At 65.1% G+C, this 111,669-nt stretch carries 108 protein-coding genes and 3 pseudogenes (2 of these 111 cut by a window edge); 56 read left to right on the forward strand and 55 right to left on the reverse strand.

Translation table 11 applies throughout. The features are described from left to right. Window positions 1-510, forward strand: partial view of a MipA/OmpV family protein gene (locus tag H7A76_RS15485; protein WP_185699296.1) — the 3' portion only. It extends 288 nt beyond the left edge of the window; only the last 510 of its 798 coding nucleotides appear in the window; the start codon falls outside the window, past its left edge; the stop codon is at window positions 508-510. Between the two features lie 98 nt (window positions 511-608). Here the strand turns inward: H7A76_RS15485 and H7A76_RS15490 are convergent, their stop codons facing one another. The 3 genes from H7A76_RS15490 to H7A76_RS15500 form a co-directional block, all read right to left on the reverse strand. Further along, window positions 609-1,844: an ATP-binding protein gene (locus H7A76_RS15490; protein WP_409298815.1), complete on the reverse strand. Its 1,236-nt coding sequence runs from the start codon at window positions 1,842-1,844 to the stop codon at window positions 609-611. 57 nt (window positions 1,845-1,901) lie between these two features. Continuing rightward, complete coding sequence (locus tag H7A76_RS15495) at window positions 1,902-2,612, reverse strand: winged helix-turn-helix domain-containing protein (protein ID WP_185699298.1); 711 nt, start codon at window positions 2,610-2,612, stop codon at window positions 1,902-1,904. Between the two features lie 170 nt (window positions 2,613-2,782). Further along, window positions 2,783-3,388 carry a tRNA-(ms[2]io[6]A)-hydroxylase gene (locus H7A76_RS15500; RefSeq protein WP_185699299.1) on the reverse strand — a complete coding sequence of 202 codons (606 nt, stop codon included), beginning with the start codon at window positions 3,386-3,388 and terminating at the stop codon, window positions 2,783-2,785. Window positions 3,389-3,619: 231 nt separating this feature from the next. On the opposite strand from H7A76_RS15500, the gene H7A76_RS15505 reads away from it, so the two are divergent. Next, window positions 3,620-4,483, forward strand: a complete 864-nt coding sequence (locus H7A76_RS15505) for a universal stress protein (RefSeq protein WP_185699300.1) — start codon at window positions 3,620-3,622, stop codon at window positions 4,481-4,483. A gap of 45 nt (window positions 4,484-4,528) precedes the next feature. Here the strand turns inward: H7A76_RS15505 and H7A76_RS15510 are convergent, their stop codons facing one another. After that, window positions 4,529-4,999 (reverse strand): DUF1289 domain-containing protein, encoded by a 471-nt coding sequence (locus H7A76_RS15510; RefSeq protein WP_185699301.1) that lies wholly within the window; start codon window positions 4,997-4,999, stop codon window positions 4,529-4,531. A 409-nt stretch (window positions 5,000-5,408) separates the two neighbouring features. Between H7A76_RS15510 and acnB the strand changes: the two genes are divergently transcribed. Continuing rightward, complete coding sequence (gene acnB / locus H7A76_RS15515) at window positions 5,409-8,018, forward strand: bifunctional aconitate hydratase 2/2-methylisocitrate dehydratase (protein ID WP_185699467.1); 2,610 nt, start codon at window positions 5,409-5,411, stop codon at window positions 8,016-8,018. A 79-nt stretch (window positions 8,019-8,097) separates the two neighbouring features. Here the strand turns inward: acnB and H7A76_RS15520 are convergent, their stop codons facing one another. Further along, entirely contained in the window at window positions 8,098-9,525 is a 1,428-nt protein-coding gene (locus H7A76_RS15520) for an MFS transporter (protein ID WP_185699302.1), read from the reverse strand. 128 nt (window positions 9,526-9,653) lie between these two features. Here H7A76_RS15520 and H7A76_RS15525 point away from each other — a divergent pair, with 128 nt between their 5' ends. After that, on the forward strand, window positions 9,654-10,511 hold the full coding sequence (locus tag H7A76_RS15525; RefSeq protein WP_185699303.1) for a helix-turn-helix transcriptional regulator: 858 nt from the start codon (window positions 9,654-9,656) through the stop codon (window positions 10,509-10,511). Between the two features lie 44 nt (window positions 10,512-10,555). Here the strand turns inward: H7A76_RS15525 and H7A76_RS15530 are convergent, their stop codons facing one another. Next, complete coding sequence (locus tag H7A76_RS15530; protein ID WP_185699304.1) at window positions 10,556-11,659, reverse strand: AraC family transcriptional regulator; 1,104 nt, start codon at window positions 11,657-11,659, stop codon at window positions 10,556-10,558. Window positions 11,660-11,922: 263 nt separating this feature from the next. Between H7A76_RS15530 and H7A76_RS15535 the strand changes: the two genes are divergently transcribed. Then, window positions 11,923-13,062 carry a tyramine oxidase subunit B gene (locus H7A76_RS15535; protein WP_185699305.1) on the forward strand — a complete coding sequence of 380 codons (1,140 nt, stop codon included), beginning with the start codon at window positions 11,923-11,925 and terminating at the stop codon, window positions 13,060-13,062. Between the two features lie 53 nt (window positions 13,063-13,115). Next, window positions 13,116-14,408 carry an FAD-binding oxidoreductase gene (locus tag H7A76_RS15540; protein ID WP_185699306.1) on the forward strand — a complete coding sequence of 431 codons (1,293 nt, stop codon included), beginning with the start codon at window positions 13,116-13,118 and terminating at the stop codon, window positions 14,406-14,408. A 112-nt stretch (window positions 14,409-14,520) separates the two neighbouring features. Here H7A76_RS15540 and H7A76_RS15545 read toward each other — a convergent pair whose 3' ends face one another. Then, a complete protein-coding gene (locus H7A76_RS15545; protein ID WP_185699307.1) occupies window positions 14,521-15,801 on the reverse strand; it encodes a serine/threonine transporter in 1,281 nt (426 codons plus the stop codon). A gap of 496 nt (window positions 15,802-16,297) precedes the next feature. Here H7A76_RS15545 and H7A76_RS15550 point away from each other — a divergent pair, with 496 nt between their 5' ends. From H7A76_RS15550 to H7A76_RS15575, 6 genes are all read left to right on the forward strand, one after another. After that, window positions 16,298-16,837, forward strand: a complete 540-nt coding sequence (locus tag H7A76_RS15550) for a cysteine hydrolase family protein (protein WP_185699308.1) — start codon at window positions 16,298-16,300, stop codon at window positions 16,835-16,837. A 128-nt stretch (window positions 16,838-16,965) separates the two neighbouring features. Further along, window positions 16,966-17,352 carry a VOC family protein gene (locus H7A76_RS15555; RefSeq protein WP_185699309.1) on the forward strand — a complete coding sequence of 129 codons (387 nt, stop codon included), beginning with the start codon at window positions 16,966-16,968 and terminating at the stop codon, window positions 17,350-17,352. Between the two features lie 15 nt (window positions 17,353-17,367). Then, entirely contained in the window at window positions 17,368-18,324 is a 957-nt protein-coding gene (locus H7A76_RS15560) for a 2-hydroxyacid dehydrogenase (RefSeq protein WP_185699310.1), read from the forward strand. A 170-nt stretch (window positions 18,325-18,494) separates the two neighbouring features. Continuing rightward, the gene (locus H7A76_RS15565) at window positions 18,495-19,562 is read left to right on the forward strand and encodes a phosphotransferase family protein (RefSeq protein WP_185699311.1); all 1,068 of its coding nucleotides are present in this window, start codon (window positions 18,495-18,497) and stop codon (window positions 19,560-19,562) included. Window positions 19,563-19,600: 38 nt separating this feature from the next. Next, window positions 19,601-20,368: an SDR family oxidoreductase gene (locus tag H7A76_RS15570; protein ID WP_185699312.1), complete on the forward strand. Its 768-nt coding sequence runs from the start codon at window positions 19,601-19,603 to the stop codon at window positions 20,366-20,368. A gap of 272 nt (window positions 20,369-20,640) precedes the next feature. Then, window positions 20,641-21,747 carry a Gfo/Idh/MocA family protein gene (locus H7A76_RS15575; RefSeq protein WP_185699313.1) on the forward strand — a complete coding sequence of 369 codons (1,107 nt, stop codon included), beginning with the start codon at window positions 20,641-20,643 and terminating at the stop codon, window positions 21,745-21,747. 56 nt (window positions 21,748-21,803) lie between these two features. Here H7A76_RS15575 and H7A76_RS15580 read toward each other — a convergent pair whose 3' ends face one another. From H7A76_RS15580 to H7A76_RS15605, 6 genes are all read right to left on the reverse strand, one after another. Continuing rightward, window positions 21,804-23,237, reverse strand: a complete 1,434-nt coding sequence (locus H7A76_RS15580) for an FAD/NAD(P)-binding protein (protein WP_185699314.1) — start codon at window positions 23,235-23,237, stop codon at window positions 21,804-21,806. A 172-nt stretch (window positions 23,238-23,409) separates the two neighbouring features. Continuing rightward, window positions 23,410-24,309: an AMP-binding protein gene (locus H7A76_RS15585; RefSeq protein WP_185699315.1), complete on the reverse strand. Its 900-nt coding sequence runs from the start codon at window positions 24,307-24,309 to the stop codon at window positions 23,410-23,412. Between the two features lie 43 nt (window positions 24,310-24,352). Continuing rightward, window positions 24,353-25,783 (reverse strand): LLM class flavin-dependent oxidoreductase, encoded by a 1,431-nt coding sequence (locus tag H7A76_RS15590; RefSeq protein ID WP_185699316.1) that lies wholly within the window; start codon window positions 25,781-25,783, stop codon window positions 24,353-24,355. Further along, on the reverse strand, window positions 25,773-26,246 hold the full coding sequence (locus H7A76_RS15595) for an acyl-CoA dehydrogenase (RefSeq protein ID WP_185699317.1): 474 nt from the start codon (window positions 26,244-26,246) through the stop codon (window positions 25,773-25,775). Before H7A76_RS15595 ends, H7A76_RS15590 begins: the two co-directional genes overlap by 11 nt. Before the next feature lie 11 nt (window positions 26,247-26,257). Next, entirely contained in the window at window positions 26,258-27,460 is a 1,203-nt protein-coding gene (locus H7A76_RS15600; protein WP_185699318.1) for an SfnB family sulfur acquisition oxidoreductase, read from the reverse strand. A 191-nt stretch (window positions 27,461-27,651) separates the two neighbouring features. Further along, on the reverse strand, window positions 27,652-28,215 hold the full coding sequence (locus H7A76_RS15605) for a helix-turn-helix domain-containing protein (RefSeq protein ID WP_185699468.1): 564 nt from the start codon (window positions 28,213-28,215) through the stop codon (window positions 27,652-27,654). Between the two features lie 16 nt (window positions 28,216-28,231). Here H7A76_RS15605 and H7A76_RS15610 point away from each other — a divergent pair, with 16 nt between their 5' ends. Continuing rightward, on the forward strand, window positions 28,232-29,233 hold the full coding sequence (locus H7A76_RS15610) for a DMT family transporter (protein ID WP_185699469.1): 1,002 nt from the start codon (window positions 28,232-28,234) through the stop codon (window positions 29,231-29,233). Window positions 29,234-29,243: 10 nt separating this feature from the next. Here H7A76_RS15610 and H7A76_RS15615 read toward each other — a convergent pair whose 3' ends face one another. Further along, a complete protein-coding gene (locus tag H7A76_RS15615) occupies window positions 29,244-29,618 on the reverse strand; it encodes a hypothetical protein (protein WP_185699319.1) in 375 nt (124 codons plus the stop codon). A gap of 199 nt (window positions 29,619-29,817) precedes the next feature. Between H7A76_RS15615 and H7A76_RS15620 the strand changes: the two genes are divergently transcribed. From H7A76_RS15620 to H7A76_RS15645, 6 genes are read left to right on the forward strand one after another with little or no spacing between them, the layout of a single operon-like run. Continuing rightward, entirely contained in the window at window positions 29,818-32,736 is a 2,919-nt protein-coding gene (locus H7A76_RS15620) for a monovalent cation/H+ antiporter subunit A (protein ID WP_185699320.1), read from the forward strand. After that, a complete protein-coding gene (locus tag H7A76_RS15625) occupies window positions 32,736-33,080 on the forward strand; it encodes a Na+/H+ antiporter subunit C (RefSeq protein WP_011060906.1) in 345 nt (114 codons plus the stop codon). Before H7A76_RS15620 ends, H7A76_RS15625 begins: the two co-directional genes overlap by 1 nt. Next, window positions 33,077-34,768, forward strand: a complete 1,692-nt coding sequence (locus H7A76_RS15630; RefSeq protein WP_185699321.1) for a monovalent cation/H+ antiporter subunit D — start codon at window positions 33,077-33,079, stop codon at window positions 34,766-34,768. Before H7A76_RS15625 ends, H7A76_RS15630 begins: the two co-directional genes overlap by 4 nt. Further along, window positions 34,765-35,253 (forward strand): Na+/H+ antiporter subunit E, encoded by a 489-nt coding sequence (locus H7A76_RS15635; RefSeq protein ID WP_185699322.1) that lies wholly within the window; start codon window positions 34,765-34,767, stop codon window positions 35,251-35,253. Before H7A76_RS15630 ends, H7A76_RS15635 begins: the two co-directional genes overlap by 4 nt. Next, complete coding sequence (locus tag H7A76_RS15640) at window positions 35,250-35,528, forward strand: K+/H+ antiporter subunit F (RefSeq protein WP_068578232.1); 279 nt, start codon at window positions 35,250-35,252, stop codon at window positions 35,526-35,528. The genes H7A76_RS15635 and H7A76_RS15640 overlap by 4 nt, the downstream gene beginning before the upstream one ends. Further along, on the forward strand, window positions 35,525-35,893 hold the full coding sequence (locus H7A76_RS15645) for a Na+/H+ antiporter subunit G (RefSeq protein WP_185699323.1): 369 nt from the start codon (window positions 35,525-35,527) through the stop codon (window positions 35,891-35,893). The genes H7A76_RS15640 and H7A76_RS15645 overlap by 4 nt, the downstream gene beginning before the upstream one ends. A 38-nt stretch (window positions 35,894-35,931) precedes the next feature. On the opposite strand, the gene H7A76_RS15650 is transcribed toward H7A76_RS15645, so the two are convergent. Further along, window positions 35,932-36,369: a DUF3995 domain-containing protein gene (locus H7A76_RS15650; protein WP_185699324.1), complete on the reverse strand. Its 438-nt coding sequence runs from the start codon at window positions 36,367-36,369 to the stop codon at window positions 35,932-35,934. A gap of 93 nt (window positions 36,370-36,462) precedes the next feature. On the opposite strand from H7A76_RS15650, the gene H7A76_RS15655 reads away from it, so the two are divergent. Beyond that, complete coding sequence (locus H7A76_RS15655; RefSeq protein WP_185699325.1) at window positions 36,463-36,849, forward strand: DUF2946 domain-containing protein; 387 nt, start codon at window positions 36,463-36,465, stop codon at window positions 36,847-36,849. Between the two features lie 88 nt (window positions 36,850-36,937). Next, the gene (locus H7A76_RS15660) at window positions 36,938-39,073 is read left to right on the forward strand and encodes a TonB-dependent siderophore receptor (protein ID WP_185699326.1); all 2,136 of its coding nucleotides are present in this window, start codon (window positions 36,938-36,940) and stop codon (window positions 39,071-39,073) included. Between the two features lie 187 nt (window positions 39,074-39,260). On the opposite strand, the gene H7A76_RS15665 is transcribed toward H7A76_RS15660, so the two are convergent. Continuing rightward, entirely contained in the window at window positions 39,261-39,458 is a 198-nt protein-coding gene (locus tag H7A76_RS15665; protein WP_260497997.1) for a hypothetical protein, read from the reverse strand. Between the two features lie 5 nt (window positions 39,459-39,463). After that, window positions 39,464-39,934: a hypothetical protein gene (locus H7A76_RS15670; RefSeq protein ID WP_185699328.1), complete on the reverse strand. Its 471-nt coding sequence runs from the start codon at window positions 39,932-39,934 to the stop codon at window positions 39,464-39,466. A gap of 624 nt (window positions 39,935-40,558) precedes the next feature. Between H7A76_RS15670 and H7A76_RS15675 the strand changes: the two genes are divergently transcribed. Next, window positions 40,559-40,789 (forward strand): hypothetical protein, encoded by a 231-nt coding sequence (locus H7A76_RS15675; RefSeq protein ID WP_185699329.1) that lies wholly within the window; start codon window positions 40,559-40,561, stop codon window positions 40,787-40,789. Between the two features lie 7 nt (window positions 40,790-40,796). Here the strand turns inward: H7A76_RS15675 and H7A76_RS15680 are convergent, their stop codons facing one another. The 13 genes from H7A76_RS15680 to iolC form a co-directional block, all read right to left on the reverse strand. Next, the gene (locus H7A76_RS15680) at window positions 40,797-41,012 is read right to left on the reverse strand and encodes a hypothetical protein (protein WP_185699330.1); all 216 of its coding nucleotides are present in this window, start codon (window positions 41,010-41,012) and stop codon (window positions 40,797-40,799) included. 121 nt (window positions 41,013-41,133) lie between these two features. Beyond that, window positions 41,134-42,822 (reverse strand): methyl-accepting chemotaxis protein, encoded by a 1,689-nt coding sequence (locus H7A76_RS15685; RefSeq protein WP_409519188.1) that lies wholly within the window; start codon window positions 42,820-42,822, stop codon window positions 41,134-41,136. 234 nt (window positions 42,823-43,056) lie between these two features. Next, window positions 43,057-43,461 carry a TraR/DksA family transcriptional regulator gene (locus H7A76_RS15690; RefSeq protein ID WP_022643977.1) on the reverse strand — a complete coding sequence of 135 codons (405 nt, stop codon included), beginning with the start codon at window positions 43,459-43,461 and terminating at the stop codon, window positions 43,057-43,059. Between the two features lie 353 nt (window positions 43,462-43,814). Then, the gene (locus H7A76_RS15695) at window positions 43,815-44,837 is read right to left on the reverse strand and encodes an ABC transporter permease (protein WP_185699332.1); all 1,023 of its coding nucleotides are present in this window, start codon (window positions 44,835-44,837) and stop codon (window positions 43,815-43,817) included. A 70-nt stretch (window positions 44,838-44,907) separates the two neighbouring features. Continuing rightward, the gene (locus H7A76_RS15700) at window positions 44,908-46,455 is read right to left on the reverse strand and encodes a sugar ABC transporter ATP-binding protein (protein WP_185699333.1); all 1,548 of its coding nucleotides are present in this window, start codon (window positions 46,453-46,455) and stop codon (window positions 44,908-44,910) included. A gap of 66 nt (window positions 46,456-46,521) precedes the next feature. Next, window positions 46,522-47,448 (reverse strand): sugar ABC transporter substrate-binding protein, encoded by a 927-nt coding sequence (locus H7A76_RS15705; RefSeq protein ID WP_185699334.1) that lies wholly within the window; start codon window positions 47,446-47,448, stop codon window positions 46,522-46,524. Window positions 47,449-47,500: 52 nt separating this feature from the next. Continuing rightward, complete coding sequence (locus H7A76_RS15710; RefSeq protein ID WP_185699335.1) at window positions 47,501-47,683, reverse strand: hypothetical protein; 183 nt, start codon at window positions 47,681-47,683, stop codon at window positions 47,501-47,503. A gap of 189 nt (window positions 47,684-47,872) precedes the next feature. Then, window positions 47,873-48,883, reverse strand: coding sequence for a Gfo/Idh/MocA family protein (locus H7A76_RS15715; protein WP_185699336.1), 1,011 nt, complete (start codon window positions 48,881-48,883; stop codon window positions 47,873-47,875). Between the two features lie 33 nt (window positions 48,884-48,916). Then, on the reverse strand, window positions 48,917-50,854 hold the full coding sequence (gene iolD, locus H7A76_RS15720) for a 3D-(3,5/4)-trihydroxycyclohexane-1,2-dione acylhydrolase (decyclizing) (RefSeq protein ID WP_185699337.1): 1,938 nt from the start codon (window positions 50,852-50,854) through the stop codon (window positions 48,917-48,919). A 40-nt stretch (window positions 50,855-50,894) separates the two neighbouring features. Next, window positions 50,895-51,716 carry a TIM barrel protein gene (locus tag H7A76_RS15725; RefSeq protein WP_185699338.1) on the reverse strand — a complete coding sequence of 274 codons (822 nt, stop codon included), beginning with the start codon at window positions 51,714-51,716 and terminating at the stop codon, window positions 50,895-50,897. A gap of 30 nt (window positions 51,717-51,746) precedes the next feature. Further along, window positions 51,747-52,556, reverse strand: coding sequence for a 5-deoxy-glucuronate isomerase (gene iolB, locus H7A76_RS15730; RefSeq protein ID WP_185699339.1), 810 nt, complete (start codon window positions 52,554-52,556; stop codon window positions 51,747-51,749). Then, complete coding sequence (iolE, locus tag H7A76_RS15735) at window positions 52,553-53,458, reverse strand: myo-inosose-2 dehydratase (protein ID WP_185699340.1); 906 nt, start codon at window positions 53,456-53,458, stop codon at window positions 52,553-52,555. Before iolE ends, iolB begins: the two co-directional genes overlap by 4 nt. A gap of 67 nt (window positions 53,459-53,525) precedes the next feature. Then, entirely contained in the window at window positions 53,526-55,463 is a 1,938-nt protein-coding gene (gene iolC, locus H7A76_RS15740) for a bifunctional 5-dehydro-2-deoxygluconokinase/5-dehydro-2-deoxyphosphogluconate aldolase (RefSeq protein ID WP_185699341.1), read from the reverse strand. A gap of 307 nt (window positions 55,464-55,770) precedes the next feature. Here iolC and H7A76_RS15745 point away from each other — a divergent pair, with 307 nt between their 5' ends. Further along, a complete protein-coding gene (locus H7A76_RS15745) occupies window positions 55,771-56,691 on the forward strand; it encodes a MurR/RpiR family transcriptional regulator (protein ID WP_185699342.1) in 921 nt (306 codons plus the stop codon). A 16-nt stretch (window positions 56,692-56,707) separates the two neighbouring features. Here H7A76_RS15745 and H7A76_RS15750 read toward each other — a convergent pair whose 3' ends face one another. From H7A76_RS15750 to H7A76_RS15760, 3 genes are all read right to left on the reverse strand, one after another. Then, window positions 56,708-56,950, reverse strand: a complete 243-nt coding sequence (locus H7A76_RS15750; RefSeq protein WP_053130677.1) for a hypothetical protein — start codon at window positions 56,948-56,950, stop codon at window positions 56,708-56,710. A 2-nt stretch (window positions 56,951-56,952) separates the two neighbouring features. Then, window positions 56,953-57,885, reverse strand: coding sequence for a DHH family phosphoesterase (locus H7A76_RS15755; RefSeq protein WP_185699343.1), 933 nt, complete (start codon window positions 57,883-57,885; stop codon window positions 56,953-56,955). A 76-nt stretch (window positions 57,886-57,961) separates the two neighbouring features. After that, window positions 57,962-59,434, reverse strand: a complete 1,473-nt coding sequence (locus H7A76_RS15760) for a PLP-dependent aminotransferase family protein (protein WP_185699344.1) — start codon at window positions 59,432-59,434, stop codon at window positions 57,962-57,964. A 90-nt stretch (window positions 59,435-59,524) separates the two neighbouring features. On the opposite strand from H7A76_RS15760, the gene H7A76_RS15765 reads away from it, so the two are divergent. After that, window positions 59,525-60,745: a multidrug effflux MFS transporter gene (locus H7A76_RS15765; RefSeq protein ID WP_185699345.1), complete on the forward strand. Its 1,221-nt coding sequence runs from the start codon at window positions 59,525-59,527 to the stop codon at window positions 60,743-60,745. Window positions 60,746-60,804: 59 nt separating this feature from the next. On the opposite strand, the gene H7A76_RS15770 is transcribed toward H7A76_RS15765, so the two are convergent. The 3 genes and pseudogenes from H7A76_RS15770 to H7A76_RS32810 all read right to left on the reverse strand — a co-directional run. Beyond that, window positions 60,805-61,983, reverse strand: a complete 1,179-nt coding sequence (locus H7A76_RS15770) for a pyridoxal phosphate-dependent aminotransferase (protein ID WP_185699346.1) — start codon at window positions 61,981-61,983, stop codon at window positions 60,805-60,807. Between the two features lie 83 nt (window positions 61,984-62,066). Continuing rightward, window positions 62,067-62,930 carry a methyl-accepting chemotaxis protein gene (locus H7A76_RS32805; RefSeq protein ID WP_409299628.1) on the reverse strand — a complete coding sequence of 288 codons (864 nt, stop codon included), beginning with the start codon at window positions 62,928-62,930 and terminating at the stop codon, window positions 62,067-62,069. Then, window positions 62,925-64,058, reverse strand: a pseudogene (locus H7A76_RS32810) (MCP four helix bundle domain-containing protein); the annotation flags it as partial. The gene H7A76_RS32805 and the pseudogene H7A76_RS32810, both read right to left, overlap by 6 nt. 35 nt (window positions 64,059-64,093) lie before the next feature. Here H7A76_RS32810 and hpaB point away from each other — a divergent pair. The 9 genes and pseudogenes from hpaB to H7A76_RS15820 all read left to right on the forward strand — a co-directional run bounded on the left by hpaB (window position 64,094) and on the right by H7A76_RS15820 (window position 73,432). Beyond that, the gene (gene hpaB / locus H7A76_RS15780) at window positions 64,094-65,656 is read left to right on the forward strand and encodes a 4-hydroxyphenylacetate 3-monooxygenase, oxygenase component (protein WP_185699347.1); all 1,563 of its coding nucleotides are present in this window, start codon (window positions 64,094-64,096) and stop codon (window positions 65,654-65,656) included. 54 nt (window positions 65,657-65,710) lie between these two features. Beyond that, window positions 65,711-66,223, forward strand: coding sequence for a 4-hydroxyphenylacetate 3-monooxygenase, reductase component (gene hpaC, locus H7A76_RS15785; protein WP_185699348.1), 513 nt, complete (start codon window positions 65,711-65,713; stop codon window positions 66,221-66,223). 171 nt (window positions 66,224-66,394) lie between these two features. After that, entirely contained in the window at window positions 66,395-67,372 is a 978-nt protein-coding gene (locus tag H7A76_RS15790) for a helix-turn-helix transcriptional regulator (RefSeq protein ID WP_185699349.1), read from the forward strand. Window positions 67,373-67,509: 137 nt separating this feature from the next. Continuing rightward, complete coding sequence (locus H7A76_RS15795) at window positions 67,510-68,382, forward strand: transporter (RefSeq protein ID WP_185699350.1); 873 nt, start codon at window positions 67,510-67,512, stop codon at window positions 68,380-68,382. A 23-nt stretch (window positions 68,383-68,405) separates the two neighbouring features. Beyond that, window positions 68,406-69,584, forward strand: coding sequence for an MFS transporter (locus tag H7A76_RS15800; protein ID WP_185699351.1), 1,179 nt, complete (start codon window positions 68,406-68,408; stop codon window positions 69,582-69,584). 15 nt (window positions 69,585-69,599) lie between these two features. After that, on the forward strand, window positions 69,600-70,721 hold the full coding sequence (locus tag H7A76_RS15805) for a class II histone deacetylase (protein ID WP_185699352.1): 1,122 nt from the start codon (window positions 69,600-69,602) through the stop codon (window positions 70,719-70,721). 49 nt (window positions 70,722-70,770) lie between these two features. Next, window positions 70,771-71,304: pseudogene (locus H7A76_RS15810) on the forward strand (2,4'-dihydroxyacetophenone dioxygenase family protein). Between the two features lie 32 nt (window positions 71,305-71,336). Then, window positions 71,337-71,542 (forward strand): annotated as a pseudogene (locus tag H7A76_RS32345) (MFS transporter); the annotation flags it as partial. A 219-nt stretch (window positions 71,543-71,761) separates the two neighbouring features. Further along, window positions 71,762-73,432 carry a GMC family oxidoreductase gene (locus tag H7A76_RS15820; protein WP_185699354.1) on the forward strand — a complete coding sequence of 557 codons (1,671 nt, stop codon included), beginning with the start codon at window positions 71,762-71,764 and terminating at the stop codon, window positions 73,430-73,432. 26 nt (window positions 73,433-73,458) lie between these two features. Here the strand turns inward: H7A76_RS15820 and hpaA are convergent, their stop codons facing one another. Beyond that, window positions 73,459-74,412 (reverse strand): 4-hydroxyphenylacetate catabolism regulatory protein HpaA, encoded by a 954-nt coding sequence (gene hpaA / locus H7A76_RS15825; protein WP_185699355.1) that lies wholly within the window; start codon window positions 74,410-74,412, stop codon window positions 73,459-73,461. A gap of 204 nt (window positions 74,413-74,616) precedes the next feature. On the opposite strand from hpaA, the gene H7A76_RS15830 reads away from it, so the two are divergent. From H7A76_RS15830 to hpaI, 8 genes are all read left to right on the forward strand, one after another. Next, window positions 74,617-75,288, forward strand: coding sequence for a fumarylacetoacetate hydrolase family protein (locus H7A76_RS15830; protein ID WP_185699356.1), 672 nt, complete (start codon window positions 74,617-74,619; stop codon window positions 75,286-75,288). Continuing rightward, the gene (locus H7A76_RS15835; protein WP_185699357.1) at window positions 75,285-76,064 is read left to right on the forward strand and encodes a fumarylacetoacetate hydrolase family protein; all 780 of its coding nucleotides are present in this window, start codon (window positions 75,285-75,287) and stop codon (window positions 76,062-76,064) included. Before H7A76_RS15830 ends, H7A76_RS15835 begins: the two co-directional genes overlap by 4 nt. Then, a complete protein-coding gene (gene hpaE / locus H7A76_RS15840; RefSeq protein ID WP_185699358.1) occupies window positions 76,061-77,521 on the forward strand; it encodes a 5-carboxymethyl-2-hydroxymuconate semialdehyde dehydrogenase in 1,461 nt (486 codons plus the stop codon). Before H7A76_RS15835 ends, hpaE begins: the two co-directional genes overlap by 4 nt. A 53-nt stretch (window positions 77,522-77,574) precedes the next feature. Continuing rightward, window positions 77,575-78,432, forward strand: coding sequence for a 3,4-dihydroxyphenylacetate 2,3-dioxygenase (gene hpaD, locus H7A76_RS15845; protein WP_185699359.1), 858 nt, complete (start codon window positions 77,575-77,577; stop codon window positions 78,430-78,432). Between the two features lie 127 nt (window positions 78,433-78,559). Beyond that, window positions 78,560-78,946, forward strand: a complete 387-nt coding sequence (locus H7A76_RS15850; RefSeq protein WP_185699360.1) for a 5-carboxymethyl-2-hydroxymuconate Delta-isomerase — start codon at window positions 78,560-78,562, stop codon at window positions 78,944-78,946. 54 nt (window positions 78,947-79,000) lie between these two features. Then, window positions 79,001-80,308 (forward strand): MFS transporter, encoded by a 1,308-nt coding sequence (locus H7A76_RS15855; protein ID WP_185699361.1) that lies wholly within the window; start codon window positions 79,001-79,003, stop codon window positions 80,306-80,308. A 2-nt stretch (window positions 80,309-80,310) separates the two neighbouring features. Continuing rightward, entirely contained in the window at window positions 80,311-81,114 is an 804-nt protein-coding gene (hpaH, locus tag H7A76_RS15860; protein ID WP_185699362.1) for a 2-oxo-hept-4-ene-1,7-dioate hydratase, read from the forward strand. 10 nt (window positions 81,115-81,124) lie between these two features. Further along, window positions 81,125-81,925, forward strand: a complete 801-nt coding sequence (hpaI, locus tag H7A76_RS15865; protein WP_185699363.1) for a 4-hydroxy-2-oxoheptanedioate aldolase — start codon at window positions 81,125-81,127, stop codon at window positions 81,923-81,925. A 172-nt stretch (window positions 81,926-82,097) separates the two neighbouring features. Here hpaI and H7A76_RS15870 read toward each other — a convergent pair whose 3' ends face one another. After that, window positions 82,098-83,249 carry a glycerate kinase gene (locus tag H7A76_RS15870; RefSeq protein ID WP_185699364.1) on the reverse strand — a complete coding sequence of 384 codons (1,152 nt, stop codon included), beginning with the start codon at window positions 83,247-83,249 and terminating at the stop codon, window positions 82,098-82,100. A 291-nt stretch (window positions 83,250-83,540) separates the two neighbouring features. After that, window positions 83,541-84,674, reverse strand: a complete 1,134-nt coding sequence (locus H7A76_RS15875; protein ID WP_185699365.1) for a sugar diacid recognition domain-containing protein — start codon at window positions 84,672-84,674, stop codon at window positions 83,541-83,543. A 190-nt stretch (window positions 84,675-84,864) separates the two neighbouring features. Here H7A76_RS15875 and H7A76_RS15880 point away from each other — a divergent pair, with 190 nt between their 5' ends. Further along, window positions 84,865-86,175, forward strand: coding sequence for an MFS transporter (locus H7A76_RS15880; protein WP_185699366.1), 1,311 nt, complete (start codon window positions 84,865-84,867; stop codon window positions 86,173-86,175). Window positions 86,176-86,237: 62 nt separating this feature from the next. Here H7A76_RS15880 and H7A76_RS15885 read toward each other — a convergent pair whose 3' ends face one another. Both H7A76_RS15885 and H7A76_RS15890 read right to left on the reverse strand, forming a co-directional pair. Then, entirely contained in the window at window positions 86,238-86,648 is a 411-nt protein-coding gene (locus tag H7A76_RS15885) for a hypothetical protein (protein ID WP_185699367.1), read from the reverse strand. Further along, on the reverse strand, window positions 86,645-87,376 hold the full coding sequence (locus H7A76_RS15890) for an SDR family oxidoreductase (protein ID WP_185699368.1): 732 nt from the start codon (window positions 87,374-87,376) through the stop codon (window positions 86,645-86,647). The genes H7A76_RS15885 and H7A76_RS15890 overlap by 4 nt, the downstream gene beginning before the upstream one ends. Window positions 87,377-87,476: 100 nt before the next feature. On the opposite strand from H7A76_RS15890, the gene H7A76_RS15895 reads away from it, so the two are divergent. From H7A76_RS15895 to rarD, 3 genes are all read left to right on the forward strand, one after another. After that, window positions 87,477-88,376 (forward strand): LysR family transcriptional regulator, encoded by a 900-nt coding sequence (locus tag H7A76_RS15895; RefSeq protein ID WP_185699369.1) that lies wholly within the window; start codon window positions 87,477-87,479, stop codon window positions 88,374-88,376. An 89-nt stretch (window positions 88,377-88,465) separates the two neighbouring features. Further along, window positions 88,466-89,479 carry an aldo/keto reductase gene (locus H7A76_RS15900; protein ID WP_185699370.1) on the forward strand — a complete coding sequence of 338 codons (1,014 nt, stop codon included), beginning with the start codon at window positions 88,466-88,468 and terminating at the stop codon, window positions 89,477-89,479. Between the two features lie 190 nt (window positions 89,480-89,669). Then, window positions 89,670-90,551 carry an EamA family transporter RarD gene (gene rarD, locus H7A76_RS15905; RefSeq protein ID WP_185699371.1) on the forward strand — a complete coding sequence of 294 codons (882 nt, stop codon included), beginning with the start codon at window positions 89,670-89,672 and terminating at the stop codon, window positions 90,549-90,551. An 87-nt stretch (window positions 90,552-90,638) separates the two neighbouring features. On the opposite strand, the gene hpaR is transcribed toward rarD, so the two are convergent. From hpaR to H7A76_RS15920, 3 genes are all read right to left on the reverse strand, one after another. Further along, on the reverse strand, window positions 90,639-91,061 hold the full coding sequence (gene hpaR / locus H7A76_RS15910) for a homoprotocatechuate degradation operon regulator HpaR (protein ID WP_185699372.1): 423 nt from the start codon (window positions 91,059-91,061) through the stop codon (window positions 90,639-90,641). Window positions 91,062-91,189: 128 nt separating this feature from the next. Beyond that, the gene (gene hppD, locus H7A76_RS15915; protein WP_185699373.1) at window positions 91,190-92,266 is read right to left on the reverse strand and encodes a 4-hydroxyphenylpyruvate dioxygenase; all 1,077 of its coding nucleotides are present in this window, start codon (window positions 92,264-92,266) and stop codon (window positions 91,190-91,192) included. A 247-nt stretch (window positions 92,267-92,513) separates the two neighbouring features. Next, the gene (locus tag H7A76_RS15920) at window positions 92,514-93,470 is read right to left on the reverse strand and encodes a DMT family transporter (protein ID WP_185699374.1); all 957 of its coding nucleotides are present in this window, start codon (window positions 93,468-93,470) and stop codon (window positions 92,514-92,516) included. Between the two features lie 86 nt (window positions 93,471-93,556). On the opposite strand from H7A76_RS15920, the gene H7A76_RS15925 reads away from it, so the two are divergent. The 3 genes from H7A76_RS15925 (at window position 93,557) to H7A76_RS15935 (ending at window position 96,658) form a co-directional block, all read left to right on the forward strand. Further along, window positions 93,557-94,450 (forward strand): LysR family transcriptional regulator, encoded by an 894-nt coding sequence (locus H7A76_RS15925; protein WP_185699375.1) that lies wholly within the window; start codon window positions 93,557-93,559, stop codon window positions 94,448-94,450. Window positions 94,451-94,510: 60 nt separating this feature from the next. Then, the gene (locus H7A76_RS15930; protein WP_185699376.1) at window positions 94,511-96,049 is read left to right on the forward strand and encodes an EAL domain-containing protein; all 1,539 of its coding nucleotides are present in this window, start codon (window positions 94,511-94,513) and stop codon (window positions 96,047-96,049) included. A gap of 243 nt (window positions 96,050-96,292) precedes the next feature. Further along, entirely contained in the window at window positions 96,293-96,658 is a 366-nt protein-coding gene (locus tag H7A76_RS15935; protein WP_185699377.1) for a histone-like nucleoid-structuring protein, MvaT/MvaU family, read from the forward strand. A gap of 245 nt (window positions 96,659-96,903) precedes the next feature. Here H7A76_RS15935 and H7A76_RS15940 read toward each other — a convergent pair whose 3' ends face one another. Beyond that, entirely contained in the window at window positions 96,904-97,431 is a 528-nt protein-coding gene (locus tag H7A76_RS15940; RefSeq protein ID WP_185699378.1) for a DUF4946 domain-containing protein, read from the reverse strand. A 198-nt stretch (window positions 97,432-97,629) separates the two neighbouring features. Here H7A76_RS15940 and gloA point away from each other — a divergent pair, with 198 nt between their 5' ends. Next, a complete protein-coding gene (gene gloA, locus H7A76_RS15945; RefSeq protein WP_185699379.1) occupies window positions 97,630-98,151 on the forward strand; it encodes a lactoylglutathione lyase in 522 nt (173 codons plus the stop codon). 87 nt (window positions 98,152-98,238) lie between these two features. On the opposite strand, the gene ahpF is transcribed toward gloA, so the two are convergent. From ahpF to H7A76_RS15960, 3 genes are all read right to left on the reverse strand, one after another. Further along, entirely contained in the window at window positions 98,239-99,804 is a 1,566-nt protein-coding gene (gene ahpF, locus H7A76_RS15950) for an alkyl hydroperoxide reductase subunit F (RefSeq protein WP_185699380.1), read from the reverse strand. Window positions 99,805-99,924: 120 nt separating this feature from the next. After that, window positions 99,925-100,488 carry an alkyl hydroperoxide reductase subunit C gene (ahpC, locus tag H7A76_RS15955; protein WP_017907017.1) on the reverse strand — a complete coding sequence of 188 codons (564 nt, stop codon included), beginning with the start codon at window positions 100,486-100,488 and terminating at the stop codon, window positions 99,925-99,927. 150 nt (window positions 100,489-100,638) lie between these two features. Next, the gene (locus H7A76_RS15960; protein WP_185699381.1) at window positions 100,639-101,577 is read right to left on the reverse strand and encodes a site-specific integrase; all 939 of its coding nucleotides are present in this window, start codon (window positions 101,575-101,577) and stop codon (window positions 100,639-100,641) included. A gap of 179 nt (window positions 101,578-101,756) precedes the next feature. On the opposite strand from H7A76_RS15960, the gene H7A76_RS15965 reads away from it, so the two are divergent. Further along, window positions 101,757-102,761, forward strand: a complete 1,005-nt coding sequence (locus tag H7A76_RS15965; protein WP_185699382.1) for a DNA-binding protein — start codon at window positions 101,757-101,759, stop codon at window positions 102,759-102,761. Here H7A76_RS15965 and gorA read toward each other — a convergent pair whose 3' ends face one another. Both gorA and galU read right to left on the reverse strand, forming a co-directional pair. Then, window positions 102,762-104,120, reverse strand: coding sequence for a glutathione-disulfide reductase (gene gorA / locus H7A76_RS15970; RefSeq protein ID WP_185699383.1), 1,359 nt, complete (start codon window positions 104,118-104,120; stop codon window positions 102,762-102,764). A 132-nt stretch (window positions 104,121-104,252) separates the two neighbouring features. Beyond that, complete coding sequence (galU, locus tag H7A76_RS15975; protein WP_022639112.1) at window positions 104,253-105,092, reverse strand: UTP--glucose-1-phosphate uridylyltransferase GalU; 840 nt, start codon at window positions 105,090-105,092, stop codon at window positions 104,253-104,255. A gap of 419 nt (window positions 105,093-105,511) precedes the next feature. Between galU and H7A76_RS15980 the strand changes: the two genes are divergently transcribed. After that, window positions 105,512-105,793, forward strand: a complete 282-nt coding sequence (locus H7A76_RS15980; protein WP_185699384.1) for a hypothetical protein — start codon at window positions 105,512-105,514, stop codon at window positions 105,791-105,793. Window positions 105,794-105,799: 6 nt separating this feature from the next. Here H7A76_RS15980 and H7A76_RS15985 read toward each other — a convergent pair whose 3' ends face one another. From H7A76_RS15985 to H7A76_RS16000, 4 genes are all read right to left on the reverse strand, one after another. Continuing rightward, on the reverse strand, window positions 105,800-106,030 hold the full coding sequence (locus tag H7A76_RS15985; protein ID WP_022639115.1) for a hypothetical protein: 231 nt from the start codon (window positions 106,028-106,030) through the stop codon (window positions 105,800-105,802). A 69-nt stretch (window positions 106,031-106,099) separates the two neighbouring features. Then, window positions 106,100-106,951: a c-type cytochrome gene (locus H7A76_RS15990; protein WP_409519190.1), complete on the reverse strand. Its 852-nt coding sequence runs from the start codon at window positions 106,949-106,951 to the stop codon at window positions 106,100-106,102. Window positions 106,952-107,016: 65 nt separating this feature from the next. Further along, complete coding sequence (locus H7A76_RS15995) at window positions 107,017-107,667, reverse strand: c-type cytochrome (protein ID WP_185699386.1); 651 nt, start codon at window positions 107,665-107,667, stop codon at window positions 107,017-107,019. A gap of 213 nt (window positions 107,668-107,880) precedes the next feature. Then, window positions 107,881-108,234: a hypothetical protein gene (locus H7A76_RS16000; RefSeq protein ID WP_185699387.1), complete on the reverse strand. Its 354-nt coding sequence runs from the start codon at window positions 108,232-108,234 to the stop codon at window positions 107,881-107,883. A gap of 215 nt (window positions 108,235-108,449) precedes the next feature. On the opposite strand from H7A76_RS16000, the gene H7A76_RS16005 reads away from it, so the two are divergent. From H7A76_RS16005 to ada, 5 genes are all read left to right on the forward strand, one after another. Then, window positions 108,450-108,752: a DUF1883 domain-containing protein gene (locus H7A76_RS16005; protein ID WP_185699388.1), complete on the forward strand. Its 303-nt coding sequence runs from the start codon at window positions 108,450-108,452 to the stop codon at window positions 108,750-108,752. A 38-nt stretch (window positions 108,753-108,790) separates the two neighbouring features. After that, entirely contained in the window at window positions 108,791-108,961 is a 171-nt protein-coding gene (locus H7A76_RS16010; protein ID WP_022639120.1) for a hypothetical protein, read from the forward strand. An 89-nt stretch (window positions 108,962-109,050) separates the two neighbouring features. After that, complete coding sequence (locus H7A76_RS16015; RefSeq protein ID WP_185699389.1) at window positions 109,051-109,767, forward strand: 2OG-Fe(II) oxygenase; 717 nt, start codon at window positions 109,051-109,053, stop codon at window positions 109,765-109,767. Continuing rightward, the gene (gene alkB / locus H7A76_RS16020) at window positions 109,757-110,491 is read left to right on the forward strand and encodes a DNA oxidative demethylase AlkB (RefSeq protein ID WP_185699390.1); all 735 of its coding nucleotides are present in this window, start codon (window positions 109,757-109,759) and stop codon (window positions 110,489-110,491) included. Before H7A76_RS16015 ends, alkB begins: the two co-directional genes overlap by 11 nt. 31 nt (window positions 110,492-110,522) lie before the next feature. Beyond that, window positions 110,523-111,596 carry a bifunctional DNA-binding transcriptional regulator/O6-methylguanine-DNA methyltransferase Ada gene (ada, locus tag H7A76_RS16025; RefSeq protein WP_185699391.1) on the forward strand — a complete coding sequence of 358 codons (1,074 nt, stop codon included), beginning with the start codon at window positions 110,523-110,525 and terminating at the stop codon, window positions 111,594-111,596. Here the strand turns inward: ada and H7A76_RS16030 are convergent. Next, window positions 111,560-111,669, reverse strand: partial view of a GyrI-like domain-containing protein gene (locus H7A76_RS16030; protein ID WP_185699392.1) — the 3' portion only. It continues 379 nt past the right edge of the window; the window shows 110 of its 489 coding nt (coding positions 380-489); the start codon falls outside the window, past its right edge — the gene reads right to left on this strand; it ends in the stop codon at window positions 111,560-111,562. The two genes, ada and H7A76_RS16030, sit on opposite strands and share 37 nt — an antisense overlap.

Genomic DNA, 111,669 nt, shown 5'->3' on the forward strand with positions numbered 1-111,669 from the left:
GACAAGAACCACATGGGCCAGGGCTCCAAGCGCCTGAAGGGAATGGGCGACATCAAGACCCGCGCCCAGTACGGCGCGCACCTGGGCTACGACCTGGGCCCGTTCGAGCTGGGCGCCACCGTGACCCACGCCGTGAAGAAAAACAATAACCGCGATACCGGCCGGGCCTACAGCCAGCTGGAGCTGAGCATCGGCACCCAGTTGTATGAAGGCAGCTACGGCAGCCTCGACGCCAGTGTCAACACCCTGTTCGGCAACGCCGACTACATGCAGACCTGGTACGGCGTCAGCGGCACCCAGGCGGCCAACAGCCGCTTCAGTGCCTACAACGCCAAGGGCGGCCTGATCAGCAGCGGTGCCGACCTGACCTGGACCTTGCCGCTCAACCAGCAGACCAAGCTGTCCACCCAGCTGTCCATGGATTACCTGGGCAAGAAGGCCGCCGACAGCCCGATCGTCGACCGGCGCCTGCAGACCGTGCTGTCTTCGCAGATCGAATACAGCTTCTAAGGCCGTAAAAAATACGGCCCGTGATCACGGGCCGTAGGGTGTTGAGACCAGGCTCCGCGAGGGGCTTGGTCATTTTTGTGCTCTGCCCTGGCGCAGTGTCAATCCGTGCTGGCCCAGGTCATGCGGAACGAGGCACCGCCCCACTCCGAGTCCATCACTTCGACCTTGCCGCCATGCCATTGCGAAACCCTGCGCACCAGGGCCAGGCCCAGGCCGAAGCCGCCGGTGCGCCGGTCGCGGCTGGCATCGAGCCTGGAGAATGGCTCGAAGATCTTTTCCCGTCCCTCTACCGGCACACCCGGGCCGTCATCGTTGACCCGCACTTCGTAACCGTTTTCCAGGCGTACCAGGGATACCTCCACACGCCGCTCGGCGTAGCGGATAGCGTTGCGCAGCAGGTTGATCACGGCCCGGGCCATGAAGCGCGGCTCGATGCTGATGTACTCCACCTGGCAGGAGCGAATCAGCAACCGCACGCCCGCCGCCTCGGCCTCCAGGGCAACGCTGCCGATCACGCTGTCGAGCCAGCTCTGGGCCTGGATGTTCTCGCGGTTGATCGAGGCTGCGCCATGTTCCAGGCTGGCGTAGCTCAAGAGCTCGGAAACCATTTCCTCCAGCTCGCCCAGGTCGGCGTACATGTCGCAAATCAGCTCCTGGCTTTCCTGCGGGTCCGGGTTCTGCTTGAGCTGGTCCAGCTCGAACGACAGCCGGGCAATGGGCGTGCGCAACTCGTGGGACACGGCATTGGTCAACTCGCGCTGGTTGGCGATCAGGCCTTCGATGCGTGCGGCCATGCGGTTGAAGTGCTGGGCCAGGTCACGGATGTTGGAACGCCGCGACAAGTGCAGGCGAGTGCCCAGGTCGTTGCTGCCGAAACGCTCGGCGGCCAGGCGCAGGCTCTCCAGGTCACGCCAGTGCGGCCGCACCCAGAAGTACAGGACGATGCCTAGCAGAGCACCGAGCAAGGCATAGGCGGCGATGCTGTAGAGCAAGGTCAAAGGTTGCTCTTCCGGCAGCTTGATGCTCAATAGCTGCGGACCGCCGTCGATACTGGAGATGAACTCGTCGTACTCATCGCCGCGCACCACCAATTGGCTGGAGTCCAGCAGGGCCTGCTCGCGAGGAGTCAGGCTCAATTGATCGGCATCTACCAGCGCCAGCAACAGCCCATAGTGGGGCTTGAGCTCTTCCAGCTGGCGCAGGCGCCCGGATTCGTCCAGCGGTCTTAGCTGTTCACCCAGACTGTAGGCCTGCCCCCGGACCGCCTCGCGGTTGTAGGACTCGATCAGGTCGGCCGCCAGGTAGTTGAGGAAAATGTGTTGCACTGCTGCCATCGACCCGGCGAAACCCAGGACCAGGAACAGGTAGAGCCCCAGAAACAGCCGCAGCATTCAGATCTCCCAGGCGAATGGGTTGAACAGGTAGCCCTTGCCCCACACGGTCTTGATGCAGGCCGGTTCACGGGGGTTGTCCTTGAGTTTGTGGCGCAGCTTGCTGATGTAGACATCGACGCTGCGGTTGAGGCCGTCGAACTCGATACCGCGCATGCGGTTGAGAATATCGTCCCGCGACAGGGTCTTTCCCGCGGCGCTGGCCAACAACCACAACAGTTCGAACTCCATGGTGGTCAATTCGACCGGCTCGCCGGCCAGGCGCACCTCGCGGCTGCTGCGATCGATGTTCAACACACCGAACTCCAGGGCCCCACGCTGGGCTGCGGGCTCGGGCACCTGGCGTCGCTGCAGGGCCCGCAGGCGCGCCAGCAGCACCGCCGGCTTGATCGGCTTGATCACGTAGTCATCGGCGCCGGATTCCAGGCCGAGGATATGGTCAAGGTCGTCCTCCTTGGCGGTGAGGATCACGATCGGGGTGTCCGATACCGCACGGATTTCCCGGCACACGTGCAGGCCACTCTGGCCCGGTAACATCAGGTCGAGTACCACCAGTTTCGGTTTGAATTCAAGAAACGCCGACAGGGCCACATCGCCCCGATGGACCGTCAACACTTCAAAGCCATGCTGGGACAGGAAGTTGGCGATCAGCCCGGCGAGCTTTTCGTCATCTTCCACCAGCAATACTTTGCCAAGACCCAGGTTTTCCATAAATACCAGTCTGCGAACACACGATTTGAGTGTGCGCATTATAAGCGGCAGAGGATTAACGAAAGGCTAACGAGAAGCACAAAACCTGGAACCGGCACGGGTTTATGCAAGATTTCATCTTTTTAAGAGTTTTTAACAATTTGCCCCGGGCGCAGCCGCAGGAGCCTGGTTCACCAGGCCGGAACGCCGCTATGGAAGCGGAACTCCTGGTCGGGGGATTCGATCAGCTCCTGCTCGGCGGCCCGCACTTTGTCGATCACCCGGGCGATATCCTCGGCATCGCCGTACTGGTAGGCCAGCTTCAGGTAACCCTGGTAGTGCCGGGCTTCGCTCTTGAGCAAGCCGAAGTAGAACTTGCCCAGTTCCTCGTCCAGGTGCGGCACCAGGGCCTCGAAACGCTCGCAACTGCGCGCCTCGATGAAAGCCCCCACCACCAGGGTATCCACCAGCTTCACCGGCTCGTGGTTGCGCACCACCTTGCGCAGGCCCGAGGCATAGCGGCCAGCGGAGAGCTGGCGCAGCTCGACCTTGCGCTTCTTCATCAGGCGCAGGACCTGTTCGTGGTGCACCAGCTCTTCACGAGCCAGGCGCGACATCATGTTGATCAGGTCGATGTGCGAGTGGTACTTGGCGATCAGGCTCAGGGCCGTGCTGGCGGCCTTGAACTCACAGTTCTTGTGGTCGATCAGCAGGGTTTCCTGGTCGGCCAGGGCGGCCTGGACCCAGGCATCGGGAGTCTGGCAGCCGAGGAATTCGGCAATCGGCGGGAAGTTCATCGACGGGTATCCGGGCAATCCGCTGCGGCCCGCAGGTGACGGGCGGCGCTAGGGGTGATGGGTAAATACGAGGCTCGCGGGACAGCAAGGCTTTGCAGCCAAAGGCGCGATTATACCGGCCGCGCCGCAGACCACCAGCGACCGCGCTTGATATGCATCAACGTCCGGCCCAAGTGCCAGCAACTATAGTGATGAGCAGTTCCCATTCACTCTCTGCCGGAGTTCACGATCATGCAAAGCATCCGCAGTATCCTGGTGGTCATCGATCCCACGCCTGGCGAAAGCCTGGCCCTCAAGCGCGCCAAGCTGATCGCCGGGGTCACCCAGGCTCACCTGCACCTGCTGGTCTGCGACAAGAAGCATGAGCATTCGGCCTTGCTCAGGGTGCTCAAGAGCAGCCTGACCGGCGAAGGCTACAGCGTCACCACCGAGCAGGCCTGGAACGAGAGCCTGCATGAAACCATCATCGACGTGCAGCAGGCCGAAGGTTGTGGCCTGGTGATCAAGCAGCACCTGCCGGACAGCCCGTTGAAAAAGGCCTTGCTGACACCCGCCGACTGGAAACTGCTGCGCCACTGCCCTACCCCGGTCCTGCTGGTCAAGACCGCCACGCCCTGGACCGGCGGCGTGGTCATGGCGGCCATCGACGTCGGCAACCTGGATGGCGAGCACCGTGCCCTGCATGCCAGCATCGTCGACCATGGCTTCGACATCGCCAGCCTGGCCAAGGCCCAGTTGCACGTGATCAGCGCCCATCCGTCGCCGATGTTGTCGGCGGCCGATCCGGTATTCCAGCTCAAGGAGACCATCGAGAAGCGCTACCGAGAAGCGTGCAAGGCATTCCAGAGCGAATTCGATATCGACGACGGACACCTGCATATAGAAGAAGGCCCGGCCGACGTACTGATTCCCCACATGGCCCACAAGCTGGAAGCGGCGCTGACCATCATCGGTACCGTGGCCCGCACCGGCCTCTCGGGGGCGCTGATCGGCAATACCGCCGAGGTGGTCCTCGATGCCCTGGACAGCGATGTACTGGTGCTCAAGCCGGCGCAGATCATGAGCCACCTCGAAGAACTGGCCGCCAAGGCCTGAGGCAGCGAGTCGTGGCGAGGCAAGCCGCCCCGCCACGCAGCTCACTCAGGAGCCCAGCGCGTCCTTGAGAAAACCCGGGGCGATATAGCGCTGGTAATGGGCCTCGGAGAGCAGGAAGAACTCGCGATCGATGGCGTCGCGCAACTCCGGCAAGCCCCAGTCGCGAAACTCCGGCAGCAACACCATCCCATAGGCATCCAGCTGGTTGATCACCCGCGCGCCCCGGGCGATCAACTGGTAGGCCCAGCAGTACTCCGACTGGTGGGGCACGAAGCGGATCTTGCGCTGCTCCAGCTGGGTCCGCAGGCGCACCGGATCGAAGACTTCCAGCTTGGCCGTCATCACCTGCACCAGCAGCTGTTCCAGGCGTAGCCAGACTGCGCGCTTCTGATCCTCGTTGTAGCCGTTCCAGTTGACCACCTCGTGGTGGAAGCGCTTGCAGCCACGACACACCAGGTCGCCGTAGACAGTGGAGCAGAGGCCGACGCAGGGGGTCTTGATGGTCTGGTTAGGCATAGATGAAAGTCACGCGGGAAAGCAAAACAGGCCGGCATGTTAGCCCTTTGTCTAACATTGATCACCCCTCAAACTTCAATACGCCAACTTACGTTTAGATTTTTTTTGCCGTAGAATCATCCAGCCTTTTTAGGCGCCAATGTCCGTTTGAAGCTGTTTTCAAAGCGTCACGAGCACAGTCGTTCCTTCAGAGCGGTGTTGGCGAAGGGTTTTTCCAGCGGGGAAAAACCCGGAGCCAACCCTCATCCAGCTCCCGTTCTGCAGGCGTAAAACTTTGAAAGCAGCTTCTGTAAGGAATTGACGGTAATTCTGGCTAAGTGGCGCACAACGCCACGCAGCGCATGAGTACGGCAATTTCGGGATGAGCGTCCCGGACACCCATTTGGGACCACTGATGAGGGTAATAACTGTGCTTGAAGCCTACCGCAAACATATCGAAGAGCGTGCAGCACTGGGTATCGTTCCCCAGCCGTTAAACGCCGAACAAACTGCAGGCCTGGTCGAGCTGCTGAAAAACCCGCCGGCCGGCGAAGAAGCCTTCCTCGTAGACCTGATCACCAACCGCGTTCCGCCAGGAGTCGACGAAGCAGCCTATGTCAAGGCCGCTTTCCTCTCCGCCGTCGCCAAGGGCGAAGCCAAATCGCCATTGATCGACCGCAAGCACGCCACCGAACTGCTGGGCACCATGCAGGGCGGCTACAACATCGAAACGCTGGTCGCGCTGCTGGATGACGCCGAACTGGGCGCCGTCGCCGCCGAACAGCTCAAGCACACCCTGCTGATGTTCGATGCCTTCCACGACGTAGCTGAAAAAGCCAAGGCCGGTAATCCCCACGCCAAGGCCGTGCTGGACTCCTGGGCCGCCGGCGAATGGTTCACCGCCCGTCCCGCCATCGCCGACAAGTACACCCTGACCGTGTTCAAGGTGCCTGGCGAAACCAACACCGACGACCTGTCCCCCGCCCCGGACGCCTGGTCGCGCCCTGATATCCCGCTGCACGCCCTGGCCATGCTGAAGATGGCTCGCGATGGCATCGAGCCTTCGCAACCAGGTTCGGTCGGCCCACTGGCGCAGATCGAAGCGGTCAAGGCCAAGGGCTTCCCGGTCGCCTACGTCGGTGACGTGGTCGGTACCGGTTCCTCCCGTAAATCGGCCACCAACTCGGTGCTGTGGTTCTTCGGCGACGACATCCCTTACGTGCCGAACAAGCGCGCCGGTGGCTTCTGCTTCGGCACCAAGATCGCCCCGATCTTCTACAACACCATGGAAGACGCCGGCGCCCTGCCGATCGAATTCGACTGCACCAACCTGGCCATGGGCGACGTCATCGACGTCTACCCGTTCAAGGGTGAAGTGCGCCGTCATGGCAGCGACGAGCTGGTCACCAGCTTCGAGCTGAAAACCGAAGTCCTGCTGGACGAAGTCCGCGCTGGCGGCCGTATCCCGCTGATCGTCGGCCGAGGCCTGACCGAGAAGGCCCGTGCCGAACTGGGCCTGGGTGCTTCGGACCTGTTCAAGAAGCCAGAGCAGCCTGCCGATTCGGGCAAGGGCTTCACCCTGGCGCAGAAAATGGTCGGCCGTGCCTGCGGCCTGCCGGAAGGCCAGGGCGTGCGCCCGGGTGCCTACTGCGAACCGAAGATGACCACCGTCGGTTCCCAGGACACCACTGGCCCGATGACCCGCGACGAACTGAAAGACCTGGCGTGCCTGGGCTTCTCCGCCGATCTGGTGATGCAGTCGTTCTGCCACACCGCGGCCTATCCGAAGCCGATCGACGTCACCACCCACCACACCCTGCCCGACTTCATCCGCACCCGGGGCGGCGTGTCCCTGCGTCCTGGCGACGGCATCATCCACAGCTGGCTGAACCGCATGCTGCTGCCTGACACCGTCGGCACCGGCGGCGACTCTCACACCCGCTTCCCGATCGGCATCTCGTTCCCGGCCGGTTCCGGCCTGGTGGCCTTCGCCGCCGCCACCGGCGTCATGCCGCTGGACATGCCGGAGTCGGTACTGGTGCGTTTCAAGGGCAAGCTGCAACCCGGCATCACCCTGCGTGACCTGGTCCATGCCATTCCTTACTACGCGATCCAGCAGGGCCTGCTGACCGTCGAGAAGAAAGGCAAGAAGAACATCTTCTCCGGCCGCATCCTGGAGATCGAGGGCCTCAACGACCTGACCGTCGAGCAAGCCTTCGAACTGTCCGACGCCTCGGCCGAGCGTTCCGCCGCCGGTTGCACCATCAAGCTGCCGGAAGATGCGATCGCCGAATACCTGAAGTCGAACATCACCCTGCTGCGCTGGATGATCAGCGAAGGCTACGGCGATGCCCGTACCATGGAGCGCCGCGCCCAGGCGATGGAAGCCTGGCTGGCCAAGCCAGAGCTGCTGGCTGCCGACGCCGACGCCGAGTACGCCGCGGTCATCGAGATCGACCTGGCCGACGTCAAGGAGCCTGTGCTCTGCGCGCCGAACGACCCGGACGATGCCCGCCTGCTGTCCACCGTTGCCGGTGACAAGATCGACGAAGTGTTCATCGGTTCGTGCATGACCAACATCGGTCACTTCCGCGCTGCCGGCAAGCTCCTGGACAAGGTCAAGGGTGGTATCCCGACCCGCCTGTGGCTGGCCCCGCCAACCAAGATGGACGCCCACCAGCTGACCGAGGAAGGCTACTACGGCATCTACGGCAAGGCCGGTGCGCGCATGGAAATGCCAGGCTGCTCGTTGTGCATGGGTAACCAGGCACGTGTGCAGACCGGTTCGACCGTGGTCTCCACCTCGACCCGTAACTTCCCGAACCGCCTGGGCGATGCCACCAACGTGTACCTGGCCTCGGCCGAGCTGGCCGCGGTCGCTTCGATCATCGGCAAGCTGCCGACCGTCGAAGAGTACATGCAGTACGCCAAGGACATCGACAGCATGGCTGCCGACGTGTACCGCTACCTGAGCTTCGACCAGATCGCCGAGTTCCGCGAAGCGGCCGCCAACGCCAAGATCCCGGTGGTGCAAGCCTAAGGTTCTAGCGTTGTAGAAAGAACGCCGCGTATTCCACGATACGCGGCGTTTTTTATTGCCTGCGATCCGCTGGCGGCGCTCAGCCCTCTTCATGCCCGAGCAACAGGGACAGCAAGGCCGAGGCCGTACTGATCAGCGCCGTTGCCAGGAATGCGGCCTGGTAGCCAGCCAGTTCCGCGGCCTGCGACAGCACGGCTCCCCCGGCGCTGCGCAATCCGACCCCATGGGCCAGGGCCACCAGCGACGCCAGGCCAATGGCCCCACCCAACTGCCGTGCGGTATTTTGCAGGCCGGCTGCCAAGCCTGAATCCTTCTGCGGTATGCCCGACAACACGGCCTGGGTCGCACTCATCAGGGTAAGACCACATCCTATCCCCACGAGCGAGGTCGGCAACAACAGGTCTACCAGCATCGACGGCTGCGCCGGCAACCCATGGAGCCAAGCCAGGCCGGCTGCCGAGGTCAACCCGCCCACCAGCGGCAACCGCTTGAACCCCGCCTCCCGCAAACGCCGGGACAGCATCGCGGCCACCGCCAGGGTCAAGGCCAGGGGCAACATCGCCAGGCTAGTATCCCAGGCATCGAACCCGACGATCCGCTGCAGTGCCTGGGACAGGAAGTAGGTGGAACAGGTCAGTACCGCGCCGAGCCCACCGATCATCAGCATGCCGATGGGTACGTTGCGCAGGCGCAGGACCTCCAGCCGTACCAGCGGCTCCCGGGCCCGGCGTTGCACCATGATGAACACCGGCAATGCCACCCCCGCCACCACCAGGGCCAGTTGTACCGACGGTTCACTCCAACCATCGTGGGTCGCCTGGGCCAGGGCGAAGATCAACGCTCCCAGCGCCAGGGTAAGGGACACCGCGCCGGGTACATCGAGGGCCTGCCCACGACTGTCGGCACTACGCGGGTTGAGAAAAACCCAGACAATGGCCATCAGCAGCACCCCCGCCGGTACATTGACGAACATCACCCAGCGCCAGCCCCACAAACTGGTCAACACACCACCGGCCACCACGCCGAACGCCGAGCCCATGGCCGCACAAGCCGCCCAGAGGCCAATCGCCCGTTCCCGCCCAGCGCCTTGGGGATGCCCGGCCATGATCACCGCCAGTGGCGAGGTGGCCAGGGCCGCCGCCGCGAAGCCTTGCACGGCACGGGCCGCCAGCAGCATCGGGGCGCTATTGGCCAGGCCCGCAGCCAGGCTGGCAGCGCTGAACAACGCCAACCCCCACAACAGAACGGCCCGCCGGCCATAGAGATCGCCGGCCCTGGCCGCGAGCAACATGAAGCCGCCCAGCAGCAACAAATAGACGTCCACCACCCACTGCAACTGTACGCTCGACAGCGCCAGGTCCTGGCGCATGGCAGGCAGGGCGATGTTCACGATGGCGCCATCCATGACCACCATGAAGGCACACAGGCAAGCCACCAGCGTGGCAACCCAGGAAGGGGTTCCGCGCCTGAGCAAGGCCGGCGCGGGAGACAGGGAAAGCGATGACATGAGAACTCCTCGAAAGACGGGGCAAGCCAACTCTGCCTGCCCACAGGACGTGTGGACGTCATTCTGTGCCCTGCAGCACAATGCAGCGGTAACGGCAAACACCCAGAAAATAGTGAAAAGTGCTCAACATGACTGCCCAGGATGCCAGCTCCCGGATCGATCTCAGCGAATGGTGCGAAGGGCCGGACATCATCGCTCTACGGGGCGATGACACCCCCCAGGCCGAATTCCGCCTTGGTACCCGGGAATACGACTGGCACCAGCATGCTCGCGGACAGGTGTTCTGCGTGGAGACCGGGCTGATCCAGGTGCGCACCGCCCATGGCGCCTGGTCGTTGCCACCCCAGCGCGCCGGCTGGATTCCCCCGCAGGTCCCCCATCAGATCCGCGTCAGCGGGGCCATGACCGGCTGGAGCCTGCTGCTGTCACCCAAGGCCTGCCAGCCGTTGAGCGCCACGCCCTGCGTACTGGGCACTGGCGAGGTACTGCGGGCCTTGGTGCAACGTGCCGCCAGTTGGGATCCCCTCGCACCACTGACCAAGGAGCAGGCGCGTATCGCCGCGGTGCTACTGGATGAATTGCGCCATGCACCCCATCAGTCGCTGCACTTGCCGATGCCCAGCGAACCGCGTCTGCTGAAAATCGCCCAGGCGATCCTGGACAATCGCCACAGCACCTGGACCCTAAAGGACTGGGCCCATTGGGGAGCGATGTCGGCCAGTACCCTGCGTCGCCTGATGCTGGCGCAAACCGGCCTGGGCTTCGCCCAATGGCGCCAGCAAGCGCAATTGGCCCAGGCCCTGGAAATGCTCGCCCACGGTGCCCGGGTCAGCCAGGTCGCGGATGCACTGGGCTACGCCTCGGCGAGTAATTTCATCGCCATGTTCCGCCGCGCCTTCGGCGACTCGCCAGGGCACTACTTCACCACCCGAGCCACCCCTGAACGAGAAGCGCAACGGCGCCGAGCCTCTGGCATTTGCGCCTGAACGCAGGAGGCAGTCCCTGGGCCGCCGTCAATGCAACCGGGTCGCTAGATCGTCGAGTCATCGACATCGCTCGCCCCGGGTTGATCGTGGCGCCTGGAATAGCGTCGCGGCGAGACCCGGGTCCACTCCTTGAACGCCCGGGAGAATGTCGCCTGGTCGGAATAGCCCAGGTCCTGGGCCACTGCCGAAAGCGACATGTCGCAAGCCTGGAGCAGGTTTTGCGCCTTCGCCTGGCGCACCTCCTTTAGCAGGCTGCGAAAGGAGCTCCCCTCTTCGACCAGGCGCCTGCGCAAGGACCGTGAGGAAAGGTCCAGCGCGGCGGCAATCGAATCGCAATCCACCGCAGTCCGGCCCAGTCGGCGGGCGATCAGTTCGCGGGCTTGCATGGCCAGCCCCCTGGTCGTGGTGTTTTCCGGCCCCAGCAAATCCAGCAGGTGGCGTTCCAGGACGCGTTTGAAGCCGATATCCTGCCCGCCTGCGGCACGGGAGAACGGGCGTTCGAGATCGCTGTTGAGCACCACCAATTGGTTGGCGCCCTGGTGGCCGCGCACCGGCGCCTTGAAAAAACGCTCCAGGTGCTGCTCCCGGCCAGCTGTCGAGTGCTCGAAATGCACTTGCACCGGCGCCCATTGCGTCGTCAGCAGTTGCTTGATCAAGCCTACGATCCCGGACAGGGTGAATTCCGCATCCTGGCGGCGCGGCCAGATACCCGGTTCCTGGATCCGATAGCTCAAGACACTCACCTGCGGGCCGCGAACCAGCTCCATCGACGAGCGGGTCTGCCAGCGCATCTGGAACTTCATGACGCAGTCCAGGGCATCGTCCAGGTTGGCGCAAGCCTTGAACAGGGTATGAAAAGGTCCCAGCTCCTCGAGCCCGAACTGCGTTCCCATGTCCAGGCCGAGAAAAGGCCGGTCGAACCTTTGCGCCGCCTGCTCGATCAACGACACATAGCGCCCCAGTGCTATGCGCTCATAGGGTGTCGCAGCCTGGGATCGGTAGAGGCCGTGCTCACGTAACAACGGATCCAGCCGCCGGCCCACATTGGCCAGGGCCTTGAGCAGCGTGATCAGGTACAGGGTACGGATCGTCGCCTGTTCACCGGCATCCGGACGGCACTCATGAGTTGCCTCAAGCAGTTCCTTCATACGCATCCCACCTCGCAGGCCATCCTGGCGTTAGTCGATCGCGCCCTCCTCCTATCGGCCTGGCCCTACCGGCACACAGCGCAGGGACATCAGTTTCCGCTCTTTCTCGCAGGCTGCCAGAACCGAATCGGTGTTGGCCGATTCTGCAAATTCTGCATCCGGTTTTGCAATTTACCGCGGTTCTGGCCCGCGGCAAGATCCGCCCAACAACAACAACAACAACAACAACAACAACAACAACAACGCCTGAAAGGATGTGAGAGATGAACGCCTCGACGAAGATCGACTTTGTTTATCTGTCCGAACCGGACATGGTCCGGGCCGGTGTGACCGACATGCCCAGCTGCGTGGACACCATCGAAGAAGTGTTCAGCCTGCTCTATCGCAACGACTACCGCATGGCAGGCGCCAACAATAGCTCCCATGGCGCACTGATGGTGTTCCCCGAGAACTCCCCCTTTCCCGATATGCCCAAGCCCACCGCCGACCGCCGCTACATGGCGATGCCAGCCTATCTGGGAGGGCGTTTTCGCATGGTTGGCATGAAATGCTACGGCTCCAATGCCGAGAACCGCGACAAGGGCCTGCCCCGCTCGATCCTGATGTTCATGCTCAATGACCCCGATACCGCCGCTCCGCTGGCCTTCATGTCGGCCAACCTGTTATCGGCTTACCGAACAGGTGCCGTGGCCGGTGTTGGTGCCCGGCACTTGGCGCGCAAGGAGTCCCGGGTGGTGGGGATCCTCGGCCCGGGCGTCATGGCCCGGACCTCGCTGGCCGCCTTCATGGCGGTATGCCCGCACATCGACACGGTGAAGATCAAGGGACGTGGTCAACACAACCTCCAGGCCTTCCTGGCCTGGGTAGCCGAGACCTTCCCGCAGATCACCCGGGTGCAAGTGGTCGACAGCCTGGAAGCGCTGGTACGCGACAGCGACATCGTGACCTTCTGCGCCTCCGGCGTGGTCAGCGACCCTTCGACCTACCCCACGGTCCAGCGCGAGTGGCTACGGCCCGGAACCTTCTTGTCTATGCCGGCCACCTGCAACATGGACCAGGCCATGGAGGCCGCGAACATTCGCAAGGTCCTGGACCACACCGCGCTCTACGAGGCCTGGTACGACGAAGTGCCCAAACCGTCCCACGCCACTGTCCCGATGATCGGCATGCGCTTCATGGACCTGCTCGCCGCAGGCGGGATGCGACGCGAGCAGCTCGAGGACCTGGGCGCGATTGTCGCTGGCCAGGCGCCTGGCCGGCGTTCCGAGGACGACATCATCATGCTGTCCGTGGGCGGCATGCCCGTAGAAGACGTGGCCTGGGGCACGGTGGTCTATCGCAATGCCCTGGAGCGCGGAATCGGCGTCAGGCTCAACCTGTGGGAGCAGCCCGCCCTGCGCTGAGGCCGGGACGCGAGCAGCAATCCGAGTGATATCCAAGCTGAAGGAGACGAGTCGTGGCGCCCCTGATCACCCCGGTCCAGACCTCGCTGGACCTGCCCGAAGCGACCACCGTGGTGGTCATAGGCGGCGGCATCATCGGCCTGGTCGCCGCCCTGGTCCTGGCCGAACGCGGCACGCCCGTGGTCGTGCTGGAAAAAGGCCGGATCGCTGGCGAACAGTCCTCGCGCAACCAGGGCTGGATTCGCAAGATGAGCCGCTCGGCGCCCGATGTCCCGCTGGCCATGGCCGCCGATTCGCTATGGGACGGCCTGGCGGCACGGGTCGGCGCCGATGTCGGCTACCGCCGCGCCGGCATCCTGTACCTGGCCCGCAACGACTCCGACTTGGCCATGCACCAGGGCTGGCTCGATTCGGTACGGGACCTGGCGCTGGACTCGCGCCAGATCAGCGCATCGCGCATCGCGACCCTGGTGCCGGGCGGCAGCGGTCACTGGGCAGGCGGCCTTTACACACCTTCGGACGGACGCGCCGAACCGACCCTGGCGGCCAGCGCGATCGCCCGTGCGGCCATGGCACAGGGTGCCGTGATCGTCGAGCACTGTGCAGTACGGACCCTGTCGCTGGCCGCCGGCAGGATCGCCGGGGTCGTCAGCGAACGCGGCGAGATCCGCTGCGAGCAGGTGCTGCTGGCGGGCGGCCTGTGGTCGCGACGTTTTCTCGGCAACCTGGGCATCGACCTGCCGACCTTGCCCTTGGTGGCCTCGATCCTGCGGACCGCGCCTCTGCAAGGCCCCTGTGATATCACCGTGGGCGCCCCGGACTTCTCGTTTCGCAAACGCCTGGACGGTGGCTTCACCATCAGCCATCGCGGCATCCTGAGCGCACCGCTGACGCTCGACAGCCTGTTGCTAGGGCGGCGTTACCTGGGCGCGCTGCGCGGACAATGGCAAAACCTGCAACCGTCCATCGGCCGCGAGCTGTTCGACGATCTCCTCCTGGGACGACGCTGGCGAGCCGATCAGGTATCGCCTTTCGAACGGGTACGAACCCTGGACCCACCTGCCGACCCCAGGGTGAACGCCGAAGCACTGCGCAACCTGGCCGCGGCATGGCCGATGTTCAAGGACGCCGTGGTGAAGCAAGCCTGGAGCGGCGCGCTCGATGTCACCCCCGACTCGCTACCGGTGATCGGCCCTGTCGCGAAGATTCCCGGCCTGACCTTGGCCAGCGGCTTCTCGGGCCACGGCTTCGGCACGGCGCCAGCGGCCGGGCAACTCGCCGCCGACCTGATCTGTGCCACCCGGCCCGTGGTCGATCCGAGGCCTTATCGACTTGAGCGCTTCTAGCCCTCCACGGCAGCTGGCCGAAACCCGGCGCCCGAGATGACAACGCCGCCGGGGCTGGGCAGCACCGGCGGCGTTGGTTTCAACTATTGTGTAGCGCCAGACAATCCCGGCTTCAGGAGGCCAGCGAGTACACCAGTGCGGTGATGGCCACCAGGCCCACCAGGGTCACGAACACGTTGGACGCCTGGCCGCGATAGCGGGCCATGGCCGGCACCTTGCGGATGGCGTACATCGGCATCAGGAACAGGATGGCCGCGATCACCGGGCCGCCCAGGGTCTCGATCATGCCCAGGATACTCGGGTTCAAGGTCGCCACCGCCCAGCAGATCACCAGCATGAAGGCCGCGGTCACCCGATCCAGGGTCTTGGCGCCCGGGCGCCGGCCACTCTTGACGATCAAGCCCTTGAGGCCTTCGCTGGCCCCGATGTAGTGGCCCAGGAACGACTTGGCGATGGCCACGAATGCGATCAGCGGCGCAGCGAAGGCGATGGTCGGGTTGCTGAAGTGGTTGGCCAGGTAGGACAGGATCGACAGGTTCTGCGCCTTGGCTTCGGCCAGTTGGGCCGGCGACAGGGTCAGCACGCAGCTGAAGACGAAGAACAGCACCATGGCCACCATCAGCAGGTGGGCGCGGGACAGGATCTGCGAGCTGCGCTGCTCCGCGTGCTGGCCGTAGCGGCGCTTCTGGTCCACGGCGAAGGCCGAGATGATCGGCGAGTGGTTGAAGGAGAACACCATCACCGGAATCGCCAGCCACAGGGTATGCAGGAAGGCCGATGGCGCCGGGATGTCGCCGGCGGCGGCGAGGATACCGCCGTTCCAGTGCGGGATCAGGAACACCGCCAGGAACAGCAAGGCGACGATGAACGGGTAGACCATCAGGCTCATGGCCTTGACGATCACTTGCTCGCCACAGCGCACCACCGCCAGCAGGCCGAGGATCAGCACCAGCGACAGCACCGCGCGCGGCGGCGGGACGATGTGCAGCTGGTGCTCCATGAAGCTGCCGACGGTGTTGGTCAGGGCCACGCTGTAGATCAAGAGGATGGGGAAGATGGCGAAGAAATAGAGCAAGGTGATCAGGGCCCCGGCCTTGATCCCGAAATGTTCCTCCACCACTTCGGTGATGTCGGCGCCGTCACGTCCGGAGAGCACGAAGCGGGTCAGGCCGCGGTGCGCGTAGAAGGTCATGGGGAAGGCCAGCAACGCCAGGATCAGCAACGGCCAGAAGCCGCCGAGGCCAGCGTTGATGGGCAGAAACAGGGTACCGGCACCAATGGCGGTGCCGAACAGGCCCAGCATCCAAGTGGTGTCTTGGCGATTCCAGCTGCTCAGGGTCGCTGGGGCCGCCGTTTCAAAGCGTTGATCAACGCTGTTGGCCTGATCATTCATCCGGTGGGATCTCCACATTCCGGTCGTTTGCCGTTGGCTCGAAGGCGCGTCGGAATACCCGACAGACAGAACCCCGAGCCAACAGAGGGGGCGCGATTGTCCGGGATTCCAAGGGCGCTGCATAGACTCAGCGGAGGAATGGCACCTGCGTTGCAGCAATAATGTCCGTTTTTGTCGCAAGGCGTCTGGCCCGGCCCTCTCCCTGGTCCTGCGGCTTTTTCGCAGGTGCCGAACGGCCCGTCAAAGCGACTTATCGCCTCATCCCCGGCGAATCCAGGCTCACCTGCGCCTGCATTGACAGGCGTCGGCGACGAACGGCATGATCGGACCCATGAATGCCTATCCGCTCATCCCCACCACCTACACCACGACTGCCTCCGGCGGGTCGTGTGGTGGCTGTGCAGGATGAAGCGAGCACAGTGACAACCAAGGCCCCGCCAGCAATGGACGGGGCCTTTTGTTTCTCCGTCCGGCTGGCACAACAAGGAGAGACAAGATGCCTTTACCCAACGCCAAGCGCGCCCTGCTGGTCATCGACATGCAGGTCGGACTGTTCAACGGACCGGACAAGCCCTACCAGCGCGAACAGGTCCTGGACAACATCAACCAACTGATCCGCCGCGCCCGCCAGGCCGCAGCGCCGATCTTCGCCATGCGCCATACCGGCGCCGCCGACTCGCCCATCGCCGCCGGCAGTCCGTTCTGGCAGTTGCTGCCGACCCTGGAGGTGGACGAGCAGCAAGACTGCGTACTGGACAAGACCCGCCCCAACTGCTTCACCGGCACCGGGCTGGCCGAGCGCCTGCACCAGGCCCAGGTCACTGAGCTGGTGATCGTCGGCATGAAGACCCAGTACTGCGTCGATGCCACCTGCCGTGCCGCCGGCGACCTGGGCTTTACCGCACTGCTGGTGGCGGATGCCCACACCTGCATGGACACCCCATGTCTGGGGGCGCGCAAGATCATCGATCATCACAACACCACCCTGGACGGCACCTTCGTCACCCTCGCCGCGACCGCCGACGTCGCCTTCTGATCCGGCCCTCACTGCCCGGGACGCGCCGATCGCGGCGCCACTCCCCGGCAACGGCTGTTCCGGGGATTGCCAAAGGCCCGGCTAATGCGCACCCTTGAGCCTTCGCCATCGTCTGACGGGAGTTGCCCATGACTGTTGCCGGCTTCGTGCTCTACAGCCTTGATCCACAGGCATTGGCGCGGTTCTACAGCGCACTGCTGGACTGGCCCGTCAGCGAGCGACAGCCCGACTACCTGCAACTGCAACACCAGGGCATGGAGCTGACGCTGATCCAGGTACCGGCGGCGATCGCCGCGCGCATCGTCCTGCAAGATCCTCCCCTGCCCCGCAGCGACTCTGCCTGCAAGCCGGTGTTCTGGATCAGCGACCTGGATCAGGCCCGGCAACGCGCCGCCCGTGCCGGCGGGCGGCTGTACGAACCCGAACGCGAATGGCAGTTCAAGGGCGCCAGGGTCTGCGACGGCATCGATCCGGAAGGCAATATCTTCCAGTTGCGGCAAACCCTGCCTCGATAACCCAAGGAGTTCGCCATGCCCGCCACCGTCCTGGTCCTGATTGAAAATTTCAACGCCTACCTGCCACGGCTCGAAGCGCTGGGCTTTGCGCTGATCCTGGCCCAGACGCCCGCTGCCCGGGCCCGGGCGATCGCCGACCACGCCGGGCAGATCGACGCCGTGCTGACCCGCGGCCCCCTGGGCCTGAGTGCACAGGAAATCGATGCCCTGCCTCGGCTGCAGATCATCTGCGTGATTGGCGCCGGCTACGAGCAGGTGGACCTGCAAGCGGCGAGCAACAGGGGGATTGCCGTGACCACTGGCGCCGGGATCAATGCCTCGTCGGTGGCCGACCACGCCCTGGCACTGCTGTTGGCTCTGGTGCGTGGCATCCCCCAGGCTGACGCGGCGGTACGCCAGGGGCATTGGCCGAAAGTCACACGCCCATCATTGACCGGCATGCACCTGGGCATCCTCGGGCTCGGCGCGGTGGGCCAGGCCATCGCCCGGCGCTGTGCCCTGGGCCTGGACATGCAGGTCAGCTATCACGGCCGCCAGCCGCGACCGGAGCAGCCCTATCGTTTTTGCCCGACCCTGCTGGAACTGGCCCGGGACGTCGACCTGCTGATGATCGCCACCCCTGGTGGCGCCGAGACCCGGCACCTGGTGGACCACGAGGTGCTGGCGGCCCTGGGGCCCGAGGGTTTCCTGGTGAATGTGGCGCGGGCCAGCGTGGTGGACACCGAGGCCCTGCTGCTGGCGCTGGAGCAACGTCGGCTCGCCGGTGCGGCCCTGGACGTGTTCGACGCCGAACCTGAGGTGCCGGAACGCCTCAAGCGCCTGGACAACGTGGTGCTCACCCCCCATGTCGCCGGACTGTCGCCCCAGGCCAGCCGCGACACCGTGGACATGGTCGGGCGCAACCTGCTGGCCCACTTCAGTGGCCAGCCGTTGCTGACCCCGTTGGCCCTGCCGCTGCCCAGCCACAGCTGAATCCCGGCTGACGGCTATGCTCCCTGGGGCGATTCAAACGCCTGTATCAAAAACAATGATTGCCCGGCAACACTCGCACCTATAAAGGCCCGCCAAGATTGTGGGGGGCCAGCGGGCACATTAGATTAGTCAATGATCTCTGGCCTCCAGAATAAGCAGAAGGGATAAGCATGGCGCTTACAGACCAGTCCACCCGCACCCGCTCGGGTGAAGAACTCGACGCCGCTCTGATCGACCCATACCTCAAGGCGCAGATTCCCGGCCTGACCGGCACGCCGCGGATCAGCCAGTTCCCCGGCGGTGCCTCGAACCTCACCTACCTGCTGGAATACCCCGAGCAGGAATTCGTCCTACGCCGCCCGCCTTTCGGCCACAAGGCCAAGTCGGCCCACGACATGGGCCGCGAGTTCCGCATCCTCAACCAACTCAAGGACGGCTTCCCGTACTGCCCCAAGGCCTATGTGCACTGCACCGACGAATCGGTGATCGGGGCCGAGTTCTATGTCATGGAACGGGTCAAGGGCATCATCCTGCGCTCCGACCTACCAGCGGAACTGAACCTCGACGCCAGCCACACCCAAACGCTGTGCAAGAGCTTCATCGACCGCTTCGTCGAGCTGCACCGGGTCGACTACCAGGCCTGCGGCCTGGGCGACCTGGGCAAGCCCGAAGGTTATGTGCAGCGCCAGATCAAGGGCTGGAGCGACCGCTACGAGAAGGCCCTGACCCCCGATGCCCCGCAATGGGACGTGGTCAAGGCCTGGCTCAACGACAAGATGCCCGCCGACCATCCGACCTCGAGCATCGTGCATAACGACTACCGCTTCGACAACGTGATCCTCGACCCGCAGAACCCGATGCAGATCATTGGCGTGCTGGACTGGGAACTGACCACCTTGGGCGATCCGCTGATGGACCTGGGCAACACCCTGGCCTACTGGATCGAGGCCAGCGACCCGGGGCCGGTGCAACTGATGCGCCGCCAGCCGAGCAACGCCCCGGGCATGCTCAGCCGCCAGCAGTTCGTCGACTACTACGCCGAACGCTCCGGCATCCAGATCGGCAACGTCGACTTCTACTACACCTACGGCCTGTTCCGCCTGGCCGGCATCGTGCAGCAGATCTACTACCGCTTCTACCACGGCCAGACCCAGGACAAACGCTTCGCGCAGTTCATCCACATGAACAAGCTGCTGGAGCAGATGAGCCTGCAAGTCATCGGCAAATCCAGCCTCTGAGTGCGCCCCGGCGCCTGACCGCCCAACAAGGAAAAACCATGTCCAAGACTCAGTTGTTCGACCTCGACGGCAAGATCGCATTCGTTTCCGGCGCCAGCCGTGGCATCGGTGAGGCCATTGCCAAGCTGCTGGCCCAGCAAGGCGCCCATGTGATCGTCTCGAGCCGCAAGCTCGAAGGCTGCCAGCAAGTGGCCGAGGCCATCGTCGCCGCCGGCGGCAAGGCCACCGCCATCGCCTGCCACATCGGTGAAATGGAGCAGATCCAGCAGGTGTTCGCCGCCATCCGCGAGCAGTTCGGGCGCCTGGACATCCTGGTCAACAACGCCGCCACCAACCCACAGTTCTGCAACGTGCTGGACACTGACCTGGGCGCCTTCCAGAAGACCGTGGACGTGAACATCCGCGGTTATTTCTTCATGTCGGTGGAAGCCGGCAAGCTGATGCGCGAGCACGGTGGCGGCAGCATCATCAACGTGGCTTCGATCAACGGCGTATCGCCGGGGCTGTTCCAGGGCATCTACTCGGTGACCAAGGCCGCGGTGATCAACATGACCAAGGTCTTCGCCAAGGAATGCGCACAGTTCGGCATCCGCTGCAACGCCCTGCTGCCGGGCCTGACCGACACCAAGTTCGCCTCGGCGCTGGTCAAGAACGACAGCATCCGCAACGCCGCCCTGGCGCAGATCCCGCTCAAGCGCGTGGCCGACCCGAGCGAGATGGCCGGCGCGGTGCTCTACCTGGCCAGCGACGCTTCCAGCTACACCACCGGCACCGCGCTGAACGTGGATGGCGGTTTCCTGTCCTGAGCGAGCTGCGCCGTACAAAAAGGCAGCCTGCGGGCTGCCTTTTTCATGCCTGGCACGAGCCTGTAGGAGCAACCGGTGAACGCTCGATAGCGCGCGATGAACCCGAGACGCCGCGTTCCGTCCGGCAATCCAAGTCATCGTTAACGACCCTCGCGAGCAAGCTTCGCTCCTACAGGGGCGCACAAAAAGAATATTTATTCTCTACATTGAAATATGAGAATTTTTATTCCATAAATAGCCGTCCCTACCACAACAACTCTAAAGGTGCGGCGATGGATGAACTGGGCGTTGGGCTGATCGGAACCGGATTCATGGGGCGCGCCCACGCCCTGGCTTTTCGCAGTGTCGGTGCGGTATTCGAACTGCCGGTGCGCCCGCGCCTGGCGGCCCTGGCGGATGCCGATGGGCAACGCGCCGCGCACTGTGCCAGGGCCTGGGGATTCGCCCAAGCCCACGCGGATTGGCGCCAGTTGATCGATGACCCGCAGGTCGGCCTGGTGGCGATCACCACCCCCAATCACTTGCACTTTCCCATGGCCATGGCGGCCCTGGCGGCGGGCAAGGCGGTGTACTGCGAAAAACCCCTGGCCGTGACCAGCGAACAGGCCCGGCAGATGCATCAAGCCGCACAGGCGGCCGGGGTGGTGACCCGGGTCGGCTACAACTACCAGCACAATCCGTTGATCGTCCTGGCCCGCGAGCTGATCGGCAATGGCGAGCTGGGGCAACTGGTGAGTTTCCAGGGCGAATTCAGCGAAGACTTCATGGCCGATCCGGACTCACCCTGGACCTGGCGCTGTGACCCACAACAGGCGGGCGGCGCCCTGGCGGACCTGGGCAGCCACCTGCTGGCCATGGCGCGTTTTCTCATGGGGCCGGTGGCCGCCGTGTGCGCCGATACCCACACCGTGCATCAGGAGCGCCCCATTCGGGCCGGCGCCCCTGAACGCCGCGCCATCACCGTGGACGACCAGGCCCATGCGCTGCTGCGCTTCGCCAATGGCGCCCGGGGCAGCGTGAGCAGCAGTTGGATCAAGCACGGCTACAAGAACCACTTGGCCTTCGAGATCAGCGGCACCCTGGGGACCCTGGCCTTCGATCAGGAGCGCCTGAACGAACTGCGCCTGTATTGGGCCGGCCAACCGGGTTTCCAGCGCCTGCTGGCCGGTCCGTCCCTGCCCGGCTACGCGGCCTTCAGCCCGGCGCCGGGGCACCAGCTGGGCTACAACGAACTCAAGACCCTGGAAGTGCAGGAGCTGCTCATGGCGATGTGCGGCCAGGGGCGGGACGGCACCGACTTCCAGGAAGCCTGGGAAGTGGAACGGCTGGCGGCCGCGATCCGCCTCGCCGCCCGGGAGCAACGCTGGATCACCTTGTAACCGCTGCCGGACCAGATCGAGGCCTTCATCACGCCAAGCCAAATGCCCTCCAGCGCCTACAACAGCGCCGCCAGGCGTACGGCCAGGGCCTTGGCTTGCAGGGCCACATCGGTGACCGCGGTGCTTTCCCACCACAGGCCGCGCAATGGCGGGCCCATGGCGAACAGGCGTTCACCGGCCCGGCCCTGGGCGTCGTGCACCGCGCCGTCGGGCTCGGCACTGATGCCCAGGGCCAACGGCCCCGGTTGCACCAGGCCCCGGGCCAGGAGCTGCCGGGGCAAGGGCCGGTCCACCCGGCGCCAGTCGTACTCGATGCCACTGGAGTTGATCAAGGCATCGCCCGACACCCGCGTGCTTTCCCGGCTGCCGCGATAGCGCAAGCGAATCGCCAGGCGGCCCTCGCTGTCCGGCTCCAGCCCCTGGTAGCTGGCGGCATGGATACGCAAACGGCCCTGGGCATGCAGGCGCCTCACCAGCTCATCGCTCAAGGGCGGCGAACGATGGTGATGGCTCTCCCACCAGGGTCGTACATGCCGCACGAACTGGCGGCGCTGGCAATCGCTGGCCTGGCTCCACAAGCGCGGGATATGCGCCCGCACCGTGTCCAATGGCGCTTGCCAGTCGATGCCCTGGGCCAGGGCCTGGCGGCACTGGCGGCGCAGCTCGTGGAGCAATTGCCGGGGGCTGCGGATAGCCGGGTCCTGGTCCAGGAAATCGACCCAGGCCGGCGGCTGGCGCCGCACATGGGGCAGCAGCCCGTGGCGGGAAAACACGTCGATGGGACCGCGGTGCCCTGCCTGCTCCAGGGACACGACGGCGTCCACCATGGTCAGCCCAGAACCGATGATCAGCACCCTGGACATCGGGTCCAGGCGCGCCATGGCGCTTACATCCCAAGGGTCCAGGGCGGCAGCGTTGAGGCCGCTGGAATGGGTCTGCCGGGTACGGGCGGCGGGGAACATGCCCGTGGCCAGTACCGCCAGCGCGCCCTGCAGTTGGCGCCCATCGGCCAGGACCAGCGAAATCCCGCCGTCCTTATGCTGCAGGTCCACCACCTCACTGCGCACATGTTCCACCGAGGAGCCCTGCTCCAGGCCCAGCGCCCGGGCCTCGGCCAAACGCTGCTGGACATAGACCCCGAACAGCCCCCGGGGCGGAAAGAGCTCGCTGATGGGCACCGGCTGGAGGGCCGACTCGGGCCAGCCGCCTTCGGCGATATGCCGGGTCAGCCACTGGGTCAGGTCGTCGGGGTTGTCCGGGTCGATGCTCATGCGCGCCGCGTTGCCGTTGAGCGTATGGCCCAGCTCGGTGGCGCTGTAGGCCTCGCCCCGGCCCAGTTCGGCCCGGGGCTCGATCACCAGGATGCGACGCCGCCCCGGCTGGCGCAGCAGTTGCGCGGCCAGCGAGGCGCCACTGAGGCCGCCGCCGATGATCAGGATCTCGGCATCGCGGGGGGCAGGGTCCGGTTGCCCGGTAGGGGTCTGCTTCATGAAGTGCTCGCGGTCAGGGTTGGCCGGGACTCTGGTCCCGGGTGGGCATGGGCGTTCCCGTGCAGCAGGGTAATGCCTGGCCCGGCACCGGGAACATCCCCCGGTACGATGATAGGCGCGCCAAGGGCCCTGGTCCGCCAGGCAATACCAAAGTAGGACGGGCTGCCGTGCGCTATGGCGGGCGACGTTCGAGCCCGGCGATCCAACCCGGCAGCGCCCCCGGGGATTGGGCCGGCTGCCACACGCAACGCAGGCGGCCAACACCCAGCAAGCGCCGTGCCTGGCGTTCGAGCAACCATGCCAGGACATGGTGTGGTTGGCCTGCGGGCCAAGCCCAGAAACGACGCCAGCCGGCCAACAGGGCCGCAAGTTGGTCCTGCAGGCCCTGCTGGCCCTGGGGGGACAGCAGCAAGTCGCTGGGGGCCATTTCCCGCCGGTCGCGGGCCGCCGAACCCGGGCTTTCGGGAAAAGCCAGGCTGTGCCCGCTACCCAGCCAGTGTTCGAGCAGCACCTCCAGGCCGCCCTGCCAGCAGGTCCCCTCCTCGCTCCACAATTGCACCGCCGCATGAGACCAGCGCCGACGCCCCTGGCGCCGCGAACCATCGGCGCCTCCCAGCAGTTGGCTGAAGCTCAGCCAGGAGGGATGCGTGCTCCGGGGCAGGTCCCCGGGAGCGCTGACGATCAACAACCGTGGAGCCGGACCGCGGTGCACGGCGGCCTGCCAGCGAGCCCATTGCCGGCCGCTGCCGATGAACACATGGCTGGGCCGCAGGCGCCACAGGGATTGACGCAAGGCCTCGCTGGGCAGCTGGTCGTCGAGGCTCGCCACCTCGGCCCCCAGGCTCCGGGCCGCCAGGGCCAGGAGCAGCAGGTCAGGCTCGAATGGTCCACTCAACAGCAACCGCGACTGGCTACCCAGGCCATGCTGGCGCAAGCCGTCGGCCAGGCGCTCGGCATCGCGCAGTACATCGATCCAGCGCCAGCCATGCCAACGGCCCCGGCGCTTGTGGCGCAGGGCATTGGCCAACGGCCGCACCCGGGCCCAGTGTCGCAGCGACTCGTACCTGTCCATGACCGCTCCCTGGCCTCCTGTAACCGCTGGCGCAGTCTGCGAACTACCGCCGCTGCGCGACCGACCGCTGCCGGGCCGCCTCGGCGGCCGCTACCCCCTGGCGTTGCGTGCCGAGGTTGCGCCAGGCGCTGCCCGGATGGCTCTCGGGCAACCTGGGGCCTGCGCCGAACAACTTCTCGCGCAGGGTGCCTGGCGCATAGTCGGTCTTGTACGCCCCGCGCTTCTGCAACTGCGGCACCAGCAGTTCCACTGCGTCGATAAAGGTTTCGTGGGTCAAGGCGTAGGCCAGGTTGAAGCCATCCACGTCGGTTTCCTCGACCCACTCCTGCAACAGGTCGGCCACGGTCTCGGGACCACCGACGAACAACGGGCCGAAGCCGCCGATGCCCACCCAGTCCGCCAGCTCGTGGGGCGTCCAGACCTTGTTCGGGTCCGCCGTGGAGAAGGCTTCCACCGCCGACTGGATGGCGTTGGTGTGCACATGCCGCAGCGGCTCGTCAGGGCGGAAGCGACTGAAATCGATGCCGGTCCAGCCACTGATCAAGGCCATGGCGCCTTCGTAGCTGACCCAGCGCTTGTATTCCTCGAACTTGGCCTTGGCCTGGGCGTCGGTCTCGCCGAGGATCACCGTCTGCAGGTTGAAGATCAGCAGCTTCGACGGGTCGCGCCCGGCCTCGGCGGCGCGACGGCGGATATCGGCCACGGTCTTTTTCAGCAACACCTTCGATGGCGCCGCGACGAATACGCATTCGGCCTGCTCGGCGGCGAACTGCTTGCCCCGGCTGGAGGCCCCGGCCTGGTAGAGCACCGGGGTGCGCTGCGGCGAGGGCTCGCATAAATGGATACCCGGCACCTGGAAGTGCCTGCCCTGGTGGCGGATCTCGTGGATCTTGCTTGGATCGCTGAAGATCCGCCGCTCGCGGTCGCGCAGCACCGCGCCGTCCTCCCAACTGCCCTCCCAGAGCTTGTAGCAGACCTCCAGGTACTCCTCGGCGTAGTCATAGCGGGCGTCGTGTTCGGTCTGGGCCTGCTGGCCGATGTTGCGTGCGCCGCTCTCCAGGTACGAGGTGACGATGTTCCAGCCGGCCCGGCCCTTGGTCAGGTGATCGAGGGTGGAAAGACGCCGGGCGAAAGGATACGGATGTTCGAAGGACAGCGACGCGGTCAGGCCGAACCCCAGGTGTTCGGTGACCAGGGCCATGGGCGGAATCAGTTGCAGCGGATCGTTCACCGGCACTTGGGCCGCCTGGCGGATCGCTGCCTCGCCGTTGCCGTTGTAGACGTCATAGATGCCCAGCACATCGGCGATGAACAGCCCGTCGAACTTGCCCCTCTCGAGGATTCGCGCCAGGTCGGTCCAGTATTCCAGGTCCTTGTACTGCCAGGAGCGGTCCCGGGGGTGGGCCCAGAGCCCGGGCGATTGATGACCGACGCAGTTCATGTCGAAAGCGTTGAGGCGGATCTCACGGGGCATCAGGCAGCCCTCCCGAGCCTTCAGGCAACACGCCATTGAGGCGATAGTTGCCGATCAACCGGTACTTCCAACGCAGCGGGTCGTCCAGGGTCGAGGGCTGCGGGCTGCGCTGGCCGGTGAGTTCGAACTCGGCGTTGCTGGCAGCCAGCAACGCTTCGCCGATGGCGATCGCCGCCTCGGCCAGGGCGACCCGGACCTGGGCCGGGTCCTGCTCCGCGTGCAAGTGGCGCTGGGCACGCTCCTGCAGGGCCGCGGCCACTTCGATGCGGACCTGCAGGTCACCGAAGCGGCTGATCACGTAGGGGTCCTGGCTGGCCTGCGCCAAGCCGCTGCCCGGCCAGGGCCGGGCGTGCTGGCGTACGTAGGCGAGAGTCTGCTGCAACAGGCCTCGAGCCCGCTGCAACTGCTCGGCATTGCGGGCCAGGGCGTCCTGGGGGGTATCGGGTCGGGTCAAGGCATTCATGGGGCTGTCCTTCAGTTCCAGGCGTGGCGGGCCGGCTTGACGCCGTTGAGCAGGAAATTGCCGATCAGGTGGTATTTCCAACGGGCCGGATCGTGCAGGGTGTGGGTCCGGGCATTGCGCCAGTGGCGGTCGAGGTTGTACTTGGCCGATACCGAACGGGTGCCGGCCAGTTCGAACAGCTTGCTGGCCGCGAGCAAGGCGCTTTCGGTGGACAGCACCTTGGCCTGGGCCACCACCAGCGAGGCTTGGGCGACGCTGTCCGCATCCGGGCTGGCCAGGGCCTGGTCGATGGCCTGGGCCGCGCGAGTGAGGATTTCCTCGGCACCGTGTACCCGCCACTCCAGGTCGCCGATGGCCGCGAGGGTGTAGGGATCCTGCCAGCCATGGTCCAGGCCGCTGTCGATCCAGGGCCGGGACTGCCGGGCGTGGAGCTTGGCATCCTCCAGGGCGGCGACGGCGATGCCGGTGTCGACCGCGGCCTGGATCACTTGGGAGATCGGCCCATCGGCGGTGGGCTGGTCGAAGGCACGGTGGGCCGGGATCACCGCGCTGCGCGGCACCTGCACCGCCTGCAGGCTGACCCCGCCACTGGCGGTGGTGCGCTGGCCGAAGCCGTCCCAGCTATCGATTACCGTCAGCCCGGGGTTGTCCCGCTCGATGAATGCGATATGGGCCTGGCCGTCCTCATCCACGGCCACTGCCGGGACGATATGGGCGAACAAGGCACCGGTGCAGTAGAACTTCTGCCCATCGATCCGGGCCTGGTCGCCGTCGAAGCGGATCTGGCTCTGGAAGGCGCCGACATGCTTGCTACCGGCCTCGGAGAAGGCGTTGCCGAAGCGATAGCCCTGCAGCACTTGGCTGAAGTAGCGACGCTTCTGCTCCTCGTTGCCGGTCTGCAACAGGATATCCACCACCCCCAAGTGGTTCTGCGGCAACTGGCCCAGGGACGGGTCGGCGGCGGAGATGATCTTGATCACCTCCACCAGGGTCACATAGGACACCCCGGCACCGCCGTATTCGCGGGGAATGGTGATGCCCCACAGGCCGCTGGCGGAGAACTCGTCCAGCTCGGCCACCGGCAGGCGCCGTTCACGGTCGCGTACCGCGGCGTCCACGGCGAAGCGCCGGGCCAGGTCCCGGGCGATGCTGATGGCTTCGGCATCGCTGCGGATGATATGGGCAGTGCGAGGGGGTTGGGCTGGGGCTGTCATGAGCCAGTTCCGCTTGCTGGTGGTCAGGATCGACACCCGTCGGGTGCCTGCCGCCAGGACCATTGCAGAACTCGTGCCCAGGAATAAAAACGTTCTATTTCAATGAGCTATGAATAAAACCGACAAAGCACTGCAATACAAAACAGGCAAACTGCCCAACCACTGTTGGCAGGCGGACAGTTGTCGCGGAATCAGATCACCACGTTGCGCACGAAGCGCGTGGGCTGGGTGCCATCGTTGCGGTAACCATGGGGCACATGGCTGGCGAACATCAGGAAGTCGCCGCTTTCCAGGCGGCGCTCGGTGTCGCCGAAGAACACCGTCAGGCAACCCTCGAACACATACAGCTGCTCGCTCCAGCCCTGGGCATCGCACTCGGAGCGGTACTCCTCGCCAGGCTCCAGCTGCCATTCCCACAGCTCCACCTCACGGCGGGCCTCGGCCTTGGACAGCAGCACCGCGCGGCTGCCGGGAATCAGCCCCGCCCAGGCAAGCTCGTTGATACGGCTGGAGTCCCGGGAATCCGGGGCCTGGATCAGGTCGCTGAAGGCCACGCCCAGGGCCTCGGCGACTCGATCCAGGGTCCCGAGGCTGACGTTCTTCTCCCCCGCCTCGATGGCCACCAGCATCCGCCGGCTGACCGCCGACTTCTGCGCCAGGGCACTCTGGCTCAAGCCAGCGGCGTGGCGCAGGCGCCGGACATTGAGGCTGACATGTTGCAGGACCGAAGCCCGATGACTGTTTTCCTTATGCACTCTATTCACTCGCTCCCTGGGCCTGCGCAGTATACTGCCCAATTTCCGGCGCATTGTGCGTCCCCCTCAGGTAGCACGCAAGACCATGACATCCGGGACTTCCAGCACTTCTTTCTACAAGCTCAGCAAGGCCGAGGCCGTACTGGTGCTGATCACCATGATCTGGGGCGGCACCTTCCTCCTGGTGCAACAAGCCATGGGCGTCAGCGGCCCGATGTTCTTCGTCGGCCTGCGCTTCGCCGCGGCCGCCGCCATCGTCGCGCTCTTCTCCTGGTCGCGCCTGCGCGGCCTGACCCTGTTCGAGTTGCGCGCCGGCAGTTTCATCGGGGTTGCCATCATGCTCGGCTACGGCTTGCAGACCGTGGGCCTGCAAACCATCCCCAGCAGCCAATCGGCCTTCATCACCGCGCTGTACGTACCCTTCGTGCCCCTGTTGCAATGGCTGTTCATGGGCAAGCGCCCGGGCTTGCTGCCCAGCCTGGGGATCATGCTGGCATTCACCGGGCTGATGCTGCTGTCCGGGCCCAACGGCGCCTCCCTGGATTTCAGCCCCGGAGAGATCGCGACCCTGATCAGCACCGTGGCGATCGCCGCCGAGATCATCCTCATCAGCAGCTTTGCCGGGCGCGTGGATGTGCGCCGGGTGACGGTGGTGCAACTGGCGGTGACCTCGGTGCTGGCCTTCGCCATGGTGCTGCCCACCGGGGAAACGCTGCCGGAGTTCTCCTGGCTGCTGCTGGTCATCGCCCTGGGCCTGGGAGCCTCCAGCGCGGCGATCCAGGTGGCGATGAACTGGGCACAGCAGAGCGTCTCGCCGACCCGGGCCACGCTGATCTATGCCGGCGAACCGGTCTGGGCCGGGATCGTCGGGCGCATCGCCGGGGAACGCCTGCCCGCCCTGGCCCTGCTGGGCGGGGCGATGATCGTGCTGGCGGTGATCGTCAGCGAGCTGAAGATCAACCGCGGATCGACGCACAGGCCAGAAGCCTCACTGGGCGGTGAGTCGACACCGCCCTGACCCCAGCCACCTACAAGGACGGCGCATCGGGCTCGGGGCTCGACAGCCAGCCCGGGGCGATCAAGGACCCATGGTGCTTGGGCTCCAGCGGCAGCGGATCACCTTCAATTTCGCCCTTGTAATAGAAATAGGCCCGGTAGCGGGCATGCCCCTCCGGCATGGCCTTTTCGTAATACAGCACGGTGCCCGGCGGCAACAGGTAGCGGTGCCCGTCGCCCGGGGGGCCGTCGATGACCAGGGCCTTGCGGGTGCTGATCATCTCCTGGGCCGGCGGGTACAACCGTTCCAGGCCGATGGCCAACACGGCGCCCAGGCAGGTGAACAGCAGGGCAAAGCAGCCACGCCGGAGCAATCGGCGGCTGGTGGTGGTTTTGGCTGGGTGCATCCGTGTCGCTCCTTGTCCGATGAGTTGCGTGGGGGGCAAACCTTGTGCGAACACCCGGCGAACGGGCGAAGCGGGCATTTGTCTCCTACTTTTGAAAGCGCATGTAACATTTCTGATGGCTATCCAGCTGCGCCTGGCGGTTGGTGATCAAGGGCCTGGCACGTATTATGCGTCATACTTTTCTGCAGATTAGAAGCCTATGTCCCTGATAGTTCTACTGCTTCTGCCGTTCATGGGCAGCTGTCTGGCGGCCCTGTTGCCGCACAACGCACGTAATACCGAATCCTTGCTCGCCGGCCTGGTTGCCCTCATCGGCACCCTCCAGGTGGCCCTGCTGTATCCGCAGATCGCCGAGGGCGGGGTGATTCGCGAGGAGTACGCCTGGCTGCCGAGCCTGGGACTGAACTTCGTATTGCGCCTGGACGGCTTCGCCTGGCTGTTTTCGCTGCTGGTGCTGGGCATCGGCACCCTGGTGTCGTTGTATGCGCGCTACTACATGTCGCCCCAGGACCCGGTGCCGCGCTTCTTCGCCTTTTTCCTGGCGTTCATGGGCGCCATGCTGGGCCTGGTGATCTCCGGCAACCTGATCCAGATCGTGTTCTTCTGGGAACTGACCAGCCTCTTCTCGTTCCTGCTGATCGGCTATTGGCATCACCGTTCCGACGCCCGCCGTGGTGCCTACATGGCGCTGATGGTCACCGGGGCCGGGGGATTATGCCTGTTGGCGGGGGTCATGCTGCTCGGCCATGTGGTCGGCAGCTATGACCTGGACCAGGTACTGGCTGCCGCGGACAAGATCAAGGCCCATGCCCTCTACCCTGTCCTGCTTCCCCTGATCCTGCTCGGTGCGCTGAGCAAGAGCGCGCAATTCCCCTTCCACTTCTGGCTTCCCCACGCCATGGCCGCGCCGACACCGGTCTCGGCCTACCTGCACTCGGCGACCATGGTCAAGGCCGGGGTGTTTCTCCTGGCCCGCTTGTGGCCGTCGTTGTCGGGCAGCGAAGAATGGTTCTGGATCGTCGGCGGCGCCGGCGCCTGTACCCTGGTGCTGGGCGCCTATTGCGCGATGTTCCAGAACGACCTCAAGGGCCTGCTGGCCTACTCCACCATCAGCCACCTGGGCCTGATCACCCTGCTGCTGGGCCTGAACAGCCCGCTGGCGGCGGTGGCCGCGGTATTCCACATCCTCAACCACGCCACCTTCAAGGCCTCGCTGTTCATGGCTGCCGGGATCATCGACCACGAGAGCGGCAGCCGCGACATCCGCAAGCTCAACGGCCTGATCAAGCTGATGCCCTACACCGCGACCCTGGCCATGGTGGCCAGCGCCTCCATGGCCGGGGTGCCGCTGCTCAACGGCTTCCTGTCCAAGGAGATGTTCTTCGCCGAGACGGTGTTCATCAATTCCAGCGCCTGGGTCGAGATCGCCCTGCCAGTGATCGCCACCCTCGCCGGGACCTTCAGCGTCGCCTACGCCCTGCGCTTCACCGTCGATGTGTTCTTCGGCGAACCGGCCACCGACCTGCCCCACACGCCCCACGAGCCGCCGCGCTGGATGCGCGCGCCGGTGGAGCTGCTGGTGTTCACCTGCCTGCTGGTGGGGATCTTCCCGGCCCAGATCATCGGGCCGTTGCTGGCCGCCGCCGCACGGCCGGTGGTGGGCGGGACCCTGCCCGAATACAGCCTGGCAATCTGGCACGGCCTCAATGCGCCGATGATCATGAGCCTGATCGCCATGTCCTGCGGCATCGTCCTCTACCTGCTGCTGCGCAAGCCGCTGGTGCGTGGCCGCTTCGCCTACCCGCCGGGCGTGGGCCGCTTCAACGGCAAGCGCCTGTTCGAACGCTGCCTGGTGGCCCTGACTCGCCTGGCCCGTGGCCTGGAGCGGCGGCTGAGCACCAAGCGCCTGCAAAGCCAGTTGTTCCTGCTGGTGCTGGCGGCGGTGATCGCCGGGCTGATCCCCATGCTCTACAGCAGCCTGACCTGGGGCGACCGGCCGAAGATCCCCGGTTCCATCGTCTTCGTGACCTTCTGGCTGCTGGCCATCGCCTGCGCCCTGGGCGCCGCCTGGCAGGCCAAGTATCACCGCCTGGCCGCCCTGACCATGGTCAGCGTCTGCGGGCTGATGACCTGCGTGACCTTTGTCTGGTTCTCCGCCCCCGACCTCGCCCTGACCCAGCTGGTGGTGGAAGTGGTGACCACGGTGCTGATCCTGCTGGGCCTGCGCTGGCTGCCGCGGCGGATCGAGGATGTCTCGCCGCTGCCCAGCAGCGTGCCCAAGGCGCGTATCCGCCGCCTGCGCGACCTGAGCCTGTCGGTCGCCGTGGGCCTGGGCATGGCGCTGTTGTCCTACGCCATGCTGACCCGGCCGACGCCCAACGACATTTCCTCGTTCTACCTGAGCCGGGCCCTGCCCGAGGGTGGCGGCACCAATGTGGTGAACGTGACCCTGGTGGACTTCCGCAGCTTCGACACCTTGGGCGAGATCACCGTGCTGGTGGCCGTGGCCCTGACCGTGTTCGCCCTGCTGCGACGCTTCCGCCCGCCCAAGGAGAGCATGCAACTGCCGGCCCAGCAGCGCCTGCTGGCACCGGACGTGGTCACCGACCTGGTCAACCCACGCCAGGCCAGCGACACCGCCCTGGGTTTCATGATGGTGCCCGCGGTGCTGGTGCGCCTGCTGCTGCCGATCGCCCTGGTGGTGTCCTTCTACCTGTTCATGCGCGGGCACAACCTGCCGGGCGGCGGTTTCGTCGCCGGGCTGGTGATGTCGGTGGCGTTCATCCTGCAGTACATGGTGGCCGGCACCCAGTGGGTGGAGGCGCAGATGAGCCTGCGACCGCTGCGCTGGATGGGCACCGGCCTGCTGTTCGCCGTGGCCACGGGCCTAGGCGCCCTGGCCTGGGGCTATCCGTTCCTGACCACCCACACCCTGCACCTGGACCTGCCGCTGTTCGGTGATATCCATATCGCCAGCGCGCTGTTCTTCGACATCGGCGTGTACGCGGTGGTGGTGGGCGCGACCCTGTTGATCCTCACCGCCCTGGCGCACCAGTCGGTGCGGGCCCACAAGCCTGCCAGCCAGTCCAAGTCCCTGATCAAGAGCGGAGCCGCCTGATGGAAGAAGTCATTGCAATCGCCATTGGTGTCCTCGCCGCCTCGGGAGTCTGGCTGGTGCTGCGCCCGCGGACCTTCCAGGTGGTGATGGGCCTGTGCCTGCTGTCCTACGCGGTCAACCTGTTCATCTTCAGCATGGGCAGCCTGTTCATCGGCAAGGAGCCGATCGTCAAGGACGGCGTGCCCCAGGACCTGCTGCACTACACCGACCCCCTGCCCCAGGCGCTGGTGCTCACCGCCATCGTCATCAGCTTCGCCATGACCGCGCTGTTCCTGGTGGTGCTCCTGGCCTCCCGGGGCCTGACCGGCACCGACCACGTCGACGGTCGGGAGCCCAAGGAATGAACCTGTTGTCCTCGCACCTGATCGTCGCCCCCATCCTGTTGCCGCTGCTGACCGCGGCCCTGCTCCTGCTGCTGGGGGAAAAACACCGTCCGCTCAAGGCCCGGCTCAACCTGTTCTCCAGCCTGCTGGGCCTGGGCCTGGCGCTGTACCTGCTGTACTGGACCCAGGCCGATGGCGCCACCGGCTCCTTCGGCGTGTACCTGCCGAGCAACTGGCAGGTGCCGTTCGGCATCGTGCTGGTGGTCGATCGCCTGTCGGCGCTGATGCTGGTGCTGACCGGCATCATCGGGGTCAGCGCGCTACTGTTCGCCATGGCCCGCTGGGACGGGGCCGGCGCGAGCTTCCACGCGCTGTTCCAGATCCAGCTGATGGGCCTGTACGGGGCCTTCCTCACCGCCGACCTGTTCAACCTGTTCGTGTTCTTCGAGGTGCTGCTGGCGGCCTCCTACGGCCTGATGCTGCATGGCTCGGGACGGGCGCGGGTGTCCTCGGGGCTGCACTACATCACCATCAACCTCCTGGCCTCGTCATTGTTCCTGATCGGCACGGCGATGATCTACGGAGTCACCGGCACCTTGAACATGGCCGACCTGGCCATGAAGATCCCGCTGGTGCCCGAGGCCGACCGCGGCCTGCTGCACGCGGGCACGGCGATCCTGGCCATCGCCTTCCTGGCCAAGGCCGGGATGTGGCCGCTGAACTTCTGGCTGGTGCCGGCCTATTCCTCGGCCAGCGCACCGGTAGCGGCCTTGTTCGCGGTGATGACCAAGGTTGGGGTCTATACCGTGCTGCGCCTGTGGACCCTGCTGTTTTCCGGCCAGGCCGGTGCCTCGGCCTATTTCGGCAGCCAGTGGCTGGTGTACGGCGGCCTGGCGACGATCTGCTGCGCGGCGCTGGGCATCCTCGCCGCGCAGCGCCTGGAGCGCATGGCCAGCCTGAGCATCCTGGTCTCGGCGGGGATCCTGCTCGCGGTGATCGGCTTCGCCCAACCGGCACTGACCGGCGCGGCGCTGTTCTACCTGTTCAGCTCGACCCTGGCCATGTGCGCGCTGTTCCTGCTGGCCGAGCTGATCGAGCGCTCGCGCTCGGCCACCGAGGCCCCGCTGGAGGATGAAGGCGAGATCCTGCCGCAACCGGCGGGTTCGCAAAACCCGCCACGGGGCAGCAACCTCGACGACGAACAGCAAGTGGTGGTCGGCCAGGTGATTCCCTGGACCATGGCCTTCCTGGGCCTGAGCTTCATCGCCTGCGCGCTGCTGATCATCGGCATGCCACCGCTGTCGGGGTTCATCGGCAAACTCAACCTGATCGCCGCCCTGCTCAATCCCCAGGGCCTGGGCAGCAGTCCCGATACCCAGGTGCCGGTGGCGGGCTGGTGCTTCCTGGCGCTGCTGATCCTCTCCGGCCTGGCGTCCTTGATCGCCTTCGCGCGCCTGGGCATCCGCCGCTTCTGGACGCCCGAGGAGCGACCCTCGCCTGTGCTGCGGCGCCTGGAGTGCGTGCCGATAGTGGCGCTGCTGGGCCTGTGCGTGTTGCTGAGCTTCAAGGCCGAGCCGCTGCTGCGCTTCACCCAGGACACCGCCGACAACCTCAACCAGCCCGAGCACTACGTGATGGCGGTATTGGGCACCCGGACGGTGCTCAGCCCCGAAGCCAAGGCCGCGCTGTCGATGGAGGTGCAGCCATGAAGCGCCTGCTCCCCTCGCCCTTCCTGTCCCTGGCGTTGTGGCTGCTGTGGCTGCTGCTGAACCTCTCCGTCAGCCCCGGCAACCTGCTGCTGGGCGCGGTGCTGGGCTTTCTCGCGCCACTGCTGATGCGCCCGCTGCGCCCGCAGCCGATCCGCTTCCGCCGGCCCTGGACCATCCTGCGCCTGTTCCTGCTGGTGGGCCGTGATGTACTGGTGTCGAACCTGCTGGTGGCCTGGGGCGTGCTCAACAACGGCCGGCGCCCGGTGCGCTCGGCCTTCGTCAAGGTGCCCCTGGACCTGCGCAACGCCAACGGCCTGGCGGCACTGTCGACCATCACCACGGTGGTGCCGGGCACGGTCTGGTCCGAGCTGTCGCTGGATCGCAGCATCCTCTTGCTGCACGTGTTCGACCTGGAGGACGAGGCGCAATTCATCCAGCACTTCAAGACCACCTACGAGCGCCCGCTGATGGAGATCTTCGAATGAGCGCACTGATGGATAACGCGATCCTGCTGAGCCTGTTCATCTTTTCCCTGGCCATGGTCCTGACCCTGGTGCGCCTGTTCAAGGGCCCCTCGGCCCAGGACCGGGTCCTGGCGCTGGACTACCTGTACATCCTGGCGATGCTGATGATGCTGGTGCTGGGCATCCGCTACTCCAGCGATACCTACTTCGAGGCGGCGCTGCTGATCGCCCTGTTCGGCTTCGTCGGCTCCTTCGCCCTGGCCAAATTCCTCCTGCGTGGCGAGGTGATCGAATGAACGAGCTGCAACAACTGCCCCTGTGGGTGGAAATCCTGGTGGCCCTGTTGTTGCTACTGGGCAGCCTGTTCGCCCTGATCGGCGCGCTGGGCATCCTGCGCATGAAGAGCTACTTCCAGCGCATGCACCCGCCGGCCCTGGCCTCGACCCTGGGCTCGTGGACCGTGGCCCTGGCCTCGATCCTGTATTTCTCGGCGCTCAAGTCGGGGCCGGTGCTGCACGCCTGGCTGATCCCGATCCTGCTGTCGATCACCGTGCCGGTGACCACCCTGCTGCTGGCCCGTGCCGCGCTGTTCCGCAAGCGCATGGCCGGCGACGACGTGCCGGCGGAAGTCAGCAGCAAACGCCAGGAAACCGGCAACTGAGCAGGCGCGGGCTCGCCCCGCCCTTGCCTTGCGGGCGTTCAGGCCCAGGCCAGCACCAGCAGCCCGGCCCCCAGTACCACGCATAAAGGCGAATAGAACAGCGTGTCGAGCCGGGCGAAGCGCGAACCCCGCACCTGCTTGAAGAACCCCACCAGTTCCGAGTCGCCAATGGCCCGGGCGAACATCAGCAAGGCGATGGCGCTGATGACCCACTGCAACGCCGGATGGCTCACGCTCGGCAGCAAGAGCCCGACCCGCAGGCACACCAGCAGCGCCACCAGCAACAGGGCCAGCGCCACCAGCAAGGTCGCCAGCGCCGGCGGCTGGAAGGCCGGCTGGCTCTGCCCGGGCACGGGCCCCGGCACCTGCGGGATCACCGCCTCGCTGCCGCGCTTGCCGCCAGCGGCCCAGTACAGGTGCAACAGGCTGATCGATAAAAAGGTTCCGGCCACTCCCTGTGCAAGCAGATGAGTCATGTTGGACGTCCCTGGAAAATTTCGCTGAAGAATGGACCTGATCGCGCGTTTTGGTAAGTACGTTCGTCGTCTTCGATGCTAAAGTGCCGGCCCATGAAATTCGCCCGTTCCGATCGCTCGCTCGTTGCCTGGATGCTGTATTGCTGCGTCCTGTTCAACGTGTTCGCCTGCAGCATCGGCCATGGCCAGATGCTGGGCATGCAGCTCAACGGCATCGGCGGGCAGTTTTGTAGCGTCGATCCGGCCACCCAGGCGCCCATGCAGGTGCCCACCGACCAGGATTCGCTGCCGACCCTGGCCAAGGCCTTCGGTTGCCCGCTGTGCTCCACCGGCGGCATGGGCCCGGCGCTGAACACCAGCCTTGGCCTGGCCTTCCTGCCGCAGCCCCAGGCGCCGCCGCTGGCCGGTCCGCTCCAGGTCGATCTCCCCGCCCACCACAGCTGGCCCGCCGCCCGTCCCCGGGCACCGCCCCACGCCTGACTCTTGCCCCTACCCGCCCCACCTGCCGCGCCCTTTGCGTGGCGCATGGCCGTGGGCTGTTTCCTAGTCAAGAATTCAGGATCTATCAATGAAACACCTTCCTCTGCTGGCGAGCCTGCTGGGCTGCCTGTGTGCCAATGCCTGGGGCGCGCAGCGCGTTGAACTGGCCCCCACCACCATCGGCGCCGACGAAACCGAGGCCGAGCCCGGCCTGTCCCTGGACCAATCCAGCGGCATGGCCTCGCGCCTGGGCCTGAGCCTGCGCGAAACCCCCGCCTCGGTGGCGGTGAGCAGCCGCCAGGACATCGAACGCCGGGGCGATCGTACCTTCCAGGACGCCGCCAATGCCCTGCCCGGGGTCAATGCCAGCGCTCCTCCGGGGTTCGGCGGCTTCGTTTCCTACCGTGGCTTCACCAGTGGCCAGATCACCCAGATGTTCAATGGCATCAATGTCGCCACTGGCCTGGCCCGCCCTGTGGACGCCTGGATCTATGACCGGGTGGAACTGGTGGGCGGCCCGTCGTCGCTGATCAATGGCGCAGGCTCCGTGGGCGGCTCGCTGAACTACGTGACCAAGCTGGCCGAACGCCGCGAACGGGCCGCCGAGGGCCTGCTCGGCTATGGCAGCTTCGACACCACCCAGGCCGCCTTCGGGGTCAACCATGCCCTGAGCCCGGCCAGCGCCGATGTGCAGCACTTCGCGCGGTTGGATGTCAGCCACAACACCAGCAACGGCTATATCGACCGCCAGGAGCGCGACGCCTGGAGCCTGGCGTTCTCCCTGCTCAGCGACCTGACCCCGGACCTGTCCCACACCCTGGCCGTGGAGTATCAGGACGAGCACGAGGACAGCCCCTACTGGGGCACGCCAGTGCTCAACCCCAAGGCCGGCGACCTGAAGATCGACAAGCACAACCGCTTCAACAACTACAACGTCGCCGATGGCCTGTACGAGCAGCGCACTGTCTGGCTGCGCTCGATCCTCGACTACCGGATCAACGACAGCACCAGCCTGCGCAATACCCTCTACCACCTGGACAGCCAGCGCGACTACCGCAACCTGGAGACCTACCAGTACAGCCCCGACAACCGGCGGGTGAACCGCTCCACCGCCTACCTGGTGCGACACCAGGGCAACCAGGTGGGCAACCAGTTCGAGCTGCGCCACGAAGACCAGTTGTTGGGCCTCGACACCACCTGGGCCGCCGGTTTCGAGTACAAGGTCAACAGCACCACCAATTCGCCGAACAACGTACCGGCACGCAACAGCGTCGACCCGGGCAGTTACCGGCCCGGGCACTTCTATGAACTGGAGGGAACCCGCCAGGGCTGGGTCAAGGACAAGACCAACCAGGTCACCACCCGCGCGCTGTTCGTCGAGAATCGCCTGGCCCTGACCGACGAACTGTCGCTGCTCAGCGGCCTGCGTTACGACGCCATCGACCTGGATGTGACCAACCACCGCGCCATCACCGCCAGCAATCCACGCCACTTCAAGCGCAGCTGGGAGCCGGTCACCGGGCGCCTGGGCCTGACCTGGCAGTTCCTGCCCAGCGCCAACGTCTATGTGCAATACAGCACCGCCGCCGAACAGCCCAGCGGCACCCAGAACTTCGACGTATCCACCGGCAAGCAGTGGGAGGTGGGGAGCAAGTTCGACTACCTGGACGGTCGTGGCTCGGCGACCGTGGCGGCCTACCGCATCGAACGCAAGGACTTCGCCGTGACCGATCCGCAGGACCCGGCCAACAGCATTCCGGTGGGCCAGCAGACCTCGAAGGGCATCGAGCTGGCCAGTTCGCTGCGCATCACCCCGCGACTGCTGGCCCAGGGCAACGTCGCCTGGGTGGATGCCGAGTACGATGCGTTCAACGAGAAACTCGCCAACGGCACGGTGGTCTCGCGCAAGGGCAATACCCCCACCAACGTGCCCTCACGGCTGGCCAACCTGTGGCTGACCTACGACCTGGCGAGCAATTGGCAGGCCGGGATCGACGCCCGCTACGTGGCCTCGGTCTACGCCGATAACGCCAACACCCTGGCCATGCCGGCCTACACCCTGTATGGCAGCTTCCTGCGCTACCAGCTCGACAGCCACACCAGCATCACCGGGCGGGTACGCAACCTGACCAACGAAACCTACGGCCAGTTCGCCCACGTGTCCCCGGCTTACTACCTGGGTGCGCCGCGCACCTTCGAAATGGCGGTGCAAACCCGCTTCTGAAACGCCTCTGCAAGGTGGTGGCCCGAATGCCTTTGCCAAGGGTTCGGGTACACCCAGGCCTGGGCGATTGCGCCTGGTTCGTCAACGAATGGAGGAACTTGCAAGCCGGGCCATGGTGCGCCGCACCTGCGTCCGGGGCTGGCCGATGGAACGAGCGGGCTGTGCTAGGGCGCGGGTATCACGGTTGTCACGGGCCTTCCGGCTCCTGCAGGCGTTGCAGCTCGCGCCGCACCATGCTGGCGTAGGCTGCCGGGCGCAAGCTGTAGATCTGTCCGGCTACCCAGTTCAGCCAGGCGCCCTGCAAGACCGTCTTCTGCTGGAACAGGCGCAGGGCCTCGTTGCGCGCGTCAGCCAGATGCTGCTGGTGGAATTCGGCGCGGCTCAGGCTCGTCACTCGCTGGCCTTGAAGCTGATCAGTTCGCCCTTGCGCCATTTGGCGGCCTTGGCGGATACGGCCTTGAGGGTCTTGGTCAGGCCTTCCTGCAATTGTTCGTTGGCGGCAAAGACCATCACCACCGATTGCCCTTCCCTGAACACGATCCCCTGCCCCAGGGGGCTGGCGACGAAGGCGTAGTCGCCCAGGCCATAGACCGTCAGCTTGATATCGCGAAAGCGGATTTCCATCTTGCCGCCTTCGCGGCTGGGCAATACCGCGGCGCGAAAATGGTCGCCCACTTTCAGTTCCAGGCGGGGTTTGTCGTCCACCACCAGGGCCGTCTCGGTATCGAGTTCGGCGACATAGATGCCTTCGGCGGATTGTTCGGTGACATAGACAAAACGAGATTGAAACTGCTTGACCAGCTTTGCGCGCAAATCACCCAAGACAAACAACGCATGCATTTCAAGATTACTTACTGCCAAGGAAAGGCCCCCGATACTCAAGATGATGCTGTCCTTAAAAAAACGGACAGCACAAAAAACGCCATGACGGCGTACTCACTCCAATCACTCAATCAGAAATTCACGCAGGTGAACCTGCTACTCCGGCGGCGCTGGGCAAGGGGCATTCCACCATTGCATAGGCACATGTCGAAGGCTGGAGAATAGGCTCTGAACCCGAAAACGTGGCGACGCGCAATTAAGGAACGAGTGCTGGAACAGGCCTGCTGGCCGGAAACACCCTGATCAATTCCCGGAATCGACAGCCACTTCGGGTGGCAGGCGCAATTCTAGAGCAACTTTGTGTATTTCGACTATGCAAAGCGCAAGTCCGTCGCCCATGCCCCACCTCAAGCAAAGACCAGCAGCGTAATCCTGTCGGTAACGTTATCCCAGGCATGTGACCGGTGAGCGTCATTCCATGGCGCCGCCCCACTCCTCTCGTAATACCGCAGCGGACGCTTGAGCGGCCCTCTTGAGGAAAATACTCACAAGCTGATCTGACTCAGGGTCCGGTTCCCCCGTCCACGCGATACTCGACGCCGGGTCAACCGGCCACATTCCGTGGGCATCCAGGACTCAACGAGCCAAAGGAGCAGAGGGGAAATGAAAGAGCTGGATATTGGCGAATTCTTCATCCGTGGCCAATGCCGGGAAGTCCGGGGCGAATACCAGGCCGTGATCGCCCTGCGCACCAAGGTGGCGAAGAGCCGCTTGCACTTCTACCAGGTGGAGCGCGACCGCTGGTTCAAGACCTCGGAAGAAGCCGCGGCAGCGGCCCGGGAACAGGCCAGGGCCCTCAAGCAGGCCATCGACCAGGGCGCGCTGGCCTCTTGAGCCAGACCTAGGCCGAATGCTTGAAACGGCCCCGGTCGGGCGCCAGCACCGCCAGTTGCTCCTGCCAGGCCAACTGGCATTCCTCGGCTTCGGCGCGGCTGGCAAAAGCGGTGCCCCGTTGTTCGCCATTGACCAGCACCACCCAGCACACCTTGCGCCCCAGGGCTTGCAACGAACCGGGCACGCCGCTGCCTATCATCACCGCTACATCGACCTTGTACATGGCTATCCCCACGGAAATAATTAGCAGGCTAACGATCTGGCCATGCTAAATGATTTCCGCTCCTCGACAACAGCCGGTTATTGCACAGCAGCATTACGCCAACGGTAACAATCGCCGGTCGCTATCCCACCCGTCGGGATGGCCCCTGCTCGGGCCTGTAGCCCAGGCGCAGGCCGCCCCAGTGACGTCCCTGGACCATGATCGGCACTGAAAGGTCATGCATCAGCTCGCCGGTATCGCGGGTGTAGGTTTGCAACAACAGCGGTTGCTGGTGACTGCCGCAGCGAATGCCGGTGCGATCGGCGAACTTGCGCTTGCTGCGGTTGTACAGGTTGTCCACCTGGGGATCGCCGGTCAAGGCTTGGGAAAACGCCTGGTTGTGGGTCGGCACATAGCCTTCCGGGGTACAGGCGATGGCGAACACCAGACCGTCATGGCGCGGCAGCAAGGACTCCTGGATCGCTGGCAGCACCTGGTCGGTATAACGATCGAAACGGGTGTGGTACCTGCTCGGCTCGGTATTGGGAATCAACTGGTAATTGCGGTCGAACAGCTCATCGAGGCTGATGCGCTGGGCCGCAAGATCAGCCTCGAACTGCTCGGCGATGCGTCGCGCGCCTTCGCGGGCCAAGTCGTAGATGCGCTGGTGATATTCGTCCAGGCCCACCGCGGCCAGGCGCTCGCTGATGGTTTCCGCCTGCCCTTCCATTTGCACCGCCGCCTCGGCCAGGCTGCGGGTCTGCTGGTCGCTGACCGCCAGGTCGCTGCGCATCTGTTCCACCGCGTGGAACAGGCTGTCCAGCTGTTCGCGATTGGTCTCGGCGCCCCGAGCGATCTCGCTGACCTGCTCCTCGACCCCGGCCGCCAGGCGGGCGATGTTGTCCAGGTGGCGGCCGGTGTGCTCCACCTGCTCGACCCCCAGGTTCAGGTCATCGGACAACTGGCGGATCTGCTCCACCACATCGCCGGTGCGCTGCTGGATATCGGCCACCATCACCCCGACCTCATCGGTGGCTACCGCCGTACGCCCGGCCAGGCCGCGCACCTCGTCGGCGACCACGGCGAAACCACGGCCGTGCTCGCCGGCCCGGGCCGCCTCGATGGCCGCATTGAGGGCCAGCAGGTTGGTCTGGCTGGCAATGGACTGGATCACCAGGGCCACGCGCTGGATCTCCTCGCTGCGCTGGCTGAGGGCTTCGATCGACTCACGGCTGTCGTTGGCGCGTTGGCTCAAAAGGTGCATCCGGTTGATCGACTCGCCCAATACCGTGCGCCCTTCGGCGCTGCTGGCATGGGCCTCGCTGGCGGCTTCCAGCGCTTGGCGGCTGAGCTGCGAGGTGACCTGTTCGGTCTTGATCATCACCTCGGCGTTGCCGACGATGCGCACCGCGGCATCCAGCTGCGACTGCAGCTTGTCGGCCAGGCGGGCCACCGAATAGGCCACGCCAGCGGCGGACAATGCATTGTGGGAGGTGCTGTAGGACAGGTCGCGGGTCAGCGCCGCCATTTCGTCATCGCTGGCGGCCGCCACCGCCCCGGCCATCTTGCGGCTACGCAGGCGGGGCAGCCAGATCACCACCACCGCCAGCGGCAGGCACAGGTACAGCGGCCAGTCACCCAGGGCCTGGCCGGCCAGCAGTGCCATCAAGGCCGCGCTCTGTAGCGCCGGAGCCCACCAGGGGGCGGATTCGGGAGTCGCCGGTACCTGTGCGGCAGGCACCGCGAGAGATCCATCTCTTGACATGTTGCTCACCCCATATCGCTCTAATTGTTTTGCCGCATTAAACGCCACTATAACGCCATGATCCATGGTCCCTTAGTAGGAACAGGAACAGCGGCAAGCTTGCAGCCTCAAGCGGCAAGAGGCGCGTGCGGGGCATTATTCAGGGGCTGGCGGAATGGGTGTTGCAATAGATCAAGGGAACGGTGGCCGTGGCGCGGCTACCGAAGGGAGGGGGAACTGTTGCGAGGGGCTTGCATTCCAGGGCGCAGCGCTGGCTAGGCTGCGCCCCCGGGACAGGATGCACTTCAGACGCTTGCTGCTCTAGGCCTGGCGCTGGTGCTTGTCGATCTGCTCGTGACGCTCCTGGGCTTCGATGCAGTACTTGGTGGTCGGGCTGATCAGCAGGCGCTTGAGGCCGATCGGCTCGCCGCTGTCGTCGCACCAGCCGAAGCTGTCGTCACTGATCCGGCCCAGGGCCTGCTCCAGCTGCGGCAACATGCGCTGGTCGCGATCGATGGCGTTGACCAACCAGGTGCGCTCTTCTTCGACGGAAGCGGCGTCGGCCGGGTCAGCCGGGGTGTCCAGGCTTTCAATGGCGATCCGGTTCTGCTCGATGCGCTCGTGGGTTTCCACCTTCATGGCTTGCAACAGCTCAGTGAAAAAAGCGTGTTGCTCGGCATTCATGTAGTCATCCGCCGGCATGGCCAGCAACTTTTCCTTGGTCATTGATTTCTCTATAAAAAATACGTGCATTAAGGCGAATTCAAGCTGTTTCCGGTTGACCCGTCAGGTCATCAGAAAGGCGCCATACCTTCCAAGCGCCACCCGGCACTCAATTTACGAGGGGCGGCAGTCTAAGGCCGGTTTGAGGGCGCAGCAACTGAAATGACAGCGAATCTGTCCGACAAACCGCCCAAAGCCCGCAATTGCGGGCTTTGGGGTGGGTGATCGGAGTGCTTTTATAACAAAAAATCCGATTCACGCAGGTCCTTTAGAAGACAAACGGCAGTACCGGACAGCGGATTTGGCCCTTTTTGCGACCGACTACCGCCCTTCCCCTACGCCGCCAGCCATCGGCATCAGCGTGTGTGCTTGCGCTTGTTGCGGTACTGGTCGATGACCACGGCCACGACGATGATCAGTCCCTTGATGATGTCCTGGATATAGGCATCGACACCGACGAAGGTAAAGCCGCTGGCCATCACTCCCAGGATCAGCGCGCCGATCACGGTGCCAGTGATGCGCCCCACGCCTCCGGCCAGGCTGGTGCCACCGATCACCGCCGCGGCGATGGCATCCAGTTCGTAGGACATGCCCATCCCCGCCTGCCCGGTGGCGGCCCGGGCCGAGGCCACCACGCCGGCCAACCCGGCCAGCAGCCCGGCGATGCTGTAGACGATCACCAGGTGGCGCTTGACGTTGATCCCCGACGTGCGCGCCGCCTGCATGTTGCCGCCGATGGCATAGGTGTACTTGCCATAGCGGGTGTAGCGCAGGGCGACATGGAAGATCACCGCCACCGCCAGGAAGATCACCACCGGCATCGCCCCATGGCCAATGGCGGTGTAGGAATCCGACAACATGCTCACCGGCTGGCCCTGGGTGTAGTAGCGCGCCAGGCCACGGGCCGAGACCATCATTCCCAGGGTGGCGATAAAGGGCGGGATCCCGCTGAGGGCGATGATGCTGCCGTTGATCGCCCCCGCCAGCAGACCGACCCCCAGCCCCGCCAGTACCGGGATCCATGCCGGCAAATCGGTCAACCCGGGGAACACCGCGCGGCTGAAGTCGGAAGTCTGCGCCAGGCTGGCGGCGATCATCGCCGACAGGGCCAGCACCGAACCCGAGGACAGGTCGATGCCGGTGGTGATGATCACCTGGGTCACGCCGATGGCCAGCAGGCCGATGACCGAGACCTGGAGGATCATCAGCACCAGGCGCTGGGAATTGAGCAAGAAGCTCTGCTCGCGGACCACCCAGCCGGACAGCTCGAACACCAGGGCGATGCCGATCAGCACCAGGAAGATACTCAGTTCGGTCGGCAGGCGCCGGCGGCTCTTGGCCGGTGCCAGGGCCGGTTTGTTTTCCAGTATTGCGTTCATCACCGTCCACCTTGATCAGGGGCGGCGCCATTGCAGGCGGCCGGCCCAGGTTGAATGTCGCGTATCACCGCTAGTGTTCCAGGGCCAGGCCCGAGGCCAATTGCATCACCCGCTCCTGGCTCGCCTCGCTACGGTCCAGGGCGCCCATCAGTTGCCCCTCGTGCATGACCAGCACCCGGTCGCTCATGCCCAGGATCTCGGGCAGTTCCGAGGAAATCATCAGCACCGCCATGCCCTCTGCGGCGAGTGTGGCGATCAGGCGGTAGATCTCGGCCTTGGCTCCGACATCGATGCCCCGGGTCGGCTCATCGAGGATCAGGATCCGTGGCCGGGTCATCAGCCAGCGGGCCAACAGGGCCTTTTGCTGGTTGCCGCCAGACAGGGTGTCGATGCACTGCTCCAGCGACGGGGTCTTGACCCGCAACTGGCGACACATGTCCTCGCACAGCGCGCGCAGGGCCTTGTGCTTGACGAAACCCGCCCCGGCATAGTGCTTGAGCACCGCCACTTCCATGTTCTCCAGCACCGACAGGCAGGGGAACAAACCACTGAGCTTGCGATCTTCGGTGAGCAGCGCCAGGCCCTGGCTGATGGCCACGTGGGGCTCGCCAATGCGCAACACCTGGCCATCGAGGATGATCTGCCCGCCATCGGCCGGGGTGATGCCGAACAGGGTCTCGGCCACGTTGGTCCGCCCCGAGCCCATCAGCCCGGCGATACCGAGGATCTCGCCGGCATGCAGGTCGAACGACACCCCCTCGAATACCCCGTCCAGGCGCAGGTCGCGTACCTGCAGCAAGCGCTCGCCGATGGGCTGGTCACGCGTGGGGAACAGCTGGCTCAGCTCGCGCCCGACCATCATCGAGATCAGGCTGTCGCCGTCCAGGCTCTCGGCCCGTTGCAGGCCGATGTAGGTGCCATCGCGAAACACCGCCACCTCATCGGCGATGGCGAACACTTCGTTCATCTTGTGGGTGATGTAGATGATGCCCTTACCCTGGGCCTTGAGGTCGGCAATGATCGAGAACAGGTGGGCCACTTCATTGTCGGTGATGGCCGAGGTCGGCTCGTCCATGATCAGCACATCGGAGTCATAGGACACCGCCTTGGCGATCTCCACCATCTGCCGCTCGGCGATGCTCAGGTGGCCCACCTGTTCCTGGGGATCGAGCTCGATGCGCAGGCGCGCCAACAGCGCGGCGGTAGCGCGATGCATCGCCCGATGATCGACCAGCCCCAGCCGGCCCAGCGGCTCGCGACCGATCCAGATGTTCTCGGCGACGCTCATGTGCGGCATCAGGTTGAGTTCCTGGTGGATCATGGCGATCCCCGCCTCCAGCGCCGCCAGTGGCGAGGCGAAGCTCACCGGCCGGCCCTTGAGGCGCAACTCGCCGGCATCAGGCTGGTAGATCCCGGCGATGATCTTCATCAGGGTCGACTTGCCGGCCCCGTTCTCCCCCATCAACGCCAGCACGGTGCCGGGACGTACCCGCAGCTGCACCTCGGACAGGGCCACCACCCCGGGAAAGCCCTTGCTGACATTGATCACCTCCAGCAGGTAAGGCTCGATGACGGGGGTGATCCCGGCCGGATTCGAAACGGACGCACAGGCGTTCATGCTCAGCTACTCCCACCGCCAGGCACCCAGGGCACCCGGTCGGCTTACTCGGTGAATGAGGCCCGGCTACTTGAACTGGGCGACGTTGTCTGGGGTGATCAACCGATACGGGATCCACACCGCAGCCTCCACCGGCTGCTGCTTGATCATCTTCACCGCGGTCTCCACCGAACCCTCGGCCTGGCCCTTGGCGTCCTGGAATACCGACACCGCCAGCTCGCCGCGCTGCACCGCGCGCAGCCCGTCGGGGGTACCGTCGACCCCGGCGATCAGCACGCTGCCGCGTTCCACCCCGGCCTGGTTCAAGGCCATGGCGGCGCCGATGGCCATCTCGTCGTTGTTGGCCACCACGGCGTTGAACTCGCGGCCCTGGGTCAGCCAGTCATTGACCAGGGTCATGCCGCGGTCGCGCAGCCAGACTCCGGTCTGCTCCTGGTCGACCCGAATGCCCGGGTACTGGGCCAGCACCTCCTTGACGCCCTTGGTGCGATTGGCCGTGGAGTTGTTGGCCAGGTCCCCCAGCAGGATCACCACGCTGCCCTTGCCGCCCATCTTTTGCGCCAAGTACTGCATCTGCATCCGCCCGGCCTCCAGGTCGTCGGAGGCCACGGTGACCACCCCCTTGGGCAGGGCCAGGTCATCCGGGCGGCGGTTGACGTAGACCAGCGGGATCCCGGCCTTGACCGCCGCCTCGGTGATCTTGCGAGTGGCGGCGGTATCCACCGGGTTGACCACGATGGCGTCGACCTTCTGGCTGACGAAGCTTTCGACCTGGCTCAACTGCTTGACCACGTCGCTGCGGGCGTCCTCGAACTGCAACTGCACGCCCTCGGGCATGGACTTGGCCTTCTGGTCCATGGACTCGCGCAGATAGGTCAGCCAGGTGTCGTCGAACTGCGACATGCTCACACCGATCCGCACCTGGGCCTGGGCCACGCCGCTGGACAGCAGCAAGGCCAGGGCCAGGGAAACCACTCGGGTCTGGATATTCATCAAGGGTGCTCTCCAGGTTGTTGTCGGTTGGCGGCTCGGGCGCCGCCGTGCCTCAGGCGCGTGAATACAGGACCGGGGCGCCGGGCATGCAGCCCAGCAGCGAACCTTGGTGTTCGACACACAGGCAACCCAGCAGCGACAGCAAGCGGGAGGACCAGAAAGTGCGAGGCATCTCGCGTGGGGCAATGGCACCTGCCCGGGAGGGCAATGGCGCGGCAGAGCGAGGGATCTTCATCGACGGTACCTGTGTTGTTTTTGTTGGATGACTGGCCAGGGCACCAGGCAGAACCTGAAGACCCCGGCAGCCTGGGTAGTCGGCAACCTGGAAACGACTCTATTGGAAAATATTTTCTATATCAACTCATTTTAGAATTTTATTGCAATACCTGCTCAAGCCCCATCCAAGGGCCTTGGCCCTGGCCTCTCAACCATAGAATGCGGGGCGCGGCGGCAAGTGCACCGGCACGATGGCCCCGCTCCGCTGGGCCTGGATGCAAGCGTCGGCAGCCACCGCCGCCGCCAGGCCGTCCCAGGCCGAGGGGCCACCCACCTGCCCTGCCGCCACGGCATCGATGAAGGCTTGCAGCTCGACGTCATAGGCGGCGATGAAGCGCTCCTTCCAGTCCATGAGGATGGCGCTGGACAGGTTGGCCGCACTGCGCAGTTGCACCTGGGGCGGCTCGGGCAGGCGCGCGATACCGCTCTCGCCCACCACCTCGCACTGGATGTCGTAGCCGTATTGGCAGTTGACGAAAATCTCCACATCGATCCGCACCCCACGGGCGGTCTCCAGCAGCACGATCTGCGGGTCGCGCAGTTGCCCATGGGCCTTGCTCGAAACCCGTGGGAACAGCACCTGCACCGAGACGTAGTCGTCGTCCAGCAACCAGCGCAGCACATCCAGTTCGTGGATCAGGGTGTCGGTAATGGCCATGTCGGTCTTGTAGTTCGGCCCTACCCGCGGATTGCGGTGGGCGCAGTGCAGCATCAGCGGCGTGCCGATCCGACCGCTATCCACCACGGCCTTCAGCGCCTGGTAGCCAGCGTCATAAGGGCGCATGAAGCCCACCTGGACCAGGCGCTTGCCATGGGCCAGCTCGGCCTCGACGATGCGCCGGCAGCCCTCGGCGGTCACCGCCAGGGGTTTCTCGCAGAACACCGGCTTGCCGGCGGCGATGGCCGCCAGCACGAACTCCTCGTGGCTGGGCCCCCAGGACGTGACCAGCACCGCCTGCACCTGCGGCGAGCGGATCAAGGCATGGCCATCCCCATGGACTTCAGCCTGCAATTGCAGGTCGTCGACCACCCGCGCCGCCTGTTGCCGATCGATGTCGGTCACGGCCACGACCCGGCTGCCCTGCAGGGTCTGGCTGCAACGCCGGATGTGATCCTGGCCGATGGCCCCGGTCCCGATAACGCCTAGCTGCAAAGACATGGATGTACTCCTGTGGTGGTTCGTGGCAAAGGATCAATACTGGCGGGCCCTGGCCAGCTCGGCGGCGATGGCCCGGGACGCGGCGGCAACCCGCTCGCTGTCAGAGACCTGGGCCACTCCCACATGCCACCAGGACTGGTAGCCGTGGAGCATGGTCTTGGGCAGGACCTTGATGTCGATCAGGGTCGAGACCGTCTGCCGGCGGGCATCCGCCAGGGCCGCCTGCAACTGCTCGAGGCTGGTGACCCGGTAGGTCTTGCAACCGTAGGCCGCGGCGCTCATGGCGTAGTCCACCGGGATCAGGCCGCCGTCGAGCCGGCCGGTGAGCGGGTCGCGATAGCGAAATTCGGTGGCGAAGCTGTCCTGGCCCTGGCCCAGTTGCAGGTTGTTGATGCAACCGAAGGCCATGTTGTCCAGCAGCACCAGGTTGATCTTGCGCCGCTCCTGGAGCGAGGTGACCAGCTCCGAATGCAGCATCAGGTAGGAGCCATCCCCCAGCAGCGCATAGACCTCGCGCCCGGGTTCGGCGAGCTTGACCCCCAGGGCCGCGCCGACCTCGTAGCCCATGCACGAATAGCCGTACTCCACGTGGTAGCTGTTGAGCCCCTTGCTGGCCCAACTGCGCTGCAAGTCGCCGGGCAGGCTGCCGGCGGCAGCGACGATCACCGCGTCTTCGTCCAGCACCTGGTTGAGCACGCCCAGGACCTGGCTCTGGGTCAGGCAGGAGCCGGTGAGTTCGATGAACTCGCGCAGCACCGCCGGGTCCAGCGAGTCCGCGACCTCGGGCACGAAGGCCTGCGCCGAGTACTGCAGTCCATGCAGGCGCTGTACCTCGGCCGCCAGCTGCGCCTTGGCCGTCGTCACCTGCTCGCCCCAGCCGGCGCGATAGTCACGCTCCACCAGGACCTGCGACAAGCCCTGCAAGCCGGCCCGAGCATCGGCCAGCAGTTGCACGCCATCGAGCTTCAGGGCATCGCCGGGGTTGACGTTGAGATTGAGGAACTGCACCTGCGGATGCTGGAACAGCCATTTCGAGGACGTGGTGAAATCGCTGTAGCGCGTCCCCACGCCGATGATCAGGTCGGCCTCCCGGGCCAACAGGTTGGCCGCCAGGCAGCCGGTCTCGCCAATGCCGCCGACGTTCAGCGGATGGCTCGAGAGCAGCGCGCTCTTGCCCGCCTGGGTCTCGGCCACGGGAATCGCGAAACGCTCGGCGAACGCCTGCAGCGCCTCGCCGGCAGCGGAGTACTTGACCCCGCCGCCACAGATGATCAGCGGCCGGCGCTTGCCCAGCAGCAGCGCCGCGGCATCGGCCAGCATGGCCGTGGTGGGCAGGCGCCGATCGATACGGTGGACCCGGCGGGCGAAGAACGCCTCGGGATAGTCGTAGGCCTCGGCCTGCACGTCCTGGGGCAGCGCCAGGGTCACCGCGCCGGTTTCCGCCGGGTCGGTCAGCACCCGCATGGCCTGCAATGCGGCGCTCATCAATTGCTCCGGGCGGTTGATCCGGTCCCAGTACTTGCTCACGGCCTTGAAGGCATCGTTGGTGCTGATGCCCAGGTCATGGAACTGCTCGATCTGCTGCAACACCGGGTCCGGCTGGCGGCTGGCGAACACATCGCCGGGCAACAGCAGCAAGGGGATGCGATTGGCCGTGGCGGTGGCGGCCGCGGTCAGCATGTTCGCCGCGCCAGGCCCCACCGAGGCGGTACAGGCATAGATCTGGCGGCGCAGGCGCTGCTTGGCGAAACCGATGGCCGCGTGGGCCATGCCCTGCTCGTTGCGCCCCTGGTGCACCTGCAGGCCACCCGGGTCCTGCTGCAGGGCCTGGCCGATGCCCAGCACGTTGCCGTGGCCGAAAATGGTGAAGACTCCGGCGACGAAGCGGCTCTGTTGTCCATCCACCTCGACGTACTGGTTGTCGAGGAACTTCACCAGGGCCTGGGCCATGGTCAGGCGTAGCGTGTTCATTTCAGCTCCTTGCAAGGGATAGGGGCATGGCGCCGGGCACTCATTCCAGGGCCTGGCGCAGATGGTCGATGCTGGCGCCCAGGGCCTGGCGGATATCCACCTGGCCATGGACGCAGGCGGCGAAAGGTTCGAACGACAGGTAGCCGGTGTAGCCCTGGTGCAACAGCGCCTCAAGTTGCGCCACGTTGCCGAGCCGATCCGCTGCGCTCACCAGTGCCCGATGGCCATCGCGCAACAGCCCCAGGGGCGCCTGCGCATCCTCGACCCCGGAGATATGCACCAGGCCGGTCAGCTCGGCGAACAGCTCCTGCTCTCCAGCCAGGCGGTGATGGAAGGTGTCGTGCAGCAGGCGCAGGACATCCAGGCTGGCGGTATCGCGGACCGCCTCCAGCGCCAGGCGCTTGCTGCACAAGGCGCTCTCCTGAAAGCCCAGGGGCTCGATGAGGCCGCACAGGCCATGCCGGCGCAGTACCGGGGCGATCCCCTCGAGGGCGCTACGCAGCGCCAATGCCCGCTGCGCGGCATCACGCGCGTCCCCGGCCTCATTCAGCGGACACAGCACCAACCCCCTGGCACCGCAGGCCACGGCATACCCGGCCAATTGCCGCAGTTGCCGCTCGCGCTCCGGGTTCCACACATCGAAGGGGTACAGCGCATTGATCGACAGCACCCGCACGCCACGGCTGGCGCACAGCTCGCGAACCCGCTCCGGCGGCGTGCCATCGGTGATTTCCACGCCCGGCAAGTCATTGCGCAACTCGATGGCATCGATCTTCAGGTCCAGCGCCAGGTCGATGAACTCCACCAGCGACAAGCTCGGGGCGACCATCCGGTTCAAGGCAAAACGCAAGGGCCGGGGCATGTGGCTGATTCTCCCTATGGCGTGGCGCTCTCAGAGATCGAGCAGCCAGCTGTGCCGCGGATCGTTGTGGAATTGCCAGGCGCGTTTCGGCCCGGCCATGACATTCAGGTAGTAGGACTGGTAGCCGTACGGCACGCAGACCGGGTGATAGCCCTCGGGGACCACCACCAGGTCGTGGTGCTCCACGGCCATGGCTTCGTCCAGTCGTCGATCGTCGGTGTACACCCGCTGGAACACGAAGCCCTGGGGCGGGTCGACCTGGTGGTAATAGGTCTCCTCGAGAAAGCTCTGGTGCGGCAGGTCGTCGGTGTCGTGCTTGTGCGGCGGGTAGCTGGAGGAATGCCCGGATGGCGTGCGCACCTCCACCACCAACAGCGAATGCGCCGGCTCGCTGGCCGGCAGGATGTCGCAGACATAACGGGTATTGGCGCCCTTGCCCCGTACGCTGCGCGCGCACTGCTGCGGGCGGATCAGCCGCGGCGCCAGCCCGGCCTCGCGGCAACCGGGGGCCGCGCAGACCGCCAGTTGCACCGGGCCCAGCGCGGTGATCCGGGCCTGGCTGCCCGGCGGCAGGTAGACGGCGAACGGCGCCAGGTCCTCGAACACCGACTGACGCTCGCCGACCTCCTCCCAACGGAACGCGCCATGCCCCGGCGCTTCGCCCTCGACCCGCACATGCCCGGCCAGCAGCACCAGGCATAGCTCGTGTTCACCGGCACTGACCGGCAGGCTTTCGTCCGGGCCCAGGCGGTAGGCGGCGAAACCCACGTACTGCAAACGGCCTTCCTCGAGTCGCACCAGCTCCTGGCCCGCGCCCGTGCCCTTGACCAGCAGGCTCATCGAGCAGCCCTCCCGTGCCCGGCGCTGGCCAGCAAGGCGCGCAGGGTGTCGTAGCCTTTGCGGGCATACACCTCGCTGGGGGCCACCGCCGGGTCCTGCTCGGCTTCCACCACCAGCCAGCCCTGGTAGCCGGCGCCCAGCAATACCTGCAGCAACGCGGCAAAATCCAGGTCGCCATCACCGGGCACGGTGAAGGTGCCATTGACGATACAGTCGGGAAAACTCCAGAGCTGGTTGCGTGCCAACTGCACCACCGGCTTGCGCACATCCTTGAAATGCACATGGCAGACCCGCCCGACATGCCGGCGCAACACCTCCAGGGGCTCGCCACCGCCCATGTAGCAATGACCAGAGTCGAACAACAGGCCCACCTCGGGGCCGCTGCGACGCATCAGCTGGTCGATGTCCTGCGGCGATTCGACGTAGGCGCCCATATGGTGGTGATAGGCCAGGCGCACGCCCTGGGAGAGGGTGAAACGGGCCAGCTCGGTGAGCTTGTCGGCATATGCCTGCCAGGCCTGTTCGGCATGAAAGCGCGGGCGCTCCACCAGGGCGATGGGTTGGCCCTGGATCGAGTCGGCCACCTCGCCATAGACCAGCACCGTGGCGCCGTTGTGCGCCAGCAATTGCACATGGGCGGCGATGGCCTCGATCTCCTCGGCCACCGAACGCCGCGCCAGCTGGCCGCTGTACCAGCCGGAAACCAGCGCCAGCTCGTAGGGCCGCAGCACCTCGGCCACCCCCTGGGCATCCTTGGGGAACTTGCCGTTGAGCTCGAAGCCCTCGTAGCCGATGGCCTTGCCTTCGGCCAGCGCCGTGTCCAGGGGCGTCTCGCCCCCCAGGGACGGCAAGTCGTCATTGCTCCAGGAAATCGGGTTGATGCCAATTCGGATCGCGGGCATGGCTGCACCTTTATTGTTGTTCGGATCGCACTCTAAAAAACCGCCGCGCCACCAAGGCGTGGGGCGTTCATGGGCGGGCGCTGCGCCAAGCCTCGATCAACTGGACAAACGTGCCCTGTACTTGCTCGATCAGCTGCTGGTCGTCGATCTCCCCTGCCAGCCAGGCGCGGCTGGGCTCCTGGAAGATCGTGCGACCCACGGCGAAGCCTCGGCAACTGCTGCTGCCGGCGGCCTGGCGAAAGCCCTCGGCCAGGGCCTGGGGCGAGGCGTTGAGCCCCAGCAATACCACCCCACGGCAGTAGGGATCACGCTCCTGGATCAACTGGTCCAGGCGCTGCCACTGCTCGCGATCCTGGGCCTCGATCTTCCACCAGGCCGGGTAGATGCCCAGGTTGTAGAGGCGCTTGATGGCCCGGTACAGCACCTCGGGATGGGCCCCGGGCACGTCCTTGGGCGGGATGACTTCCAGCAGCAACTCATGACCGCTGGCCTGGGACGCCTGGTACAGGGCGCGGATCTGCGCCTCCTGCTCCAGGCGCAGCATGGGCTCGTCATCGGGATGAAATTGCACCAGGCACTTGATGATCTGCTCCTGGGGCCAGGCGACCAGGTTGCTGCCGATGGCCCGGCCCTGCTCGAACACCAGGGGCCGCGAACCCTGCAACTCCACCGGGCGCGCCACCCACCAGCCACGACCGGTGGCGGCGTTCAGCGCATCCTGGCCGAAGCGCTGGTCCGCCAACACACCGACATCGGCCTCGACGCCCTGGCGTCGCAGGTCGGCCTCGACCCGCTGCACCGCCTCGACGAACAGCAGCTTGAGTTGTTCGATGACCTTGAGCTCGCGCCCGCCCTGGCGGGCCAGTTCCACCAGTTGCCCGCGATGATCGAAGGCGAAGATGAACAGCGGCCGCCACGCCTTGCGCGGCACGCTGACCTGGTGCAGGCGCCGCAGGGTCGGATCCTGGTCCGGGCGGGTGATGGGCCGCGGGCTGCCGAACAGGTAGTCGAGCTCGGCACGGGTCGGCATCGCCGGGGCACAGGCATGGCGCGAGACCACCAGGGCGCCGCAGGCATTGGCCAGCTGGCAGCAGCGCTCATCGTCCGCCCCCTCCAGCCAGCCACTGAGAAAGCCGGACATGAACGCATCGCCGGCGCCCAGCACGTTCAGCACCTCGACCTGCACGCCCTGGTGCACCTGCAACGCCTCCAGGTGCCCGGGAATGGCCCCATGGAACACCGTGCAGCCCCTGGGCCCGAGCTTGACCACCAGGGTCGCGGCCGTCAGCTCGCGCACCCGGCGCAGGGCCGCCAGCAAATCCGGCTCGCCCCCGGCGATCAGGAACTCCTCCTCGGTGCCGACGATCAGCTCGAAGCGCGGCAGGATGCCCTGCACGTGCTGGCTGACCTGGCGGTCGGCGACGAAGCGGGTCTGGCCATCGGCCTTGGCCGCCAGGCCCCAGAGCACCGGCCGATAATCGATGTCCAGCACTCGCCGCACCCCATGGCGCTCGGCATAGTCGAGGGCCTGGATGCTGGCGCGGTAGACCTGGTCGCTGGAAAAATGCGTGCCGGTGATCAGCAACGCCTTGCTGGAGGCGATGAAGGCCTCGTCGATGTCCTCGGCGGCCAGGGCCATGTCGGCGCAATTCTCGCGATAGAACACCAGGGGAAAGCTCTCGCGGTCCTTGAGGCCCAGCAGGACCAGGGCCGTCAGGCGCTCGGGATCGACCCGCACGGCGCGGGTGTCGCAGCCTTCGCGCTGCAACGACTCCAGCAGGAAGCGCCCCATGTGGTCGTCGCCGACCCGCGTCAGCATCGCCGACTTCAGGCCCAGGCGCGCGGTACCGAAGGCGATGTTGGCGGACGAGCCGCCCAGGTACTTGGCAAAACTGGCGACATCTTCCAGGCGGGCCCCCACTTGCTGCGCGTAGAGGTCGACGCCCAGGCGTCCGAGGCAGATCAGATCCAATTGACGCCCACTGGCAAAGCGGTCCTGGCCCATGCTGGCTCCTGTTATTGTTATCAGCCGCTGCCTGCCGCCGGTTCCTCGGCAAGCACTCTTGGTGGGTGCAGACTAGAACGGCTTTCACTGCCAGATCAATATTTATTCTAATTTTTTTTACATGGAATATTTTTTCCACTAAAGTTCGCTGCACGTCGCAATCTGTGCCCTGCATCGTTTCAGCAACGCGCCGCAGGCCCCGGCCGGCATGATTTTCCCGGCGTCGACCCTGTAGACTGCCGCCGTTCGCCTAGTCTCAGGGGCACTACCCAGGCTCGCCCCATCAGCACCGCAAGAAGGATTGACCATGCCCCATACCGATCAGCCGGCCTTGTCCGAAGGCACCCCGGACAGCGACCTCGCCACTCCCCCGCTCGATGCCGAGGGCCTGCTGCAGCTGATCGCCCGGGAATACGAAAGCCTGCCGCGCCAGCTCAAGCGTATCGCCAGCTACATGAGCCAGCAGCGCGACCGGATCATGGTCGATCGCATCAGCGACATCGCCCGCGAATGCGAAGTGCACCCCTCGGCCATCGTGCGTTTCTCCCAGCGCCTGGGCTTTCGCGGCTTCAGTGACATGCAGGCGTTGTTCCGCGAGGCCTATACCCACAAGGCCACGCCGGTGCAGAACTACCAGCAGCGCATCCGCAGCCTGATCGCCAACAAATCACAGAAGGCCAGTAGCGCCGACCTGGCCCGCGACTGCATCGGCGCCACCCTCTCGGGGATCGAGCGCCTGGAACGGGAGCTGGACGAGGCGGCCCTGGAGCGGGCCGTGGACCTGGTGGTCAATGCCGAGAACATCTACGTGGTAGGGGTGCGCCGCTCCTTCGCGGTGGCCGACTACCTGGTCTACAACCTGCAGCACACCAACAAGCGCATCCACCTGGTCTCGGGGCTCGGTGGCAGCTATCGCGAGCAGATGCGCAGCATCCGCCCCGACGACCTGGTGATCGCCATCAGCTTCACGCCCTACGCCAAGGAAACCCAGCACTGCCTGCGGATTGCCCAGCACCACCAGGCCAAGACCCTGATCATCACCGACAGCACCCTCTCGCCCCTGGCCAGGCGCGCCAACAGCGTGCTGCTGGTCAACGAGGGCAGCTCGTTCGCCTTCCGTTCGCTGAGCGCCACCTTGTGCCTGTGCCAGGCGTTGTTCATCGCCGTGGCCTACCGCCTGGAACTGAAGATGGATGAAATCCACGAGCAGAGCGGCTTCGAGGACTAGCCGCGCAGCGGGCGCCTCATTCGTAGATCTTGCCGCAGTACAGGAACACCGCGAAGCGCTTCCACGGTGAGGCGTCGGCCAACCCCTGGCTGGCGCCCATGGCACTGGCTTCGGCCCAGGCATGGGCGGAGTCGAGGAAGTCCTCGATGGAGTCGTTCTGCCAGTCGCTGGCTTGGCGCCGGTCGGCGCTCAAGGCCTGGACGAACGCCAGGAAACTGCGCTCATCCACCACTTGCTGCAAGGCTTGATCCAGGTCCACGGTTACCTCGGGGTCATCGGCGCCTGCCAGGCCAGGCCCATGCGCAGCAACTCCTTGCGCAAGATCGGCCGGTCCAGGCAGTGCAGGCCATTCACGGCCGGGCACTCTAGCAGCCGGTCCAGCTTCTGCGCACTAGCGGCTCCACCACTGAGCAAGTAGCTGCGCCCCTCGCCGAGGCTGATCAGGTTCAGCAGCCAGTCATCGCCCCACTGCCCCAGCACCCTTTCGATCAAGGGCCGTTGCTGGCGCAGCAAGCGATCGGCATTCCACAAGGTCAACTGGGCGAAACGCCTGGGCAGGTTGCTCTCTTCCCCGAGGACTTTCAGGTCCTTGTGCAGGGCCTGCTCCAGTTGTTCCTCGATCTGGCGCTGGCACTGGTCGAAGTAGCGTGCAGGCCATTGCTCGTCCAACCCGGCGTGCCGGGCCAGCATGGCATAGGCCTGGCGATCGGCCTCGGTGCAGATCCGGGCGGTGAAGTTCAGGGTGTTGTCGAGAATCCCGGCTGCCAGCAACTGCGCACTGTCGCGGCTCATCTGCGCCAGCAGCCCCGAGTCGCGCCAACGCTCATAGACCTGGGTGCAGGCAGAGCCGATCCGGCGGATATCCGCACGCGGCCCCAGGCGCTCGGCCCAGAACCCTTCGAACCCGGGATGATGGTCGATGACCTCCACCACCCGTGCAAGATCCACCAGCGGGTCCAGGTGCAGGTGATTGGAAACGTCCACCAGCACGAACACATCGTCGTCGCCGATCGACACCGATGCATCCAGCCCCTTGCAGTTATGGCGCAGGGCCTGGGGAATGCTTTCATTCAGCGGCGCGCTGCTCAGGGCCCGGGCCGGCTGGCCGCGCAGGTTGAGCCATTCGGCGTAGGCGATGCAGCCGGCGTAGGCGTCCATGTCCAGGTAGGCCGCGCCGGAGGTGACAATGATCATGACGTCCTTGTGCAATACGAAGGCCCTGGGGCCGGGGTGCCGAGCATGGCCGGCGAATATGACAGCGCCATGACAGTCATGCCCCGGCCCGGGCTTGCCGGGCCTCATCCACCAACAGGGCCGCCAGGCGCGAGCCACTGAAGCGGATCTGCGCCAGGCTCAAGGCGGCATAGCCGATGATCACCGCCGGGCCCGGGCGCACCTGCTGGCAATGCTCGGCCAGCCCTTGCAGGACGATCCCGAGCGCAGCGGCGCGCTGGCGCAACCGCGCTTCATCGCCACCCGGCGGCAGGTGCAGCAGCAGGTGCAGGCCCGCTTGTTGCCCGCTGATGCTGTAGCAGCCCGGGGCCTCCCGGGCCAGGATCGCCAGCAGCAGGTCGCGGCGCTCCTGGTAGGCCTGGCGGGCGGCCCGCAGGTAACGCAAAAAGGCGCCGCTGGCGATGTAGTCGGCCAGGGCCAGTTGCTCGATCACCCCCACTGAGCGCCCGGTGCTCTGCAAAGTGGCCAGCAGCCGCTCGCGCAAGGCATCGGGCACCAGCATGAAGCCCACCCGCAGGCCGGCGAACAGGGTCTTGTTGAAGCTGCCGCAGTAGATCACCCGATCGTCGCGATCCAGGGACTTGAGCGCCGCCAGGGGGGCGCTCTGGTAGTTGAACTCGCTGTCGTAGTCATCCTCCACCACCCAGGCGCCACTGCGCCGCGCCCACTCCAGCAACGCCAGGCGCCGAGACACCGGCATGGTCATGCCCAAGGGCGCCTGGTGCGCTGGCGTGACGTAGACCATCCGCGCCGCGCCATACTCATGCAGGCGGTCCACATCGATGCCCTCCTCCAGCACCGGCACCGGTATCGCCTGTGCCCCGGCCAGGGCGAACAGCTCCCTGGCCGACAGGTAGCCGGGGTCTTCCAGGCAGACCTCGTCCCCCGGTCGCAGCAGACTGCGGGCCAGCAGGTCGAGGCCATGGCGAATGCCAGTGGTGACCATCACTTGCGCAGGCTCGCATGCGATACCCCGATGCTGTCCCAGGTACTGGGCGATCTGCTGGCGCAGTTGCGGCAGGCCCCCGGGGTCGTGGTCGCACAGCGACTGGGCCGGGGCACTGGCCAGGGCCCGGGTCAGGGAGCGGGTCCAGCGCGCCAGGGGGAACAGCGCCGGGTCGGCCAGGCGTGCGACGAAGGGCTGGCCGGCACGCACGCCCTGGGGCTGCGGCCTCGGGCCATCCTCGTCACTGGCTGCAGGCGCCACGGCAAGCGGCGCACTCAGGTAGAGATCCGGCACCACCGCGCAGACCCGGGTCCCGGAACCTGCGGCCCGGCTGACGTAACCCTCGCTGCGCAAGCGGTCGAACACCACCTCCAGGGTGCCCCGGGACATGGCCCAGCGCTGGGCCAGGGTCCGCGTCGAAGGCAAGCGGCAACCCGCCGCCAGGCGCTTGTCCAGGATCGCCTGGCGCAAGGCGCCATAGGCGCTGTCCTGCTTGCCCAAGCCCTCGCCCAGGGCCTGTGGCAGCGGCAAGTCCAGGGGAACGGGGTATTTGCCACGGCTCATAGTGGTCCACTCGAAATGACGGTAAATGGCTCTGCGCATTAAACCATAAAGCCCTTAACGTCCCGGCCAAGCCCTTGTTGCGAGCCGACCATGCGACCGACCACCGATACCCCGCCCCTCTCTCCCGCCGCCGCGCAAGACCTGGCCCCCTGGCTCTGGACCTTGCTGTTGCTGGTGGTGGTCTGCCTGCCGCGGATCAGCATCGACCTGTACCTGCCGGCCTTGCCGGCCATGGCCGACGAACTGGGGGCCAGCGATGCCCAGCTGCAACTGACCCTGAGCCTGTACATGCTCGGCTACGCCCTGTCGATGCTCCTGGGCGGACCGCTCTGCGACCGGTTTGGCCGGCGTCCGGTGCTGCTGTGGGGCATGGCGCTGTTCCTGCTGGCCACCCTGGCCTGCATGTTCGCCAGCCGGGTCGAGGTATTGATGGCCGCCCGCCTGCTACAGGCCCTGGGTGGCTGCTGCGGCACCCTGGTGGGCCGGGTCATGGTGCGTGATCGCTGCCCGCCGGCGGAACAGGCGCGGCTGCTGGGCCTGTTGTCCATGGGCATCGCCTTATCGCCGATGCTGGCACCAGTTCTTGGCAGCCTGCTGGAGCAATTGCTGGGCTGGCGCGGCCTGTTCCTGGCCCTGGGCCTGGTGGCGGCCGCGGTGTGGCTGCTGATGCTTGCCAGGCTGGCGGAGACCCGCGTGCCCCAGCCCCTGGCAACGCCCCGGGAAAGCCTGCCACGGCTGTACCTGCGCTTGCTGGGCACGCGCTACTTCATGCGTTACTCCCTGGCCATCGGCTGCCTGTACTGCACTTATTTCCCCTTCATCCTGCAATCACCGGCCTTGCTCCAGCGCGGCCTGGGCCTGTCCTCGGGCAGCTATGCCCTGGTGTTCGCCGCCACCGTGGCCGGTTACCTGCTGGGCTCACGCCTGTTCCAGCACCTGGCCCCCAGGCTCGGCGCCGACCACCTGATCGCCCGCGCCACGCTGCTGAACCTGCTGGCGGCAGGCTTGCTGCTGGCCACCCGCAGCTTGTGGCCCGACAGCTTGCTGGCCATCGTCCTGCCGATGCTGGCGATCATGCTGTCGGTGGGCCTGGCGATTCCCGCCTGCCAGCTGGCGATCCTGCAACCCTATGCGGCGGTGGCCGGCAGTGCCTCGGGCCTGTTCTTCTTCATCCAGATGGCCATGACCGCTGCTTGCGGGCTGCTGGCCAACGCCCTGGCCGACAGTGCTGCCGGGTCCTTGCAAGCCCTGACTGGCCTGTTCAGCCTCGCCCTGGGCCTGGCCTGGTACGCCCTGCGCCCCAAGCCATAGGCCAGCCGGCACGTCATCGACGGCCACCGCGAAGCGGATCGATCGCATGACAGCTCTAGTCATTGCACAGGCAATTGCGCGGTGAAGCGGGCGATGCGCCGGCAGGCTTCGGCCAGCTGCTGGCAATCCAGCACCAGGGCGATACGCACGTGCCCGACGACGCTGGGGCCGAAGGCATCCCCGGCCAGCACCGAGACGCCATGGCCCTCCAGCAGGCCATCGGCGAAGGCCTGGGCACCCAGCCCGGTGCGGCGGATATCGACCAGGACGAACATGCCGCCATCGGGGCGCACCGGTTGCAAGCCGGGGCACTCTTGCAGCATCGAACACACCAGGTCGCGGCGCCGGCGGTACTCCTGGCGCATCAGCAGCAATTCCGGCAAATCGCTGGACAGCGCCACCACCGCGGCGTTCTGGATGAACTCGGGCAAGCCGTAGAGCATGCACAGGGCCAGGTTGCCCAGGTGCCCGGCCAACACCGGCGGCGCGATCACCCAACCGATCCGCCAGCCGCTCATGGCATGGGACTTGGACAGGCTGTTGATGGTGGCGGTGCGCTCGCCCATGCGGGGCAGGCTGCCCGGGCTCAGGTGCTGCCCCTCGTAGAGCAAGTCGCTGTAGACCTCATCGCAGATCAGCCACAGGTCGTGCTCCAGGCACAAGCGCGCCAGGGCCTGCCAGTCATCCAGGGACAGGCTGGCGCCAGAGGGATTGTTCGGGCTGTTGAGCAGCATGGCCCGGGTGCGCGGGCCGATCCGCGCGGCGACGTCCAGCGGGTCGACGCAAAAGCCGCGCTCGGCCCGCACCGGCACCGGCACCACGGTCGCGCCGCAGGCGCCGATCACCCCTTCGTAGGTGACGTACATGGGTTCGGCCACCAGCACCTCGTCACCTGGGCCCACCAGGCACTGGGCCACCGAGAACACCGCACATTGCGCCCCCGGCAGTACCACCACATGCTCGGCATCCACCACCTGGCCACTGCGTTGGCGATGGCAACGGGCGATGCAACTGCGCAAGGCCAGGTTGCCGCGTACGTCCGAATAATGGGTATCGCCGGCCAGCAAGCTGTCGATGGCCGCCTGGACCACCGGGCCCGGAGTATCGAAGTCCGGGTCGCCCACCGTCAGCAGCAGCACGTCGCGTCCCTGCTCGCGCAGGGCCAGGGCTCGGTAATGGATGTTCCAGGCCGCGGAACCTGCGCCGACGATCCGCTGGGTCAGGGCTGAGTAGCGCATGGCTTTCTCCTTGAAAGACGCCTCAGCCCAAACCCTAGGTGCTGCAACCCGACTCGTCGAGCGCCGCCCGCGGCGGCCTCAGGTCAGATCACGAAGCGCGCGACCATGGCGTTGAGTTCTACCGCCAGGCGCGACAGCTCATGGCTGGCGGCGCTGGTCTGGTTGGCCCCGGCCGCCGACTGGGTGGCCAGGTCGCGGATATTCACCAGGTTGCGGTCCACTTCGCGGGACACCTGGGCCTGCTCTTCCGAGGCGCTGGCGATCACCAGGTTGCGCTCGTTGATCTGGTTGATGGATTCGGCGATCTGCTCCAGGGCCTCGCCGGCGGCGCGAGCCAGGTCCAGGGTGCTCTGGGTGCGCTGGTTGCTCTGCTGCATCGACTCCACGGCCTGGCCGGTGCCGTTCTGGATGCCAGCCACCATCTTCTCGATCTCCTGGGTCGACTGGGCGGTGCGATGGGCCAGGGCCCGCACTTCGTCGGCCACCACCGCGAAGCCGCGCCCGGCCTCGCCGGCCCGGGCGGCTTCGATCGCAGCGTTCAACGCCAGCAGGTTGGTCTGCTCGGCAATCGCGCGGATCACGTCCAGGACCTTGCCGATGTCCCGGCCCTGGGTGGCCAGGCCCTCGATCATCACCGAGGTGTCCTGCACGTCGTGGGCCATGGTCTGGATCGCCTCGACGGTCTGCACCACCCGGTCGCGGCCGTCACGGGCAGCCTGGGTCGACTGCTGCGAAGCCTCGGAAGTGGACACCGCGTTGCGTGCCACCTCCTCCACTGCCGCGGTCATCTCGTTGACGGCGGTGGCGGCCTGCTCGATCTCGGTGTTCTGCTGCTGGACGCCACGGGAGGTTTCCTCGGTCACCGCGCTCAGTTGCTCCGAAGCCGAGGCCACCTGGGTCGCCGAACCGGCGATCTGCTCGATGGTGCGGCGCAGGCTGGCCTGCATCTCGGCCAGGGCCTGCAACAGGCGCGCCGGTTCGTCCTTGCCGTCGACCTCGATGCTCTGGCGCAGGTTGCCGCCGGCGATCACCTCGGCGGCGTTCAGCGCCTTGTTCAGCGGGAGGACGATGCTACGGGTCAAGAGCAACGCCAGGATGATGGTCAGCGCGGCAGCGATCAGCGCGACGATGACGATCCCGGCGATCGCGCTGCCATAGTGCTCGCCAGCGGCCTTGGAGGCGGCCGTGGCATCGGCGGCGTTGAAGGCGATCAACTGGTTCAGTTGCTCGCCCATCTGGTCGGTGCCGTCCTTGATCCGGGTGTTGATCAACTGGCGCATTTCATCGAGCTTGTCCTGGCGTGACAGTTCGAGCATCTCCTTCTGTGCCTGCAGGTAGTTCTCCAGGGTGGTGGAGAAGGTCTTGTACAGCGCCGCCTCCTGGGGCCCCGCCGGCAGCGCAGCGTAGCTGGCCTGGGCCTGGCGCACCTTGTCCACCAGCGCGCCGATGCGCGTCTGGGCTTCGGCCAGGCCTGCCGGCTCACGGTTGACCAGCACCCGGAACGACAGGATCCGCAGGCGCAGGACGTTCTCCGTCAGGTTGCCGAGGAAGGCGACGCTGGGTAGCTGGTTGCTCTCCATGTCGACCGACGCTTCGCGGATGATCGACATGCGATTGACCGCAAACACCCCCAGCACGATGACCAGCAGGGCGATAAAGGCAAAACCGAGGAAAGCTCGAGGGGCGATATTCAGGTTACGCAGGGTCATAGGGCGACTCTCGAAGGAGAACGGGATGATTGCATCCATGCCATGGGACCACCGGTGCATCGGGGGCTGTACCGGCGAGCAACACTGCGGCACCAAAGTCCGTGGGCCTATTGTGGATATCGGCCGACGTTGCGCTTTCATATGGCTGATCTGCAAAAAAAATCCTGAAAATGACCCGCGATTCAGGACGACAACGAAATAACGCGAAGTGAATCGATAAAGCACCGGCGAGCCGTCCAGGCGCGGGCAAAAAATCGCTGTTCCGGCGTTTTTGTTCCGGTTCGCGGCGGTTCCCTGCCACCCCATGGAAAGTGCAAGCCATTCGCCGAAAAAGCCATTTCTCCCCTGCTTGCCGCTGCCCATCATGGTCCCGGTCAATAAAAACAACGCCGAGACTGGATATGAAACCCGAAGACTTTCGTGCCTCCCCCGATCGCCCGCTGACCGGCTCCGAATACCTGGCCAGCCTGCGCGACGACCGTGAGATCTACATCTATGGCGACCGGGTCAAGGACGTCACCACCCACCCGGCCTTTCGCAATTCGGCCGCGTCCATGGCCCGCCTGTACGATGCCCTGCACGACCCGGCCACCCACGAACAACTGTGCTGGCCCACCGACACCGGCAATGGTGGCTACACCCACAAGTTCTTCCGTTCGGCCAGGAGCCCCGACGAGTTGCGCCAGCAGCGCGACGCCATCGCCGACTGGTCGCGCCTGACCTACGGCTGGATGGGTCGCAGCCCCGACTACAAGGCGGCCTTCGGCAGCGTGCTGGGAGCCAACGCCGAGTTCTACGGGCCCTTCGCCGACAACGCGCGGACCTGGTACAAGCGTATCCAGGAGGCCTGCCTCTACCTCAACCACGCCATCGTCAACCCGCCCATCGACCGCGACAAACCGGTGGACCAGGTCAAGGACGTGTTCATCTCGGTGGACCAGGAAGTCGAAGGCGGGATCATCGTCAGCGGCGCCAAGGTGGTGGCCACCAACTCGGCGCTGACCCACTACAACTTCGTCGGCCAGGGCTCGGCCCAGTTGCTGGGGGACAACACCGATTTCGCCCTGATGTTCATCGCGCCGATGAACACCCGGGGCATGAAGCTGATCTGCCGCCCCTCCTATGAACTCCAGGCCGGCATGAGCGGTTCGCCCTTCGACTACCCGCTGTCCAGCCGCTTCGACGAGAACGACGCGATCCTGATCATGGACAAGGTATTCATCCCCTGGGAGAACGTACTGATCTACCGCGACTTCGAGCGTTGCCGGCAGTGGTTCCCCCAGGGCGGGTTCGGCCGCTTGTTCCCGATGCAGGGCTGCACCCGCCTGGCGGTCAAGCTGGACTTCATCAGCGGCCTGCTGGTCAAGGCCCTGCAATGCACCGGCGCCCTGGAGTTCCGTGGGGTCCAGGCCCAGGTCGGCGAAGTGGTGGCCTGGCGTAACTTGTTCTGGTCCCTGACCGACGCCATGCACGGCAATGCCAGCGAGTGGCAAAACGGCGTCTACCTGCCCAGCGCCCAGGCCCTGCAGGCCTATCGGGTGCTGGCGCCCCAGGCCTATACCGAGATCAAGAAGATCATCGAGCAGGTGGTGGCCAGCGGCCTGATCTACCTGCCCTCCGGTTCCCGAGACCTCAAGGACCCTGTGCTTAACCAGTACCTGGGCACCTATTGCCGTGGTTCGGGAGGCATGGGCCACGAGGAGCGGATCAAGATCCTCAAGCTGTTGTGGGATGCCATCGGCACCGAGTTCGGCGGCCGCCACGAGCTGTACGAGATCAACTACGCCGGCAGCCAGGACGAGATCCGCATGCAGTGCTTGCGCCACGCCCAGGCCAGCGGCTCGATGCAAGCCATGACCGCCCTGGTGGATCGCTGCCTGGCCGATTACGACCTCGACGGCTGGACCGTGCCGCACCTGACCAACCCCGACGACATCAACATGCTCGATCGCATCCGCCAGTAGTCGTGCGCAGCGAGGGCCACGTGCCCTCGCCACCCAGGCCTTCGGAGAACCCTCATGTCCATACTCGACCCCAAGCAACTCGCCTTTCGCAACGCCATGGCGCACATGACCGCGGCGGTCAACGTCATTACCAGCAATGGCCCGGCCGGCCGTTGCGGCATCACCGCCACGGCGGTGTGCTCGATCACCGACAGCCCGCCGACGCTGATGGTCTGCGTCAACCGCAACAGCGCCCTGAACCCGGTGTTCAAGGGCAATGGCCGGCTGTGCGTGAACATCCTCAGCGGCGCCCATGAAGACCTGGCCCGGCACTTCGCCGGCATGACCGGCGTGGCCATGGACCAGCGCTTCGGCCTGCACCCCTGGCGCGACGGCCTGCAGGCCCTGCCGGTGCTGGAGGATGCCCTGGCCAGCCTGCAGGGACGGATCACCGAGGTCCAGGAAATCGGCACCCACTCGCTGATGCTGGTGGAGCTGGACGAGATCAGCGTGCAGGAGCGCGGTGATTCGCTGGTGTACTTCAGCCGCAGCTTCCACCGCCTGCCCCGGCCCTGCCAGGCCGCCTGAACTCGGCCCTCCCGGCCTGGACCTCATGCCGCCTCCTGCATCTGTAGGATGGCGGCCAACGGTCCAGGCGCCGATACTCGACCCAGGCCCTGCCCACGCCTGCCCTGGCGTACCGGCCGTCGATCCTTCAGTGACGAAAACAATAACAACGTCGCCCCGAGGTACCGCGCCATGAGTCGATCCCAGCCCCCTGCGCCCGGCCGCTTGCAAGCCTTCAGCGAACTGGTCCTGGCCTTGCAGCAACTGGCCCAGAACAAGGACATCGAGCAGCTGCACCCGCACGCCCTGGCCCGCATCGCCAGGTTGCTGCCCTTCGACAGCGCCTGGTGGGGCCGCTCGGCCCTGGTGAACGGCGTGCCGGACGAACACAGTTGCTACCTGTACCGCCTGCCCCCCAGCTACCTGCCGGACTGGCAATCGATCCGCCATGTCGATGTCACCGTGAGCCGGGTGCACCAGGTCCCGGGCCGCTCGGTGATCGTCGACATGGCCGATCCGGACAACGGCGCCGGCCTGAACTGGCTGGGGCGCCTGTACAACATCGGCGAACTGCTGTGCGTGGTGCACATCGACCCCCATACCCACCTGAGCAGCCACCTGGCCCTGTACCGCCAACCCGGCGCAGCGCGTTTCACCACCGACGACCGCGAGTTGCTGGACAACCTGATGCTGCACCTGGTGGCGGCGGTCTCGGCCAACCAGATTCGCACCCTGGTGGCCACCCGCGAGCAACTCACCCGGCCACGCAACCTGGCCCTGGCGGTCTGCGACCAGCGCGGCGTGCTGCACTGCGCCGAGAGTGGCTTCGTCGAACTGCTGCTCAACGAATGGCCGCACTGGAGCGGCCCGCAGCTGCCGCAATCCCTGGAGCTGGGCAACTACGAAGGCAAGTGCCTGCACGTGGAGTCCCAGGCGGTGGGCGACCTGTTCCTGCTGGCGGCCCGCAGCCGCACCTTGCTGCCCCAGCTCAGTCCCCGGGAAAACGAGGTCGCGCAAAGCTTCGGCGACGGCAAGACCTACAAGGAAGTGGCGCGCGACCTGGGCATGTCGCCCAACACCGTGCGCCATCACATCCGCGCCATCTACAGCAAGCTTGGGGTCAAGGACAAAGCGCGCATCGCCCAGCTGCTGCACGCCCCGCCCGACTGACCCTCGTAGCGCCTTCCCACGCTGATTCGCGCCGTCACCCGTGACGGTCACGGGCAGCCCTTGCCCGGTTTCCAGCCCCTGCCGCCTGCCGGCAAGCCGTGCGCCGCACAACAACGCCAACACGAGACGCATCGCCCATGACCAGGAACCTCATCCGTACCGCGCTCGCCGTGGCCAGCACCCTGGCCAGCCTGTCGCCCCAGGCCGCCGATCTCAACGCCCGGGATTTCTTCGCCGCCCCGGTAGGCACCAGCCTCGGCGTGCTGTACCTGCCCGCCACCCGCGCCGACAGCTTCCATGGCCCGGCCGACACCACCGGCAAGGCCGACCTGCGGGTCAATGCCATGGCCTACCGCCAGGTGTTCTTCAGCAACCTGTGCGGCACCCTGTGCACACCGCAGTTCATCGTGCCCTTCGTCGACACCGATGCGCGCCTGCCCGGTGCCGCGCGCCGTAGTCGCGAGAGCGGTTTCGGCGATCCCCAGGTGGGCGGCACGCTGTTCTTCATCAACCAGCCGCAAAGTCGCACCTACAGCGGCTTGCTGACCCTGATCACGTTGCCGGTGGGCGAGTACCACAGCCGCGAGCCCGGGGTCTCGCCAGGGGCCAACCGCTGGGGCGCGACCTTCGTCTACAACTACACCCAGGGCCTGGGCGAGAAGTGGGTCCTGGAGGCCAACCTCGAAGCCCAGTTCTACGCCACCAACGATGACTACCTGGGCAGCGACCTCAAGCAGGACCCGCTGTACCGCCTGCAAGCCTTCGCCTCCTACGACTTCACGCCCAGCACCTACGGCGCCCTGCGGCTGATCCAGGCCGATGGCGGCGAACTGCGCATCGACGACCGGCGCATCGACGACACCCACCGGCGCTACGCCCAGGTCGGATTCGAGCTGGGCCACTGGCTGGACTCACGCAACCAACTGATGTTCAGCCTGTCGCGCAACGTCGCCACCGACAACGGTTTCGCCGGCACCGACGCCCTGTTGCGCCTGGTCCACGTGTTCTGACCCCCGCCCGAGGAAGCCCGTCCATGCATAGCCATAACCCTGCCCTGAGCGACACCGCGCCATCGGCCCGCCAACCCCTGGGGCTCCTGGCGGCCATCGTGCTGTTCGCCGCCATCACCCCCGCGGTGCTGCTGATGGCCCCGGCCATCGCCGCGCAACTGGCCAGTCAGTGGCAACTGAGCCCGACCCGGATCGGCGACCTGTTCAGCGCCGAGCTGGGGGCCATGAGCCTGGCCACCCTGCCCGCCATCTGGTGGCTCAAGCACCTGGACTGGCGCCGCGCAGCCTTGTGCAGCGCGGTGCTGTTCATCGCCGCCAACCTGCTGTCGATGCTGGTCCATGACTACTGGCTGTTGCTGGTGGCGCGTTTTTGCAGCGCCCTGGCCGGCGGCTCGCTGATGATCATCTGCCTGGCCAGCGCCGCCGCCAGCCCCAACCCCAGTCGCGCCTACGGCTTCTGGGTGATGGGCCAGCTGGTGTTGGGGGCCATTGGCCTGAGCCTGCTGCCGCTGCTGTTCGAGCACTTCGGCCTCGGCGCCTGCTACCTGATCCTGGCGCTGCTGATGGTGCTCTGCCTGCCCCTGGCCCGCTGCTTTCCCGCCGGCGCCGAACCGTCACTGGACGCCGCCACGCCAGCCCCGCCGATCTCCTGGCTCAAGGCCGGCCTGGGCATCCTCGGCATCCTCGCCTTCTACATCAGCCTGAGCGGGGTCTGGACCTTCATCGGCGCCATCGGCAGCCAGGCCGGGCTCTCGGCCCAGGCCAGCGGCGACATCCTGGCCATCGCCACCCTGATGGGCATCGTCGGCGCCCTGTGCGCCACCTTGTTCGGCGACCGCCTGCCCGGCAGCGGCCTGTTGTGGCTGGGCTACGGCCTGATGGCCGGCTCGGTGCTGGTGCTGTACGGCCAACCGCAACTGGCGCGCTTCGCCCTGGCGGCCCTGGTGTTCAAGTTCACCTGGACCTTCATCCTGCCGCTGGTGTTGGCGCGCCTGGCGCAGATGGATCGCAGCGGGCGCCTGATGAACGCCTCCAACCTGGTGATCAGCGTCGGCCTGGCCATCGGCCCGGCCCTGGCCGGACGCCTGATCGAAAGCAGCGGCGGCTTCCACGGCCTGCTGCTGGCCGGCGCCGCCCTCACCCTGCTGTCCCTGGCCCTGGTCCTGGGCTGCCGCCCCACCCGCTCGTCACCATTTTCTTGAACGATGGATGTCACCATGACCTGCAAAACCGCGTTTTTCTTCGATGAACTGTGCCTGTGGCACAGCGCCAGCCCCCACAGCCTGACCCTGCCGGTAGGCGGTTGGGTGCAGCCACCGGCAGCCGCCGGACATGCCGAGTCGCCGGAAACCAAGCGCCGGCTGAAAAGCCTGATGGATGTCAGCGGGCTGACCCGGCAACTGCAACTGCGCAGCGCCGAACCGGCCAGCGACCAGGACCTGCTGCGGGTCCATGGCGCCGCCTACCTGCAACGCTTCAAGGCCCTGAGCGATGCCGGCGGCGGCGAGCTGGGCGACCAGGCACCGGTGGGGCCCGGCAGTTATGAAATCGCCAAGTTGTCCGCCGGGCTGGCCATCGCCGCGGTGGAGGCGGTGCTCAGCGGCGAGGCCGACAACGCCTACGCCCTGTCCCGGCCACCGGGGCACCACTGCCTGGCCGACCAGGCCATGGGGTTCTGTTTCCTGGCCAACATCGCCATCGCCATCGAGGCGGCCAAGGCCCGCCACGGCCTGGGCAAGGTAGCGGTGATCGACTGGGACGTGCACCACGGCAACGGCACCCAGGCGATCTTCGAGGAGCGCGCCGATGTGCTGACCCTGTCCCTGCACCAGGACGGCTGCTTCCCGGCCGGCTACGGCGGCGAGCAGGACCGTGGGCGCGGCCCGGGCCTGGGCTACAACATCAACGTTCCGTTGCTGCCCGGCGGCGGGCACGACGCCTACCTGCAAGCCATGCAGCGCATCGTGGTGCCGGCGCTGGAGCGCTTCGAGCCGCAACTGATCATCGTCGCCTGCGGCTACGACGCCAACGCCGTGGACCCGCTGGCGCGGATGCTGTTGCACAGCGACTCGTTCCGCGAGATGACCCAGTGCCTGCGCGACGCCGCCGCGCGCCTGTGTGGCGGGCGCCTGGTGCTGGTGCATGAGGGCGGCTACTCCGAGGCCTATGTGCCGTTCTGTGGCCTGGCGACCCTGGAGGCACTGTCGGGCATCCGCACCGCGGTCACCGACCCGATGCTGGAGTTCGTACGCCTGCAACAGCCCAAGGAACCGGCCCTGGCCCTGCAACGCCAACTGCTGGAGCGCCAGGCCCAGGCCCTCGAGGCCTTCGCTCGCTGACCCCGCGGGCATTGCACCAACGACGCCACGACAACCAGAGAAACCGACCATGCCTGAAGCCGCCACCCGAGAGTTCTGGAAAGACCTGCAGCCCATCGCCGACTGCTTCAAGCCCGACGCCAGGCCCGAGGTCTACCTGCCCGACGCCGCCAGCGACGACCTGAGCCTGTACGTACCTTTCACCGAGACCGTGTCTTCGCGCCCGCTGTGGATCTCCCCCAGCGAGAACCGCTGGTGCGACATCCTGATGGCCCGCAGCGCCGGGCTGGTCAACCGCCACTATCACCCCCACGAAGTCTTCGCCTACACCCTGTCCGGCAAATGGGGCTACCTGGAGCACGAATGGACCGCCACCGCCGGCGACTTCGTCTAAGAGCCCCCAGGCGAAGGCCACACCCTGGTGGCCTACGCACATGAGCAGCCGATGCGGGTGTTCTTCATCGTCAAGGGCCCGTTGATCTGGCTCGACGAACGGGGCGAGCCCGACGGCTACTTCGACGTGCACTCCTACATCGCCCTGTGCCGTGCGCACTACGAAAAGATCGGCCTGGGCGCGGCCCCTATCGACACCCTGTTTCGCTGATCACTGCCTCGACCTGCGTGCGAAGAACCACCATGGCTTGTAAAAACAACCAGGCCAGCGACGAGAACACCTTGCCGGGGAGCTGTTCCTGACCTTCGGCTTCGTATTTTTCGACCGCCTGGCGCTGTCCTTGCTGTTCCCCTTCATGGCCGGCAAGTTGCAACTGGGCAACCGCCACCTGGGCTTGTTGTCTTCGGTGCTGGCCCTGACCAGGGTGGTTTCCGCGGCGCTGGTGGGGCCTGGCCGAGGCCTACGGCTGGCGCCATGCGTTCAGCATCTCGCCGGTGCCCGGTTTGCTGATCTGGCGCTACGTCCAGCCGGATGCACCCAGCCGCGCAGCATCTGCACAGGGCCCGAGCGACCACGGCTTTGTCGTCGGCCTGCAAGTGGCTCTCGATGTCGCCTCGCTGCTAGGTTTGTGAGACGGACTTTCCCTGACTGCCATGAGGCAAGCGCCATGAACAAGACTGCGCCCCACAGCTACGACTACATAGTGATCGGTGCCGGCTCCGCCGGTTGCGTGCTGGCCAACCGACTGTCCGCCGACCCTGGCGTACAGGTGTGCCTGGTGGAAGCCGGTCCCAGCGACCGTACATGGCTGCCGGGAGCCTATGTCCGCACGCCAGCGGGCCTCATCCGCCTGATCGCCAACCCGCGCTGGAACTGGATGCACGCCTTCAGCGCCCAGGCCAGCAGTGGCGACCGACCGATTCCTTGTCCCCGGGGCCGGGTCTGGGGCGGGTCCAGCGCCATCAACGGCATGATCTACATCCGTGGCCACCGCCACGACTACGACCAATGGGCCGCCGCCGGCAACCAGGGCTGGAGCCATGACGAGCTGCTGCCCTATTTCAAGCGCTCGGAACACTTCGAGCCCGGGGACGCGCCCTGGCATGGCCGCGGCGGCGAACTCAACGTCGCCGAGCAGCGCAGCCCGAGTCCGGTCAACCGGGTGTTCTTCGAGGCCGCCGCGCAGTTGGGCTGGAGCTACAACCCGGACTTCAACGGGCCGGAGCAGGAAGGTTTCGGTCCCTTTCACGTGACCCAGATCAACGGTGAACGCTGCAGCTCGGCCCGGGCATTCCTGCACCCGATCCTGCAACGATCGAACCTCACGGTGCTCAGTTCCACCCTGACTCACCGTGTACTGCTGGAGGGCAAGCGCGCCACCGGCGTGGAAGTCAGCCAGGATGGCCAGGCGCGCCAGCTGTTGGCGCGGCGCGAGGTGATTCTCTGCGCCGGGGCGATCAATTCGCCGCAACTGTTGCTGCTCTCGGGGATTGGGCCTGCCGAGGAACTGCAGCGCCACGGTATTGCCCAGCGTCATGCCTTGCCCGGGGTCGGCCACAACCTGCAAGACCACCAGGACATTGTGTTGATGTACCGCTGCCGCCCCGCATTGAGCTATGGCCTGTCGCCCCGGGGCCTGCTGCCCCTGGCCCTTTCGCCCTGGCAATACCTGGCCCGGCGCCGGGGGCCACTGACCTCCAATACCGTGGAATCCGGAGCCTTCCTGCGCCTGGACCCAGACTCGCCAGTGCCTGAGCTGGGCTTGATCGTCGCCCCGGGCCTGAGAAACCAGCCCCAGCGCCTGATCCCGGTGGGCCATGGCATCAGCCTGCACATGGCGGTGATGCATCCACTGAGCCGTGGCCGGGTGCGCCTGGCCTCGGCCGACCCGCAGGCCAAGCCATTGATCGAAGCCAACTTCCTCAGCCATCCGCAGGACCTGCACAAGCTGGTGGAGGGCCTGCGCCTGGTACGCCGGCTGGCGGCGACCCGGGCCTTCGCCCAGCACCTGCAAGGTGAGCTGGTGCCCGGGCCACAGGTGCAGAGCCAGGAACAGATCGAACAGTGGATCCGGCACAACCTGGGCACGGTGTTCCACCCGGTGGGCACCTGCAAGATGGGCCATGACGAATGGGCGGTGGTGGACGACCAGTTGCGGGTCCACGGCCTGCAAGGGCTGCGGGTGGCGGACGCCTCGATCATGCCGCAGCTGATCACCGGCAACACCAATGCCCCGGCGATCATGATCGGCGAAAAGGCCGCCGACCTGGTGCTGGCCGCCCGGCGAGCCGATTCGCAGGCCACGGTTCTGGCACCTGAACCTGAAGCATTGCGATAACGCCAGGACCAGCCGGTGCCCGTGGTTCAGCCGGCACGGGTAGCGCCGCCCATGGACGGCATTCCCCAGGTGCCGGCCCCAGGTTGCCGGGCCTTGCTCTGGCGGTATTCGCCCGGGGTCATCCGTGCATAGCGCTGGAAAAACCGGCTGAAATAGGCCGGGTCCTTGAACCCCAGCTGGTAGCAGATTTCGTTGGCCGAGCTGCCGGTGAACAGCAACAGGCGCTTGGCCTCCTGCATCAGGCGCTCGTACACCAGGTGCTTGGACGGCAAATCGGCGATGCGCCGGCAGATATCGTTGAGCCGCGCCTCGGTCACCCCGATCTGCCCGGCATAGCGCCCCAGGGGCCAGTGCTCCAGGTAGTGCGCCTCGATCAGCTCGTTGAAGCGATGGAAGATCTGCAGGTCTTCGTGGCGCGCCGGGCGGGCTTCCAGGGAGTTGGCCGAGAGCCGCAGCAGGCTGATCAGCAGCAACCGGGTCAAGGCTTGCAGCGCCGGCTCGCGCCCGGCCCCCTGCCCGTCGATCTCCTGCTGCAACTCATGGAACAGGCATTCCAGGCGCCGCACCTCGCCGGCGAACCCGGCACCGAGCCGGCCCAGGGCCACGCACGCCGGCGGCACCTGGGGAGCCGGGGCCAGGGCCGGGTCCGCGCCGATCAACTCCCATACCAGTTGCTGGCGCACCGTGAGCACATGACCCTCGGCATCGGCCTCGGTGACGAAGGCATGGGCGATGGTCGGCGGCGTGAGGAAGAACATCGGCCCGGACTCCAGGTATTGCCGGTCGTCGAGGTAGACGCGCACCGCGCCGCTTTGCACGTAGTGCACCTGGAAGAACCGGTCATGGCGATGCACCGGCATGTTGCGGCCGAAAAAACCGGCCAGGTTGCTCAGCTTGTCGTAGTGCACCTGGGCATCGGCGTAGCGCTGGTCGTAGACCTGGCCGATGTTGATGTTGGGGATCGGTTGGCGTGGGTGCATGGCGCCCCTCTCTTGTTGTTTTCAGCACGCGGGCCTGGGCCATCCTGGGTGATTCGCCGCGTCCCCGCCAGGGTGCGGCACAACAGGCAAGACAGCTGCTTGACGATCGTTAACATATTAAATATAACGTTAATACATTAACGAATTCATCCCGCGACCGGCAAGCGCCGCACGGGCCCGAGACCCGCAACCAGGAGACGCTCGATGAGCCGAGCCTTGAACGACCACGCTGGCGGCACCCTGTTCGGCGTGGCGCTGAACTACCAGGGGTTGCTGCACGAGCATCTGGAGCGCTTCAACCAGCCGCCCTACCAGAAGCCGCCGGTGAAGCCGGTGCTGTTCATCAAGACCCCCAACACCCGCAACCAGCACGACGGCGCTGTCGAGCATCCGGCCGGCGAACGCCTGCAACCGGGCCCGGCCCTGGTCGTGGTGATCGGCAAGCGCGCCAGCCGGGTCAGCGAGGCCCAGGCCCTGGAACACGTGGCCGGCTATACCATCGCCAACGAATTCAGCCTGCCGGAGGACAGCTACTACCGCCCGGCGGTCAAGGCCAAGTGCCGCGATGGCTTCTGCACCCTGGGCCCGGTCCTGGTGCCGGCCGCCGAGGTCGCCGACCCGCAGGCGCTGACCATCAAGCTGCTGGTCAATGGCCAGGTGGTGCAGGAAAACACCACCGCCAACCAGGTCCGCAGCGTGGCCCGACTGATCGCCGAGCTCAGCGAATTCATGACCCTGGACGTCGGCGACGTGCTGCTCACCGGCACCCCCGAAGGCCGGGTCGACGTGCGGCCCGGTGATCGGGTCGATATCGAGATCAGCGGCCTGGGCCGCCTCACCAACCACATCGTCGCGCCACAGGAGGCCCGCCCATGAAACACGCCCGCATCCTGTTCGAAGGCAAGGTCCACAAGGGCCTGGTCGACGACCAGCACAACGTGCGCCTGGCCGATGGCCGCGTGCTCGGTGAGCACCAGGTCACCTGGCTGCCACCCGCCACCGGCAACATGTTCGCCCTGGGCCTGAACTATGCCGACCACGCCCGCGAGCTGGCCTTCACCCCGCCCACCGAGCCCCTGGCGTTCATCAAGTCGCCGGGCACCTACACCGGCCACAACCAGCGGACCTGGCGCCCGGATGGCGTCGCCTACATGCACTACGAGTGCGAGCTGGTGGCGGTCATCGGCAAGCCGACGAAGCACGTCAAGCGCGCCGACGCCCTCGACTACCTGGCCGGCTACACGGTGTGCAACGACTACGCCATCCGCGACTACCTGGAAAACTACTACCGCCCCAACCTGCGGGTGAAGAACCGCGATGCCACCACCCCGGTGGGCCCCTGGATCGTCGACGTCGGCGACGTGCCCGATCCCGGCAACCTGACGCTGCGCACCTGGATCAACGGCGAGCTGAAGCAGGAAGGCACCACCGCGGACATGATCTTCGACATTCCCTACCTGATCGAATACTTCTCCAGCTTCATGACCCTGCAACCGGGCGACATGATCGCCACCGGCACCCCCGAGGGCCTGGCCGACGTGGTGCCGGGCGATGAAGTGGTGGTGGAAGTGCAAGGCGTGGGGCGCCTGGTCAACCGAATCGTCAGCGAAGCCGAGTTCTTCGCCCATCCAGCACAAGGGGCAACAGCATGATCAAGCATTGGATCGACGGCCGCGAAGTCGCCAGTCGCGACACCTTCGTCAACTACAACCCGGCCACCGGCGAGGCCATCGGCGAAGTCGCCAGCGGCGGTGCCGAGGAAGTGGCCCGTGCGGTGGCCGCGGCCAAGGAAGCGTTCCCGAAATGGGCCAACACCCCGGCCAAGGAACGCGCGCGCCTGATGCGCCGCCTGGGTGAGCTGATCGACCAGAACGTACCGCAACTGGCGGAGCTGGAGACCCTGGACACCGGCCTGCCGATCCACCAGACGCGCAACGTGCTGATTCCCCGGGCCTCGCACAACTTCGACTTCTTCGCCGAGGTCTGCACCCGCATGGATGGCCACAGCTACCCGGTGGACGACCAGATGCTCAACTACACCCTGTACCAGCCGGTGGGGGTCTGCGCCCTGGTGTCGCCGTGGAACGTGCCGTTCATGACCGCCACCTGGAAGACCGCGCCCTGCCTGGCCCTGGGCAACACTGCGGTGCTGAAGATGAGCGAGCTGTCGCCGCTGACCGCCAATGAACTGGGACGCCTGGCCGTCGAGGCCGGCATCCCCAATGGCGTGCTCAACGTGATCCAGGGCTATGGCGCCACCGCCGGCGATGCCCTGGTGCGCCACCCGGACGTGCGCGCCATTTCCTTCACTGGCGGCACCGCCACCGGCAAGAAGATCATGCAGACCGCGGGCCTGAAGAAGTACTCCATGGAACTGGGGGGCAAGTCGCCGGTGCTGATCTTCGAGGACGCCGACCTGGAACGGGCCCTGGACGCCGCGCTGTTCACCATCTTCTCGCTCAATGGCGAGCGCTGCACTGCCGGCAGCCGGATCTTCATCCAAGAAAGCGTGTACCCGCAGTTCGTCAAGGAGTTCGCGGCCCGGGCCAAGCGCCTGATCGTCGGTGACCCGACGGACCCCAAGACCCAGGTCGGCTCGATGATCACCCAGCAGCACTACGACAAGGTCACCGGCTACATCCGTATCGGCATCGAGGAAGGCGCGACCCTGCTGGCCGGTGGCCTGGAGCGGCCGGCCGGCCTGCCGGCGCACCTGTCGCGCGGGCAGTTCATCCAGCCCACGGTGTTCGCCGACGTGGACAACAAGATGCGCATCGCCCAGGAAGAGATCTTCGGCCCGGTGGTGTGCCTGATCCCGTTCAAGGACGAAGCCCAGGCCCTGGCCCTGGCCAACGACACCGAGTACGGCCTGGCGTCCTACATCTGGACCCAGGACATCGGCAAGGCCCACCGCCTGGCCCGGGGGATCGAGGCCGGCATGGTGTTCATCAACAGCCAGAACGTGCGCGACCTGCGCCAGCCATTCGGCGGCGTCAAGGGCTCGGGCACCGGGCGCGAAGGGGGTGAATACAGCTTCGAGGTGTTCGCCGAGATCAAGAACGTCTGCCTCTCCATGGGCAGCCACCCTATCCCGCGCTGGGGCGTGTAAGGTTCAGGACCGTCCCGGATCCCCCAACAATAAGATGTTTCAGGAGAAGCACCATGGGCGAAGTCGTCATGGCCGCCAAGGTCTGCCACGTTCCATCGATGTACCTGTCCGAGTTGCCGGGCAAGCACCACGGCTGCCGCGAGGCGGCCATCGCCGGGCACAAGGAGATCGCTCGCCGGGCCCGTGAGCTGGGCGCCGACACGGCGGTGGTGTTCGATGTGCACTGGCTGGTCAACAGCGGTTACCACATCAATTGCGGCGAGGTGTTCAACGGCACCTACACCAGCAACGAGCTGCCGCACTTCATCAAGAACATGACCTACGACTACCCGGGCTGCCCGGCGCTGGGGGAATTGATCGCCGCCGAGGCCAACGCCGCCGACGTGCGTACCCTGGCCCATAACATCCCCAGCCTGGAGCTGGAGTACGGGACCCTGGTGCCCATGCGCTACATGCACATGGACGTGCCCGCCGCCGAGCATTTCCAGGTGGTGTCCATCGCGGCCTGGTGCGCCTGGCACACGCTGGCCGACAGCTTCACCTTCGGCGCCGCCGTGCGCCGGGCCATCGAGAAGAGCGAGCGCAAGGTCCTGGTGCTGGCCTCCGGTTCCCTGTCCCACCGGTTTTCCGATGACCGCGAGGCCGAGGCCAACATCCACAACTGGACCCGGGAATTCGACAAGCAGGTCGACCAGCGCGTGGTGGAGTTGTGGCAGCAGGGCCGCTTCCGCGAGTTCTGCGCGATGCTCCCCGACTACGCCGAGCACTGCTATGGCGAAGGCAAGATGCACGACACGGCGATGCTCCTCGGGCTGCTGGGCGGCCCCGAGTACAACCGCCCGGCCGAGATCGTCACGCCGCTGTTCGGCAGCTCCGGCACCGGCCAGATCAATGCCATTTTTCCGTTGTGAAGGCCGTGTAAAGCGGCAAGCTGCAAGAAAACGTCAAGAGCAGCGGTGAGCCGCGAGCCCCAGCCACAAGAGATCCCTCTTGCAGCTTGCGGCTTGCCCCTTGCCGCTGCCTCCAAAGGAGGTTCCCGTGCCGCATTTCATCGCTGAGTACACCGACAACATCGAAGGCCAGGCCGACCTGCCGGGGCTGTTCGAAAAGGTCCACGACTACCTGGGCGCCAGTGGCGTGTTCCCCCTGGGCGGCATCCGCAGCCGCGGGGTGCGCCTGGACACTTGGCGCATGGCCGACGGCAAGCATGACTACGCCTTCGTCCATATGCGCCTGCAAGTGGGGGCCGGGCGCGACCTTGAAACCCGGCGCCAGGTGGCCGAGGGCCTGTTCGAGATCATCAAGGCGCACTTCGCCCAATTGCAGGCTCAGCGCTTGCTGGCCCTGTCGTTCGAGATGAGCGAGTTGGAGGCCGAGCTCAACTTCAAGCACAACAACGTCCACGCCTTCCTCAAGTCGCTGTAGCCGCCGTAGCCGGCGGCTTGCGCAACCCACAAGAACAACAACGAGGCCACGCCCATGTCCCGCCCCGCCATTGCCCAGGCCCCGCTGGCCGAGGCCAACGATTGCTATCGCAAGATCACCTGGCACCTGATGCCATTGCTGTTCGTCTGCTACATCTTCGCCCACCTGGACCGGATCAACATCGGCTTCGCCAAGTTGCAGATGACCCAGGACCTGGGCTTCAGCGACAGCGTCTACGGCCTGGGCGCCGGGTTGTTCTTCATCGCCTATGCGCTGTTCGGCGTGCCCAGCAACCTGGCCCTGGAGCGGGTCGGGCCACGGCGCTGGATCGCCCTGCTGATGCTGGTCTGGGGCCTGTTGTCCAGCGCCCTGATGCTGGTCCAGGACGCCTGGGGTTTCTATGTGCTGCGCTTCTTGCTGGGGGTGGCCGAGGCCGGCTTCTTTCCCGGCATCCTGGTACTGCTCAACCGCTGGTTCCCGGCCGAGCGCCGTGGCCAGGCCACCGCGCTGTTCGCCATCGCCGTGCCCATGGCCGGAGTCCTGGGCGGCCCGCTGTCGGGCTGGATCCTGGAGAACTTCCATGACCGCGGCGGCTTGCGCGGCTGGCAATGGATGTTTTTGATCGAGGGCCTGCCGGTGGTGCTGCTCGGGCTGCTGGTGCTCAAGGCATTGCCGGACAGCATCGAGCAGGCCACATGGCTCAGCGCCGCGCAAAAGGCCTGGTTGCACAAGGCCCAGCAACAAGAGGAGCAGCGCAAATCCATCAACCGCTTCAGCGACATTCTCAAGGACCGCCACGCCTGGCTGTTGGTGGGCATCTATTTCGCGGTGATGCTGGCGGTCAACACCATCGCCTTCTGGATGCCGAGCCTGATCCATCATTCCGGCGTGGCCGGGGACAGCGACGTTGGCCTGCTCAGCGCCCTGCCCTACCTCGCCGGTTGCCTGTTCATGCTGGCGGTCGGCCGCTCCTCGGACCGCCTGCGCGAACGCCGCTGGCACCTGGCCGTGCCGCTGCTGATGGCCTGCCTGGGCCTGGTGCTGACCGCCCTGGCGCCGCAGAACCCCTGGCTGGTGATGTTCGGCCTGCTGGTGGCGGGCATGGGCGCCAGCGCCGCACTGCCGATGTTCTGGCAACTGCCGCCGGCCTTCCTGGCCAGCAATACCCAGGCGGCGGGCATCGCCCTGATCAGCTCCTTCGGCAGCGTCGCGGCCTTCCTCGCGCCTTACCTGATCGGCGTGGTGCGTGATGCCACCCAAAGCGCCAGCCTGGCGCTGTACGCCCTGGCCCTGCTGATCGCCCTGGGCGCCTGGCTGGTGCTCCGGGTGCCGGCCCCTATCGTCAATCCACAAGAGAAATGAACATGCTCAGCCCCTCCGCCATCCAACAGGCCGCGGCGCGCCTCGATGCCGCTGAACGCAGCCGCGAACAGATCGGCCAGCTGTCCCTGGAATACCCGGATATCCGCATCGAGGATGCCTATGCGATCCAGCGCAGCTGGGTGGAACGCAAGATCCGCGACGGCCGCCGGCTGGTGGGCCACAAGATCGGCCTCACCTCCCGGGCGATGCAGGTGTCGTCGAACATCAGCGAGCCGGACTTCGGCGCCCTGCTGGATGACATGCTGTTCGATGAAGGCAGTGACATTCCCTTCCAGCGCTTCATCGTGCCGCGGGTCGAGGTGGAGCTGGCGTTCATCCTCGGCAAGCCCCTCAAGGGCCCCGGCTGCACCCTGTTCGATGTGCTGGAGGCCACCGACTGGGTGATCCCGGCGCTGGAGATCATCGACGCGCGCATCCAGCAGGTGGACCCGCAGACCCAGGCCACGCGCAAGGTCTTCGATACCATTTCCGACAACGCCGCCAACGCCGGGGTGGTACTGGGTGGCAGGGCCGTGCGCCCCGGCGACGTCGACCTGCGCAAGGTGCCGGCGGTGCTGTACCGCAACGGCGTGATCGAAGAGTCCGGGGTCTCGGCCGCGGTGCTCAACCACCCGGCCAAGGGCGTGGCCTGGCTGGCCAATAAGCTGGCGGCCTACGACGTCGGCCTGGAAGCCGGGCAGATCATCCTCGGCGGCTCGTTCACCCGTCCGGTGGCCGCACGCCCGGGGGATGTGTTCCACGTCGACTACGACCACCTGGGCAGCATCGCCTGCCGTTTCGTCTGAGGAGAACGCCATGGACATGCCGCAGAACCTGTTCAAGCAACGCTTGCAAGGCCACGAGCCACAGATCGGCCTGTGGCTGGGCCTGGCCAATGCCTACTGCGCCGAGCTGGCGGCCAATGCCGGTTTCGACTGGCTGCTGCTGGATGGCGAGCACGCCCCCAACGACTTGCGCAGCTTGCTGGGGCAATTGCAGGCCATCGCCCCCTACGGCGCCCACGGCATCGTCCGCCCGCCGATCGGCGATACCGCGCTGATCAAGCAATTGCTGGATATCGGTGCCCAGACCCTGTTGGTGCCCATGGTCGAAAGCGCGGCCCAGGCGCGCCAGTTGGTCAGCGCCATGCGTTATCCGCCCCAGGGCATTCGCGGGGTCGGCAGCGCCCTGGCCCGGGCCTCACGCTGGAACAGCATCCCCGGCTACCTGGACCAGGCCGACGAACACATGTGCCTGCTGGTGCAGATCGAGAACCTGGAGGGCTTGCGCAACCTGGACGAGATCGTCCGGGTCGAGGGGGTCGATGGCGTGTTCATTGGCCCCGCCGACTTGTCGGCGGCCATGGGTCATCGCGGCAATCCTGGGCATCCGCAGGTGGTCGCGGCGATCGAGGACGCCATCCTGCGGGTGCGCCAGGCCGGCAAGGCCGCGGGCATCCTCAGCGCCGACCCGGGCCTGGCCCGGCGTTGCATCGAACTGGGGGCCAATTTCGTCGCGGTGGGGGTGGACACCACGGTGCTGATGAAGGGCTTGCAGAACCTGGCCGGGCAATACAAGGCCCAGGACGCCCCCAGCAGCGAGGGTGGGGTCTACTGAGCGGGGCTTGCGCTAGCAAACCGTTGAAAATCTACCTGCGTCGCCATCGCTGCGTTAAAAACAAGCTGGTGCGCCAGCCCGGTCAAAATGCTCATTTACCACTCGTAAACTGCGCTTTTTCGCCTGTTTTTGCCTTGCGCTGGCTGCCTCGCCTACGTTTTTCAACGGCCTGTTAGACACTGGCCTGGCGGGTAGCGGCCAGGCGCCAGAGCCGGGCGATGTCCGCCGCCCGTTCGCGCAACAATCGCGGGGCCTCGGCGCAGGCCTGTTCCAGGCTCATGGGCCCGGAGGTCAGGGCGAAGGCCGCGTCCACGCCATGGGCGTACATCTGCTGGTAGCCCTCGCCGAGGGTGCCGGCGATGACGATCACCGGTACCCCTTGCTGGCGAGCGATCCGTGCCACGCCGAAAGGCGTCTTGCCGCGCAGGGTCTGGGCATCGAAGCGTCCTTCGCCAGTGATCACCAGGTCGGCGCCACGCACCGCCTGTTCCAACCCCACCAGCTCGGCGACCACTTCCACACCGGGGCGGAACCTCGCGCCGAGAAACGCCTTGGCGGCGAATCCCAGGCCGCCGGCGGCGCCACTGCCGGGTTCGTCACGCACGTCCCTGGGCAGCACCTGGGCGCAGAGATCGGCAAAGTGCCCCAGGGCCTGGTCCAGGGCCTGGACCTGCTGCGCCGAGGCACCCTTTTGCGGGCCGAAGATGGCCGAGGCGCCCTGCTCGCCACACAGTGGGTTGTTGACGTCGGCGGCGATCTCGAAACGCACCTGGGCCAGGCGCGGGTCCATGGCGTCGAGGTCGATGCTGGCCAGCTCGGCCAGGGCCAGCCCCCCCCGGGGCAGCACCTGGCCCCGGCGGTCCAGCAGCTTGAGGCCCAGGGCTTGCAGGGCTCCGGCCCCGCCGTCGTTGGTGGCGCTGCCGCCGATGGCCAGGATGATGCGCCGGGCGCCGGCGTCCAGCGCCGCCTGGATCAGTTCACCGGTACCGAAGGTGCTGCTGTGGCAGGCATCGCGCTGGCCTGGCGGCACCCGTTGCAGGCCACTGGCCTCGGCCATTTCGATGATCGCCGTGTGGCTCGATGCCAGCCAGCCCCAGCGAGCCTGCACTTCGCTACCCAGCGGGCCCTGGACCCGGGTGCTGCGCAGTTGCCCCTGGCAGGCGGCGAGTACCGAGTCCACCGTGCCCTCGCCACCATCGGCCATCGGGCACTGCAGCACCTGGGCTTCGGGCCAGGCCTCGGCCAGCCCCAGGGCAATGGCCTGGGCCACGCCTGCGGCACTCAGGCTGTCCTTGAACGAGTCGGGGGCGATGATGATTTTCATGGGGTTTCTCCAGTTCTCATGGCGCCATGCTGCCATTTGCCGCAGCGGCTGACGCCAGTCAGCTGCACAAGGGCGCAGGCACTTTATTGTTCATTGCTACAACCTGAACAGTCGGGATGATGGGGCGCCGTTATCCAGATGGAGCTCATGGGCCGCTTGGCGAGGATGGCGTCCTCGTGCGCAGCCTCGCAGGCTCGGCAGCGGCTACAGGGTCGTCCCGCAGGGGTAGCTGCTGTCGAGCGCCAGCGAGGCCGCGACCGGGGCGCAGCCCCCGTAATAGCGACACCGCCGTTATCCAGGAGGAAATTGGGAGGCGGGTTGCTGGGGCAGCAGTTGCACGGCCAGGTACAGCGACAGCATGCCGTCCAGGCGCAACGGGTCGACGCCGCTGAGTTCGGCAATGCGCTCCATGCGGTAGCGCAGGCTGTTGCGGTGGATGCCCAGGGCGTCGGCACAGGCCTGGCTCTGGCCGTCGTGTTCGCACCAACTGCGCAGGGTCGCGAGCAACTGTCCGTTGCCGTCCTTGGCCAGGACCTTGTGCAAGGGGCTGAGCAACTCGTCCAGGGCATCCTCGTTACGGTGGCGCCAGAGCATCACCGGCAGGCGGTAGCGGTCCAGGGTCAGCAGCCGGGTAGCAGGCAGGATGTCGCGCCCATAGGCCAGCAGGTCGCTGACCCGCCGGTAGCCGCGACGCAACCCCGGCAGGCCTTCGGCCGGGCCGCCCACCGCCACCCGCTGGATATCCCAGCCCAGGCCGACGATCCGCTCCAGCAGGCGCGGGTCGTCCAGGGTCAGGCTCGCCGGGCGGCACCAGAGCAACGAGGTTTGTGCGGCACTGACGCACCAGCTGTCCGGATAGCGGGACATCAACCAGGCGCTGAGGGTGTCGACGTTCTGCCCCGCCCCGGCTTCCAGCCCCAGCTCGAACAGATAGGGAATGCGCGCCAGTTGCGGCTTGAGGCCCATCTGCCGCGCCTCGTCCACCAGGCGCGGCGAGTCGCCGCCCTCGCCCAGCAGCAGTGCCAGCAGGTCATCGCAGCGCTGGCGGCGCCATTGCTGTTCGGCTTGCTGATGACGCTGGCTCACCAGCATTTCGGCGGTCATGCGTACCAGCTCGGCGTAGGTGCGCAGCAACGCCGGATCACCGGTGATGCCCAGCACGCCGATCAAGCGCTGGTCGTGCAACAGCGGCAGGTTGATCCCCGGTTGCACGCCCTTGAGCCGGCGAGCGGTGGGCTCGTCGATCTCCACCACCCGGCCGTTGGCCAATACCAGCTGCGCGCCTTCATGGCGGGTATTGATGCGCTCCGGCTCGCCGCTGCCCAGGATCAGGCCCTGGCTGTCCATGACGTTGACGTTGTTGGGCAGGATGGCCATCGTGCGGTCGACGATGTCCTGTGCCAGGTCATGATCGAGTTCGAACATGCTCGGTGATCCTTGGGTTGGCTACGACAGGGACGGGCCACGGCACGCGCGGCGTTGTTCAGTGGCACAGGGGGAGGAGGCATTCGCTGTGCGCCGGCACAAAGACAGCGGCGCCAGGGTGGCCGAGACTCTCGGGGCGGTCAACGTTACCCTTTGCACCGTGCAAAATCATAATAAAGAGAGATCCAGCATGTCACACAGAGCCGCTGCCGCCCTGGCCCAGGCTGACGACAAGAACGCCGTCTACAAGCGCATCACCCTGCGCCTGATCCCCTTCATCTTCATCTGCTACCTGTTCAACTACCTGGACCGGGTCAATGTCGGCTTCGCCAAGTTGCAGATGCTCGACGCCCTGAAGTTCAGCGAAACGGTCTATGGCCTGGGGGCCGGGATCTTCTTCATCGGCTACGTGCTGTGCGGCGTGCCCAGCAACCTGGCGCTGACCCGCTTCGGCCCGCGGCGCTGGATCGCCCTGATGATGATCGCCTGGGGCACGCTGTCCACCTGCCTGCTGTTCGTCACCACGCCAACCCAGTTCTACACCCTGCGCCTGTTCACTGGGGCCGCCGAAGCCGGCTTCTTCCCTGGCGTGGTGCTGTACCTGTCGCAGTGGTTCCCGACCTTTCGCCGTGGCCGGATCATGGCCCTGTTCATGTCGGCGATCCCGGTCTCGGGCCTGTTGGGCAGCCCGTTCTCCGGCTGGATCCTCAACCATTTCGCCGCCGGCCAGGGTGGCCTCGCCGGCTGGCAGTGGATGTTCCTGCTGCAGGGCATCCCCACCGTGGTGCTCGGCGCCCTGGCCTACTTCCTGCTGAGCGACGGCTTCGCCCACGCCAAGTGGCTGAGCCCGGCCGAGCGCGCCATGCTCGAGGCCGACCAGGCCGCAGACGCCGCCAACCAGCCCAAGACCGCCAGCGACTCCCTGGCCCAGGTGTTCAAGAACCCGGCGATCTGGGCCTTCGGCCTGATCTACTTCTGCATCCAGAGCGGGGTCTATGCCATCAACTTCTGGCTGCCGTCGATCATCAAGAACCTGGGGTTCGCCGATAACCTGGTGATCGGCTGGCTCAGCGCGATTCCCTACCTGCTGGCGGCGGTGTTCATGCTGCTGGTAGGCCGCTCGGCAGACCTGAACAAGGAGCGCCGCTGGCACCTCGTGGTACCCATGCTGATGGGCGCCGTGGGGCTTTTGATCGCGGTGAACTTCGCCGCCAACCCGGCCATCGCCATCTTCGGCCTGAGCATCGCCACCATGGGTGCCCTCACCGGCCTGCCGATGTTCTGGCCGGTGCCTACCGCGCTGCTCAGCGCCGGGGCGGCTGCCGGTGGCCTGGCGCTGATCAACTCCATGGGCCAGATGGCCGGCTTCCTCAGCCCCTACATCGTCGGCTGGGTCAAGGACAGCACCGGTTCCACCGATGCCGCCCTGTACCTGCTGGCGGCAGTGATCGTCGCCGGCAGCCTGCTGGCCCTGCGCATGACCCGCACCTTGCATCGCTGAACCCCGGCAACGCCAAAAGCCCGTTCGAGCATCGGCTGGAACGGGCTTTTTTCGTGGCGGCTTCAGTCCGGCGCGCCAGGATGCCGGGCGTAATCATGACTGCCGGTCAACGCCCCCGAGGCCGGGGCGTCCAGCTCCAGCAGCAGGCCGCCGGGCAGGCGCACGAAGATCTGCCAGAGGCCATCTTCCGGCACCTGCGCCACCTGGTACTCAAGACCGCTGGCCTGCACCCGCAGCAAGACCGCGGCGGCGGCCTGCTGGGTGCTGAAGGCGATATGGCTCAGCTGTGGCGTGGGGCAGACGTCTTGCTCGATGACATGCACCAGCGCCTGATCGTCCTGGTACAGCCAGCGCCCGGGGAACGGAAACGGCGGACGGCGGCCCGCTTGCAGCCCCAATAGCTCGGCCAAGGCCTGGGGCAGGGTCGAGCCGCCATCGGTGTTGAAGGCCAGGTGGTCGAAGCGCCAGTTCACAACAGGCCTCCACCGTCGACATCGATCAGGCTGCCGTTGATGAAGCCGTTCTCCATGGCCAGGATGAAGGCCGCCGCCACCTCCCCCGGCTCCCCGACCCGGCCGACCGGCAAGCTCGCGGCCGCCTTGGCGAACATCGCCGCGCGGGCATCGTCAGGCATGCCGGCGTAGGCCTCGGTAGCAGTGATCCCCGGGCTGATGACGTTCACCCGCCGTGGCGCCAGCTCCTTGGCCAGGTGCTTGCCCAGGGCATCGAGGGCGGCATTGAGGGTGGTCTTGAGCACCTGCCCCGGGACCATCTTGCGCGACAACATGCCCGAGGTCAGGCTGATGCTGCCCCGTGCCGCCAGGTATGGCAGCGCGGCCTGCACGGCGCGCCAGACACCCCAGAACTTGACCTCGAAGGCCCGGTGGGCGTCCTGCAGGTCAGTGTCGACCAAGGGTTTGGGAACGATGGCTGGACCGGCGCTGATCACCAGGTGGTCGAAGCCGCCCACGGCCTGGAACAAAGCCTCCAGGCTGGCGCTGTCGGTGATGTCCACGGCGATGCTGCGGGCGCTTTCCGGCAGACGCGCCTGCTGGCGCTGCAAGGCCTTAAGATCGCGCCCGGCCAGCACCACCCGGGCACCACGGGCGGCGGCCTGGTGCGCCACGGCGGCGCCGATGCCACTGCCGGCACCGATCACCACGACGGTCTGTTGGTGCAAGCCTGGATTGGAAAGAGTCATTGCAATCACCTGTTGTGAAGTAAAGGGATTACATCTTCACCGCTTGCCAATTGCAGAAAAATCCGCTTAAAACGCAAGGATCTTTAAAGGATTTTTATTAATGAGCTCGATCCTCGACCTGGAGATCTTCGTTCGTATCGCCGACGAAGGCAGTATTTCCGCGGCGGCGCGCAGCCTCGGCCTCACCGCGGCGGCGGCCAGCATCGCCCTGAAGCGCCTGGAAACCCGCCTGGGCAGTCGCCTGCTGGCCCGCTCCACCCGCAGCCTGCGCCTGACCCCGGAGGGTCGCCGCTACCTGGACAGCGTGCGCCTGGCCCTGGCCACCCTGGAGGATGGCGAACAGGCGCTCAGGCAGCAGGGCCAGGGCCTGTGCGGGGTGCTGCAGCTGTCGGCCCCTTCGGATTTCGGGCGCAACGCGCTGCTGCCCTGGCTCGACGAGTTCAAGAACCAGCACCCGCAACTGCGCCTGCAACTGCAGCTCAACGACCGCCATGCCGACCTGTTTCGCGAGAGCGTGGATGTGGCGCTGCGCTTTGGCGTGCCCGGGGACTCCAGCCTGGTGGCCCTGCCGATCCTGGCCGTGCATCACCGGGTGGTCTGCGCCAGCCCGCAGTACCTGGCCCGCCATGGCACACCTCAGGTGCCCGAGGACCTGGCCCGGCACAGCGCCCTGCTCTACCTGCGCGACGGCCAGCGCTACGACCTCTGGCGCTTCGGCCAGGCGGGCCAGGTGCGCGAGGTCCAGGTGCGCGGCGACTACGCGTGCGACGACGGCGAGGTCGCCCGGCGCTGGGCCCTGGCCGGCCATGGCCTGGTCTACAAGGCAAGGCTGGATGTGGCCGAGGACATTCGCGCCGGACGCCTGGTGCCACTGCTCACGGACTGGCAAGGTGAGTCCCTGCCCTTCAACCTGCTGTGCCCGCACCGCTTGCAGGTGTCCGAACGGGTGCGCTTGCTGCACGGTTTCCTGGTCCAGCGCTGCCGCGAACTCTGTCCGTGACAGGCATTGCCCCGGCGTGCGTTTCTGGTATTTGATGGTCGGCCCCGATGGCCGGCCCGGCCACCTCTCCAGCACAAGGATCCCGCCCCATGAGCTATCGCATCCTCGGTCACTCCGGCCTCAAGGTTTCCAGCCTGACCCTGGGCACCATGATGTTCGGCGAGCAGACCAGCACCGAAGACTCGCTGCGCATCATCGACAAGGCCTGGGACCAGGGCATCAACTTCATCGACACCGCCGATGTCTACAACCAGGGCCGCTCCGAGGAGATCGTCGGCGAGGCCATCGCCCGCCACCGCCATGACTGGGTGCTGGCCTCCAAGGTCGGCTTCGGCCCGGCCGACGGCGTACCCAATCGCAGCGGCCTGAACCGCAAGCACATCTTCAACGCCATCGAGGCCAGCCTGACCCGGCTCGGCACCGATTACCTGGACATCTACTACCTGCATCGCGAAGACCACGACACACCGCTGGAGGTGAGTATCGCGGCCATCGGCGACCTGCTGCGCCAGGGCAAGATCCGCCACTGGGGGCTGTCCAACTACCGGGGCTGGCGGATCGCCGAAGCGGTACGCATTGCCGACCAGTTGGGCGTGGCGCGCCCGGTGATCAGCCAGCCGTTGTACAACCTGGTCAATCGCCAGGCCGAAGGCGAACAGATCACCGCCGCCAGGGCCTACGGCCTGGGCGTGGTGCCCTACAGCCCACTGGCCCGTGGCGTGCTCAGCGGCAAGTACGCACCCGACGTGGTCCCGGATAGCAACAGCCGTGCCGGGCGCCAGGACAAGCGCATCCTGGAGACCGAGTGGCGGGTGGAGTCCCTGCGTATTGCCCAGCAAGTCCAGCAGTACGCCCAGGGCCGCGGGGTGGGTATCGTCGAGTTCGCCATCGCCTGGGTGCTGAACAACCAGGCGGTGAGCTCGGCCATCGTCGGCCCGCGCACCGAGGCCCAGTGGGACGCCTATGCCCGGGCGCTGGCCGTGCGCATCAGCGCCGAGGACGAGGCCTTCGTCGATTCCCTGGTGACCCCGGGTCACGCCTCGACGCCAGGCTTCAACGATGTCAGCCATTTCGTCCCGGGACGTTTTGCCCGCCTCGACTAAGAGGTGCCGGTGGCGGCCCGAGGGCCGCCGCCAGCGGTTCCTGGACGCGGCCCTGGGATACAAATGAAAAAATATCCCGCCGGCATGTCGCAAACAGAGCAAAAATCTCGCGCCAAAACCTCTATATTGCCCTCGCTTGTTTCCCCCCCAACTCCCGGCGCCCTGCGCATTCGGGTCTTACGAGGACAGTGTGTCTAAAGGTATTGCGTTATCGGTCCTGGCGTCGGTGCTGTTCGCCGTCATGTATTTCTACACGTCGCTGCTGGAACCTCTCACCGGGGTGGAGATCTTCGGCTGGCGAATGCTCCTCACCCTGCCCTGCATGACCCTGTTCATGCTGTTCACCGGCGAATGGCCAAGGGTCGGCGACGTCTTGCGCCGGGTGCGCGCCAGGCCGGCCATGGCCCTGGCGCTACTGTTGTCCTCGGCCCTGATGGGCGTACAGCTGTGGCTGTTCATGTGGGCGCCGCTCAATGGCTACAGCCTGGATGTATCCCAGGGCTACTTCCTGCTGCCACTGACCATGATCCTCACCGGACGCATCGTCTATGGCGAGCGCCTGTCGCGGCTGCAAAAGGTGGCCGCAACGCTGGCCTGCATCGGCGTGCTCAACGAGCTGTACCAGGCCGGCAGTTTTTCCTGGGCGACCCTGGTGGTAGCCGTGGGCTACCCGCTGTACTTCGTCCTGCGCCGGCGCTTGCACAGCGATCACCTGGGCGGATTGTGGCTGGACATGGCGCTGTTGATACCGGTGGCGCTTTGGGTGGTGCAAGGCGGCGAACAGGGCTTTGCCGTGCTGGATGCCCAGCCCCGGCTGTACCTGCTGATCCCGCTGCTGGGCCTGATCAGCGCCTCGGCGCTGGTGTGCTACATCATCGCCAGCCGCCAACTGGCTTTCAGCCTGTTCGGCCTGCTCAGCTACGTCGAGCCGGTGCTGCTGCTGATGGTGGCCCTGTTGCTGGGGGAAAGCATCAAGGGGGGCCAATGGCTGACCTACGTGCCGATCTGGCTGGCGGTGCTGGTACTGGTCATCGAAGGCGTGCGCCACCTGCTGCGCCAGCGCCGCAGGTGATGGGCCCGAGGGATAGCCAAAGAGCTTCCGCAAAGCGGCGCGCCGCCTCGCCCTGGCTCGCGCCCGGCTACTTTCGCCCGTGCCGCGTCAGGGCTTGATCTGCTTCAGTTCGTTGAGCAGCGCCAGCAAGGCTTGCATCTTGTCCTCGCCGAACTGCTGCTGGATCCTCTGGTAGTTGACCTCCATGTCGTCGCTCATGGACTCGAAGCAGGCATGGCCTCTCTCGGTCAGGGTGATGAACAGGCGGCGCTGGTCTTCCGGCGACTTGCGCCGGCTGACGTACTCATCGCGCTCCAGGCGCGTCAGTACCCCGGTCATGCTTGGTGGCAAGATGCAGGCCATCTTCGCCAGCTGGTGGCTTTCCAGTTCGCCGTTCTGGCGCAGGATGCGGATCACCCGCCACTGCTGTTCGGTGAGTTCGTGCTGGTTCAGGGAAGGACGGAAAAACGCCATCGCGGCCTCACGGGCCTGCAACAGGGTCAGGGTCAGGGAAGGTCTGGGGGTTTTCATCAAGGAGTCGGTCAGGGCCTGGAAACAAAGGCGAGAACATTAACACATTCACAATCGCCAACCGACAGGCAAAACCAAGCCCGGCCAGGAAAGACCTGGCCGGGCTTGGGCTTCAAGCGCTACACGGCTTATTCGGTGGCGAGCACGCCACGTCGTACCTGGTCACGCTCGATCGATTCGAACAACGCCTTGAAGTTGCCCTCGCCGAAACCATCGTCGCCTTTGCGCTGGATGAATTCGAAGAATACCGGGCCCATCAGGGTTTCCGAGAAGATCTGCAGCAGCAGGCGCTTGTCGTCCGGGTTGGACGAGCCGTCCAGGAGGATGCCACGGGCTTGCAGCTCGGAGGTCGGCTCGCCATGGCCCGGCAGGCGCCCTTCGAGCATTTCGTAGTAGGTATCAGGCGGTGCGGTCATGAAGCGCATGCCGATCTTCTTCAGGGCGTCCCAGGTCTTGACCAGGTCGTCGGTGAGGAAGGCCACATGCTGGATGCCTTCGCCGTTGAACTGCATCAGGAACTCTTCGATCTGGCCTGCGCCCTTGGACGATTCCTCGTTCAACGGGATGCGGATCATGCCATCCGGGGCGGTCATGGCCTTGGACGTCAGGCCGGTGTATTCGCCCTTGATGTCGAAGTAGCGGATCTCGCGGAAGTTGAATAGCTTCTCGTAGAAACCGGCCCAGTAGGCCATGCGCCCGCGATACACGTTGTGGGTCAGGTGGTCGATGATCTTCAGGCCCGCACCTGGTGGGTTGCGGTCCACGCCTTCGAGGAACACGAAGTCGATGTCATAGATCGAGCTGCCTTCGCCGTAGCGGTCGATCAGGTACAGCGGCGCGCCGCCGATGCCCTTGATCGCCGGCAGGTTCAATTCCATCGGGCCGGTGGCGACGTGGATCGGCTGCGCACCCAGTTCCAGGGCGCGGGCATAGGCTTGCTGGGCATTCTTGACGCGGAACGCCATGCCGCATACCGACGGGCCGTGTTCCGCGGCGAAGTAGGAAGCGATGCTGTGGGGTTCGTTGTTGAGGATCAGGTTGATCGCGCCTTGGCGATACAGGTGCACGTCTTTTGAGCGATGGGTCGCGACTTTGGTGAAACCCATGATCTCGAAGATCGGCTCGAGGGTATTGGGGGTGGGCGATGCGAATTCGATGAATTCGAAGCCCATCAGGCCCATCGGGTTTTCAAAGATATCTGCCATGGTTGGCGCCTCATCATATTTTTAGAATTAACGGTTCGTTAGTTGCTATCAATGCTGAGGAAGGCAGGTGGTGCGCAGGAAATGCCCCGCACGCTGCGCGCGAGGAAGTCACCATAGATGAGTTGGAATCCGAGAATCTTCATATCGGTCCTGTCTTGCCGGCTGGCCAGGCTTCTGCTGCCAGAAGACTTTATTATTGTATGCGTAACCAGATTCTACACAGCGTAAAAGCCTTTGTCCGCACTCTTTATGAAATCGCCTTTCTTGTCCCCTTCGCAAGGGGCCGGTTGCACTGGTAGATGCCGCCCAGGATCAGCGCGCCGCCCAGCACCATCACCAGGCTCAGTTGTTCGGCCAGCAGCAGCGCGCCGAGAATCACCGCCGTCAGCGGGTTGAGGGCGATGAACACTCCGGAGCGGGTGGCGCCGATCCGCCGCAGGCCGTCGTAGTACCAGATGTAGGCCAGCGCCGACCCCAGTACACCCAGGTAGAGAAGAGCCAGGCCCTGGGCCAGGTCCAGGCGCAGCACCGCTTGCAGGTCGAATTCGCCGCGCACCAGGGTCGCCGCGCACAGCATCAAGGTCCCCAGCACCACCGAGTAGGTCACCGTCTGCAGCGGTCCCAGGCTCTGGTTCAGTTCCTTGGAAAACAGCGAATACACGCCCCAGCCCAGGACACAGCCGAGGATCAACAGGTCGCCGCGCCAACTCCCCGCCTGGCTGGCCAGGGCCGAAGGATCACGACTGCAGATCACCAGGGCCGCACCTCCCAGGCACAGGCCGATACCCAACAGCTTGCGCCGGTCCAGGCGCTCCTTGAACAGCGCCCAGGATGCCAGGGCGATCACCGCCGGGTTCAAGGCGACGATCAGCGAGGCCCGCGAGGCGTTGATCCGTTGCAGGCCGAGGAAAAAGCACAGGTTGTAGAAAAAGATCCCGAAGAACCCCAGGAGCGCCAGTTGGCCGAGTTGCCTGAAGCTCGGGCGCGCCAGGGGAATCCGCGCCAGGGCCATGAAGCCCAGCAGGGCCAGGCTGGCCAGGAGAAAACGCAGGCTGGCGGCCAGCAACGGCGACAGCCCCGAGGCCAGGTAGCGTCCGGCGACGAAGGTGCCGCCCCAGATCATGGTGACCGCCGCCAACTTGCAATAGACCCCCAGGTCGTTGTGCCGGGTGTCCAGTGGGGCAAAGAAACTGCTCTCGCTCATGTTGATCGCACTCGAAGAAGATCGGATTTGTCTTGCCGGGATATTCTTTGTCTAATGCCTGATCATCGTAAAATGAGCTTTTACTCATGACCCTGACCCAGCTGGAAATCTTTTCCCGGGTGGCCGAGCTCCAGGGCTTCACCAGCGCCGCCACGCGCCTGGGCATCAGCCAGTCGGCGGTGTCCCACGCCATCAGGTCCCTGGAACAGGAATTGGGGGTCGAGTTGTTCCGTCGACACCAGGCCCAGGTCGAGCTCACCGATATCGGCCGGCAACTGCTGCTACGGGCCCGGGCCATGCTCGGCCTGGCAGCGACGTTGGAACAGGAGGCCGCCGATGCCCGGGGCATGAAGCGTGGCACCTTGCGCATCGGCTCGTTCGGCCCCACCTCCTCCATCCGCCTGCTGCCACCGATCCTGGCGCAATACCACGCCCGGTACCCGGGGATCGAAGTGCATATCGACGAAGGTCCGGACCGCCAGGTCCTGCAGTGGCTGGAGGAGCGGCGTATCGACCTGGGCTTCGTGGTGCTGCCCCAGGAACGCTTCGACAGCTTTCCCCTGGTGCAGGACCAACTGCTGGCCCTGGTTCCCACAGGCCATCCCCTGGCCGGGGAGTCGCAGCTGAGCCTGGAGCAGCTGTGCCAGGATCCCTTCGTCCTCACCGAGGCCGGCTCTGCGGAACTGGTGTCGCGGTTGTTCATTGGCGCCGGGCTGGTCCCCAACATTCGCTATCGCTGCTCACAATTGCTCAGCACCCTGGAAACCGTGGCCCGGGGCGATGCCCTGAGCATCGTCGCCCAATTGTCGTTGCCCCAAGGGGCGGACCCGCGCTATACAAGTCGCCCATTGGTGCCAGCGGTGCAGCGCAAGATCGGTGTCGCGGTGCTGGACCGGCGCCAGTCATCGCCGGCGACCCTGGCCTTCATCGACCTTGCCCAACGTCTCTGTAGCCAGGCAAAGCCTTCTATCCTGCAATGATCCAGGCAATGCGCGGCCTTGACCGGCGCCCTGCCCTCCCCCTTGCCACAGGTCCGCCCCATGCCGCTGTCCGCCAAAGGTCCACTCCAACACTCTACCCGCATCGTCTGGACCTTGCTGGCGATACTCCTGCCGATCGTGCTCGGAGCCGTCATCCTTTACCTCCAGGCGCAACGGACCCTGCTGCACAACAGCCTGGAAATCGCCGAGGAAGCCATCGGGCAGTTCGACCAGATGCTCGACCATTCCGACAGCGCCGCCCGTGCCCTGTTGCCCCTGGCCGGACAGAAGTGCGACGCCGCCCGGCAACTGGCCCTGCGCGAACAGGTGACCCGGCGCCCGCTGGTGCGCTCCACCAACCTGGTGTGGCGCGACAACAACTACTGCAGTTCATACCTGGGCAACTATGCAGCGGTTCTCGACCCCCGGGACTACGTGGAGGGCCGACTGCGCCTGATGGACGGCAACCACATCACTCCCGAGACTCCGCTGCTGGTCTACCGCTTGAGCGACGGCGACGGCGCGGCCCTGGCAGCCATCAACGGCTATCACCCGACCAACACCTTGCGCATGCTCAGCCGTTTCGCCCAGCTGCAGTTGCAAGTGGGCCGGCACTGGCTGTCCAGTGACGGCCAGGTGCGCGAAGGCAATGCGCCCCTGGCAGCGGTCGCCAGCCAGCAGCTGACCTCGTCGCGCTATCCCTACAGCATCAATGCCGGGTTCGCCCAGGGCAGTGTCTGGCGCTATATGAAAAGCCAGTATCCAGTCCTGTTCAGCCTGCTGGTCTTCCTAGGCGCCGCCGCGGGTGGCCTCGCCCACTGGCTGCAACAGCGTGCCGTTTCCCCCAGGCACGAACTGCAGCGGGCGCTGGTGGCGCGGGAATTCATCCCGTACTTCCAGCCGATTGTGCGCGGCGATGGCTTGCACTGGGCCGGCATCGAGGTGCTGATGCGCTGGCAGCATCCCAGGGAAGGACTGGTCCGCCCCGACCTGTTCATTCCCTTCGCCGAACATACGGGGCTGATAGTGCCCATGACCCGTTCGTTGCTGCGCCAGACTCGGGAGGTACTGGCGCCCTGGGCCGGGAACTTCACCGACGGTTTTCACATCGCCATCAACATCACTGCGCGCCATTGCCAGGACCTGCAATTGCTGGAGGACTGCCGGGAGTTCCTGGCGGCATTCGAGCCGGGCAAGGTAGTCCTGGTGCTGGAGTTGACCGAACGCGAACTGATCGAGCCCACTGCCGTCACCCAGCAGCTGTTCGCTGAACTGCGTGAGCTGGGGGTGATGATCGCCATTGATGACTTCGGTACCGGCCACTCCAGCCTGGGTTACCTGCGCACCTTCAACGTCGACTACTTGAAAATCGACAAGAGCTTCGTGGCCATGATCGGTGCCGATGCACTGTCGCTGCATATACTCGACAGCATTATCGAACTCTCACTCAAACTCGACCTGAGCATAGTCGCCGAAGGTATTGAAACTGCCGAACAACGGGATTACCTGACAGCCAAGGGCGTGCACTTGCTCCAGGGTTACTTGTTTGGAAAGCCCATGCCCAGCTCAGAATTTGTTACAGCTATAGCGCGCCATTAAATAGCCATGCCAGAAAAAATAATGCTCGACAGCTAACTCCGGACATGAGCAGCTTTGCATCAATTTGCAAATATGGCCTGGAACAAGAACAACACGATTTACTCCCGACGCGTTAACTACTACAATTTTTCACGCCTGTATAAGATTCACAGGTAGGCCAGTTAATCGAACCTTAACCAGTTCATGGCTTATAGCTTTGTTTGTGCTGTGTATTAGCCAAAATAGACTATTGGAGTGAAGATATTGTCCAGACTTGCTGAATTCCGTGCTGCCGAGAAAGCACTTCAAGAACAGCTCGCCCAGCTTGAATCCCTGAAGAACGACGCCGGGCTCAAGAAGGAAATCGAGTTCGAGGAAAAACTCCAGGCTCTGATGAAGTCCTACGACAAGAACCTGCGTGACATCATCGCGATCCTCGATCCAAACCTGGGCAAGGCCAGCCTGCCACAGGCCAGCGCCCCTAAACAGCGCCGCGCCCGAGTGGTCAAGGTCTACCAGAACCCGCACACCGGCGAGCTGATCGAAACCAAGGGCGGCAACCATCGCGGCCTGAAGGCTTGGAAAGAACAATACGGCGCCGCCACTGTAGACTCCTGGCTGCGTGCTTGAACAAAGCCGCACCTGAAAAAGGCCCTGCACATGCAGGGCTTTTTATTGAGTGGAATAATCTTATTGCCCCCAGGGTCAAAGGAAATATCTTACGTACATTGCGGGTAGGCTGCTGCATCGCATCCGCCCTCTCGCGAGCTACAGCCAGCGTGCAATAAGGGCCGGGCATGCCCAACTTCACGCTTAATGCCTTTCGATAACGAACCTGCAACACGCGAAAAGCAAATGACGAGCCTTAAACCCGCTTAAAGTTTCAGGTTATTTCGAATAGCCAGCACTTCGTCCCGACTATCGGCATAAGCCGCTGCCTGGCCAGCGTATGAAAGTACATAAGCCTTATCCCCATCCAATGCGGCCACCAATGTTTGTGACAGCACATGCCGACCATTCTGGGTAATAGTGCAAGTGGTTTCCAATGCTTCGAGGCGACTCAACTGCGCGGTATGGATCTTGTTGCACACGCTCTGGTAACCACCTTGGGCAAAGTCCTTCTGTACAGACTTGCGCATCTCCAGCAGGACCCCCGGAAGATTGACTACATGCCCGGGCTCGACCTGGCTCACGGTCAACTCCATGACCAGTTGCGGATTACCCGCGGCGTCGTTCTTCACCGCCCGCTGGCGCGACACCTGGGCAACCTGGTCGGTCTCCTGGGAGGGCACCGGCTCCACCGTCCAACCCTGGGGCCAATTGATTTCGGGAGCAGCCTGGGCGGCACCGGCAACCATTGCCAGCAACAGGACTACAACGGGGCTTCTGAACGACAGGATCATGTTTTGCACACTGGAAAAGGGAGCCTGGAGTCTGAGCCCGGCGCCAGGAATGGGCAATAGATCAAGAGCTTTGGGTTTGGCCCATCCCAGGCACTTGCGTATCATTGGCCAATCCCAAGGATATCCGAACCAACGCCCCGGCAAGCCGCTGCCCGAGCCTTCGATCAGCCCTTGCCGCCTCATTTTCCCGGAGGGCCCATGAGCCTCAACGAACTCAATGCTTTTCCCGGCGTAACCGCCCAGCCTGACGCCGCCACCGCCCGCTTCGTGTTCAACCACACCATGTTGCGCGTCAAGGACATCACCCGCTCCCTGGACTTCTACACCCGGGTCCTGGGTTTCTCCCTGGTGGAGAAGCGTGATTTCCCCGAGGCTGAGTTCAGCCTGTACTTCCTCGCCCTGGTGGACAAGGCGCAGATCCCGGCCGACGCCGCGGCGCGTACCGAATGGATGAAGTCGATCCCCGGCATTCTCGAGCTGACCCACAACCACGGCACCGAGAACGACCCGCAGTTCGCCTATCACAACGGTAATACCGACCCCCGCGGTTTCGGCCACATCTGCATCTCGGTACCGGACATCGTCGCCGCCTGCGAGCGCTTCGAAGCCCTGGGCTGCGATTTCCAGAAGCGCCTGAACGACGGCCGCATGAAAAGCCTGGCCTTCATCAAGGATCCGGATGGCTACTGGGTCGAAATCATCCAGCCAGCCCCGCTGTAAGGCCGCAGCCAGCCGGACCTGGTTCGCCAGGCAAGAAAAAACCCCATGGGCCATGGCTCATGGGGTTTTGTTGTTCCAGGAGGCGGCTCAGTCCGGCGCCGAGGTCCGGATCAGGTGGTCAAAAGCACTCAGGGATGCCTTGGCGCCCTCGCCCACCGCGATCACGATCTGCTTGTACGGCACCGTGGTGACGTCACCTGCCGCAAACACTCCAGGCAAGGAAGTCTCGCCGCGAGCATCGACGATGATCTCGCCACGTGGCGACAATTCAACCGTGCCCTTGAGCCAGTCGGTGTTGGGCAGCAGGCCGATCTGCACGAAGATGCCTTCCAGCTCGACGTTGTTGAACTCACCCGACTGGCGATCCTTGTAGACCAGGCCAGTGACCTTCTGCCCGTCACCCTTGACTTCGCTGGTCAGGGCGCTGGTGATGACCTTGACGTTGGGCAGGCTGAACAACTTGCGTTGCAGCACAGCGTCGGCACGCAGTTGGCTGTCGAACTCCAGCAGGGTCACATGGCTGACGATACCTGCTAGGTCGATGGCCGCTTCGACACCGGAGTTGCCGCCGCCGATCACTGCCACGCGCTTGCCCTTGAACAGCGGGCCATCGCAGTGCGGGCAGAAGCACACACCCTTGGCCTTGTACTCTTGCTCACCGGGCACGCCCATTTCACGCCAGCGCGCACCGGTGGCCAGGATCACCGACTTGGCCTTGAGGCTGGCGCCGCTCTCGAACCGCACCTCATGCAGGCCACCCGCATCCTTGGCTGGCACCAGGGCACTGGCACGCTGCAGGTTCATGATATCGACGTCGTATTGCTTGACGTGCTCTTCCAGGGCTGCGGCCAGCTTCGGGCCTTCAGTCTCCTGCACCGAGATGAAGTTCTCGATGGCCATGGTGTCCAGCACTTGTCCACCGAAACGCTCGGCGACCACACCGGTGCGGATCCCCTTGCGCGCAGCATAGATGGCTGCCGCAGCGCCGGCCGGGCCACCGCCCACCACCAGCACGTCGAAGGCTTCCTTGGCGCTGAGTTTCTGCGCTTGTTTCTCCACTGCGCCGGTGTCGAGCTTGGCCAGGATTTCTTCCAGACCCATGCGGCCCTGGCCGAAATTCACGCCATTGAGGTAGATGCTGGGCACGGCCATGACCTTGCGCTCGTCAACCTCGGCCTGGAACAGCGCGCCATCGATGGCCACGTGGCGAATATTGGGGTTGAGCACCGCCATCAGGTTCAGTGCCTGGACCACGTCCGGGCAGTTCTGGCAGGACAGCGAGAAATAGGTTTCGAAGTTGAACTCGCCCTTGAGCGAGCGGACCTGCTCGATCACTTCCGCGCTGGCCTTGGATGGATGGCCACCCACTTGCAGCAGGGCCAGTACCAGGGAGGTGAACTCGTGGCCCATGGGGATACCGGCGAAACGCAGGCTGATATCACTCCCCGGGCGATTCAACGAGAACGACGGCTTGCGCGCATCGGTACCGTTGTCGAGCAAGGTAATTTGAGTGGAAAGACTGACGATGTCTTTGAGTAGCGCGAGCATTTCCTGGGATTTCGCACCGTCGTCGAGGGAGGCGACGATCTCGATCGGCTGTGTGACCCGCTCCAGGTATGACTTCAACTGAGATTTAAGATTGGCGTCCAACATACGGGCGATTTCCTTTGATTCGGTAAAAAAACAACGCCCGGGCGAATCTCGCCCGGGCGTTATTTGAGGGCGGTGCGGCTTACTTAAGTGCGGATGACCGCCTCTGGATGACGCATGGACTTAGATCTTGCCGACCAGGTCCAGGGACGGAGCCAGGGTGGCCTCGCCTTCTTTCCACTTGGCTGGGCAGACTTCGCCTGGGTGGGCAGCGACGTACTGGGCGGCCTTGATCTTGCGCAGCAGTTCGGAAGCGTCACGGCCTACGCCGCCATCGTTGATTTCAACGATCTTGATCTGGCCTTCCGGGTTGATCACGAAGGTACCGCGGTCAGCCAGGCCGGCTTCTTCGATCAGCACGTCGAAGTTGCGCGAGATAGCCAGGGTCGGATCGCCGATCATGGTGTACTTGATCTTGCCGATGGCTGGCGACGTGTTGTGCCAGGCAGCGTGGGCGAAGTGGGTGTCGGTGGAAACGCTGTAGATCTCAACGCCCAGCTTCTGGAATTCGGCATAGTTGTCGGCCAGGTCTTCCAGTTCGGTCGGGCAGACGAAGGTGAAGTCGGCTGGGTAGAAGAACACGACAGACCACTTGCCTTTGAGGTCGGCATCCGATACTTCGACGAACTCACCGTTTTTGAATGCAGTAGCTTTGAACGGTTTAACTTGGCTGTTGATGATAGGCATCGTTGACTCTCCATCAGTGGTTGAAGACATTGGGTGAAAACTTGATGGGGAGAATCCTAGCCAATGAGTCGCCATCTGGCTCATTGGTAAACCTGATGCTCCCGATTGGTTTTGGCTATGAGCCCTGAGTATTAATAGAAAAAACCTTGCCTAAAGATCGACTGCCTTCTCCCTGAGCTGCGCCATGCCCGCGAAGGGCTCTGCCTCGACATAGCGCATGGCCGATTTCAGGTCCTTCCAGCCCACGTAGGCCATCAGCGACTTCAGATCCCAGCCGCTGCGCTGGGCCCAGGTGGCGAACCCGCGGCGCAGGGAATGGCTGGTGTAGCGCTCGGCGGCAATACCCGCGCGCTCCAGCACCTGGCGCAGCAGGGGAATCACGCTGTTGGCATGCAGCCCCTGCTCGCCCAGGTTGCCCCAGCGATCGATGGCGCGAAATACCGGCCCGCGCACCAGTGCGGCGGTATTGATCCATTCGATGTAGGCCTGTACCGGGCACAGCCGCTGCAAGGCGGGCGTGCTGTAGGTACGGCCCAGGTTGTCGCGATCACCCTTGCTGCGCGGCAAGTACAGGCTGATGCCGGAGCCGGCGTGGGCCTGCACATGCTCGACCTGCACATGACAGAGCTCGTCGCTGCGAAAGCCACGCCAGAACCCCAGCAGGATCAACGCCCGATCCCGCCGCGCCCGCAGCAGGCCGGCCTGGCAACGCTCGACCAGAGCCTGCGACGCCTGTTCATCGAGCCAGCTGGCCACCCGCTCCAGATCCTGCAACTGCAAGGGTACGGCCTGCTTCTCCTGAGCCGGATGCAGGGCCCGAATGCCCTTGAGCACCTGGCGCACCACCGGGGCCTTGGTCGGGTCGACGAAACCCTGGCTGTTATGCCACTGCGCCAATGCCGACAACCGCAGCTTCAGGGTGTTGATCGACAACTCACCGGCATAGGCCGCCAGATAACGGGCGACGCCTTCCGCCGTCGCCGGGAGGAAGCCTCCCCACTGCACCTCGAAATGCTCGATGGCCGCTCGATAGCTGCGGCGAGTGTTATCGCGGGTGGCCGCTTGCAGATAACGATCCAGTTCACTCATGGCGCCTTGACTCCAGCACGTACAGGGCAAAATCGGCAGGAAAACCCGATGCAGGTCACTGAGATTGGATAATACTAAAATATACATTGCCATGATCCTGCTATCTGGCATTTCAGTTCACGTGTACAATTACGTGAATTACATACCACGTAACACAGTACTAAATCGTTGGAGGAAAGATGGCTCGCGGAGGCATAAACAAAGCGGTGGTGAAAAAGGCGCGCCAAGCGATCCTTGCCCGCGGCGGACACCCCAGCATCGATGCAGTACGTATAGAAATGGGCAATACCGGCTCGAAAACCACCATCCACCGCTACTTGAAGGAACTGGATGACGGAGCCGGACAACGGGATTCCGGCCCGGCACCACTGGACGAAGAGCTGGCGGAGCTGGTCGGACGCCTCGCCCGGCGTCTTTCGGAGCAGGCCCAGGAGCCACTGGAACAGGCCCTCGCCCACTTCCAGGAGCAAAAGCGGGCGCTGGAACAGCAACTGGAGGAAATGCGCCGTCACGAAGAGCAACTGCAGCAGCAAATACAGGACAAGGTCACGGCCCTGGCCAGCGAAAGTGCCGCGCTACACGACACCCGCAACATGCTGCAGGGCGAACGGACCCACAATGCCGAACTCGGCCAGGCCCTCAAGGATTACGACCTGCGCCTGGCCGACAAGGAGCAACAGATCCGTTCCCTGGAAGAAAAGCACCTGCATGCCCGCGACGCCCTGGAGCATTACCGCGCAGCCAGCAAGGAGCAGCGCGACCAGGAACTGCGCCGTCACGAGGGGCAAATGCAGCAAGTCCAGATGGAGTTGCGCCAAGCCCAGCAGAGCCTCCTGGTACGCCAGGATGAGATCACCCAGCTGCACCGCGACAACGAGCGCCTGCTCAGCGAGCAACGCACCACTCTCAAGGAGCTCAAGCAGGCCCAGCAAGCGCTGAGCCAGGGCAGCACCCTGCAGGCGCAACTCAATGAGCAACTGGCCCGCCAGGGCAACGAAAGCACCCTGCTTCAGGAGCGCTTGCGCGTAGCTCAGGAAGAGATCCAGGCACTCAAGGAAGAGAGTCGGCAACAAACCCGGACGGGCAAGGAACTGGAAGCACGCGCCACCAAGGCCGAGGCCAGCCTGGAGGCACTGCGCCTGGCTGCCGACAAGGCCCAGCCAGGCGCAGCAACGGACGCCTGATCAGCCGGCGATCGGGGTCCGCATGGTGACGAACTCTTCAGCGGCGGTCGGATGCACGCCGATGGTTTCGTCGAAGTCACGCTTGGTCGCCCCGGCCTTCAGTGCAATGGCCAGGCCCTGGACGATCTCGCCGGCCTCCGGGCCGACCATGTGGCAGCCCAGCACCTTGTCGCTCTCGGCATCCACCACCAGCTTCATCAGGGTGCGCTCCTGACAGTCGGTCAGGGTCAGCTTCATCGGCCGGAAACGGCTTTCGAAAATCTGCACCTGGTGCCCGGCCTCGCGCGCTTGCTCTTCGGTGAGGCCGACGGTGCCGATGTTCGGCAGGCTGAACACGGCAGTAGGAATCATCCGGTAATCCACCGGGCGATACTGCTCGGGCTTGAACAGCCGGCGCGCCACGGCCATGCCTTCGGCCAGGGCCACCGGGGTCAACTGCACCCGGCCGATCACATCGCCAATGGCCAGGATCGACGGCTCGCTGCTCTGATACAGATCGTCGACCTCGATGAAGCCACGCTTGTCGAGCTTGACCGCAGTGTTCTCCAGGCCCAGGTTGTCGAGCATCGGCCGGCGCCCCGTGGCATAGAACACGCAGTCGGCCGCCAGCCTGCGACCATCCTTGAGGGTAACCTCGAGGCTGCCGTCGGCCTGCTTGTCGATACGCTCGATGTCGGCATTGAATTGCAGCCCCAAGCCACGCTTGGTCAGCTCTTCCTGCAGATGCTTGCGCACCGCGCCATCGAAGCCACGCAGAAACAGGTCGCCGCGATACAGCAACTGGGTGTCCGCCCCCAGGCCGTGGAAGATCCCGGCGAACTCCACTGCGATGTAGCCGCCGCCCACCACCAGGATGCGCTTGGGCAGCTCCTTGAGATAGAAGGCTTCGTTGGAACTGATGGCATGCTCGCGTCCCGGGATGTCCGGGATCTGCGGCCAGCCGCCAGTGGCGATCAGGATGTGCCTGGCGGTATAGCGCTGGCCATTGACCTCCACCTGATGCGGATCGATCAACTTGGCATGCCCTTCGTGCAGGGTCACGCCGCTGTTGACCAGCAAGTTGCGGTAGATGCCGTTGAGGCGATGGATTTCCCGGTCCTTGTTGGCGATCAGCGTCGCCCAGTCGAAACTCGCCTCGCCCAGATCCCAGCCGAACCCGGAGGCCTGCTCGAAGTCTTCGGCGAAGTGGGCACCGTACACCAAGAGCTTCTTCGGCACGCAGCCGACGTTGACGCAGGTGCCCCCCAGGTAACGGCTCTCGGCCACCGCGACCTTCGCCCCGAAGCCGGCGGCGAAGCGTGCGCAACGTACACCGCCGGAACCGGCGCCAATTACATACAGATCAAAATCGTAGGCCATTTCACTCTCCCAGGCAGGCTGACAAGCATAATCGCAGACGGCGAAGCGGTCAGCGCAGTGGATGGATATATGGGCGATAAATGAAAAAGCCACCCGCAGGTGGCTTTTCCAGAGGAAACCGTACAGCGGCTATCAGTAGGCCTTGCCGGTCTTGTAGAAGTTCTCGAAGCAGAAGTTGGTCGCCTCGATGTAGCCTTCGGCGCCACCACAGTCAAAACGCTTGCCCTTGAACTTGTAGGCCATCACGCAACCGTTTTGCGCCTGCTTCATCAGGGCGTCGGTGATCTGGATCTCGCCGCCCTTGCCTGGCTCGGTCTGCTCGATCAGGTCGAAGATATCCGGAGTCAGGATGTAGCGACCGATGATCGCCAGGTTCGACGGAGCATCCTCGGGCTTTGGCTTCTCGACCATGCTGTGGACGCGATAGATATCGTCGCGGATCATCTCGCCGGCGATCACGCCGTACTTGTTGGTTTCCTGCGGGTCGACTTCCTGGATGGCCACGATCGAGCAGCGGAACTGCTTGTACAGCTTGACCATCTGGGTCAGCACGCCGTCGCCTTCGAGGTTGACGCACAGGTCGTCAGCCAGCACTACGGCGAAAGGTTCGTCACCGATCAGCGGGCGGCCGGTGAGGATCGCATGGCCCAGGCCCTTCATTTCGGTCTGGCGGGTGTAGGAGAACGAGCACTCGTCCAGCAGCTTGCGGATACCGACCAGGTATTTTTCCTTGTCGGTGCCCTTGATCTGGTTTTCCAACTCGTAACTGATGTCGAAGTGGTCCTCGAGGGCGCGCTTGCCACGACCGGTCACGATGGAGATTTCATTCAATCCGGCATCCAGCGCTTCTTCAACGCCGTACTGGATCAGTGGCTTGTTCACCACCGGCAGCATTTCTTTGGGCATGGCCTTAGTCGCTGGCAGGAAGCGAGTACCGTAACCGGCTGCAGGGAACAAGCATTTCTTGATCATATGAGTCCTTAAATAAGGCTGTGCGTACGAGTTTCGGCGCAGTCTAATCAGGCGGCGAGCACCTTACAATGCCCCGCACTGGCTAACCGCTGCCATCATAGAGAAATAAAGCGCCAGATAGTTCCGCTGCGCCCATCGGATCGCTTGCGTCCTGACCCTAGAGGCTTGCAGTGCGCTGCTTCCAGCCCTGCCAGAGAGATTGCCGATAGTCCGTTTCTCGGGCATCCCCTCCCTGTTCGAAGCCTTTTCGGATACCCGGTGATGGCACCTGGCAGGAGGCCTCCGCTACCGATCTCGCGACATCGCCTGCAAGCAGCTACAACAAGGCCAAGAGCGATCAGCAATCCGTGTACGGTCATGGCCATTAGCTATAGCATCGCCAACAGATGTTCCTCCCCTCTCAAGACGAAGAAAACCCCATGAACAAACTGCTGGCAATCTCGGCAATCCTGGCCCTGGGCGGCTGCGCCACCGTCTCCGACACCTACCTGGCCAATGGCGAACAGGCCTTGAGCATAGACTGTTCCGGAGAAGCCGGATCCTGGGCCAGCTGCTATGAAAAAGCCGAGGCCTCCTGCGCCGGCACCGGCTATCGGATCATCGGTACGCAAGGCACTCCCGCTCCCAGTGAAAGCGACAAGACCCTGGGCGCCGATGTCGGCAACTACAAAAGCCGCAGCGTGGTGGTGGTTTGCAAATAGCTAGACCTAGATGTGGATCTCGGCAAACTTGATCCCCAGGCCGCGAATGGTCTCGATCAAGTCATCCAGGCGCGCGAAGGACTCCACCTCATCGCTGTCATCCACCAGGAAGTAGCTGCGCCCTGCGCTTTTCTTGAAAAACACGATCCATTCCCCGGAGTTTGCGGGGTTCTGGATTACATGGGTGGCAGAGATCAAGCCCTCTGCATGCTTTTCCCTGACGTGTTCCCGCTTCATGCTTTCTCCCCAAAAGACGATGCCGCCAGGGCAGGAGCCCGGACGGCATCGGTGACGATAGAAGACAGTTTATCGGATGCCTTGGCCGATCAGTACGCCATCTACCGTCTGCCCGTAGAGATTCACCCCATCGTTGGCGTGGAACTTGATGCGGGTCTTCTCGATCGAGCCGTCCACCAGGCGCGGATCCTGGGGCCGCTCATGACTGTTGACGAAGGCCGCGACGTCCCAGGCCTGCTCATCGCTCAGGCTGCCGCCCTTGCCCAAAGGCATGTTGTGCTTGATGAAGGAGGCCGCGGTATTGATCCGGTGCATCCCCGCTCCCCAGTTGTAGGAGTCCTTGCCCCAGAGCGGCGGCATCACGTAGCCCTCCCCTGACTTCTGTCCCTGGCCCTGCTCGCCATGGCAGACCGAGCACTGCGCCTGGTACACCGCGGCGCCACGCTTGAGGTCATACCCCTTGGCCGGCTGTGGCACGTCGGGATAACCACGGCCCGGCAACTCGGTGCCCAACGGCGCCTTGCTCGCCAACCAATAGGCATATACCGACAACGCGGTGATTTCCGGGCTGTCCGCAGCCGGCGGCTGGCCGCCGTTCATGCTGAACTGGAAGCAGCCCTGCAAGCGTTCGGCGAAAGTATTGACCTTGTCGTTTTTCTTGCGATAAGCGGGATACATCGGGTAGGCGCCCCATAGTGGAGCGGAGTTGGCCAAGCGCCCCTGGTCCAGGTGGCAGTTGCTGCAATTAAGGCCGTTGCCCACATATTTCGGCGCCAGGCGCTTGGTATCGACGAACAGCGCATGCCCCTCGCGCACCAGCTTGCCGTAAGCGTTGTCCGGCAGTTCGCTCTCGGCCGGTGCCTGGAAATACTGGGTATGGGCGGACGCGCTCGGCGCCTGGATCTGCGACTGGTCTTCCATGGCGATCTCGGCCGCTTGCACCTGGAGCGCCAGCGCCGCCAGCATCGCCCCTGCAATCATTGGCTTCATGGACGTACCTCCTTCTGACTCAGGTTGGCGAAGTAGTCCGCCACCGCGGTCACTTCTTCGGCACTCAGCGACTTGGCGATATGCCCCATCAGGTCATTGGGGTCATTGTGTCGAGTACCCTCGCGCCAGGCGTTCAACTGCGCCGCCAGGTAGGTAGCAGGCTGCCCGGCCAGCGGTGGAAAAGCCTGGCCGACACCCGCACCGCCCGGGCCATGACAACTGACGCACTCAGGTACCTGGCGCTCCCAGGCTCCGCGCAAGGCCAGGCGCTCGCCCACCCCGACCGCCGGCTGGGCACGGCTGGTAGCAAGGGTTTTCGAGGCAGGCATGGCCGCGAGGGTGGCGGTCACGGCGGAGATTTCATCTTCGGTCAGGGCCTTGGCCAGCGGCTGCATGACCGGGCTGGTACGAGCACCACTGCGAAAATCATGCAGTTGCTTGCTCAGGTACCCCGCCGACAAGCCGGCCAGACGCGGAAAACCGGCGGGCGCCAGGCCCATGGCATCGGCACCATGACAGGCCATGCAGGCCGCCGCCCCCGGTTGGGAGCCGCCCTGGGTGAAGACTTTCTGCCCGTCCACGGCATGGGCAGATTGCACAAGAAGCAGCATCAGGCCACTCAATAGCATTCGATCCAGTGGGATCATATGAACTCCATTATTCTAGTTATATGCTTAGACTTACTTGATATAAGCAGCAGAATAGTAGGTCAATAGATCCACAGCGACAACGCCCAATTACCCTCGGCAGCCCGGATAGCCGGGGTTGCCCGGTCTTTCCAGCAGGCAAAAAAAAACCTGCCGGCTTCCTCTCGAACAGAGCAGGAAACCTTGCAGGCGTGCCGTTACGCGTCCCTCCCTTCAACCTGAGATACAGCGCTCCCCGGCCTTGAGCACATCCCCAGGACGCAACGGATTATTGGACATCTGCTCGTGCAGCTTGATGCTGCTGCCACCGGAGCGTTCGTCGATATAGAAAATCGCTGCCGGGGCCGACGACAAGCTTTGCGGGACTATCACCCGGTAACCGCCGGACTTGTTGGACTCAAGCTGCAAGGCACCACGGCTGTCGGCCAGTTTTGCGCTCAAGCACTTGGCGTACTCCTCGGGCTTCTTGCCGGAAATGACGTTCAGGGTCGGTGGCGTCTGGTTAATATCCGAGACGGTAGAGCAGCCGCCGATTGCCAATGCCAGTAACCACACCCACCGCTTCATACGAAATCTCCAATAAAAATCCCTCCGACAGTCAGCACGTCGTTTTTCTCCGGAGGCACGACGTTATCGCCGATAAAAATCCAAATAACTGTTTTAAATTGTCAAAGCCCGACGGCGGCGCCGGATAATAAACCCTTCAGCCTGATAAACTGCAGCACCGCCCACGCAAACGTTTTTTGCTTTAGCCACCATCGGCTTCCTGGAGTCCCCCCAACATGAAATTCATCCACCAGCGCGAGCACCTCAACGAGGACGACATCGTCGTCATCGAATGCTCCCAGACCTGCAACATCCGCCTGATGAACGACGCCAACTTCCGCAGTTTCAAGAACGGTGGCCGGCACACCTACCACGGCGGCGCTTTCGACAAGTTCCCGGCGAAGATCACCGCCCCCAGCACCGGCTTCTGGAACATCACCATCGATACCGTTTCCCGGCGTGCCATCAGCGTGACCCGCAAGCCGAACCTGACCCACTCGATCCGCATCGTTCGCCGCTCCACTTCGAAACTGCGCTAGTTTGCGCTTTCCCCTCCTTGTGACAAACAGGTAGCCCCGTGCCCAACACCACCAAGTACGTCATCAAATACAAACTCAACGGCGAGCGCCGCTTCGAATTCGCCCAGCTCGAGACAGGAACGGCAGAGGAAGCCCTGACCGCTCTGCTGGCCTTGCATGGCCAGAGCGACGACGTCATCAGCGATGTCAGCGTGAGCAAGGCCCTCTAATCGGATTCAAGCGTAAGCAGCGGAGTGCCCGTTACTTTCCGGGGCCGCAGACTGACCGCAGTCCGCCTTCTGTCCGGGAAACCTGCGCCATGACCGTCATCCCCCTGCCCCATCGCCTGCAACGACTGGATTGGGCCTGCATCGAACAGGCCCTGGACCAGGAGGGCTGCGCCCGCCTCGAAGGGCTGCTGAGCGTCGATGAATGCCAAGCCCTGAGCGGACTCTACCCCCGCAGCGAACTGTTTCGCTCCAAGGTGCTCATGGCCCGCCATGGCTTCGGACTCGGCCAGTACCAGTACTTTCGCCATCCACTGCCCGAGCTGGTGGTCCAGTTGCGCCAGCAGCTGTATCCACGCCTGGTGGCGATCGCCAATCGCTGGAACCTGGCCATGGACATCGACACCCGCTACCCCGACCAGCACACCCAGTTCCTGCAGCGCTGCCATGAGGCCGGCCAGCAACGCCCCACGCCGCTGTTGCTGCAATACACCGCAGGGGACTACAACTGCCTGCACCAGGACCTCTATGGCGAACATGTCTTTCCCTTGCAGGTGGTGTTCTTGCTGTCCCAACCCGAGAGAGACTTCACAGGTGGCGAGCTGGTGCTCACCGAACAGCGTCCACGGATGCAATCGCGTCCCCAGGTCATTGGTCTGAAGCAGGGTGATGGGCTGGTATTCGCCGTGCATCATCGACCGGTCAAAGGCTCGCGCGGTCATTACCGGGTGACCATGCGCCATGGCGTCAGCCGTGTGCACAGCGGCCAACGCCATGCTCTGGGAGTGATTTTCCACGATGCGCTCTAGCGATACCGCCCCTGCTAGCCTCGGCCTGTTCAGCGAGGAAGAACTGCAACAGCCTCCACGTGTGGAGCATCTGGGCCCACAATCCAGAGCGTTGCGCGGGTTCGCCTTGCCCTGGATCGAACGCCTGCTGCCGGCGCTGGAGCAGGTGCTGGCCCAGGCGCCCTTTCGCCAGATGCTCACCCCCGGCGGCTTCACCATGTCGGTGGGCCTGAGCAGTTGCGGGCAACTGGGCTGGACCACTGACTTGACTGGCTACCGCTACAGCGCCACCGACCCGCAGAGTGGACATCCATGGCCGACGATGCCCGAAGTCTTCCGCCAACTGGCCGTGGCGGCGGCGCACGCCGCAGGCTTCGCCGACTTCACCCCCGACTCCTGCCTGATCAACTGCTACCGTCCTGGGGCAAAGATGTCCTTGCACCAGGACAAGAACGAGCACGACTACAGCGCGCCCATCGTCTCCCTGTCCCTGGGCCTGCCGGCGGTCTTCCTGTTCGGCGGCCTGCAACGCAGCGATCGCAGCCTGCGGGTGCCCTTGCTGCACGGCGACGTGCTGGTCTGGGGCGGCGTGGATCGCCTGCGCTATCACGGCGTACTCCCCGTCAAGGATGGCGTCCATCCCTTGCTCGGCCAGCAACGGATCAACCTGACATTTCGCCAAGCCGGGCCGTCCGCGGAATTGGACCGCAAGCGGCGGAGTGCCGAGCAAGGGGCACAGGGTTAAGCTGGCCACCATTCCCAGCCGAGAACCAACCATGAATGCTCCGTCGCGCAAACAGCGTATCGAACAGGACCCCCGCTGGCAGGCCGTGCTCAACCGCGATGCCCGTGCCGACGGCCGCTTCGTCTATGCCGTCAGGACCACCGGCGTGTATTGCCGACCCAGCAGCCTGTCGCGCCTGCCGAAGGCGGAAAACGTCGAGTTCTTCGACAATGCCGAGCAAGCCGAGGCCGCAGGTTATCGCCCGAGCAAGCGCCAGGCCGGCGACCAGACCCAACTCGCGGCGCACCATGGCACGCTGGTGGCGGCGGCCTGCCGGCAGATCGAGAGCGCCGAGTCGGCGCCCAGCCTGGAGCAGCTGGCACAGCAGGCTGGCATGAGCAGCTATCACTTCCACCGGGTCTTCAAGGCGGTCACCGGCTTGACCCCGCGGGGCTATGCCAATGCGCAGCGCTCGCGCAAGGTCCGCTCGCACTTGCAGCAGGGTCAAACAGTAACTGATGCGCTGTACGACGCCGGCTTCAATTCCAACAGCCGCTTCTACGAGGCTGCGGACCAGGTCCTGGGCATGAAGCCCAGCGACTATCGTGCAGGCGGCTCCAACCGCGACATCCGCTTCGCCGTGGGCCAGTGCTCGCTGGGAGCGATCCTGGTGGCCCAAAGCGAGCGCGGAGTCTGCGCCATTCTCCTGGGAGACGACCCCGAGCGGTTGGTGCAGGAACTGCAGGACAAGTTTCCCCGGGCCAACCTGATCGGCGCCGACCAGCAGTTCGAGCAGTTGGTGGCCCAGGTGGTGGGGTTCATCGAGGCACCGGCCATCGGCCTTAACCTGCCCCTGGACCTGCGCGGCACTGCTTTCCAGGAGCGAGTCTGGCAGGCCCTGCGGGCTATCCCGGCCGGCAGCACGGCCAGTTATTCCGAGATCGCCCAGCGCATCGGTGCCCCGCGTTCGTACCGGGCGGTGGCGCAGGCTTGTGGGGCCAACAGCCTGGCCGTGGCGATTCCCTGCCACCGCGTGGTACGCAGCGACGGCGACCTCTCGGGCTATCGCTGGGGCGTGGAACGCAAGCGTCAGTTGCTGGAACGAGAAAGCTCGCCCGAGGCATGAACGCCAATATAGATGGCCACCGAGTCGGCGCCGGTATAGACCTCGAAGTCGGTGGCATAGGCGCGGCGTAACT

This window comes from Pseudomonas sp. MSSRFD41 (assembly GCF_014230245.1).
Classification (GTDB): Bacteria; Pseudomonadota; Gammaproteobacteria; order Pseudomonadales; family Pseudomonadaceae; genus Aquipseudomonas; species Aquipseudomonas piscis.

What these genes read in the sequence shown, in the direction of transcription:
- H7A76_RS15755 (WP_185699343.1), bottom strand. Translation starts at nt 57,885, where the DNA reads ATGATCATTGTCACCTCCGGCGCGGCCTACCTGGACATGGACGCCTAC.
- H7A76_RS15565 (WP_185699311.1), top strand. Translation starts at nt 18,495, where the DNA reads ATGGCGCTTACAGACCAGTCCACCCGCACCCGCTCGGGTGAAGAACTC.
- H7A76_RS15545 (WP_185699307.1), bottom strand. Translation starts at nt 15,801, where the DNA reads ATGAATGATCAGGCCAACAGCGTTGATCAACGCTTTGAAACGGCGGCC.
- H7A76_RS15705 (WP_185699334.1), bottom strand. Translation starts at nt 47,448, where the DNA reads ATGAATATCCAGACCCGAGTGGTTTCCCTGGCCCTGGCCTTGCTGCTG.
- H7A76_RS15635 (WP_185699322.1), top strand. Translation starts at nt 34,765, where the DNA reads ATGAAGCGCCTGCTCCCCTCGCCCTTCCTGTCCCTGGCGTTGTGGCTG.
- iolD (WP_185699337.1), bottom strand. Translation starts at nt 50,854, where the DNA reads ATGAACACGCTACGCCTGACCATGGCCCAGGCCCTGGTGAAGTTCCTC.
- H7A76_RS15765 (WP_185699345.1), top strand. Translation starts at nt 59,525, where the DNA reads ATGCGACCGACCACCGATACCCCGCCCCTCTCTCCCGCCGCCGCGCAA.
- H7A76_RS15805 (WP_185699352.1), top strand. Translation starts at nt 69,600, where the DNA reads ATGACCTGCAAAACCGCGTTTTTCTTCGATGAACTGTGCCTGTGGCAC.
- hpaB (WP_185699347.1), top strand. Translation starts at nt 64,094, where the DNA reads ATGAAACCCGAAGACTTTCGTGCCTCCCCCGATCGCCCGCTGACCGGC.
- H7A76_RS15575 (WP_185699313.1), top strand. Translation starts at nt 20,641, where the DNA reads ATGGATGAACTGGGCGTTGGGCTGATCGGAACCGGATTCATGGGGCGC.
- H7A76_RS15980 (WP_185699384.1), top strand. Translation starts at nt 105,512, where the DNA reads ATGAACAAACTGCTGGCAATCTCGGCAATCCTGGCCCTGGGCGGCTGC.
- H7A76_RS15505 (WP_185699300.1), top strand. Translation starts at nt 3,620, where the DNA reads ATGCAAAGCATCCGCAGTATCCTGGTGGTCATCGATCCCACGCCTGGC.
- hpaI (WP_185699363.1), top strand. Translation starts at nt 81,125, where the DNA reads ATGGACATGCCGCAGAACCTGTTCAAGCAACGCTTGCAAGGCCACGAG.
- H7A76_RS15560 (WP_185699310.1), top strand. Translation starts at nt 17,368, where the DNA reads ATGCCCGCCACCGTCCTGGTCCTGATTGAAAATTTCAACGCCTACCTG.
- H7A76_RS15890 (WP_185699368.1), bottom strand. Translation starts at nt 87,376, where the DNA reads ATGACTCTTTCCAATCCAGGCTTGCACCAACAGACCGTCGTGGTGATC.
- ahpC (WP_017907017.1), bottom strand. Translation starts at nt 100,488, where the DNA reads ATGCCTATCATCAACAGCCAAGTTAAACCGTTCAAAGCTACTGCATTC.
- H7A76_RS15550 (WP_185699308.1), top strand. Translation starts at nt 16,298, where the DNA reads ATGCCTTTACCCAACGCCAAGCGCGCCCTGCTGGTCATCGACATGCAG.
- H7A76_RS15965 (WP_185699382.1), top strand. Translation starts at nt 101,757, where the DNA reads ATGGCTCGCGGAGGCATAAACAAAGCGGTGGTGAAAAAGGCGCGCCAA.
- H7A76_RS15630 (WP_185699321.1), top strand. Translation starts at nt 33,077, where the DNA reads ATGAACCTGTTGTCCTCGCACCTGATCGTCGCCCCCATCCTGTTGCCG.
- H7A76_RS15525 (WP_185699303.1), top strand. Translation starts at nt 9,654, where the DNA reads ATGACTGCCCAGGATGCCAGCTCCCGGATCGATCTCAGCGAATGGTGC.
- H7A76_RS15940 (WP_185699378.1), bottom strand. Translation starts at nt 97,431, where the DNA reads ATGATCCTGTCGTTCAGAAGCCCCGTTGTAGTCCTGTTGCTGGCAATG.
- H7A76_RS15590 (WP_185699316.1), bottom strand. Translation starts at nt 25,783, where the DNA reads ATGCCCCGTGAGATCCGCCTCAACGCTTTCGACATGAACTGCGTCGGT.
- H7A76_RS15790 (WP_185699349.1), top strand. Translation starts at nt 66,395, where the DNA reads ATGAGTCGATCCCAGCCCCCTGCGCCCGGCCGCTTGCAAGCCTTCAGC.
- H7A76_RS15655 (WP_185699325.1), top strand. Translation starts at nt 36,463, where the DNA reads ATGAAATTCGCCCGTTCCGATCGCTCGCTCGTTGCCTGGATGCTGTAT.
- H7A76_RS15640 (WP_068578232.1), top strand. Translation starts at nt 35,250, where the DNA reads ATGAGCGCACTGATGGATAACGCGATCCTGCTGAGCCTGTTCATCTTT.
- H7A76_RS15580 (WP_185699314.1), bottom strand. Translation starts at nt 23,237, where the DNA reads ATGAAGCAGACCCCTACCGGGCAACCGGACCCTGCCCCCCGCGATGCC.
- galU (WP_022639112.1), bottom strand. Translation starts at nt 105,092, where the DNA reads ATGATCAAGAAATGCTTGTTCCCTGCAGCCGGTTACGGTACTCGCTTC.
- H7A76_RS15985 (WP_022639115.1), bottom strand. Translation starts at nt 106,030, where the DNA reads ATGAAGCGGGAACACGTCAGGGAAAAGCATGCAGAGGGCTTGATCTCT.
- ada (WP_185699391.1), top strand. Translation starts at nt 110,523, where the DNA reads ATGAATGCTCCGTCGCGCAAACAGCGTATCGAACAGGACCCCCGCTGG.
- H7A76_RS15710 (WP_185699335.1), bottom strand. Translation starts at nt 47,683, where the DNA reads ATGAAGATCCCTCGCTCTGCCGCGCCATTGCCCTCCCGGGCAGGTGCC.
- hpaH (WP_185699362.1), top strand. Translation starts at nt 80,311, where the DNA reads ATGCTCAGCCCCTCCGCCATCCAACAGGCCGCGGCGCGCCTCGATGCC.
- H7A76_RS32805 (WP_409299628.1), bottom strand. Translation starts at nt 62,930, where the DNA reads ATGCAGGCCAGCCTGCGCCGCACCATCGAGCAGATCGCCGGTTCGGCG.
- H7A76_RS15530 (WP_185699304.1), bottom strand. Translation starts at nt 11,659, where the DNA reads ATGAAGGAACTGCTTGAGGCAACTCATGAGTGCCGTCCGGATGCCGGT.
- H7A76_RS15855 (WP_185699361.1), top strand. Translation starts at nt 79,001, where the DNA reads ATGTCCCGCCCCGCCATTGCCCAGGCCCCGCTGGCCGAGGCCAACGAT.
- H7A76_RS15770 (WP_185699346.1), bottom strand. Translation starts at nt 61,983, where the DNA reads ATGCGCTACTCAGCCCTGACCCAGCGGATCGTCGGCGCAGGTTCCGCG.
- H7A76_RS15555 (WP_185699309.1), top strand. Translation starts at nt 16,966, where the DNA reads ATGACTGTTGCCGGCTTCGTGCTCTACAGCCTTGATCCACAGGCATTG.
- H7A76_RS15660 (WP_185699326.1), top strand. Translation starts at nt 36,938, where the DNA reads ATGAAACACCTTCCTCTGCTGGCGAGCCTGCTGGGCTGCCTGTGTGCC.
- H7A76_RS15520 (WP_185699302.1), bottom strand. Translation starts at nt 9,525, where the DNA reads ATGTCATCGCTTTCCCTGTCTCCCGCGCCGGCCTTGCTCAGGCGCGGA.
- H7A76_RS15715 (WP_185699336.1), bottom strand. Translation starts at nt 48,883, where the DNA reads ATGTCTTTGCAGCTAGGCGTTATCGGGACCGGGGCCATCGGCCAGGAT.
- H7A76_RS15800 (WP_185699351.1), top strand. Translation starts at nt 68,406, where the DNA reads ATGCATAGCCATAACCCTGCCCTGAGCGACACCGCGCCATCGGCCCGC.
- H7A76_RS15830 (WP_185699356.1), top strand. Translation starts at nt 74,617, where the DNA reads ATGAGCCGAGCCTTGAACGACCACGCTGGCGGCACCCTGTTCGGCGTG.
- H7A76_RS15835 (WP_185699357.1), top strand. Translation starts at nt 75,285, where the DNA reads ATGAAACACGCCCGCATCCTGTTCGAAGGCAAGGTCCACAAGGGCCTG.
- hpaC (WP_185699348.1), top strand. Translation starts at nt 65,711, where the DNA reads ATGTCCATACTCGACCCCAAGCAACTCGCCTTTCGCAACGCCATGGCG.
- hppD (WP_185699373.1), bottom strand. Translation starts at nt 92,266, where the DNA reads ATGGCAGATATCTTTGAAAACCCGATGGGCCTGATGGGCTTCGAATTC.
- H7A76_RS15500 (WP_185699299.1), bottom strand. Translation starts at nt 3,388, where the DNA reads ATGAACTTCCCGCCGATTGCCGAATTCCTCGGCTGCCAGACTCCCGAT.
- H7A76_RS15615 (WP_185699319.1), bottom strand. Translation starts at nt 29,618, where the DNA reads ATGCACCCAGCCAAAACCACCACCAGCCGCCGATTGCTCCGGCGTGGC.
- gorA (WP_185699383.1), bottom strand. Translation starts at nt 104,120, where the DNA reads ATGGCCTACGATTTTGATCTGTATGTAATTGGCGCCGGTTCCGGCGGT.
- hpaR (WP_185699372.1), bottom strand. Translation starts at nt 91,061, where the DNA reads ATGAAAACCCCCAGACCTTCCCTGACCCTGACCCTGTTGCAGGCCCGT.
- H7A76_RS15745 (WP_185699342.1), top strand. Translation starts at nt 55,771, where the DNA reads ATGCCCCATACCGATCAGCCGGCCTTGTCCGAAGGCACCCCGGACAGC.
- hpaD (WP_185699359.1), top strand. Translation starts at nt 77,575, where the DNA reads ATGGGCGAAGTCGTCATGGCCGCCAAGGTCTGCCACGTTCCATCGATG.
- H7A76_RS15995 (WP_185699386.1), bottom strand. Translation starts at nt 107,667, where the DNA reads ATGATCCCACTGGATCGAATGCTATTGAGTGGCCTGATGCTGCTTCTT.
- H7A76_RS15510 (WP_185699301.1), bottom strand. Translation starts at nt 4,999, where the DNA reads ATGCCTAACCAGACCATCAAGACCCCCTGCGTCGGCCTCTGCTCCACT.
- H7A76_RS15600 (WP_185699318.1), bottom strand. Translation starts at nt 27,460, where the DNA reads ATGACAGCCCCAGCCCAACCCCCTCGCACTGCCCATATCATCCGCAGC.
- H7A76_RS16000 (WP_185699387.1), bottom strand. Translation starts at nt 108,234, where the DNA reads ATGAAGCGGTGGGTGTGGTTACTGGCATTGGCAATCGGCGGCTGCTCT.
- H7A76_RS15650 (WP_185699324.1), bottom strand. Translation starts at nt 36,369, where the DNA reads ATGACTCATCTGCTTGCACAGGGAGTGGCCGGAACCTTTTTATCGATC.
- H7A76_RS15960 (WP_185699381.1), bottom strand. Translation starts at nt 101,577, where the DNA reads ATGAGTGAACTGGATCGTTATCTGCAAGCGGCCACCCGCGATAACACT.
- H7A76_RS15490 (WP_409298815.1), bottom strand. Translation starts at nt 1,844, where the DNA reads ATGGCAGCAGTGCAACACATTTTCCTCAACTACCTGGCGGCCGACCTG.
- alkB (WP_185699390.1), top strand. Translation starts at nt 109,757, where the DNA reads ATGCGCTCTAGCGATACCGCCCCTGCTAGCCTCGGCCTGTTCAGCGAG.
- iolE (WP_185699340.1), bottom strand. Translation starts at nt 53,458, where the DNA reads ATGCCCGCGATCCGAATTGGCATCAACCCGATTTCCTGGAGCAATGAC.
- H7A76_RS15585 (WP_185699315.1), bottom strand. Translation starts at nt 24,309, where the DNA reads ATGGACAGGTACGAGTCGCTGCGACACTGGGCCCGGGTGCGGCCGTTG.
- H7A76_RS15700 (WP_185699333.1), bottom strand. Translation starts at nt 46,455, where the DNA reads ATGAACGCCTGTGCGTCCGTTTCGAATCCGGCCGGGATCACCCCCGTC.
- H7A76_RS15535 (WP_185699305.1), top strand. Translation starts at nt 11,923, where the DNA reads ATGAACGCCTCGACGAAGATCGACTTTGTTTATCTGTCCGAACCGGAC.
- H7A76_RS15870 (WP_185699364.1), bottom strand. Translation starts at nt 83,249, where the DNA reads ATGAAAATCATCATCGCCCCCGACTCGTTCAAGGACAGCCTGAGTGCC.
- H7A76_RS15925 (WP_185699375.1), top strand. Translation starts at nt 93,557, where the DNA reads ATGACCCTGACCCAGCTGGAAATCTTTTCCCGGGTGGCCGAGCTCCAG.
- iolB (WP_185699339.1), bottom strand. Translation starts at nt 52,556, where the DNA reads ATGAGCCTGCTGGTCAAGGGCACGGGCGCGGGCCAGGAGCTGGTGCGA.
- H7A76_RS15990 (WP_409519190.1), bottom strand. Translation starts at nt 106,951, where the DNA reads ATGGAAGACCAGTCGCAGATCCAGGCGCCGAGCGCGTCCGCCCATACC.
- H7A76_RS15795 (WP_185699350.1), top strand. Translation starts at nt 67,510, where the DNA reads ATGACCAGGAACCTCATCCGTACCGCGCTCGCCGTGGCCAGCACCCTG.
- H7A76_RS15625 (WP_011060906.1), top strand. Translation starts at nt 32,736, where the DNA reads ATGGAAGAAGTCATTGCAATCGCCATTGGTGTCCTCGCCGCCTCGGGA.
- H7A76_RS15675 (WP_185699329.1), top strand. Translation starts at nt 40,559, where the DNA reads ATGAAAGAGCTGGATATTGGCGAATTCTTCATCCGTGGCCAATGCCGG.
- H7A76_RS15620 (WP_185699320.1), top strand. Translation starts at nt 29,818, where the DNA reads ATGTCCCTGATAGTTCTACTGCTTCTGCCGTTCATGGGCAGCTGTCTG.
- H7A76_RS15690 (WP_022643977.1), bottom strand. Translation starts at nt 43,461, where the DNA reads ATGACCAAGGAAAAGTTGCTGGCCATGCCGGCGGATGACTACATGAAT.
- H7A76_RS16015 (WP_185699389.1), top strand. Translation starts at nt 109,051, where the DNA reads ATGACCGTCATCCCCCTGCCCCATCGCCTGCAACGACTGGATTGGGCC.
- H7A76_RS15760 (WP_185699344.1), bottom strand. Translation starts at nt 59,434, where the DNA reads ATGAGCCGTGGCAAATACCCCGTTCCCCTGGACTTGCCGCTGCCACAG.
- H7A76_RS15820 (WP_185699354.1), top strand. Translation starts at nt 71,762, where the DNA reads ATGAACAAGACTGCGCCCCACAGCTACGACTACATAGTGATCGGTGCC.
- H7A76_RS15680 (WP_185699330.1), bottom strand. Translation starts at nt 41,012, where the DNA reads ATGTACAAGGTCGATGTAGCGGTGATGATAGGCAGCGGCGTGCCCGGT.
- ahpF (WP_185699380.1), bottom strand. Translation starts at nt 99,804, where the DNA reads ATGTTGGACGCCAATCTTAAATCTCAGTTGAAGTCATACCTGGAGCGG.
- H7A76_RS16005 (WP_185699388.1), top strand. Translation starts at nt 108,450, where the DNA reads ATGAAATTCATCCACCAGCGCGAGCACCTCAACGAGGACGACATCGTC.
- H7A76_RS15875 (WP_185699365.1), bottom strand. Translation starts at nt 84,674, where the DNA reads ATGTTCGAACTCGATCATGACCTGGCACAGGACATCGTCGACCGCACG.
- H7A76_RS15685 (WP_409519188.1), bottom strand. Translation starts at nt 42,822, where the DNA reads ATGGATCATGGCGTTATAGTGGCGTTTAATGCGGCAAAACAATTAGAG.
- hpaE (WP_185699358.1), top strand. Translation starts at nt 76,061, where the DNA reads ATGATCAAGCATTGGATCGACGGCCGCGAAGTCGCCAGTCGCGACACC.
- H7A76_RS15880 (WP_185699366.1), top strand. Translation starts at nt 84,865, where the DNA reads ATGTCACACAGAGCCGCTGCCGCCCTGGCCCAGGCTGACGACAAGAAC.
- H7A76_RS15495 (WP_185699298.1), bottom strand. Translation starts at nt 2,612, where the DNA reads ATGGAAAACCTGGGTCTTGGCAAAGTATTGCTGGTGGAAGATGACGAA.
- H7A76_RS15900 (WP_185699370.1), top strand. Translation starts at nt 88,466, where the DNA reads ATGAGCTATCGCATCCTCGGTCACTCCGGCCTCAAGGTTTCCAGCCTG.
- H7A76_RS15595 (WP_185699317.1), bottom strand. Translation starts at nt 26,246, where the DNA reads ATGAATGCCTTGACCCGACCCGATACCCCCCAGGACGCCCTGGCCCGC.
- H7A76_RS15895 (WP_185699369.1), top strand. Translation starts at nt 87,477, where the DNA reads ATGAGCTCGATCCTCGACCTGGAGATCTTCGTTCGTATCGCCGACGAA.
- gloA (WP_185699379.1), top strand. Translation starts at nt 97,630, where the DNA reads ATGAGCCTCAACGAACTCAATGCTTTTCCCGGCGTAACCGCCCAGCCT.
- H7A76_RS15645 (WP_185699323.1), top strand. Translation starts at nt 35,525, where the DNA reads ATGAACGAGCTGCAACAACTGCCCCTGTGGGTGGAAATCCTGGTGGCC.
- H7A76_RS15920 (WP_185699374.1), bottom strand. Translation starts at nt 93,470, where the DNA reads ATGAGCGAGAGCAGTTTCTTTGCCCCACTGGACACCCGGCACAACGAC.
- H7A76_RS15930 (WP_185699376.1), top strand. Translation starts at nt 94,511, where the DNA reads ATGCCGCTGTCCGCCAAAGGTCCACTCCAACACTCTACCCGCATCGTC.
- H7A76_RS15725 (WP_185699338.1), bottom strand. Translation starts at nt 51,716, where the DNA reads ATGCCCCGGCCCTTGCGTTTTGCCTTGAACCGGATGGTCGCCCCGAGC.
- iolC (WP_185699341.1), bottom strand. Translation starts at nt 55,463, where the DNA reads ATGGGCCAGGACCGCTTTGCCAGTGGGCGTCAATTGGATCTGATCTGC.
- H7A76_RS15695 (WP_185699332.1), bottom strand. Translation starts at nt 44,837, where the DNA reads ATGAACGCAATACTGGAAAACAAACCGGCCCTGGCACCGGCCAAGAGC.
- H7A76_RS15570 (WP_185699312.1), top strand. Translation starts at nt 19,601, where the DNA reads ATGTCCAAGACTCAGTTGTTCGACCTCGACGGCAAGATCGCATTCGTT.
- hpaA (WP_185699355.1), bottom strand. Translation starts at nt 74,412, where the DNA reads ATGCACCCACGCCAACCGATCCCCAACATCAACATCGGCCAGGTCTAC.